Source organism: Cellulomonas sp. P2_F12 (genome assembly GCF_056403775.1).
In genome coordinates this window covers 459578-573003 of record NZ_JBFUEV010000002.1, presented here as the reverse complement: position 1 = coordinate 573003, position 113426 = coordinate 459578, and the positions used below count along the sequence as shown (strand labels likewise).

Below are 113426 nucleotides of genomic sequence, written 5' to 3'. Positions count from 1 at the left end.
GTCGGTCCGCCCACGCTGCCGGTCGTAGGTAGCTCCACGACGCGACCGCGAACACTGCCGTCGACGCGACCACGGCCGTGGCCACGGGTCCCAGCCACGGCACCGGGATGAGGAAGAACACGTCGGTGTCCGTCAGGCTCGTCGGCCACCCGGTCAGCACGCGCAGGAAGAGGTAGTAGGTCAGGTCCCACACGGTGAACGCGATGAAGAACGCGGCCACCCCGTGCCAGAACCTGTGCCCCGCCAGCACCGCGACCGCGGCGAGCATGACGATGGTCGCGGCCTCCCGCGCGGTCTCGGCGCGGGCGAGGTCCGGGTCGACGAGCATCGTGCGGACTGGGTCGACGAACCGGATGATCCCGAGGTCCAGGTAGACCCGTCGCACGGGGGCGTCGTAGACGAGCCCCGTGCCCAGCGCCAGGCGCAGGTAGTGGACCACCGCCGCCTCGACGTACCCGAACCCGATCCCGAACGCGACGACGGCCCCGTAGCGCAGCCAGCGAACCCGCGACGTGCTGGTCGTCCCCATGCGCGCATCGTCCCGTCCTTCCGCCCCCGAGCGCGAGGCCGTGCGGAACCCGTGGTGGTCTCGCCAGCGATCTCGACTCAGTGCGTGGACACCGGCCGTGCGCCGATCGCCGCAATGTCGCGTAGCCCCGCGGCGAGGTCGTCGGCAAGCGAACGGGCCTGGTCTGCGGACTCGGGGGAGCACACGACCGTGGCGTAGAGCCGGCCGCCGACCGACGTCGCCGCCACGAGCGCGGTCACGTTCCCGACGACGGGGACGAGCGGGACGACCGCGACGACGGATGTCCCGAGCACCCGAAGCGGCTCGGACGGCCCGGGCGCGTAGGTCACCACGGTCGAGATGAGGCGCTGGCGCCGGAGCACGGTCGGCAGCAGGCCGAGTCGGCGCACGAGTACGGCCCCCGCCGCGGCGGGTGCCCACGTCCACGGCCGGATGTGGCGCTTGACGTGTCGGGTGTGGCACGCGAGCTCAGCGAGCCGTTCCGCGGCAGGGCGGTCCGGCTCCGGCACCGCGACGCGCAGGGAGCCGACGTCGTTGCCGAACCTCGACCCCGGAGAGGTGACCGGCACGGAGATCACGAACCGTCCGCCGTGCCCGCCGCGCGCGGAGTGCGCGCGGCGAAAGGCGCGTCCCCACGCCCAGAGGAGGGCGTCGTTGACGGTCGCCCCGCAGGCGTGGGCACCGGACCGGAGGTCGTCGACGTCCACGTCCACCGGGACGGCGGTGAGACCGGCGGTCACGGGCCGGACGAGCGGGCTCCTCCCCGAGCGACCGACATGACGCGACACGACACGACCCGGCTCGTCGCCGCCGGCTGCCGGAAGGCGGCGGCCCGCGAAGCGCGACGGGACGGCCAGGGACCCGTCGACCAGGCAGTCGAGGAGGAGACCGAGGATGCTCGGTCCGTTGCCGAGGACATGCCCGTTGGTCCAGATCAGCGCCGACCGCTCGGGGTCCGCCAGGTCGACGATCGTCAGTCGCCACGGCGGGCGGCCCGGCGGCATCGGCCGCAGGAGGTCCTCGACCGCGACGGCGACCGGGTCGGCGCCGGGGGCCGCGCGCACACGGACGTGATGGGAGAGGTCCACCGTGCACGGCTCCCAGATCGGGGCGGCCAGCCCCCGTCGGCGCACGTGCTCGCTCAGGCGCGGCTCCTGCGCGACGGCCCGCGCGATGCGTTCGCGGACCAGCGCGACATCGGGCGCCGGGCCGTCGAGGACGAGCAGGACGGCGACGTTCCGCGGGCTGGGACCGACATCGGTCGCCAGCTCGGCACGGTCGAACACGCTCAGACGCCCCGGCACACCGTCAGCCTCGTGGCCGGCGCGTGTCGCAGACAGGGTCGGACGTCCCGTGCGCCGTCTCGCCGGTTCCGGTGCCGGTGTCCACGGGGCGGGTCCGGCTCTGAGGTCCGGCTAGCGTTGCGCCATGGATCGTCGCCCGCCTCCCTCGTCGGCACCGGCCGTCCGGGCCGAGGGCTGACGCGGTGCCCTCCTATCGGGTGACCGCGGCGATCGGGCTGCTCAGGCCCGGGGTCGCCGCGCCCGACGTGCTGCCGCAGGCCGTCGCGACCGCCGAGGCGATGACCACGGTCGAGGCCCACGACGTCGCCATCGTGCGGGGCGAGGCTCGCGTGACCGTCCGGTTCCAGGCCGACGACGACCAGACCGCTCGCCGGGTCGGGTGGGCCGTCCTCGCACGGCTGGACGAGCTGGCGGACATCAGCGGGCGGAGCGTCACGCGCCGGTTCGGGTCGCGGTGGTACCCGGTGCGCGCGGCGTCCTGACGGAGGGCTCGGTGGGGGAGGCGTCAGCCCGCGCCCAGCTCGGACGCGGCCTTGGCGATCCGGCGCTCGCGGGTCTCGGGGGTCTTGGCGTCCTCGATCGGCTGGACGATCGCCTTCTGGCGGCTGAACGACAGCGCGTCGAACGCCGCGCGCGCCCGGCCGACCAGCGCGGCCGCGAGGTCGTCGGGAACCTCGACGGTGCGCGGGGCGTCGTCGAACTCGATGTCCACGTCGACGTCCTCGCCGGCCTCGACGCCCGCGCCCGCGCGGTTCTCGGCGCTGACGGGGATCAAGGTCTGGCCGCCGTAGGGCGTGACCGTGCTGCGGTAGGAGTAGCCGTTGATGGTGACCACCACCGGGAAGCGTGCGCCGCGGCCCATGGCCGTCACGACCTCGTCGGGGACGGGCATGCCCGTGGCGGTCTTGCCGCTCAGCTGGATCGTCGTGCGAAACCGCATGGGTCCTCCTCGCGCCGTGAGTGAGCGCCCGCGGCGCCCCGTCGCAGACTAGTCAGGCGTCGGCGTGGGCGACACGGTCGGCGGCGGACGCTGCGCCGAGCCACGTGTGCGGGTTGCGGTCCCAGCACCAGCCGAGCTTCGCGCGCCGCTCGCTGATCCACACGGCGGGGACGCGCTGGTTGGTCCCGGTCCGTGATGCCAGCAGCGAGAAGCACTTGTTGGGGCGCAGCATGTCCGGCCGGACGACGACCAGCGCGACGCCCTCGTCGATCGTCAGCGGGGTCCGGCCGCGGCCCGTGATCGTGGCCAGCGCGTCCTCCGGCCGGACGTTGCAGAACTCCGAGCCGGTGTCGACGCCCCACAGCAGGTACGGCTCGGCGGGGACGGCGATGCCCTCGATCGGGCGGTAGGTCGGCGCCTCGACGCGGTCGATGACGCTGACGCCGAGGTGCTTGCCGCGGCGCATCGCGGGAGCCACGTCGTTGAGGTCCAGGCCCGGCAGGACCAGCACGAACGGGATGTCGTCGCCCTCCACGGAGGCCGAGGTGGTCGGGGTCCGCGCGACCTCGGCCAGCGGGGCGAGCCGGGTCCGGAACGCCGTCGGGTCCTCGCCGAGCAGCGCCGGCAGGCCGAGCTGGACGTAGGCCGTGATCTGGCGGTCGAGCTCGGTCCGGACGTCGGCGGCGGGGTCGAACGCGGTCGCCGCGGGCGACCGTGGTGCGACGACGGTGGGGAGCTGCGGGTCGACGGGGGTGACGGGGACGCCCATGGGCTGCTCAACGACCCCGACCGCGGCGCGGTTCCCGCGACGCTCAGAGCAGCGGCGCGCCCTGCCCCAGCACCAGCGGCCCGCCGACGGCCCGCGCGGGCCGGGCCCGGCCCTCGCCCTCCGCGACGGCGACCGAGTAGCGGTGCGCGACGACGAGGCTCGGGGCCCCGGCATCCGACGCCTCGACCAGCACCGCGCGGGAGCCCACCGAGCTCGGGTCCGTCGCGTCACCGGGCAGGCGGCCCACCCAGGCGACCGCGGCGCGCGCGGCCCCGGAGGTCCGCACCCACTCCCGGGCGTCGGGTGTCGCGTCCGCCTCGAACCGGCGGACCTCGTGGGTGGCCGCGGGGCCACCGTCGACCAGCGCGTACGTGACCGCGGCGCCCTCGCCGGCCAGCGCGGCCTCCAGCGCCTGCTCCAGCGCGCCGAGCGCGATGTCCTGCGCTGCGGGCGACGGGGGGTACGGGAGGTCGGCGGGGGTCTGCGGCGCGACGGGCGCGAGCGAGGGGTCAGGCGCGACCGGCGTGGGCGCGACGGCGACGGGTGCGACGGGGGTGGGTGCGACGGGGACCGGTGCGACGGCGACGGGCGGCGTGGCCGGGGCCGTCGCCGCGGCCCGGCTCGCCAGCGGCGCGCCGTCGGCCGGGCGCGGCGCGAAGGACGTCGGTTCGACGGCCGGGCGGTAGGCGGGCTCGGCGGGGCGGTAGGCGGGCTCGGCGGGGCGCGGGGCGCCGGCGGCCTCGGCGAGCTCGCGGAAGGCGGACGCTCCGTCGGCGGCGCGGGCGGCGCCCGTGGCGTCGGCAAGCGCACGCAGCGCGACGGGCTGGTCCTCGACCGGTCGTGCGGACAGCGGCGGCGTGGGGCGACGGCTGGAGAGCGGCTGGCCGGCGGCGGTCGGCCGCGAGGGCAGGTAGTCGGGGCCCTCGGACTCCGCGACGAGCTGAGGGCTGCGCTCCGGGGTCCGCGGGCTCGGCAGCTCGGGTGCGGCGCCGGCGTTCAGGTGGGCCGCAGCGGCGATGACGTACTCGGCGACCCAGTCGGGCGTGCACCCGGTCTGCCAGCGAGAGCCGACGTCGGTCAGCGGCAGTGCCGCGTCCTCGCCGGACGCCGACACGACCGCGGGCGTGGGTGACGTGGCGATCCGCAGGGCCCACCGGGCGCCGGGCACGCGGGCGACGATGAGGTCGCCGACGCCGACGCCGAGGGCCATGACCATCGCCGGCGGCACGGGGGTGGACGGGCCGTCGGCCCACCGCTTCCGGGACGAGAACAGGAGCGCCCCGACGGCGCGCGGGTCGGCGACGTCGGCGCCGCTGGCCCGCAGGTGCGCGCGCGCACGGTCGAGGTGACCGTTCTCCTCAGGGGTCAGGGCTCGCACCCCGGGGACGGTGCCGTGAGGGCCGGACGCGGGAAGGGACAGCGTCGGGCGCACATCACTCATGGTGCCGGGATCGGCCTCCCGGACCGTGTTCTTGAGCGCTCCAGCGCGGGTTCCACCGGATGACTGCGGTTCCTGACGGACGTCGCCGGCAGGTTCCCGACAAAGACGGCGTAGGCGTGCGACGAGCGTCACACGGGCGCCTGGGAGCGGTCCTCGGCAGAGCATGCGTCGTGTGCTGACGGGATGCCCCAGGGCCGAGGCGTCGGCGGCCTCGCGCCGGTGGAGCCGAGTCCCGACGCTCGGCGTGGTCCCGCTCGTCGTGTCGCGTCCGTCGGCGCGCGGCTACCCTGACGACGGTCCGAATCGCCCTGTCCGTCCTGCAGCCCGCTCGGAGCACGCCATCCGCCGTCCACCGCGCAGCATCGTCGCCGCCGTGACCGCCGTCCTCGTGGTCGGCGTCGCCGGGGGAGCCTGGGCGTGGACGGACCACGACGACCGGGTGGCCGCCGCGCAGGCCGCCGCCGACGAGCGCGCGGCCCACGCCCACGGGGCGCAGGTGCTCGACGCCGACGCCCTCCTGGTCCAGGCGACCGACGCCGGCCGGACCCAGGCGGCCAGCGTCCGCGTCGCCGCCCTGGCCACCCTCGCCGCCGCCGCGAACAGCGCACGTGCCACGCTCGCCACGAGCCAGGACGCCGTCGCTGACGACGCCGTCCGGCAGCAGCTCGCCGCCGAGCTGGCGACTGCCGACACGGCACTTGCGCCGACGGACCCGGCCAGCACGGACCCGGCCGCGACCGGCCCCGCGACCGCGACCGGACTCAGCCCGGCGTCCCTGCGGGCGCTCGCAGTCTCGCTCGCCGCCGCCGAGGCCGCCGTGGTCGCGGCCCACGACGCCTGGATGCAGGCGCAGGCCGCCGCCGAGGCCGCGCGGCAGGCCGCGGCCGCAGCCGCCGCAGCAGCGAAGCAGGCGAAGCCGGCCGCCAAGCCGGCGGCGGCGGCGTCGGGCCCGTCGTGCGCGACGACCTACTCGGGTCCGCCGTTCTACACGTCCCCGGCGACCGTCGGCGGTGACGGCTCGAACGGGAAGCTGCCCCCGTCGGCCCTCACGGCCATCTCGTGGGACGTCGACCCGCACGGCACGCCGTACTACCTGAAGAACGCCGCCGCGGCCGCGCTCGAACGGCTCGACGTGGCCTTCCGCGCCGCCTTCGGGCACCACCTCGACCTCGATCTCACCTACCGCGACTACGACACGCAGGTGGCCATGCGTGAGGCGCTCGGCACGGTCGCCGCGACGCCGGGCACGTCCACGCACGGCACCGGTCTCGCGCTCGACGTGCCGGAGCTGCCCTGCGAGTACGGCTGGGACACCCCGCAGCGCGACTGGCTGGTCACGCACGGACCGTCCTACGGGTGGACCTCTCCGTCGTGGGCCGGCCGCAGCGGCTCGAACCCGGAGTACTGGCACTTCGAATTCGTGGGCTGACCAGGGCTTCCGTCGCTGCCACGGCTGTGGGACGCTGCCGACACCGACGGAGGCGAGGCGTGAGCCTGAAGGCGTGGTCGATGGTGACGGCCGTCGTCGCGCTGCTCGCTGTGCTCGTCTGGTCGATCTTTGCCGGGACCGTCCTGGCGACGGCTGTGGTCAGCGGGTTCTACGCGCTCGTCGGTGCGGCCACGCTCTGGCGTCTGGTGCAGGGCGCCCGCCGGTCGGTCCCAGCCGCACGGACCCTGGCCGCCGGCATGCAGGGGCTCGGCGAGGTGCAGGACATGTACCTGGGGCGCCCGGAGCTCGCGCCGGTGAGCTACGGCGACACCGCGGACCCGGTCGCCACCCTGGTCGTCGACCGGACCGACCCGCTCGACGACACGCTCTGGAAGGTCTGAGCCGGGCCGGATGGTGCCGCCGGCTCACGCTGCCGGGCGCACCGCGTCCGCGCTCGACGGCACGGTGACCAGCGAGATCACCGCGCCGCCGGCCAGCAGCGCGGCGCAGACGAGCATCGCGATGCGGTTGGCGGGCTCGAGGGTCGCAGGGTCCGTCAGCGACGAGCCGACCCCGGCGGCCAGCGGCAGGACCGCGATGGCCAGCAGGCCGGCGACGCGGGCGACCGCGTTGTTGACACCGCTGGCGACGCCGGCGAGGTGGTCGGGGGCCGCGGCGAGCGCGGTGGTGGTCAGGGGCGCGACCGTCGCCGAGAGCCCGAGCCCGAAGACCAGGACACCCGGCAGCACGTGCGTGAGGTACGGGGAGTCGGGGCCGATGGTGCCCAGCAGCGCGGCGCCGACCGCGCACACCAGCGGACCGACCGTCATCGGGATCTTCGGGCCGATGATCGAGCTCAGAGCGCCCGCCCGGGGGGAGAGCAGCAGCATGAGCAGCGTCACCGGCAGCGGCGAGAGCCCGGCGGCCAGCGGCGAGTAGCCGGCGACCACCTGGAGGGTCACCACCAAGAAGAAGAAGAGACCCGAGATCGCCGCGTAGATGAGCAGGGTCGCCGCGTTGGTGCCCGCGAACGGCCGCCAGCGGAAGAGCGCGGGTGGGAGGAGCGGGGCTTTCGCGCGCGACTCGGCGAAGACGAACGCGACCAGCGCCGCGACGCCGAAGGCCAGCGAGCCCCACACGAGCGCGTCCGGCTCCCCACGCTCGGTCCAGGCCGTGAACCCGTACGTGATCCCCGCCAGGCCGAGCGCACCGAGGACCGTGCCGGCGATGTCGAGCTTCTTCTGGGCGCTCGGGTCGGTGCTCTCCGGGACCCGCCACATGGCCACGACCACGACGAGCGCCGCGAGCGGGATGTTGATGCCGAAGATCCATCGCCACGTGGTCACCTCGACGATCCAGCCGCCGAGGAACGGCGCGACCGCGCCAGCGATGCCACCCAGCCCCGACCAGGCGCCGATCGCGCGGCCCCGGTCCGGCCCGCTGAACGACGACTGGAGGATCGCCAGCGAGCCCGGCGTGAGCAGCGCAGCGCCGACGCCCTGCACCGCGCGGGCGGCGTTCAGCGCGCCGATCGTCGGCGAGACCGCACAGGCCAGGGACGCCACCGCGAACCACACGACGCCGACGAGGAACACCCGGCGCCGGCCGAACCGGTCGCCCAGCGAGCCGCCTAGCAGCAGGAACGACGCGAGCGTCAGGGCGTACGCGTTGACGGTCCACTGGAGGTCGGCCGTCGTCGCGTCGAGGTCCTCGGCGATCGTCGGGAGCGCGATCGTCACGACCGTGGCGTCGATGAACGCGATCGCGGAGCCCAGGACGGTCGCGAACAGGACCCATCGGCCGCGCCCGGAGGCGTAGACCAGGGCCGCGGGAGGGTCAGCGGGGGCGGTCACGGTCCTTGCTCGGCTGGACCCTCTTGGGCTCGCCGGGCATCTTCGGGTACTCCGGGGGGTACGGCAGGTCGCCCTCGCCGTGGTCCGACTCCTGCCGGTCCGCCAGCTCGAGCAGCGACTCGATGGAGTACCGCGGTGCCGCGCGGGCGACCAGCGGGGCGAACAGGTCGCCCACCTCGGCGAAGCGGGCCGGCATCGTGGTCACGTCGAAGTCGTTCGGGTGAACGTCCGCGACCTCGTCCCAGCGCAGCGGTGCCGACGTCGTCGCACGCGGGTTGGTGCGGATCGAGTACGCGGAGGCGATGGTGCGGTCGCGAGCCATCTGGTTGTAGTCGACGAAGATCTTTTCGCCGCGCTCCTCCTTCCACCACTTCATGGTGACCTCGGCCGGCATCCGGCGCTCGAGCTCGCGGCCGAACGCGATGGTGGCGCGGCGGGCCTCGACGAACGACCAGCGGGGCTCGATGGGCACGAAGACGTGGATGCCGCGGCCGCCCGACGTCTTCGGCGTTCCCTCCATGCCGTGCTCCGCCAGCAGCTCCCGGACTCGCGGGGCCACCCGGGCGGCGTCGGAGAAGTCCGTGCCCGGCTGGGGGTCGAGGTCGATGCGGATCTGGTCGGGAGCGTCGACGTCGTCGTCGAGCACCGGCCAGGGGTGGAACGTCAGCGTGCCCAGGTTGGCGGCCCACGCGACCACCGCCAGCTCGCTCGGGGCGACCTCGTCGGCCGTCCGGCCGCTCGGGAACGTGATCCGGGCCGTCTTCACGTACTCGGGCGCACCCTGCGGGACGCGCTTCTGGTAGAACGCGTCGCCGGTCGAGTCCGCGCGGGTGGCCAGCTTGGCGCCCTCGAACACGCCCTTGGGCCAGCGCTCGAGCGTCGTCGGGCGGTCCAGCAGCGCGCCGAGGATGCCGTCGCCCACCGCGATGAAGTACTGCACGACGTCGAGCTTGGTCAGGCCGCGCTCGGGGAAGTAGATCTTGTCGGGGCTGCTGACCCGGACGGTCCGGCCGCGCACCTCGAGTTCGACCGCGGGAGTCTTCGACGGAGACATGCTGCTCAACCTAGGTGCTGGTCACGGCTCGTGCCCATCAACCCGTGGCCTCTCAACCCGCGCCGATCAGCCCGCGCTGGTGGGCCACCGACACGGCCTCCGCGCGGCCCGAGACGCCGAGCTTGGCCAGCAGGTTGGAGATGTGCACGGAGACGGTCTTGCCGGAGATGAAGAGCTTCTCGCCGATCTGCCGGTTGGAGAGCCCCTGGGCGACCAGCGCCAGGACCTCGGCCTCCCGGGCGGTCAGCACGTCCGCACCGCCGACGCGGATCCCCGGCAGGTCCAGCCGCCCGCGCCGCGCGAGGCCCCGGACCGCGCTCGCCAGCGGCTCCGCGCCCATGGCGTCGGACTCGGTCAGGGCGATCCCGGCCTCGCGCAGGGCGGCCTCCCGGTCGCCGTGCTCGAGCAGGGCCTCGGCGAGCCGGAACCGGCTGCGCGCCACCTCGTAGCGGTAGCCGTAGTCGAACTCCGCGACGGTCGCCCGCCAGAGGTCCACGTCGTTGGTGCCGGCGAGCCGCGAGTGCTCGGCGTGGGCCCGGGAGAGCCAGGCCCGGCCCTCGGGCCCGAGCCGTCCGCCGCGCGGTCGTCCTCGCTCGGCCGTCGTCGCGGCCCGTTCGATGAGCCGGTCGCCCAGAGCGACGCGCTCGGAGACGTCCTTGCCCAGCAGCCGTTCCTGCGCGGCCGCGTCGGCGAGCGCGCCGAGCGCGAGGGCGACCAGCCAGATGCCGCCCAGGAAGTAGTCCGACCACGCCCGCCACAGGTGCTCCAGCAGCCGCAGGGACAGCGCGATCGCCTCGTCCAGCTCGCCGCGCCACGTGTGGGCGTCGATGGTGCATCCGCCCGCCACCAGCGCGATCAGGCCGTCCCGGGCCCAGCTGGGCTCCAGGGCGTGCCCGCGCTCGGCGGCGTCCTCGTCACCACGCGCGACCGCTGCGTACAGGCTGACGGCCAGCAGGGTCGGCGCCAGGTCGTCGGGCACCGCGCCGATCGACGCCGGCGTCAGGTCTCCCGAGACGTATCGGATGAGCTGCGTGAACATGTGCAGCTCGACCCCGTAGACGCTCCACGTCATGCCGAGGGAGCGGGCGCGCTCGACCCCGTCCGCGGTCACCTGCGTGGCGCCGGCGATGTCCCCGGCGTAGTACCGGTTGCTCGCCAGGTTGAAGGTCGTGCGCAGCTCGGTGACGTAGTCGCACGCCTCCTTGGCCCGGGCCAGCGCCGTCTTCAGCAGCTCCGCCGCCCGGTTCTCGTCGTCCACCACGAGCACCGCGAGCGTCGTCAGGGCGTCGGACTCCGCGTCGGCCGCGTCGACCGCCCGGGCCAGCTCGACCGCGCTCGTCGCCGCCACCTCCGCCTCGGCGTCGAGGTCGGCGTTCAGCGCGCTGCGCGCGTACGTGGCGAGCGCCCACGCCCGGGCCGGCGACGGCGTCTCGGGCAGGTCCGCCAGCGCGCGGGAGGACTGCTCCAGGGCGTCGTGGATGCTCTCGACCCCGAGCAGGTACCGCGCGAGGCTGGTCCGCAGGCTCGCCTGCCGGTGCACGTCGCCGGCGCTCTCCTCGACCGCGGACCGGGCCAGCTGCACCGCGCGGTCGACCTGCCCCGCACGGCTCGCCGCCCCCGCGGCCTCGACGAGGACGTCGATGTGGTCCCGGATGGCGGAGGCCTCCGGCACAGGCGCGGGAGCACCGGCACGCTCGCCGCGGCCGAGCGCCGCCGTGACCTCGGGGACGGCCTCCCACAGGCGCAGGACCACCTCGAGGTGGCGCAGCTCCTCCGCGGGCGCGAGGACCTCGTGCGCCTGCTCGGCGGCGTCGAGGGAGGCCAGCAGCGCCGTCGGCAGGTCGGGGGCGCGCAGGGCGTGCGAGGCGAGCTGGGACGACGGCCCGAGGGAGGGGTCGTCGCGAAGCACCCGCAGGTACGCCCGGTGCAACGAGGACTGCTCCCCGGGCAGCAGGTCGGTGTAGACGGCCTCGGCCAGCAGGGCGTGCCGGAACGCGATCAGGTCGTCCTCGCCGACGAGCACGTGGTGGGCGACGGCCTCGCGCAGCGCGGTGTCGAAGACCCCGGGGGCGGTCAGCTGCAGGTCACCGTCGGCGGACACCGCGGCGCGCAGCAGCGGCTCGGACACGCGGCGGCCGGCGGCGGACGCGATCCGCGCGAGGCGCTGCACGGACGGGTCGAGCTGCTCGAGCCGGGAGCGCAGCACGTCCGCCAGCGACCACGGGAGCTCGTCGGCCTCCGCCCCGGCCTCCAGCAGCTCCTCGGCGAAGTACGCGTTCCCCTCCGAGCGGTCGATCACCCGGCGCAAGGTGCTCTCCGTCAGCGGCGAGCCGCTCAGCGCGGTGGTGAAGTCGCGCAGCTCGTCGTCGGTGAACGGCGCCAGGTCGAGGCGCTCGACCCGGGGGTGGCGCGCGAGCTCGGCGGCGACCGGTCGCCACGGGTGGCGCCGGTGCAGGTCGTCCGTGCGGTAGCTGGCGACGACGAGCAGGTGCTGGTCGCGCAGCCGGGAGACGAGGAACCGCAGCACGTCGCGGCTCGAGGCGTCCGCCCAGTGCAGGTCCTCGAGCACGAGCAGCAGCGGGTGCTCCGGGCCGCCGACGGACCCGAACGCCTCGATCAGGCCGTCGAACAGCTGCAGGCGGTTCGCCTGGTCGTCGGGCGCCGACCCCGAGCCGCTCGGGCCGGGCAGCAGCCGCGCGAGCGCCGGGCGGTTGGCGACCACCGCGTCCACCGACTCCGGGGCGAGCGTGCGCAGCTGGGACAGCGCCTCCGCGAACGGCAGGTACGGCAGCCCGATCTCGCCGAGGTCCACGCAGTGGGCCACGACGACCGTCGCGCCGGCCGCGTTCGCCAGCTCGGCGACGTGCCGCAGCAGCCGGGTCTTGCCGACGCCCGCGTCCGCCCCGAGCAGGACCACGGACGGCTCGCCGACGCCCGCGCGCTGCAGCGCCAGCGTGAGCTGGTCGACCTGCAGCGCGCGGGCGACGAAGGGTGTGCTCATCGAGCCACGTGCCATGCCCCAGATCCTCGCAGCAGCCACCCACGCGCGGCAGTGGCCAGCGGGTGCGCCAGTCGCACGGGCCGCAGCGAGCCGTCGGGTCGAGCGGCGACCGCGACGCTGCCGAGCTCACGAGTGATCGCCTGGACGTCGTGCTCGTGGTGCCCGGCGTGCTCGTCGTCGGCCGGGATACCGCGGAGCGCGGTGAACAGGCGCTCGTGGCGGTAGGCGAGCTCGGCGTCGAAGGCAGGTCCCCAGAAGTCAGCCATGGTGTCCTCCTCATGTACGCCGGACGATCTGCCCGGCTCTCGTTGACAGGTACGACTGTCGTCGTGAGGTGTGGGTCCGCGGATCGGGAGGGTGACGGGTTCTCGGCGCTGGATCGGCCGGCCGCTCGCCTGAGGTGGGGTGCCCTCGGCCTGAGGTCCCCGTGTGGGTGTCTGAGGTACCTCAGACGGGGCTGACCAGGTGCAAGATGTGCCGCATGGGACTGGTGCAGGTCGCTCAGCGGGCGACGGACCTCGATCGCGCGGCCGCCTTCTACGCCGACCTCCTGGGCGCTCCGCCGACCGCGCGGTTCGACCCGCCCGGCCTCCTCTTCTTCGACCTGGACGGCGTCCGCCTGCTGCTCGACCAGGGAGCGCCGTCGGCGCTGCTCTACCTGCGGGTCGACGACGTGGCCGCGACCGTCGAGCGGCTCCGGGCTCGAGGAGTCGTCGTCGACTCCGAGCCGCACGTGATCTTTCACCACGACGACGACACCCTCGGCCCCGCGGGCACCGACGAGTGGCAGGCCTTCGTGCGGGACTCCGAGGGCAACCTCGTCGGCCTGGTGAGCCACCAGCGCTGACCCCGAGCGCGGGGTCGGACGACCCCCTCGCCGACGTCCGTTCACCCGGACGCGTCGGCGGTCCCCCCGGGCACGACCGTCCGCCGTCGGGCACTCTGGTCGGGTGGGTGATGTGCGAGATCTCCGGAGCGCTGCGAGCGTGCGACGTCGTGACGCGCACATCATCGACGCCGAGCTCGTCGTCGAGGCCGAGCGCTCCGCCCCCCGCGCGGCCCGGCACTGGGTCATGCGGACGATCGCCGACGCCGGCGTGGGCGGCGCCTCCAACCAGGTCGTCGAGCTGCTGACCGGGGAGCTCGTGTCCAACGCCGTGGTGCACGGACCCGCCGCCGGTGCCGTCCGGGTCCACGTGCGGATCGACGGGTCGACGGTCCGCGTGGGCGTCCGCGACACCGGCGGCGGCACCCCGACCGTCGGGCACCCGGAGCCGACCGCTCCGAGCGGGCGCGGCCTGGCGCTGGTCGAGGCGCTGTCGTCCGACTGGGGGATCCAGGCCCACCCCGACGGCAAGACGGTGTGGTTCGAGGTCCTCGCCGACGACTGAGCCCGTCGCCCGCGGCGACACGCCCGGGTTGTCCGGCAGTGCCCGATCTCACGTCCGAGCCGCCCGATGCGTCGTCGGACCCTGCTCAGCGCCCCGACGGGACGCCTCCCGGAGGTGCGCCAGTGCGCTGGCCTGCGGTTCGACGATGCACGCGGGGCCCGCGCGGCGTAGTTTCGGGTGCGGACGACTGGGAGCGAGGGGCAACAACACCATGAGTGACGGCACCGACGGGCAGAACACGACGACGGCGACCCGACTGCCCGACATCCGCGCCGAGGTGCGCGACGACGGCACCGGTGAGATCTCGGTCGACGGTGTCATCGAGCAGGTGCGGATGGCCAACCTCGCGGAGGCGGGTGCGGCGATCACCAGTCGCATCGCCGCGCTCGCCGAGTCGGTGGGCCGGCCTGTGCCTGTGCAGGTCCGCGACCCCGACGGGGTGTGGTCGCTGCTGATCCACCCGGACGGCCTCGTCGACGAGGCGCCCGGCCCGCTGGCCGAGGATGCCGAGTCCGCGGAGGCCTCGTCGGACGAACCGCCGGCGACGTCCGGAGCGGTCGAGAGCGTGAGCGAGACCACCGACACCTCGTCCGCCGACGACGGCGACCGCGAGGAGGGCTCCGGCGCAGCAGCCGCAAGCTCCGCGGCCCGCAGCGGTTCCGCGCGGACCGGGGCGGCCACGCCCGCGGGAGGGCAGCCGGTGCCGACGACGTCCGCGTCCGCCGGTCCGGCATCGACACCCGCCTCCGGCGGCGGCGCCGTGCCCGGCGCCTCCTCACCGTCCGCCGGCCCGTCGCCCGCCGAGCGCAGCGGCCCGCGGCCCGAGGTGGCCATCGCCGCGGCGGCAGCATCGGCAGCGTCGTCGTCGCCCGCATCGTCGACCGCACCAGCGGCGTCTCCCGCGGCATCGGCGGCAGCCGGGGCTGCCGCAGCTCGGGGACCTGCGGCGACGCGCGGAACCTCCACGCGGTCGGCGCCGACGACCACGGGGTCCGACCCGGCTGCGGCTCCGTCCGCCGGCGCCGCGACGGCGAGCGGGCTCACCGGAGAGCGGTTGGGCGCGCCCTCGTCCGGGTCGTCCCAGCCGCTGCCCACCCTCGACGACCTGCTCGCCGCTCGTCACCCGGTCTCGGACGGACCCGCGGAGCACGGCTGGAGGGCCGGCGTCCGACGCGTCACCTTCGGTGGCATCTCCCCGCGTCCCGGCCGGGTCGAGCGTCGTCGGCGCGTCGCCTCCGCGTCCGTCCGGCGGACCCTCGACGGTCCGAAGACGGTCGTCATCATCAACCCCAAGGGCGGCGCCCACAAGACGACGGCGACGATGCTGCTGGCCGCGACGTTCGGCCTCCAGCGCGGCGGCTACACCCTCGCGTGGGACAACAACGAGACCCGCGGGACGCTCGGGTGGCGGTCGTCGCACGCCGACCACACCCGGACCGCCGTCGACCTGCTCAACGCCCTGCCCGCGCTCGGGTCCGAGGGCACCGTCCGGATCGGCGACCTCGACGGCTTCGTCCGCACCCAGCCGAGCGAGCAGTTCGACGTGCTGGCCTCCGACGAGAACTCCGCCTCGGCCTCGTCGGTCGACGCCGCCTCGTTCTCGTCCCTGCACCAGGTGCTGTCGCGGTTCTACCGGGTGATCGTCATCGACACCGGCAACAACATGCGCGCGTCGAACTGGCAGGCCGCCGTCGGTGCGGCCGACCAGATCGTCGTGGTGTCGACCGTGCGGGAGGACACCGCGCAGTCCGCCGCCTGGGCGCTGGACGCCCTGCGCGCCACCGGGCACGACGAGGCCGTCCGCCGCGCCGTGACGGTGCTGTCCGCCCCGGAGCCGAAGGTCGACAAGGACCTGCAGCGCCGACTCAAGACGCACTTCGGGGCGCTCACCCGTGCCGTGCTGGAGGTGCCGCACGACAAGGCCCTCGTCGCCGGCGGCCCCATCGACTACGACGCCCTCAGCACCACCACCCGCGACGCGTGGCTCCGCGTCACCGCGGTGGTCGCCGACGGCCTCTGAGTCCGCGCCCGTCGCAGCGGGCGCTCGCGGTCGGTGCTCGGCAGCCCTCGGGCTCGTCCGCCCGCACGGCTGTCGAAAACACGTCGTTCGGTGGTGCAAGTTCGTCGTCCCTCGCGACAGAGTGCAGGTGTAGGCCTTCGCCCGACCACGACCACCTGGGAGCACTGTGCCGTCGCCGACACCGAGCACGCCGGACCTCGAGCCCGACGACTCGCCGCTCGACGGCCGGCCGGCGGGAGCGGCCGGCGTGTCCGCCCTGCCGGACGAGGCCGTGCCCGATCCGACAGACGACCCGCAGTCGGTCGACCAGTCCGGTCACGATGCCGCCTGGTTCGAGGCCGTGGTCCGCGACCATGCGTCGGCGGTGCACCGGTTCGTCGTCCGGCGGGCCGGTCGCGACGAGGCCGAGGACCTCACCGCGGACGTGCTCGCGACCGCCTGGCGCCGGCGCGCGGACGTGCCGGACGGCGCCGAGCTGCCGTGGCTGTACCGGACGGCGGGCTTCGTCGTCGCGAACCATCGCCGCAAGGGGCGCCCGGTGCCGGTCGGTGACGTGCCGGACGAGATCGACGACGACGACCCGGCGGTGCGCGCGGTGCAGGACGAACGGGTGCGCGAGGTGCTCGGTGCGCTGGGGGCCAGGGATCGGCAGATCCTGCTGCTCAACGCGTGGGAGGGCCTGACGGGTGATGCGCTGGCGGACGTGCTCGGCATCGGACGGGGTGGGGCGGACGCCGCGCTGAGCCGGGCCCGTGCCCGCCTGCGCGAGGCGTGGGCCGTCGCCGGAGCCTGACGACACGAACATCCAGCCCCGCCGGTGCAAGCAGCGCCCCCGTCGGCACACAGACGGGGTAGAGAGCAGCGCACCCGCGACCAGGAGGCACGACCGTGGACGACCGCACCGAGCACGAGACCCCCGCACCCGGCGAGCCGCCGGCCGACGACGTCGCCTTCGCCCGGCTCCAGGCCGCGGACCCGGCCGCGGGCAGCGAGCCCGATCTCGCCACGTTGACCGCCGCCGTGTCGGAGCGCACGGGGGTGCCGCTCGCACCGGCCGGAACGCCGGTCCCCGACGAGCTCGCCGCGCGCCGGAGCCGGCGCGCCCCCCGCTGGCTGCAGATCGCGGCGGCGGTCGCGGGTGTCGCGGTCATCGGTGCCGGCAGCTATGCCTACGGCCTCAACAACGCCCCGGAGACGGTGACGGCGGCGCCGCCGATCTCGCTCGGCGGCGCGGCGCAGAACGAGTCGGCGGCGGCACCGGACGTGGCGATGGCTGCCGGTGCCGCGGACTCCTCGAAGCTCATGTACCCCTGGTACGGCGGCCGGACGGTGTTCACGGCGAGCGGGCTGTCCACCGAGGGCGGGTCGGGCAAGGCGTGGGGCTTCGACGCCGCCGGCACGTACTCGCAGGAGACGATCGTGGCCGCGGCGGCTGCTCTGGGCGTGCAGGGGCAGCCGCGGCAGGAGTACGGGACGTGGGCGGTGGGCACCAACGACGGCACGGGTCCCTCGGTGTCGCTCTCCGCCGACGGCCTGGCGAGCCTGTCGTACTACGACCCGACGAGGGACCCCTGGAACTGTGCGGTCGCGACGCCGGACTCCGCGGGGTCACCCGCGGGCGACACGGCCGGCGGCGACGTCGCGATGCCGGAGCCGGGCATCGACAAGGGCGGGTGCGTGAACACCGCGCCGGCGGCGACGGGCGACAGCGCGATCGCGCAGGCGAAGGACACCCTCGCGTCGGTGGGTGTCGACACCGCCGGCTACCAGTTCGCGGCGTCGACCGACCCGGGCAACCCGCAGGTCACCACCGTGACGGGCAGCCAGGTGGTCGACGGCCAGCAGACGGGCGTCACGGCGAGCGTCACGGTCGTCGCCGACGGGGTCCAGTCCCTGTACGCCCCGTTGGCGCCGCTTGTCGAGCTGGGCTCGTACGACGTGGTCAGCCCCACCGAGGCCGCCGCGCGGCTGGGCGACCCGCGGTTCGGGGCCTCGGGCGGCGGCGTGATGCCGATGGTCGCCGACGGCATGAAGGTGGCCGACGACTCCGCGGCGTCCGTCGCGCCCAACCCCGACCCGACGGTCCCCGCGACGCCCGCCCCCGGCAGCCCGCTGGCCTGGCCGGTCCAGGACGTCACGCTGGTGTCCGCCCGCCTCGGCGTCGCGCTCACCACGCTCCCGACGGGCGCGTCCGTGCTGGTGCCGACGTACGAGCTGGCCGACGCGGACGGCGTCACGTGGAGCGTCATCGCGGTCGTCGACGACCAGCTGGACTTCTCCGCGGCCGGCTGACCGCACGGCGCGCGAAGCACGAAGGCCGGCCGGCGCCGGAGGGGCGCCGACCGGCCTTCGTCATGCCCGTTGCTCGACCCGCCGGACGCTCGCCGCGCCGGCCGCCACCGTCCGGTCTCGTCGTCGCCCTGGCCCCGCGAGAACAACGTGGGACGCGTTCCGAGACCTCATTCCGCGTCCCAGGTTGTTCTCGTGCCTGTGCCGGCCCGTTCAGGTGGTGACGAAGCAGTACAGCGTGTCACCCGCTTCGCGCGCCCCGCGGGCCAGGTCGGCGAGGCGGCCGAGGAAGCCCGCCAGGGGTGCCGGGTCGGCTTCGCCGAAGAACTCCTCCGTCTGCGACCACGGGACGGCCGCCGTCGCGAGCGTCTCCGGGGAGGCGTCGACGAGCGCAGCGGTGAGGGTGGGCGTCAGGCGCACGACGAGCCGCTGGCCGCCGTCGCGCTCGGCGACGACGTTGCCCTCCTCGAGACCGTCGATCACGTCGTCGTAGGAGCGTCCCGTCAGGATCTCCTCGAGGGTGGCCAGCTGGACGACGGGCTCGATGCCGCCGCCGTCGACGGTCGGGTAGGCCTCGACCGGCCCGCCTGGGACGTGGACCGGCTCCGCCTTCCGGTGGAAGAACCCGCGCTTCTTGGTGACCGGCGCCCCGCTCGCGTCGGCGGGGCCGCCGAGCCGGTCGACGACGGCAGCGGCTGCGGCGTCGGACGGGGCGGCGAAGTACTCGCACAGCACGCTCATGGTGGCGATCCTGGCAGCGATCGTCGCGTCGCGCGGCCCGTTCGGGTGCTGGTCCCCAGCCCTCGTCGGTGGTTCCTGCCAGACTCGCCGCATGGCCGAACGCACCGAGAAGCTGCTGCTGCTGGACACCGCCTCGCTGTACTTCCGCGCGTACTTCGGGGTCCCCGCCTCGGTGAAGGCGCCCGACGGCACCCCGGTGAACGCGGTGCGCGGGCTGCTCGACATGATCGCCACGCTGGTCACGGTCCACCGGCCCACGCGGCTGGTCATGTGCTGGGACGACGACTGGCGGCCGCAGTTCCGCGTCGACGCGATCCCGTCGTACAAGGCCCACCGGGTCGCGGTCGAGGTGCCGGGCACCACGGGCATCGAGGAGGTGCCGGACACCCTGTCGCCGCAGGTCCCGGTCATCGTCGACGTCCTGGCGGCGCTCGGCATCGCGCGCGTCGGAGTGCCGGGGTACGAGGCCGACGACGTCATCGGCACCTTCGTCGCGCGGGAGGTGGCCAAGCGAGAGCGCGCGGCCGTCGACGTCATCACGGGGGACCGGGACCTGTTCCAGCTGGTCGACGACGAGGTCCCCGTGCGCGTGCTCTACACGATCCGCGGCATCCGGGACCTCGAGGCGATCGACCAGGCGCGGCTGAAGGAGAAGTACGCGGTCCCGTCCGGGCCTGCCTACGCCGACATGGCCGTGCTGCGCGGGGACCCCAGCGACGGCCTGCCCGGCGTGCCCGGGATCGGCGAGAAGACGGCCGCGCAGCTGATCCACCGGTACGGGTCGCTGGTCGGGATCCTCGCCGCGCGCGACGCCGGCGACCCCGGGCTCACGGCCACGCAGCGCAAGCGGCTGGTCGAGGCCGCGCCGTACCTCGAGGTGGCTCCCGCGGTCGTCCGGGTGGCTCCGGACGCACCCGTCGGGGACATCGACGACCGGCTGCCCAGCGTCGTGGCGGACGCCGAGGCGCTCGTCGCGCTGGCCGAGCGGTGGGGTCTCTCGTCGAGCGTGAAGCGGGTCGTGGACGCCCTCGCGCTCGGATGACTACGTGTCACTCGAACGGGTGAATTGCGCCGATCGAGTGGAAATCGGACGTATCAGACATGGACACCTGTCCTCTTGCTGGGACGTGAGTTACCGACCGGTAGCCGCATCCCGCCGGAGATCACCGGCACCCAGCGCCCCGACCAGGGGTCTGACCGGAAAGGCACGTCCCATGTCCTCCGCCACCACCCTGACGTCCACCGCGCGATCCGCGGCCGGCACGTCGGCCCCCGTCCCGAGCAACACCCTCGCCCGTCCCGCAGCCGCACCCTCTCGGCTCGCGCGAGTCGAGGTGGGGATCGCCGGGGTGCTCACCCGCTACTCGATCACCGCCCTGCGGATCAGTCTCGGGCTCGTGTTCCTCGGCTTCGGCGTCCTGAAGTTCTTCCCCGGCATGAGCCCGGCGGCGGAGCTGGCCGAGCGCACCATCGGCACGCTGACGCTGGGCCACGTCGGCCCGACGGCGGCGCTGCTGCTCACCGCGATCATGGAGACCGTCATCGGGCTCACGCTGGTCACGGGGCTGTTCCTGCGGACCGGCCTGGTGATCCTGGCCGGCGCGCTGGTCGGCATCATGTCGCCGCTGGTGCTCTTCTACGGCGAGCTCTTCCCCGCCGGCGGACCGACCCTGACGGGTCAGTACGTGGTCAAGGACATCGTGCTCGCCTGCGCGGGTGCGGTCGTCGGCGCCGCGGCGCTCGGTGCTCGCCTGCGCCTGCCGGAGTGAGGCGTCAGTCGTTCACGAAGACGTCGGGAGCCGCCTCGTGCCAGCCGTCCGCGCTGGCCGGGGCGGTTCCGCCCGTCGTGACTACCATGAGCTCGTCGTTGACGACGAGACGGCCGCCCGCGTCGGCGGACGTGCAGCTCTTCGTCGGCAGGTCGCCCTTGACGACGGCGAGCACGCAGACCAGGTGCGTCCGCGACACCCCCGCGTAGTAGCTGGCGGTCGGCGTCGCGACGAGGAACCGCGTGCTGTCCGCCGCGATCTGGCTGCCGGCGAGGTCGTCGACGGCGACGATGTCCGTCGAGCGCTGCGGGCGGGCGAACACCGAGAGCGCGGTCGTCGGATCGACGGAGACCGTCGCGACGGGGTGCTGAGCCAGCTTCACCCAGACCATGCCGCCCAGCACCAGGGCCGCCGCGGCGACCAGGATCAGGCCGGTGAGCAGCGGCGAGCGCCGCGTGGGCGCCTCGCGGTCGCCGAAGCCGGTGAAGGTGTCGGTGAAGAAGTCCGTGTCGTCGAACGTCGTCATACCGTGCACATCGGCCGGAATGCCCACCGGCCTGAGCGCTCGCGTGCAGAATGACCCCGTTCGGGTGCAGGGAAGCCCCGGGGGCAGGGCAGAATCACCCCCCGTGATCACGGTCAGCACGGACGGCTCCTGCCTGCGCAACCCCGGCGGGGCCATCGGGTGGGCCTGGGCCAACCACGACGGCAGCAGCGCCAGCGGCGGTCACGCGTCGGGCACCAACCAGATCGCCGAGCTCATGGCCGTGCTCGAGGCCATCCGCTCCCACCCCGGCGACGAGCCCCTCACCATCCAGGCCGACTCGCAGTACGCGATCAAGTGCTCGTCGGAGTGGGTGCACGGCTGGAAGCGCAAGGGCTGGCGCACGGCCGCCGGCGGACCCGTGCAGAACCTCGCGCTCATCCAGTCCATCGACCAGTCCATCGCGTCCCGGCCCGGCGCGGTGACGTTCGTCTGGGTGCGCGGTCACCGCGGCGACGAGTTCAACGAGCGTGCCGACGAGCTCGCGGGCATCGCGGCCCGCGGCGTACGCGACGGCGCCCCGGCGGAGGCGACCCCGGCGGTCTTGACACCGGTCCCGGCTGTTCCGGTGGCGGCTCCTGCGCCCGCAGCCCCCCAGGCCGACGTCCTCTTCTGACGCCGCCAGACCGTAGCGCCGGGCGCCCCCGACCCTCGTGCTGGGCGCCAGACCCCTCGCGTGAAGACTTCGTAGCGCCTGGTGCGACTAGGTCTTCACGCAAAGCGGCTGCGTCGCCGGCGACCGCCCGCGGTCGGGGCGCTCGCCCGAGAGGGCGCCGTCGCGGCCACCCGGCCGCGGCCGATCGCCGCGAGGCGGGTCAGTGGGGCTGGCGCTCGCTCGCGAGGATCGCGAGGGCGCCGCCCGCCGCCTCGTGCACGTACTCGGACACCCAGCCGACGGGTGCCTCGCCCCAGCTCTTCGCGACGGCGGCGAGCGGGAAGACGACGAGGTCGTGCTCGGGGTGCGTCAGCACCAGCTCGGGAGCGCCGTCGCCGTGCGCGGAGCCCCAGACGAGGCCAGGCACGCGCTGCGCGACGAGGTCGCCCAGCGAGACGCCGAACGCGTGCACCAGCGACTCCGGGTCGGTGCGGTCCTGCGACTGCAGCCAGATCGCCTGCACGCGGTCGAACAGGTCACCGAGCGACTGCGTGTCGACCGTGCCGGAGCAGAGGCCCGTGATGATCTCGCGGTGCTGCGCGGTCCAGACGATCTCGGCGCTGTTCAGCGGTTCGACGCGCACGGAGCGGTTCTCGTCGGCGGGTGTGTGCGGGTGCGGCACCACGGACCCGTCGGACGGGCGCGCGGAGCGTCGGAACATTGCCATGCCCCTGTTATCGACGCCGCGCGCGCCGTGCTTGACCCGCCGCGCGGTTGAATCCCCCGGGAATCCGCGGCACCGGCGTCGGACCCGGACGCGCGAGGGCCGCGCCGACCCGGAGGTCGACGCGGCCCTCGTCAACGGGCCCGCAGGCTCAGCGGGTGACCGTCAGGTACCTCGAGATCGCCGTCGGCAGGTAGCCGGCGTCGCCCCGATAGGTGGCCAGGACGACGCCCGAGCGCTGCACCGACGGCAGGGTCGCGGTGGCGACGCCGTTGACGAGCGGCACGGTCGCCACCTTGGTCAGGCCGATCCGCACGACGACCGAGCCGGTCGGCGCGGGAGCGCCCTTCGGGCCGACGACCTTGATGGTGATCACCGGCGAGGAGCCCTTGTGCACGGTCCACGACGACGTCCCCATCGCGGCCCGCGACGCCAGCGGCGTCACCGTGAACCACCGCTGGGCCTGCGACGCGGACACGTCGGCGTTGCCGCTGTAGACCGCGGTCAGGCGGTGGTGGCCGGCCGCGAGCGTGCTCGGCAGCACCACGTCGGCGACGCCTCGCAGCCCCGTCACCACGAGGGTGCCGGTGGCGACTGTCACGGAGCCGTCCTTGATCTCCACGGTGCCGGTCGGCGGTGCGGTCGCACCCTTGACCACGATCGCCGCCTTCGTCGTCGACCCGTACGGGGCGGCGGCGCGGGACAGCGTGAACGTCGTGGTCGAGGTCGACTGCACGATCTCCACCGGCACGGCCGGCGAGGTGGACGCCGCGTACAGCGCGGGGTCGTCGGGCGTGAACGCCGCCGTCAGGGAGTGCGAGCCGGCGCCCAGCTTCACTTTCACGGTCGCCGAGCCGTAGGTGACGGCGGACGAGCCGACCGTCGTGGTCCCGTCGAGGAACGTGACGGTGCCGGTGGCCTCGGCGGGGGCGACGGTGGCCGTGAGCGTCTGCTCCTGGCCGGCCTTCGTCCCGCCGGTGACCGCGAGGGTCGTGGTCGTCGGCGTCGCCGGCTCACCGGTGGCCACCTGCACGACCGTGGACTGACCCGTGTCGCCGTAGTCGACGAGCCCGAGGTAGGTCGTCCTCGGCGTGAGGTCGGTCCACGACGCCGAGTACGTCACCGGGATGCCCTGCTGGCCGGCCAGCACCGCCGGGTCGAGGCCCAGCGGAGCTCCGCCCGGGACCACCGAGGTCACCGTGGTGTCCCAGGTGACGCCGGCACCGGCGCTGTAGACGTCGACCAGCACCGCGTAGGTGGCGGCGACCGGGTTGAGGATGTCGACCCGCTCGTCGGCCGACCCGGTCGCCGACTGCCAGCCCGCGACCGGGGTGCCGGCGGCGTTGAGGCGGTAGACGGTCAGGTCGAGGTCGGTGGTGTCGTCCAGCGCGTCGAGGTCGAACCGCGCGAGCCGGGCGCCCGCCGGGACGGCTACCAGGTACTGCGCCTGGTCGCCGGTGGTCCCGGAGCCGCTGTGCTCGGTCTCCGTACCCGTGGGGTCGGCCAGCAGCTGACCGGCGGAGAGACCGGTCGTCGCCAGCGGGATGTCGCCGTCGCCGCCGGGGGTCACCTCGACCGCGACCGACCCGGTCACTCCCGTTCCCTCGACAGACGCCGGGGCGACGAGCGTGACGGGCTGCACCGCGATCGGGCTGCGCACCGCGGTGCTGCCCGAGGTCCAGGTGAGCGAGCCGGTGGTGAACTCGTCGAGCGGGGCATCCGTGCGGCTGAACGTGACCGTGAAGGTCTTCGTCTCGCCGGCGGCCGCGAACACGAGCTGTGCGGGCTCGACCACCGCGTCGACGCCTGCCAGGCCCTGCACCGACGAGGTGAAGGTGCCGGCCTGCGTGGACGTGACGGTGCGGGTGATGGTCTCGGGGGCGGTCAGGCTCCCGATGCCGATCGAGGCGATATTGAGGTTGCTCGCGTCGATCGGGTCGACGCCGGTGTCGTAGCCGACCCCGGCGAGGTACGCGTACCAGTCGGGCAGGTCGTTCAGGTAGAGCAGGCCCGGCTCGAAGAACTTGGTCGGGTCGACGTGCCCGGCGCCCTGCGAGAACGGGTCGGTCACCGGCGCGCCAGCGGCGTCGACGGTGTCGTAGGCCGTGGTCATCATCGCGGACTTGATCTCGGCGGGCGTCGCGTTCGGGCGCACACCGAGGTAGAGGGCCGCGAGGCCGGCGATGTGCGGCGACGCCATGGACGTGCCGGACAGGAAGTGGAACGTCGGCTCGGCGCCCTGGGCATTGGCCCCGGCCGCGAGGATGCCCACACCGGGTGCGGTGATGTCGGGCTTGATGATGTCGCTGCCGCCGGCGAGGGCCGGGCCGCGCGAGGAGAACCCGGCGACCTGCGGGACCGGGGGCGTGGTGCCCAGCGAGTTGCCCGTGGTGAACGTCGCCGTGGCGCCGGGGGTGGCCGCGTAGTGGACGACGGCGTCGTGGTAGACGTCGCTGAGGTGGACCGTCGGGACCGAGTGGAAGTCCGTGTCGATCGAGCCGGGCGTCACGTTGACCAGGACCATGCCGATGCCGCCGACGCGCTTGACCTCGGCCGACTTGGCGACGCGGTCGTAGACGCCGCGCTCGCAGACGATGATCGTGCCGGGCTGGACGAGCGCCGGGTCGAGTGATCCTGGAGCGCACAAGTTGGCGTCCTTGCCGCCCGTGAGCGCGACCGCCGTGGAGTTCACCAGGTTGCCGGTGAGCGGCTCGGCCGACGGGTCCATGTTGACGGTGATCGACGAGCCCGCGAAGGCCTCGCCGTCGCCGAACGTGACCGTGGCCTCGTAGGTCGGGATCGTCGACGCGGCGACCGTGGTGTACCAGGGCGACGCGTGGTCGAGCGTCGAGGCGCCGGGTCCGGAGTTGCCCGCCGAGACGGCGACGAAGATGCCGGCCGCGGCCGCGCCGAGGAACGCGTAGTCGGTCGGCTGCAGGACGGTCGTCGCCGAGCCGCCGCCGATCGAGAAGTTGATGACGTCGACGCCGTCCGCGACCGCCTGGTCGATGCCCGACAGCAGGTCGGTCGTGGTGCAGCCGTCGTCGGTCGTGACGCTGGGGTCCGGTCCGGACCAGCAGACCTTGTACGCCGAGATGCGCGCTGCGGGTGCCACGCCGGTGATGGTGCCGAAGTCGATGCCGCCGATCGCCGTCGGGGTGGCGACGTTGCCCGCCGCGGTGCTCGCGGTGTGCGAGCCGTGCCCGTCGCCGTCGCGCGGGGAGACGTACTCGCCGGTGGACGCGTCGCCGATCTGGTCCGCGCCGAACCCGTCGAGGTAGTAGCGCGCGCCGATGACCTTGGTCGAGCAGTCGTCGGCGGTGAACTGCTCACCGGTCTGGCACACGCCGTGGAAGACGTTGCCGTCGCCCTTCGTGTACGTGATCGTGCTGCCGTCGAGGTGAGGCTCGGGGGCGACCGAGGTGCTCAGCGAGCTCCCCGCGAACGCGGGGTTCTCCGGCGCGATGCCGGTGTCGAGGACACCGAGCACGACGCCCTTGCCGGCCTGGTCCGCGCCGCCGACGGAGTCCCAGACGCCGCCCGGGCCCTCGAGCCCGAGGAAGGCCGTCGAGGGCTCGGCGGTGAGGTGGTGGAGCTCGTCGGGGACCACGGAGAGCACGTCGTGGTCGGCCAGGAGGTCGGCCGCCTGCTGCGAGGTGAGGTCCGCCGAGAAGCCGTTGAGGGCCAGCGTGTAGGAGGCGTCGATGGAGACGCCGGCGTCGTCGGCGACCTTCTGCTGCTTGTCGGCCAGGTAGTCGCTGTACTTCTTCGCCGGGGCCTGGCGGGCGTTGAGCTGGTCGCCCTTGGCCGGCTCGGTCGCCGCGTAGCCGCTCACGCCGCCGTCGTAGGTGGCGACGGCGTCGTCGGCCAGCGTGACGATGTAGCGCCCGGGATCGAACGACGTCTGACCGGTGTCCTTGGTGGGGATGGTGCCACCGAACGGCGGCGGTGCCGCCGACGCCCCTCCTGCTCCGACCAACGCGGTGGTGACCGCTACTGCGAGAGCTGTGAAAGCAGCGAGGACGGGTCGACGTGGCATGTGCGCATCCCTGGCTCGAGGAGGATCGACAGACGGACGCGGAGTGACGGTAGTCACAGGCCCGCGCACGCCCGGTGCACGTTACTGGCAGGTACGGCTTTCGTCACCTTCTGGCGAAATGATCGTTTCGTACTTGTGATCTGCGGAGCGCTCAGCGCAGGGGCACGAAGGCGTACGAGCCGTGCGTGCTGATCTGCGTCCGGCCGCCCGTGCGGACCACGAGATGCATGGTCGAGCGGACCGGGATCACCATCCGCGCGTCCTCGCCCAGCTGGTCCACCAGCGCGTCCGGCAGCTCCTTCGGTGCCGCAGAGACGAGGATCCGGTCCCAGCCGCCGTCGACCGCCCGGCCCGGCGCACCCGGGGTCGCGGGCTCGATCGAGGCCCACGGCATCGCGCAGCGCTCCACGTTCGCGGCGCCCCAGACAGCCAGCGACGGCTCGAGCTCGAGGCCCAGGACGACGCCGGTGGGCCCCACCAGCCGGGCGAGGAGCGCCGTCGTCCAGCCCGAGCCCGCCCCGACATCGAGGACCCGCGCCCCGACCGGCACCTCGAGCAGCCGCAGCATGGCCGCCACGGTGCTGGGCTGCGAGCTCGTCTGGCCGTTCCAGAGCGGGAGCGGGTGGTCCTCGCCGGCGCGGGCGCGCTGCTCGGGCGGCAGGAACCGCTCGCGGGCGAGCTCGCGCATCGCGTCGGCCACGTCGGCGGCGCGTCCCGGGTCTGCACCCCCGCGCATGAGGTCGAGCCTACGATCGGCGCACGATCTCGAGGAGGAGCGCATGGCCGAGTACGACGTCGTGGTCGTCGGCTCCGGGTTCGGCGGGTCGGTGGCGGCCCTGCGGCTCGTCGAGAAGGGGTACCGCGTCCTGGTGCTCGAGGCCGGGCGCCGGTTCACCGACCAGACCCTCCCGCGCACCTCGTGGGACGTCAGCCGGTTCCTGTGGGCGCCGCGGCTCGGCTGGCTCGGGATCCAGCGCATCCACGTGCTGCCCGACGTGGTCGTGCTCGCCGGCGCGGGGGTCGGCGGCGGCTCGCTCGTGTACGCGAACACCCTCTACCGCCCGACGTCGGACGCCTTCTACGAGGACCCGCAGTGGGCGGGCATCACGGACTGGCGTGCCGAGCTGGCGCCGTTCTACGACCAGGCGAGCCGCATGCTCGGCGTCGTCGACAACCCGACCTGCACGCCCGCGGACGACGTCGTGCGCCGGGCGGCCGACGACCTCGGCGTCGGCGGCTCGTTCCGGCTCGCGCCCGTCGGCGTGGTCTTCGGGACGCCGGGCGCCCGCGTGCCGGACCCGTTCTTCGGCGGCGCCGGGCCCGAGCGACGCGGCTGCCTGGAGTGCGGCGAGTGCATGACGGGCTGTCGGCACGGCGCCAAGAACACGTTGCCGACGAACTACCTCTACCTCGCGGAGCGGGCCGGCGCGCGGGTGGTCGCGCAGACCACGGTGACGTCGATCCGACCTCGCGGGCACGAGTGGGAGGTCAGGACCACCGGCACCGGCCGACGCGGGGGCGACCGGACCGTCACGGCCGGGCAGGTGGTCGTCGCCGCCGGCACCTGGGGCACGCAGGAGCTGCTGCACCGGATGAAGGCGGACGGCACGCTGCCCGGGCTCTCGGACCGGCTGGGCGCGCTCACCCGCACCAACAGCGAGTCCCTGGGCGGAGCGGCGACCCGCTGGCGCGGCTGGCGTCGCCGGCCCGACATGACCCGGGGCGTCGCCATCACGTCGTCGGTCTACCTCGACGACCGCACCCACCTCGAGCCGGTGCGGTACGGGCGGGGGTCGAACCTCATGGGCCTGCTCAGCACGGTGCTGACCGACGGCGGAGGCCGGGTGCCGCGTCCCCTGCGCTGGCTGGGGAACGTCGTGCGGCACCCGGGTCAGGTCGCGTCGCTGCTGCTGGGCCTGGGCAGCTGGTCGCAGCGCACGGTCATCGGGCTCGTGATGCAGACGGGCGGGGCGTCGATCACCGTGCGGCCGCGCCGGACGTGGCGCGGGAGGGTCCGGCTGACGTCGACTCCCGGCGGGGGGGAGCCGAACCCGACGTGGATCCCGGCGGCCAACGCGGCGTACCGGCGGATGGCGGCGCACCTCGGCGGCTTCGCGGCGAGCAGCCTGGGCGAGGTCGCGGACGTGCCGATGACGGCCCACTTCCTGGGTGGCTGCACGATCGGCTCGTCGGCCGCGACCGGCGTCGTCGACCCCTACCACCGGGTGCACGGCTACCCCGGCCTGCACGTGGTGGACGGCTCGACCGTCTCGGCCAACCTCGGCGTGAACCCGTCGCTGACCATCACCGCGCAGGCCGAGCGGGCCTTCGCGCTGTGGCCCAACGCGGGGGAGCCGGACCCGCGGCCGGCGCTCGGGGAGCCCTACGTGCGGCTGCGCCCGGTGCGTCCGGTCCGGCCGGCCGTTCCGGCGTCGGCTCCTGGGGCCTTGCGGCTGACGGTGCTCTAGCGGGTCTGCTGCGCCGTCGCGATGACGGAGACCACGGGGATCATGCCGGTGCGGGGGACGTCGGCCGCCGAGGGGTCCGGGACGAACTTCGGCTTGCGGCCCGGGCGGCCGCGCTCGCGGCGCATCTCGATGCCCTCGAGGGTCGTCGCGCGCCAGACCGCACCGCCGTTGAGCCGGCCGTCCGGCTGCGGCAGCCACGGCACCTTGCGGGACAGCCAGACGCGGATGGTCGCGTGCTCCACGCCCAGCCGGTCGGCCAGCCGGGCGATGTCGTAGAGGTCGTCGAGGCCGCGCACCGGGGTGGCATCGGACGCGTCAGGGGTGGGTGGTTCGGGGAGCACGGCGGAATCGTAACCGTCAGAAGCCTATGAATTGTGTGACGGTCCCGTGACGAGATCCACACGAGATCTCCCCCGCCCTCAGGCCTCAAGTGTCCTGGACGACCGTCCGAAGAACTTAACGTGTTACGCGTGAGTAACAAGATTCCGTCTCGAGGTCGGCCCACCGGTGGCCGGCACGCTGCGCCGCGCCCTGCGCCGGCGCGCGCCGCCGCCCACCCGGCCCGCCTCGCACAGGGTGCCGTTGTCGCGGCGCTCGCCGTGAGCATGTGCGCCGTCGTCGCCGCCTCGGCCAACGCCGACGACCGTGGGAGCGCCTTCGTCGCGGCCCCGACGGTGAGCTCGGACGCCCAGGTGGCGAAGGCCCGGGCCGGCGCGGTCGACGTCGCCACCGACGCCGTCCAGGTCGCCCACACGGTCCAGGCCGAGGCCTCGGCCGCGGCCGTCGACGCGGCCCAGCTCGCCGCCCTGCAGGCCGCGACCACCCACCTCGACGAGCTGCTCGCCGCCGCGACCGCCGACGACACGACCGTCGACCGCGGCGCAGCCACCTCGCGCTCCGCCGACCGCGTGGAGCCCACCGCCGCCCCCACCGACGCGGCGGCGACGGCGACCCCGTCGGCCAGCCCCACGCCCGACGCGACTGTCGACCCGGCGACGGTCTTCGAGACCACCCCCGCCCCGACGCCGGTGCCGACGATCCCGCCGACCACGGGCAAGGAGGACGCGACGACGTCCGAGCTGCGCGAGGCCGTCGCCACGGTCGCCACCCTCACCACGACGGTCCGGCAGAGCGCCGACGCCAAGAAGGCCGCCGACGCCGCCGCCGCCCAGGCCGCCGCGCAGGCCCAGGCCGACGCCGCCGCGGCGGCCCAGGCGCAGGCGCAGGCCGAGGCCGACAAGGCCGCCCAGCGTGCCGCGTGGAAGCAGTCGCTGCTCGGGTACGCCAACGGCCGGATCCCCGACTCCGCGCTCTGCGGCGTCAGCTTCGACGCCTCGGTGCGGCTGCGCTGCGACGCCGCCGAGCAGCTCGAGGTGCTCAACACCGCCTACAAGGCCCAGTTCGGCACCGACCTCGAGGTCAACGACTCCTACCGGTCGTACGCCGGGCAGGTCCAGTGCAAGCGCACCAAGGGCTACCTGTGCGCGACCCCCGGCACCTCCAACCACGGCAGCGGCATCGCCGTGGACCTGGGTGGCGGCATCGACTCGTTCGGCACGGCCCAGCACCGGTGGATGGACGCCAACGCGCCCGGCCTGGAGTGGGTGCACCCCTCGTGGGCCGAGCGCGGCGGCAGCAAGCCCGAGGCGTGGCACTGGGAGTACGCGGGCTGATCGTCGGGCGTGCCTCGCGACAGCGAACTGCCTGATCTTCGCCCCGCGAGCACGGACCGGACATCGCGCCGCGGCCCTACGATCGGGCGCATGAGCACCTCGGCCGAGCCGGGGCGGACCTGGCCCCTGGTGGGCCGTGCCGCCGAGCTCGACGACCTCGACAACCTGCTGTCGACCGCGGCCGACGGGGTCGGCGTGACGGTGCTCCTCGAGGGCGAGGCGGGCGTCGGAAAGACGAGCCTCGTCGACGCCATCCGCGGCTCCGCCAGGCTGCTCGACGTGGAGCTGCGCACCGCGCGGGCGTCGGCCATGCGCGCCTGGCCGTTCGCGCTGCTGGCCGACGCGCTGATCCAGGGGGCCGGCCGGAGCGCCGGCCGCGGCCCGGTCGAGACCGAGCTCGCCGACCTGCTGGACGCGATGTACGCCGACCCCTCGCACTCGGTCGCCCGGTACGACCGCGCCGCCGAGCTGTTCGCGGCCCTGCTGCGGCGGCGCGGTGACTCGCGGCCGTGGGCCCTGGTGCTCGAGGACGTGCACGAGGCCGACGCCGCCTCCCTCGAGGTCCTGCTGCAGCTCGCGCACGAGGGGGCCGTGCCCCGGGCCCTGGTGGTGCTCACCATGCGACCCGTGCCGTACCGGCCCGAGCTCGCGGAGGTGGTCGCCGCGTGGACCCGCGCCGGTGCCCAGTACCTCGAGCTGCGGCCGCTGAACGCCCGCGCCACCATCGAGCTGGCGGAGAACCTCGTCGGCGGACCCGTCGGGCCCTCGCTGCGGGGCACCCTCGCGACGACGGGCGGCAACCCCCGGCTCGTCGCCGACGTCGTCCGGACCGCCCGGTCGGCCGGCGCCCTGGTCAACGCCGACGGCGTGCTCGACTCTACGGGCGTGCTGTGGCTGACGCCGCTCGACGAGGTGGTCCGGCGCCGGGTCGAGTACCTCGGTCCCGAGGTCCTCACCCTGCTCGGGCAGGCGTCCGTGCTGGGCACCTCGTTCGTCATCGCGGACCTGGCCACGCTGTCCGGCGATCCCGTGGCGGACTGCTGGCGCACGCTGCGGCACGGGTTGGCCGCCGGCGTGGTGCGGGCGCGCGGCGACCGGCTCGTGTTCGGGCACGACCTCGTGCGCGGCGCGCTGTACAACGGGCTCGAGCCCGACCAGCGGCGTGCCCTGCACGCGCGGGCGGCCTGGGCGCTTCGGCAGGCCGGTGCGCCGTCGCAGATCGTCTCCGGGCACCTCGAGCGCGCGCGCTGACCCGGGCTGCTGCTTACCGTGGGTGAGCGGGCCCTCGCCCGCGCCACCCGGCCCCAAGGAGCACCATGCCCACGCGCACCTCACGCACCGCCTGGAACGGCACCCTGCAGGAAGGCAGCGGCCAGGTCGAGCTGACCAGCTCCGGCGTCGCGACGTTCGACGTCTCCTTCCCCAAGCGCACCGCCGACGCCGCCGACGGCACGACGAGCCCCGAGGAGCTCATCGCCGCGGCGCACTCGTCCTGCTTCGCCATGCAGCTGTCCGGCGTCATCGCCGCGGCGGGCGGCACCCCGATCGCGCTCGAGGTCAGCGCCGACGTGACCCTGCGCCCCGACCCCGCCGGCGGCCTGCGCATCTCGGGCATCGTCCTGACCGTCCGCGGCGAGGTCGACGGGCTCGACGCCGGCGGCTTCGCCAAGGCCGCCGAGACCGCCAAGGCCACGTGCCCGGTGAGCAAGGCCCTGACCGGCACGGACATCACGCTGAACGCCTCGCTGGCGTAGCCCGCTCCCGCCCCGAACGTCCGCACTCGATCGGCCCCTGACCCTCTCGAGTGCGGACGTCCCGATGCTGGATGACGTTGCGTCCGCACTCGGTCGGCCTCCAGCCCCCACGAGTGCGGACGTCGCGGGTTCCACGCCTCGGTGACGTGTGCGGCGGATCGGGTCGCCGATGCGAGACTGCCCCCGTGGTGGCCGTGACCGAGACCCTGGCGGGGGATCCGCACCGACCCGACAGCGCCGACGTCGCAGCGGCGCTGCGGTCCGCGCTGCGCGGGGTCGTCGACGACAGCACGCGGCGCCGGGCCGAGTACTCGACCGACGCGTCCAACTACCGGGTGGTCCCGCAGGTCGTGGCGTTCCCGCGGGACACCGACGACGTGCTCGCGGCGCTCGAGGTGACGCGCTCGTTGGGCGTGCCGCTGACCGCTCGCGGCGGCGGCACCTCCGTTGCCGGCAACGCGGTCGGCACGGGCGTGGTGCTGGACTTCTCGCGGCACGTCAACCGGATCCTCGACATCGACCCCACCGCACGGACCGCCCGCGTCGAGCCCGGCGTGGTGATGGCGAGCCTGCAGAAGGCCGCCGCCCCGCACGGCCTGCGGTTCGGCCCGGACCCGTCCACGCAGGCGCGCGCGACGCTCGGCGGGATGATCGGCAACAACGCCTGCGGCCCCCGCGCGGTCGCCTACGGGCGGACCGCCGACAACGTGCTGGCGCTCGACGTGGTCGACGGGACCGGCAGGCGGTTCGAGGCCCGGTCGGGTGCGGGTGCGCTCGACGTCGTGCCGGGTCTCGACGCCCTCGTCCGCGGCAACCTCGACATCCTCCGGACCGAGCTGGGTCGCTTCGGTCGGCAGGTCTCCGGCTACTCGCTCGAGCACCTGCTGCCGGAGAAGGGCACCGACCTGGCCAAGGCGCTGGTCGGCACCGAGGGGACGATCGCCACGCTGCTCGGCGCGACCGTCCGGCTGGTCCCGATCGCCGCGGCGCCGGTGCTCGTCGTGCTCGGCTACCAGGACATGCCCACGGCCGCCGACGCCGTCCCCGCGCTGCTCGCGCACGCGCCGCTGGCCATCGAGGGCATGGACTCGCGGCTGGTCGACGTGGTCCGCCGCGTCCGGGGCGCCGCCGCCGTGCCGCCGCTGCCCGCGGGGGGCGGCTGGCTCATGGTCGAGGTCGGCGGAGACACGCTCGACGAGGCTCAGGACCGGGCGCGCGCGCTCGCGTCCGACGCGCGCACAGACGCCGTCGGCCTCTTCCCGCCCGGGCCCGAGGCCGCCGCGATGTGGCGGATCCGGGAGGACGGCGCCGGGCTCGGGGGGCGGACCCCGTCGGGCGAGCAGGCGTGGCCCGGGTTCGAGGACTCCGCGGTCCCGCCCGAGCGGCTCGGGGCGTACCTGCGCGAGCTCGAGGCGCTCATGGCGTCGCACGGCGTCGACGGCCTGGCCTACGGGCACTTCGGCGACGGCTGCGTGCACCTGCGGCTCGACATCCCGCTCGAGCGGTCCGGCAACCCGCTGCGCGCGTTCATGACGGACGCCGCGGCCCTCGTCGCGACCCACGGCGGCTCCCTGTCGGGGGAGCACGGCGACGGCCGCGCTCGCTCGGAGCTGCTGCCGGTCATGTACTCGGAGCAGGCGATCGACCTGTTCGGGGCCTTCAAGGACCTGCTCGACCCGCACGACATGCTCAACCCCGGCGTGCTGGTCCGGCCCCGCCCGCTCGACGCCGACCTGCGTCGCCCGTGGGCCCGGCCGCTGCTGGCGGACGGCCACGGGTTCTCGTTCGCGCACGACGCCGGCGACCTCACCACGGCCCTGCACCGCTGCGTCGGCGTCGGCAAGTGCCGGGCCGACAGCACCGCGACGGGCGGGTTCATGTGCCCGTCGTACCTGGCGACGAAGGACGAGAAGGACTCGACCCGCGGCCGCGCGCGCGTGCTCCAGGAGATGGCGAACGGCACCCTGGTCACCGGGGGCTGGGGCTCGCCCGAGGTGCACGACTCCCTCGACCTCTGCCTGTCGTGCAAGGCGTGCTCGTCGGACTGCCCCGCGGGCGTCGACATGGCTCAGTACAAGTCGGAGATCCTGCACCGTACATATCGCGGGAAGCTGCGTCCGACCTCGCACTACGCGCTCGGCTGGCTGCCCCGCTGGGCCCGGCTGATCACCGGGATCCCCGGTCTCGCGGCGCTGACCAACGCCGTGCTGGGCGTCCGGCCGATTGCGAAGGTGGTGCTCGCCGGCGGCGGCATGGACACCCGCCGCCAGATGGTCACGTTCGCGCGGCAGCCGTTCCGGGCCTGGGTCCGCGGGGAGGGTCGGGACGCGGTGACGCTGACCGGCCGCGACGACGGCGACGTCCGGCCGAGCGAGCGCCCCGGCCACCAGTTCCTCGGGCGCACCGGGAAGGGCACCGGGAGCTCCGCGGGGAAGCGGCCCCGGGTGGTGCTGTGGACCGACTCGTTCTCCGACACCCTGTCGCCCTCCGTGGCGCGGGCGGCCGTCGCGGTGCTCACCGACGCCGGCTACGAGGTGCTCGTCCCGCAGGACGACGCGTGCTGCGGCCTGACCTGGATCAGCACCGGCCAGCTCGACGGCGCGAAGAGGCAGCTCACGCACCTGCTCGGCGTGCTGGGGCCGTTCGCGGTCAACGGCATCCCCATCGTCGGCCTCGAGCCGTCCTGCACGGCGGTGCTGCGCTCGGACCTCCTGGACCTGCTCCCCGATGACCCGCGCGCGGTGGCCGTGGCCCGCGAGACCCGGACGCTCGCGGAGCTGCTCACGGCGCCCGCGCCGATCGGCCCCGGCGACCGCTGGCAGGTGCCGGACCTGTCCGACGTCACGGCAGTCGTGCAGCCGCACTGCCACCACCACTCGGTGATGACGTGGACGGCAGACCGCCGCCTGCTCACCGACGCGGGTGCGCAGTTCTCGGCGCTGGCCGGCTGCTGCGGGCTGGCCGGGAACTTCGGCATGGAGAAGGGCCACTACGACGTGTCGGTCGCCGTGGCCGAGAACGCGCTGCTCCCGGCCCTGCGCGACGCCGCCCCCGGGGACGTCTACCTGGCCGACGGGTTCTCCTGCCGCACGCAGGCCGACCAGCTCGCGGGCGTGCAGGGGGTCCACCTGGCGGAGCTGCTCGCCGCCCACCTTCCGGCGCGGACGTCGGTGGACACGTAGGCCCGAGCGGACCAGGCTGGGCGGCATGCTCGTCGCCTTCTCCGTCGCCCCGCTCGGTGCGGGCGAGTCCGTGACCGCGGCCGTCGCCGATGCCGTGCGCATCGTCCGCGAGTCCGGGCTCCCCCACCGCACCGACTCGATGTTCACGACGATCGAGGGGGAGTGGGACGAGGTCATGGACGTGGTGAAGCGGGCCACCGAAGCGGTCGGGCGGCACGGCAACCGGGTCAGCCTGGTGCTCAAGGCCGACATCCGCCCCGGGCACGTCGGAGAGCTCACGGGCAAGGTCGCACGGGTCGAGGCCGCGCTCACGAACGAGTGACGAACGTGACGTTCCGGACGTCGGGCCCCGGGGCATCCGGGTGATGTGACCGATCTCCTGCGACGCGTTCCGACGGACGGGCTGACGGCCCCAGCGCGCTGTGGGACAGTGTGGTCGCGAGCGCGCCGGACGGGTGCGTGGACGCCCGACAGGTACGCGGAAGGCCAGGACAGATGCCCATCTTCGAGCTCGACGAGGGCCGGCCCCGCCTCGTCCAGCCGATGCAGCCGCTGACCGGATCCTTCGCCCAGGAGTGCGCGTCGCTGCTGACCCACCACCTCGCCGCCATCGCCGGCGAGCCCCTCTTCGCGGTCCGTTCCCGCACCGGCGCGCCGGACCACGCGGACCTGCCCGAGCTGCTGGCGCTGGACGCCACCGGCCGCGCGGTAGTCGTCGCCGTGGTCCAGGTGGTCGACGACGACGCGGTCATCGCGGCCCTGCGGCACGCGGGTGCGGCGTCGCGGATGACGACGACCGACCTGGCCCGGGCCTACCACCCGGACCCCAGCCGCTTCGCGGTCGACTTCGCGGCGTTCCGCGAGCAGGCCGCCTACGGCACGCAGACCAACCGGCGCGAGGGCGTGCGGCTGGTGCTGCTGTGCTCGGAGGTCGCCGCCGAGGCGGGCGACACCCTCGGCTTCCTGCGCGGGCCCGGCCGGCACGTGGACGTGCTGCAGGTCGGTGTCGTGCGGGGTGTCGACGACCGACGCCTGCTGGACGTCTCGCCGCTCGCCACGCACGAGGGCGCGCGCCGGTCCGTCGAGCCGACGGCCCTGCGGCTGGTCCGCTCGAGCGAGGGCTTCACGGCGAACGTGCCGTACGAGCCGCGGGTGACGCCCGGGACCCCCGGCGGCGGCGCACGCAAGCCGGCGTCGGGCGAGCTGCGCGCCGTCACCGCCCCGCCCGAGAACCCCGGCCCGCCCGCCCCGACGCCGCTGCGCGTGCCCGAGCCGGTCGCCGTGGACCAGCCGAGCGCCACCGCGACCGTCCAGGAGGCGCCGACGACCCTGACCCCCGTCGTCGGCCTCCGGTTCGGTGCCGACCAGGTGGTGCCGCGCGAGCCGCAGGCGGACGACGACGAGGTGGCCGGCCCGCGCCCGTTCCTTCCGCTGTCCGCGCCGCTGCCGGTCTCCTCGAGCTTCCCGACGCCGTCGGTGGACCCGGCGCCCCCGGAGCACGTGCCGGCGCACGCCGCCCCGACGCTGCCCGTCCCCCCGCAGACGACCGAGGAGATCGCCCCGGTCCCGGACGAGCAGTCGGACGACGGCCTGAGCGCGATCCCCGAGCTGGCGACCCTGGCGAAGAGCCGCCGCGCGATCACGACCCTGGTCTGGGTCCGCGCCCGCCGCGGTCAGCGACTGGTCGCCATGCTCCGCACGGACGGCCTGCTCGAGCTCCCCACGGGCGAGCTGTTCGCGGACCCGGACGACGCGGCGTCGGCGGCCGTGGCGGCCGAGAACCCGGTCGACGGGTGGCGCGCGTGGCGGCTGGGCGAGGGCGGTCCGACGCTGGCCGAGGCCACGGGCGTCCTGCGTCCCTGACGCCGGTCAGCCCCAGCCGTACGCGGCGGTCCAGCGGTCGATCTCCGCGTAGAACCGCGCCCGGACGGGCTTCGGGGACAGCGCGAGGTCGTGCAGCCCGTCCCGGATCCGCACGACGGTGACGTTGGTGCCCAGCTGCACGGCCCGTCGCGCCAGCAGCTCGACGTCGAGCACGACGTCCGCGTGCCGCATGTCCTCGCTCCAGCGCGGGCTGATCACGGTCCGGCTGGAGGCCAGCATGAGGATCGGCTGCTCGACGGACAGGCCGCGGGCCACCCGGCCGTGCCCGGCCATGATCGCCTGGAGCCACCCGGCCCGGACGGGGAACGACGGCGTCGGCCGCCACCGGGCGTCGTAGGTCCACTCGCCGCCGCTGGAGCTGCTCAGGGTGCGGGCGTAGTAGCCGGGGTCGATGTTGGGCAGCGGCGCCTTCGGCTGGAACCGGGCGATCCGCGCGACGGCGGGCGCGCTGATGTGCCGCAGCGCGGACGACCCCTGCAGCTCGAGCCACGGGCTGTTGAGCACCAGCCCGCTGAGCTCGCCCGGGTACCGGTGGGCCCACAGCGCCGCGACGAGGCCGCCGGTCGAGTGGCCCATGACCATGACCCGGGCGCGCACCCCGAGGTCGGCGCGGATCACGCCGAGCGACGCCTCGATCTCCTCGTCGTAGACCTCGAGGTCGTCGGTGTACCCGGGGGTCTGGCCGGGGCGCAGGCTGCGGCCGTACTTGCGCAGGTCGAGGGCGTAGAACGCGGCGCCTCGGGCGTGCCAGTGCTCCGCGAGCTCGGTCTGGAAGAAGTAGTCCGACCACCCGTGGATGTACAAGATCGCGCGCGAGGGGCGCAGCGGCTCGGGCGTCGTCGGCGAGTACCGGACCAGGCTCGCGACGACCTCGCCCTCGTCGTCGGGCCGGAGCGTGAGCGTCCGGACGCGGTAGTCGGGGCCGAGGACGTCCTGCTCCCAGTCGTCGGCGGTCAAGGCTCGAGCACGATCTTGCCGAACTGGTCGCCGTCCGCCAGGCGCCGCACCGCGTCCCGGGCGTCGGCGAGCGCGAACGTCGAGTCGACCAGGGGGCGCACGCCCGTGCGGGCCAGGAACGCGAGCAGGTGCTGCAGGTCGTCGCGCGTCCCCATCGTCGTGCCGACGACGCTGATCTCCTGGAAGAAGATCCGGGTGAGCTCGGCCGGCTCGGCGTCCCCGCTGGTGGCGCCGGCCACGACGATCGTGCCGCCGGGTCGCACCGAGCGCACCGAGTGGGACCACGTGGCCTTGCCGACGCTCTCGAGCACCACGTCGACGCGCGGCACCCGGGCTCCGCTCTCGACGGCCGAGGCGGCGCCCAGCGACAGGGCCCGGTCCCGGCGCTCGGGCGACCGGCTGGTGACGATGACCTCGAGCCCGGCGGCGGCGCCGAGCATGATCGCGGCCGTCGCCAGCCCGCCGCCGGCACCCTGCACCAGCACCCGCTGGCCGGGTGTCGCCCCGCCGGACCGGAAGAGCATCCGGTAGGCGGTGAGCCAGGCGGTGGGCAGGCAGGCCGCCTCGACGAAGCTCAGGGCGGCGGGCTTGTCGACGAGGTTCCACGTGGGCACGGCGACCTGCTCGGCGAGCGTGCCGGGGTACCGCTCCGACAGGAGGCTGCGGGGCTCGTCGGCACCCACGCCGTGCCCGGACGCACCGCCGATGACGCCGTGCACCACGACCTCGCGCCCGTCGGCGGTCACCCCGGCCGCGTCGGTGCCCAGGATCATCGGCAGCTGCTCGGCCCGGATGCCGATGCCCCGCAGGGTCCAGACGTCGTGGTGGTTCAGGGCCGCCGCGCGGACGTCGACGACCGACCAGCCGTCGCGCTCCTGCGGCGCCGGCCGCTCGCCCACCTCGAGGCCGCTGACGGGGTCGTCGGACGAGAACCGGGCGGCGTAGGCGGCGATCACCGGCCCAACGTATCCGGCGGGAGCCGGTGATGTGATGCTGGGCGCGTGACCTCCAGCGCCGTCATCGAGAACGTCGTCGCCGAGATGGACCGGGTGCGCGCGGGATGGCCGCCGCACGACGGGCTCGGGGTGTTCCTCGACGTGTACCGGCAGGTCACCGCGCTCGTCGCCACCAAGGTCACCGACCGCACGTTCGCCGACCACGCGTTCGTCGAGGACCTCGACGTGCTGTTCGCCGGCCTGTTCCTCGACGTGCCGCGGGACCTCGCGGCGCACCGGCCCGTGTCGAAGGCGTGGGAGCCGCTGGTCGAGCGCCGCGCGACGAAGGGCGTGCTGCCGATCCAGTTCGCGCTCGCCGGGATGAACGCGCACATCAACCACGACCTCGCGCTGGCCGTCGTCGCCACCTGCCGAGCCCGCCGCACCAGCCCGGAGCACGGGTCGGTCCACGCCGACTTCGAGAAGGTCAACGCGGTGCTGGCCGAGGTGGTCCGGCCGATCCGGCGGTCGTTCCTCGACGCCGAGGTGGTCCGCCTCGGCTCGCCCGCGTCCCCTCTGGCGGACCTGGTCTCGAGCTTCTCGATCGACAAGGCGCGCGACGCCGCGTGGGTCTCCGCGCTGACCCTCTGGCACCTGCGCGACGTCCCGTTCCTCGCCGATGCGGCCCGCGAGACCCTCGCCCGCACGGTCGGGCTGGTCAGCCGCCAGCTGCTCACGGTCGTGGAGCCTTGAGCTTCCCCCGCGGCAAGGTCCTAGGTTCACGGTCATGGACGACGACGGCCTGCTCACGGTCGGTCAGCTGGCCCGCCGGGTCGGCCTGACCACCAAGGCGCTGCGCCACTACGACCGCATCGGGCTGCTCGCGCCCGCGGCGGTCGACCCCGCGACCGGGTACCGGCTCTACAGCCCGGACCAGGTCGACACCGCTCGGCTGGTGCAGGTGCTGCGGTCGGTCGACGTGCCGCTGGAGCAGGTGCGCGCCTGCCTGGCGGACGTCTCGGTCGTCCCGCAGGTGCTGGCCCAGCACCGGCGTCGCCTCCAGGCCCGCCTGGACCGGGTCCGGGGCGAGATCCACCGGACCGACCACCTTCTCGAGGACGGAGCACCGATGACGGACGTGCAGGACCTGACGACGACGACCGACGAGCGACAGATCGCGGTCGACCTGTTCAACGGCGTGTGGCGGCTCATGGAGACCGAGGACCGCACCGCCGCCGACGACGACCGGATGGTGCACATGGCGCACGCGTCCCGCTACCACTGGGGGCAGGTGGGCACGCCGGCCAACCTGAGCCGCGGGGAGTGGCAGGTGTCCCGCGTGTACTGCGTGCTCGGCCGCGCGGAGCCGGCGCTGCACCACGCCCGACGGGGGCTCGAGATCTGCCAGGAGAACGGGATCGGCGACTGGGACCTCGCGTTCGCCTACGAGTCGCTCGCGCGCGCCAGCGCCGTCGCCGGGGACAAGGACCAGGCCCGGTCCTGGACCGAGCAGGCCCTCGCCGCGGCGGAGGACATCGCCGAGGCCGAGGACCGCGAGCTGCTGCTGTCCGACCTGGAGTCGATCCCCGGGCAGCCGCGGTTCTGGTGACGGCGGGTCGCTAGAGGATCGGCAGCATGCGGCCGAGGTCCGGGACCGCGTCCGAGGTGTAGCGCGGGTGGAGCGCCGCCGCCAGGACGTCGACGTCGTACGGCTGCCGGCCGGCGGCGAGGCGCACCCACGTGCGGGCGTCGGCGATCTCGAGGCTCCACCCGCCGCGGGCGACGACGATCTCCAGCAGCGCGTCGGCCACGAGCGCCAGCGCGCCCAGGTCGACCGGGTCCGGGCCGGACGGCACCGACCGGGCCAGGTCGTCGGCGTGCACGACCAGCTCGAGGACCCGGGACACCGCCATGGTGCTGAGCAGCACCGGACCGCGACGGGCCTGCACGACCAGGTCGTCGGGACCTAGCTCGTCGAGACGCGCGAAGGCCGCCCGAGCGCGCGCGTCGACCTCGGCGAGCGGGTCGTGCGCGATCTCGACGGCGAGGTTCCGCGTGGTCTCGGCGATGTCCGCCGCCCGCCCCGCGTACGTGCCGACGTACTCGCCGAGCGACAGCGGCACCGTGCCGTCCTCCAGCGGGACGCAGACGGCCAGCGCCTCCATGGCCCGGCCCAGGTGCGCGACCAGCTCCGAGACCGTCCAGCCGTCGAGCACCGACGGGTCGTCGGCGACGTCGTCGTCCACCACCTGCTCGACCCATGCCCGCAGGCGGTCCCACTGGCCGTGCAGGGCGGTGCGGGCGTCGGCGAGCTCTCCGGAGGGCATGGCAGTCATCGTGCCGCAACCGTCAGCGCGTCGCGCTGTGCTTCAGCGCTGCGCTTCAGCGCCCTGCGCCGCCCAGCTCCAGGAACTCGCGCACGTACGCCCCGACCAGGTCCTCCTCGATGAGGAAGCCGTCGTGGCCGTAGTCGGAGTGGATCGTGTGCAGCGACGCCCCGGGGATGCCGGCGGCGATCCGCTCGGACTGCGCGGGCGGGAACAGCCGGTCCGAGTCGACCGCGACGACCAGCGCCCGGGCGGTGATCGACCCGAGGGCCTCCGCCACCCCGCCGCGGTCGCGACCGAGGTCGTGCGTGATCATCGTGCGCGTGAGGATCACGTAGGTGTTGGCGTCGAACCGGCGGGCGAGCTTGTCGCCGTGGTGGTCGAGGTAGGACTGCACCGCGAACCGGCCGCCCTCGAGCGGCTCCTCGCCGCCCTGCGGGATGCGGCCGAACCGCAGGTCCAGCTCGAGCGGGCTGCGGTAGGTCTGGTGCGCGATCTGCCGGGCGAGGCCCAGGCCCACGTGCGGACCCTCGCCGTCGGGGGCGTCGTAGTAGTCGCCGTCGCGGTAGTTCGGGTCGGCGCGGACGGCGGCCAGCTGGGTGTGGAAGCCCGCGATCTGGTCGCCCGACGTTTGCGCGGCGGTCGCGATCGCGGCGATGGCCTCGACCCGCTCCGGCGTGGACGCGGCCCACTCGAGCACGCGCAGCCCGCCCAGCGACGCGCCGATGACCAGCGCCCACGAGTCGATGCCGAGCAGGTCGGACAGCCGGACCTCGGCGGCGACCTGGTCGCGGACGGTCAGCAGCGGGAAGCGGCTGCCCCACGGACGGCCGTCGGGAGCGGGCGAGGAGGGGCCCGTCGAGCCCTGGCAGCCACCGAGGACGTTCGGGGCGACGACGAACCAGCGGTCGGTGTCGATGGGGGCGCCGGGCCCGACCATCGACTGCCACCACCCGGCGGTCGGGTGCCCCTCGCCGGCCTCGCCGGTGACGTGCGAGTCGCCGGTCAGCGCGTGCAGGACCAGGACCGCGTTGCTGCCGTCCTCGTTGAGCTCGCCCCACGTCTCGTACGCCAGGCGCACCGCCGGCAGCCGCCCGCCGGACTCGAGCTTGAGCGGCCCGAGGTCGGCGAACTGCCGACGCCCGACGGGGTCGCCGTCGCGCCAGGCCGAGCTCGCACGGATGGCCGGGCGCCCGGTCTCGGGCGTGCGGCCGGCCAGCGTCCGGGGTCGGGCGGGGGAGAGCTTGAGGTCGGGCACGTGCTTCCCTTCGGGGTGCGCCGCCGAGCCGCCGGCACCCGCACGGGGTCCCGACGGTCTCGGCGGCGTGGTACTCATGCTCGGTCAGGCACCCTTCGCGGCGCGGAAGCCGGCGTCCAGGTCAGCCAGGATGTCATCGATGTGCTCGATGCCGACAGCCAGGCGGACCAGGCCGGGCGTGACGCCGGACAGGGCCTGCTCCTCGGGGGTCAGCTGGCTGTGCGTCGTCGATGCCGGGTGGATGACCAGCGAGCGGACGTCCCCGATGTTCGCGACGTTGGAGTGCAGCTCGAGCGCGGAGACGAACGCCTGACCGGCCTCCGTGCCGCCCTCGAGCTCGAACGCCAGCACCGCACCCGCGCCGCGCGGCGCGTACTTGAGCTGGGCGTCGTGCCAGGGGCTCGACTCCAGCCCGGCGTAGTGCACGCGCAGCACGTCGTCGCGGGCCTCGAGCCAGGCGGCCACCTTCGCGGCGTTCTCCACGTGCCGCTCGACCCGCAGCGACAGCGTCTCGATGCCCTGCGCGATGAGGAACGCGTTGAACGGCGAGAGCGCGGGTCCGAGGTCGCGCAGCAGCTGCACGCGCGCCTTGAGGATGAACGACAGGTTCACGCCGAAGATCCCGCCGACGCCCAGGTCCCGCGCGAACACCAGGCCGTTGTAGGACGGGTCCGGGGTGTTGTAGTTGGGGAACCGCTCCGGGTGCTGGGCGAAGTCGAACGTTCCGCCGTCGACGATCACGCCGCCGATCGCCGAGCCGTGCCCGCCCAAGTACTTGGTCGCCGAGTGCACGACGATGTCCGCGCCCCACTGCAGCGGGTTGATCAGGTACGGCGTGGCCACGGTGTTGTCGACGATGAGCGGGACGCCCGACTCGTGCGCGACGCCGGCCACCAGCTCGATGTCGAGGATGTCGGACTTCGGGTTCGGGATCGTCTCCGCGAAGAACAGCTTGGTGTTCGGGCGGACCGCGTCCTTCCACGACTGCGCGTCGTGCGGGTCGGTGACGAACGTGGTCTCGATGCCGAGCTTGGGCAGCGTGTAGTGCAGCAGGTTGTACGTGCCGCCGTAGAGCGACGGGCTGGCGACGATGTGGTCGCCCGCCTCGGCGATGTTGAGGATCGCCAGCGTCTCGGCCGCCTGGCCGGACGCGACGAGCAGCGCGCCGACGCCGCCCTCCAGGCTCGCGATGCGGTTCTCGACGACCTCCTGGGTGGGGTTGCCGATGCGTGTGTAGATCGGGCCCAGCTCGGCGAGCGCGAAGCGCTTGGCGGCCGTGGCGGCGTCCGGGAAGACGAAGGAGGTCGTCTGGTAGATCGGCAGCGCACGGGCGCCGGTGGTCGGGTCGGGCTCCTGCCCGGCGTGGATCTGGCGGGTCTCGAAGCTCCAGCTCTCGTTGCTCATGGTCGTGCTCCTCAGCGGTCTGTACGGGGGTCAGGATCCGCGGGGCGTCTCGGGCAGCCGACGACCGTCCCGCGGATGGGGGGCGAGGGCGCACGGGTCGAGCCATGGCTCGGGCGGGTCACAGGGCCGTCGGGAACCGGACGGCGACCTGCCCGCGGGCACAGCCGAGCGTGCGCTGGGTCAGCGACACATTCGGCGGGACATGGAGCGAGAGTAGACAGAGCCGTCCGGTCGGCGATACGCACGTCTCATCAGTTGGACCTCCTCTAGTCCAGCGACGCCGATGCGGACTCTCTCGTGAGGGCCGTCCAGACGCTCCGGCGTGGCGAACGGGTGATCCGTCCCGGATCCTGTCCGGTTCCTCCCAAACCACACGCGTGTGACTCGTGTGACTGGTGTGACTGGTGTTCCCTCCTGGGGTTTGCACAGGTAGCGTCCTTCGAGGACGGCCGCCGGTGGCCGGTCGGCGACGTCGGGGGAGGACGTACTGGTGAGGCAGCGCAGGACGAACGGCAACGCCCGTCGGGTCTCCCGGGGCCTCGTCGCCGGTGCGCTCGTCGCCACCCTGCTCGCCGCCGGCGCCTCGAGCGCCCTGGCCGACCCGACGCCCCCGTCGCAGCAGGACGTCGACCAGGCGAAGGGCGCGGTCAAGAGCGCCGAGCGCTCGGTCGCCTCGATGGAGGTCCGGCTCGCGCAGCTCAGCGCGCAGACCGACGCCGCGGACCTCAAGGTCCAGCAGGCCGGCGAGACCTACACGCAGGCGCTCTCGGACGCGGACGCCGCGCAGCAGAACTGGGACGACTCGGTCGCACGCTCGAAGGACGCCGACGGCAAGGCCGAGGATGCCCGCCGCCAGCTCGTCGCCATCGCCCGCGAGGTCGCCCGCTCCGGCGGCTCCAACGACCTCCTGCAGGCCGTCCTCTCGGCCGACGGGTTCCAGGACGTCGCCCGCCGCACCACCGCCCTCGAGCAGATCAGCGGCAAGGCGGACCAGGCCGTCCAGCAGTACCGGGCCACCCAGCTCGTCGCCACCACGCTGGCCGCCCGGGCCGCCGACGACGCCGCGCAGGCCAAGGCCGCCAAGGCCGCCGCCGCCGACGCCCTCGCCGCGGCCGAGCAGGCGCAGACCGACGCCCAGACCGCACAGACGGCGGCCACCGCCGAGCGCGACAGCCTGATCACCTCGCTCGCCGCGGCCCGCCAGACCAGCGAGGACGTCGAGCGCCAGCGCCAGGACTTTCTCGACCAGCAGCGTCGCGACCGTGAGGACGCCGCCGCCAAGGCCGCCGCCCTGCGACCCCCGCCCGCCGCCGTCGCACCTCCGGCCACGACGACGGCACCGCCCGCGTCCACGGGCGGCGGCACCACGACCGCCCCGCCGACGACCACCGCGCCGCCCACGACGACGGCCCCGCCGACGACGACGGCCCCGCCCGCGACCACCACGCCGCCGGCCACGACGACCCCTCCGCCCGCGACGACCGCCCCGCCGACCGCTCCCGCGCCCCCGAAGTACGGGCTCGGCACCGGCACGTCGCGCGGCTCGGCCGGCGGTGGCGAGGCCGCCCTGGCGTGGGCCAAGACCAAGATCGGCCTCCCGTACATCTGGGGCGGCGTCGGCCCCGCGGGCTACGACTGCTCGGGCCTGACCATGAGCTCCTGGCGCACCGCCGGCGTCAACCTCGCCCGCACCACGCGCGACCAGTACAAGCAGGTCCTGAAGATCAGCTACAACGACCTGCGCCCGGGCGACCTCGTCTTCTGGTCCACCGACCCCAACAACGCGGACGCGATCTACCACGTGGCCCTCTGGGCGGGGAACGGCCAGATCATGGAGGCGTCCAAGCCGGGCGACCCCCTGCGAGTCACCTCGATGCGCTGGGGCAGCACGATGCCCTACGCCGGCCGCCCGTAACCCCCGCTGCCATCCCGCAGCCCGCCGCGCCGCCCGACGCCCACCGCCGCACCGCCTCTCGCTATGTCCGCAGATTCGGTCGCTGGGGCGCTCGATCTTGCGGACGTTCGGGCTCGGGTTGTCGGCTACCTCCAGCCCGACTGGCGCAGTGCGCGTTCGACCACGTCGAGATGACGATCAGGGTCGAGTCGAAGGCCGAGGCTCGGCACGCGAAGGACGATCTCGCCGCCGAGCGCGATCTCGTTGTGCCGGAGGCTGTCGTCGATCCACCGATCCACGCGGAGGTGCCCGACGCCGTCGATCTCGACGATGACTCGCCATCGTCGCCAACGCACGTCGAGGTACGACCGCCCGACGGCCGATGTGACGACGTCCTGGCGATCGGGCTCGGGCAGCCCGCGCCGACGGCACATCGCCGCGAAGTCCAGCTCGTTCAGAGAGCGCACGCCGTCGGAGACGTCGAGCAGCACTGTCCGCAGGAGCCCTCGTCGCTTGTCACGGCGGACCCGGTCCACAACGTCGGCCAGCGCGTCCGGGCTGGTCAGCCGTTGTTGGACCGGCGCGATGAGAAGCAGTGCTGCCTCTCGATCCGTTCGAGCCCAGAGCGCGGCCTGGACGGTGGCCACATCGGGCCTCGCGCGCGGCAGCCCGTTCCCGAGGATGTCGTCGTCGCGCCAGCGTCGGGTCTCATGGAGCCGGATACCCGACGCCGTGGCCCGCGGGTGGGACGACTTGGGTGCGCAGACATGGATGAGGCCGTCGCCGCCGAGCCCCTCCAGTCCGGCCGCCTGGAGCGCGGTCAGCCCCCCGAGTGCCGCGCGCGGCTGAACCTCGGCGCTCGCCTGAGGGGCGCACTCGAGCACGGCGAGCCACCAGTCGGGCCGTTCGTCGGCTCGGGGTGGCCGCACGACAAGGCTGCGCCGGCCGGCGGCGAGCCACCGCGACGCGTCGATCTCCGCGCGCAGGTGGGAGGGCGTCACGCCCAGATCGAGCACCTGTGATCGGGCAACCAGGCCGGCCTGTCGGGCCGCGAGCTCGAGCACCGCGGACCGTCGGCGGTCGCGATCAGGCGTGGACGGCATCGGTGAAGCGTTGCGTGTGCACGCGCCGACGAGGCCGGTCCGACCCGCTCGGTGGACGGAGCGTCGGCAGCCCGGACCTGTGGGCGCCTCGCGCGACATCGGCCGCGAACGGCCTCCGCGGGGCCCCAAAACGCAGCGCGGATGAACGAACAACGTCCGCACATTCGAGCGTCGGGACAGCCGACTCTGCGGACGCAACGAGGGTGAACGCGCAACGTCCGCACATTCAGGCGTGGGGACGCTCGAATGTGCGGACGTTGCGGGAAAACTGGAACGGCGGAAAGGCAGGAAGGGCTAGACAGCTGCCCCGCAGGCCTCAGTGCGCGTAGTAGTTCGTGTCGATGGCGCGCTGGCGGCTGCGTTCGATCTCCGCCTCGGCCTCGGAGCGGCCCGTCCAGTGGGCGCCCTCCACCGACTTGCCGGGCTCCAGGTCCTTGTACACCTCGAAGAAGTGCTGGATCTCGAGGCGGTGGAAGTCGGACACGTCGTCGATGTCCTGGCGCCAGGCGGCGCGCTGGTCGCCGGTGGGGACGCACAGCACCTTGTCGTCGCCGCCGGCCTCGTCGCGCATGCGGAACATGCCCAGCGCCCGGCAGCGGATGAGGCAGCCGGGGAACGTCGGCTCCTCGAGCAGCACCAGCGCGTCCAGCGGGTCGCCGTCCTCACCGAGGGTGCCCTCGATGAAGCCGTAGTCGTCGGGGTACCGCGTCGAGGTGAACAGCATCCGGTCGAGGCGGATGCGCCCCGTGGCGTGGTCCACCTCGTACTTGTTGCGCTGGCCCTTCGGGATCTCGATCGTGACGTCGAACTCCACAGCTCTCCTCCGGCCCACGTCCGCGCCCGGGGATTCGGTACCGGCGGTCGCGCGACACTCGTCGTCGTGCGGCGCGCCGGTGTGTCAGGGGCGCCCTTGTCTCGGACAGTAGTCTGACGCACCGCGGGACGGGGCGTCCCACCAGGGATCGAGCGGGGCGGGTGACGATGACCACAGCGGCGAGGGTCGTCGGCACGAGCGTGCTCGTCCTCGTGCTGGCCGGTGCCGCGTACGTGACGGCCGACGCGTACGACGTGGTCCCGGGCATGGTGACCCTCGAGGACGCCCCCGCGGAGCCGCTCCCGTTCCCGACGGCACCGGGTGCCGTCGAGCCGGCGACGACCGTCCCGGCGCTCACCGATCTCGACCCGCAGGCGCCCCTGCCCGCGGACCCGACGGTGCAGGCGCTCGTCGACGGGCTCGTCCAGGACCCGCGCATGGGCGCGAGCGTCGGCGTGGTCGTCGCGGACCAGCTGACGGGCGACGTGATCGCGGGGCACCTGCCGGAGCAGGGGCGGACGCCGGCGTCCACGGCCAAGCTGGTGACGGCCATCGCGTCGCTGGACACCCTCGGCCCGGACGTCACGCTGCCGACGAGCGTCGTGCGCGGGTCCGGCAACAGCATCGTGCTCGTCGGGGGCGGGGACATGATGCTGGCGGCGGGCGCGGGCGACCCGAACGCCGTCGAGGGCCACGCGGGGCTGGCGGACCTGGCGGCGCAGGTGGCCAAGGCGCTGCAGCTCGAGGGCGTGACCACGGTGAGCCTCGGGTTCGACGACTACCTCTTCACCGGCCCGGCGCTGAGCCCCACGTGGAACCCGGCGGACATCGCCGCGGGGTTCGTCGCCCCGGTCACGGCGCTGGCGGTCGACACGGCGAAGATCAAGCCGGGCGAGTACCCCCCGCGCTACCCGGACCCGTCGCTGGCGGCGGCGAAGACGTTCGCGCAGCGGCTGACGGAGGCGGGGATCGCGGTCGACGGTGCGCCGCACCGCACGGAGAAGCCGGGGGACGGGCGCGAGATCGGGGTCGTGCAGTCGGCGACGCTCGACGGGATCGTGCACCACTTCCTCGACACGTCCGACAACACGATCACCGAGGTGGTCAGCCGGCTGGTCGCCATCCACGAGGGCCTGCCGCCCAGCTTCGAGGGCGGCGCGACGGCCGTGCTGCACGCGGTGGCGGTCGAGGGCATCGACACGGACGGCGCGCACCTGGTCGACGCGTCGGGCCTCGGCGCGGGCTCGGTCCTGCCCCCGGACCTGCTGCTCGGGCTGCTGCGGCTGGCCACGGACCCCGCCCACGGGGTGCTGCGGGACGTCGCGACGGGCATGCCGATCGCGGGCCTGACGGGCACGCTGAGCGACCGGTACACGCAGTCGAGCGCCCGGGGGTTGGTGCGCGCCAAGACGGGCAGCCTCCCGCACGTGACGGCGCTCGCGGGGACGGTGCTGGACGCGGACGCCCGCCAGCTGGTGTTCGTCGTGCTGGCCGATGCGACGCCCGACGGCGGGCAGTGGGGTCCCCGCGCGGCCATCGACTCGTTCGTCACGACGCTGTCCGGGTGCGGCTGCGGTTAGCGTGACCGGGTGGACACCCCCGAAGGCCCCGTCGACTGGGAGCTCGCCGCCCGCATCGCGGGCCGGCTGGCCGCCCCCGGGCCGACGGCCGACCGCGAGACGCTGACCGCGCTCGTCGACGAGCTCCGCGACGCCGCCGGGCGCGCGGCCCAGCACGCGAGCGCGATCACGGGTCTGGTGGCCGCCGACGGCACGCCGCCGGCGCAGGTGTCGCAGGTGGTCGTCGTCGACCGCGCGCGCTGGGCGCAGGCCAACGCGGAGGTCTTCGCCGCGATGACGGGGCCGCTCGCCGTGGAGACGTCGAGCTCCGCCTCCCGCGCGGCGGCCGCGGTGCAGGTGGGCAGCGTCCTCGCGCTGCTGTCCGGCAAGGTGCTCGGCCAGTTCGACCCGTTCACGTCCCGCGACGGCCGGGGCCGGCTGCTGCTCGTCGCCCCCAACGTCCTCCACCACGAGCGCCGGCTGCGGGTGGACGCCTCCGACTTCCGCCTCTGGGTGGCGCTGCACGAGCAGACCCACGCGCTGCAGTTCGCGGCCGCCCCGTGGCTGGCGGACCACCTGCGCAGCCGCGCGGCCGAGCTGATGGGCGACCTGGCGGCGGACAGGTCCGTGGTGCCGCGGGTGGGCGAGCTGGTGCAGGCGGTGACGCGCGCGATGGCCGGGGGTGCCGACGAGGGCGCCGGCGTGCTGGACCTGCTCTCGGACCGTCAGCGGGAGGTGTTCGAGGAGGTCGGGGCCGTGATGGCGCTGCTCGAGGGGCACGCCGACGTGGCGATGGACGAGGTCGGCCCGCGGGTGGTGCCGAGCGTCCGCAAGATCCGCAAGGCGTTCGAGGCCCGGCGCGACGAGGCGGCGAAGGCCCGCGGCCTCGACCGCGTGCTGCGTCGGATGCTCGGCCTGGACACCAAGCTCGCGCAGTACCGCGACGGCGCCGCGTTCGTGCGGGCCGTGCGCAAGGACGTCGGCCGCGACGGGCTCAACGCCGTCTGGACGTCGGCGGACCGCCTGCCGCTCCCGCAGGAGATCGCCGACCCCCGCGCGTGGGTGCGTCGGGTCCACGGATGACCGGTCCTGCCCCTGCGGTCGCCGCGGTGCGCTCGGCCGTCGCCACGTCCGTCGCCGACCTGCCGGAGGGTGCGCTCGTGCTGGTCGCCTGCTCGGGCGGCCCGGACTCCCTCGCGCTCGCGGCCGGGGCGGCTTTCGTGGCCCAACGCTCGACACGCGCGGGACGCCCGTGGCAGGCCGCGGCGGTCGTCGTCGACCACGGCCTCCAGGCCGGCTCGGAGCAGGTTGCCGACGAGGCCGCGGCGGCCTGCCGGACGCTCGGCCTGGACGCGTCCGTCGTCCGGGTCGAGGTCGACGGCCGGGGCGAGGCCGCCGCGCGCGCGGCCCGGTACGCGGCGCTCGAGCGGGTGGCCGACGAGCGCGGGGCGGCGGCGGTGCTGCTGGGCCACACGCTCGACGACCAGGCCGAGACGGTGCTGCTGGGCCTGGCGCGCGGCTCGGGCGCGCGGGCGCTGGCGGGGATGCCGGAACGGCGCGACCGGTTCCGGCGCCCGCTCCTCGCCCTGCGCCGCGCGGACACCCTCGGCGTCTGCGAGGCCCTGGGGCTGCGTCCGTGGCAGGACCCGACCAACGACCACGAGCACGCCGACGCCGCCCTGCGCAGCCGGGTCCGCGGCGAGGTGCTGCCGACGCTCGAGCGCGTGCTCGGGCCGGGAGTCGCGCAGGCCCTGGCGCGCACGGCGGCGCAGCTGCGCGACGACGCGGACCTGCTGGACGCGCTGGCGGCCGAGCTGCTGCAGGCCGCGGGCACGCAGGACGGGCTCGACGTCGACGTCCTCGCGGGTGCCCCGGCCGCCCTGAGGACGCGCGCCCTGCGGGCCGCCGCGATCGCCGCCGGCAGCCCCGCGGGCGCGCTGCACCGCGCGCACGTCCTGGCGGTCGACGCCCTGGTCACGGACTGGCACGGGCAGGGTGCGGTCGCCCTGCCGGGTGGGGTAGCGGCTCGCCGGGCGTGTGGCAGGCTTGCTCTGGGCCCGGCCCCCGCGTCGTAGCGGGAGCCAGCCGGGTACGTGGATCAAGAGGAGCAACTGCGGTGGACCCTGCGGACATGGGCGACGACCTCGAGCGGGTCCTCCTCACCGAGGAGCAGCTGCACCAGCGGCTCGACGAGATCGCGGCGGAGATCGACGCCGACTACGCGGGCAAGGACCTGCTGCTCGTCGGCGTGCTCAAGGGCGCGGTCATGGTGATGGCGGACCTGGCCCGGCGCCTGCACCACTCGGTGCAGATGGACTGGATGGCCGTGTCGTCGTACGGCTCGGGCACCAAGTCGTCGGGCGTGGTGCGGATCCTCAAGGACCTCGACGCGGACCTCACGGGCCGCCACGTGCTCATCGTCGAGGACATCATCGACTCGGGGCTGACGCTGTCCTGGCTCCTGTCCAACCTGCGCTCCCGCGGACCGGCCACGGTCGAGATCGCGACCATGCTGCGCAAGCCCGAGGCCTCCAAGGTCGACGTCGACGTCCGCTACGTGGGCTTCGACATCCCGAACGAGTTCGTCGTCGGCTACGGCCTGGACTACGCGGAGCGGTACCGGAACCTGCCGTTCGTCGGCACCCTCGCACCGCACGTCTACGGGGCCTAGCAACGAGTGCGCCCTCGGTGAACACGGTCGGGCTGCCCCAGGAAGTCCGTGTAACTTCGAGGCCACCAGTCCCGCGAGCGGAGGTTGAGGGGCCCTGCCCCGATCGCCCATGAACGTCAAGCGACTAGCCCGAGGCCCCATCCTGTGGGTCATCATCGCCGTGATCCTGCTGTACATCGGCGCGTCCACGCTCGCCCAGCCGCGCATCAGCAAGATCGACACCTCCGACGGCATCTCCCTGCTCGCGGACGGCAAGGTCGACCAGGCGAAGATCACGGAGGGCGTCCAGCGGGTCGACCTCACGCTGAAGTCGGACTTCACCAAGGACGACAAGAACCTCGGCAAGCTCGTCCAGTTCAACTACGTCGTGCCGCAGGGCGAGTCGGTGGTCACCGCGATCGCGGACGCGGACCTCGACAAGGGCTACACGTCGGTCGTGCCCCAGACGTCGTGGTGGAGCAGCCTGCTCGGGCTGGTGCTGCCGTTCGTCATCATCCTGGGCATCTTCTGGTTCCTCATGTCGAACATGCAGGGCGGCGGCTCGCGCGTCATGAGCTTCGGCAAGTCGAAGGCGAAGCTGGTCAACAAGGAGTCCCCGCAGGTCACGTTCTCGGACGTGGCGGGTGTCGACGAGGCGGTCGAGGAGCTCCAGGAGATCAAGGAGTTCCTCGCGGAGCCGGCCAAGTTCCAGGCCGTCGGCGCCAAGATCCCCAAGGGCGTCCTGCTGTACGGCCCCCCGGGAACCGGCAAGACGCTGCTGGCCCGCGCGGTCGCCGGCGAGGCGAACGTGCCGTTCTACTCGATCTCCGGCTCGGACTTCGTCGAGATGTTCGTCGGCGTCGGCGCCAGCCGAGTCCGTGACCTGTTCAACCAGGCCAAGGAGAACGCCCCGGCGATCATCTTCATCGACGAGATCGACGCCGTGGGCCGTCACCGCGGCGCCGGCATGGGCGGCGGGCACGACGAGCGCGAGCAGACCCTCAACCAGATGCTGGTCGAGATGGACGGCTTCGACGCCAACGCGAACGTCATCCTCATCGCGGCGACCAACCGCCCCGACATCCTCGACCCCGCGCTCCTGCGTCCCGGCCGCTTCGACCGCCAGGTCGCCGTGGACCCGCCGGACCTCAAGGGCCGCGAGCGGATCCTGACGGTGCACTCGCAGGGCAAGCCGATGGCGCCGCACGTCGACCTCAACGTCGTCGCGCGCCGGACGCCCGGGTTCACCGGCGCGGACCTGGCCAACGTGCTCAACGAGGCCGCGCTGCTCACCGCGCGCACCGGCCAGGCGACCATCACGGACCACACGCTGGACGAGGCGATCGACCGCGTCATCGCGGGTCCGCAGAAGCGCACGCGGATCATGAACGCCAAGGAGATCAAGATCACCGCGTACCACGAGGGCGGTCACGCCCTGGTCGCGGCGGCGCTCCGGTACACGGACCCGGTCACCAAGGTGACGATCCTGCCGCGCGGTCGTGCGCTCGGGTACACGATGGTCATGCCGACCGAGGACAAGTACTCGACCACCCGCAACGAGCTGCTGGACACGCTGTCGTACGCCATGGGCGGGCGCGTGGCCGAGGAGCTCGTGTTCCACGACCCGACCACGGGCGCCAGCAACGACATCGAGAAGGCGTCGGCGACGGCCCGCAAGATGGTCACGCAGTTCGGCATGAGCGCCCGGCTCGGCGCGATCCAGCTCGGCCAGGCCTCCGGCGAGGTCTTCATGGGCCGCGACATGGGCCACGGGCGCGACTACTCCGAGGACATCGCCTCCTCCATCGACCTCGAGGTCCGCTCGCTCATCGAGCGGGCGCACGACGAGGCGTGGGAGATCCTGGTCGAGTACCGGGACGTGCTCGACGCGCTCGTGCTCGAGCTGCTCGAGAAGGAGACGCTCAACCAGGAGCAGCTGGCCAAGATCTTCGAGCCGATCACCAAGCGGCCGCCGCGTCAGGTGTGGCTCTCCAGCGACCAGCGCGCCGTCTCCGACCGCCCGCCGGTCATGACGCCCGCCGAGCTCGCGGCCCGCAACGGCAAGCCGATCATCCCCGAGGACGAGGCCGCCGAGGCCTTCGGCTTCCCCGGCGAGCACATCGTGCAGGTCCCGCCGTCGCAGACCCCGGACGCGTAGGGATGAGCAACGGGATCGGACCGGTGACCTCGCACGGGCCCGCAATCGGCGAGTACGACCAGGACCGCGTCGAGGCCGCCATCCGTGAGCTGCTCATCGCCGTGGGGGAGGACCCCGACCGCGAGGGCCTGCGCGAGACGCCGGCCCGGGTCGCGCGGTCGTACCGGGAGATCTTCGCCGGCCTCTACCAGGAGCCCGGCGACGTGCTGACCACCACCTTCGACATCGGTCACGAGGAGATGGTGCTGGTTAAGGACATCGAGGTGTACTCCACCTGCGAGCACCACCTCGTGCCCTTCCACGGGGTCGCGCACGTCGGCTACATCCCGGGCGTCGACGGCCGGATCACGGGGCTGAGCAAGCTCGCGCGCCTGGTCGACGTGTACGCGCGCCGTCCGCAGGTGCAGGAGCGCCTCACGTCGCAGATCGCCGACGCCATGGTCGCGGAGCTGGAGCCCCGCGGCGTGCTCGTCGTCGTGGAGTGCGAGCACCTGTGCATGTCGATGCGCGGCGTCCGCAAGCCGGGCTCCCGCACGGTGACCTCGGCGGTGCGCGGGCAGATGCGCGACGTCGCCACCCGGGCCGAGGCCATGAGCCTCGTGCTCGGTCGCTGACGCCGTCGCCGGCAGACCCTAGGCTCGGCACCGTGACAGGCCTCGGCCCCTCCGCCCGCCCGGCACCGCTGCCGGCAGCGCTGCACCACCTGCGACGCACGCTCGTCATGGGCGTGGTCAACGTGACCCCGGACTCGTTCTCCGACGGCGGGCGCTGGTTCACGCCCGGCGCGGCGGTGGCCCACGGGCTGGAGCTGCTCGAGCAGGGCGCGGACGTGCTGGACGTCGGGGGCGAGTCGACGCGGCCCGGCTCCCGACGGGTCGCGGTCGAGGACGAGCTGGCCCGCGTCCTGCCGGTGATCGAGGAGCTGGTCTCCCGCGGCGCGACGGTCAGCGTGGACACCACGAGGGCCGTCGTGGCGCGCCAGGCCGTCGCCCGCGGCGCGGCGTTGATCAACGACGTGTCGGGCGGCCTGGCCGACGACGACATGGTCCACGCGGTCGCGGAGACGGGCGCGGTCTACGTCGCGATGCACTGGCGCGGGCACGCGGACGTGATGGACGACCTCGACGACTACGACGACGTGGTGGCCGACGTGCGCCGCGAGCTGGCGGAGCGGGTGGCGGCGCTGCGGGCGGCGGGCGTGCGCGACGAGCAGGTGGTGCTCGACCCGGGCCTGGGCTTCGCGAAGTCGGGGGCCAGCAACTGGCCGCTGCTCGCCCGACTGCCCGAGCTGGTGGCCGACGGGTTCCCGGTGCTGGTCGGCGCGAGCCGCAAACGGTTCCTCGGTCACCTGCTGGCCGGCCCGGACGGCGAGCCCGCCCCTCCGCTGGCGCGGGACCGGGCGACGGCGGCCGTGACCGCCCTGGCCGCGGCGGCGGGAGCCTGGTGCGTGCGGGTGCACGAGGTGACAGGCTCGGCCGACGCCGTCCGTGTCGCCGCGGCGTGGCAGGCTGCGGGTGCCGTGGAGGGAACCGGGGAGCACGTCGAGGACGAGCTGGCCGTGGACGAGGACGCGAGAACAGGAGGGAGCACGCGGTGACGACGAACGACGAGAACCGGCAGGACGCGCTGGACGCCGGCGGGCGCCGGCTCGACCAGATCAGACTGACGGGCATCACCGCGACGGGCTACCACGGGGTGTTCGAGCACGAGCGCCGCGAGGGCCAGACCTTCGTCGCGGACGTCGTGGTCCACCTGGACACCCGCCGGGCCGCCGCGCGCGACGACCTGGCGCACACGCTGCACTACGGGGAGCTGGCGGAGCAGGTCGCGGCCGTGCTGTCCGGCGAGCCGGTCGACCTCATCGAGACCGTGGCGGAGCGGATCGCGGCGACGGTGCTGGCGTCGGGCATCGTGCAGGCCGTCGACGTCGCGGTGCACAAGCCGAACGCCCCCATCCAGGTCCCGTTCGGCGACGTCGTGGTCGCCATCCACCGGGACCGGTCCAAGCTGCCCGCGGCCGAGCCGTACCTGCCGCGGCCGGTCGCGGAGCCCCTGTCGCGGCCCGTGCCGACCGCGACGGCGACGTTCCCGGTGACCCCGGCGCCGGGCGGCGCGGTCGTGGCGTCGGCGGTGCTGCCGTCCGCGCCCTGGTCGGACGCGGTCGCCCCGGCCCCGGGTGCGCTGTCGGTGCAGGGTCCTGACGCCCCGACCACCGCGCTCGAGCCCTACGCGCCCGAGTCGGCCGCGGTCGACGGCGAGGTCGTCACCGACGTGCTCGACCAGGTGCCCGCCGGCCCGGTGCCCGTCGTCCTCGCGCTCGGCGCCAACCTCGGGCCCGCGCAGGAGACGCTGCGCCAGGCCGTCACCGACCTGGCCGGGACCCCCGGCATCGAGGTCGTCGAGGTGTCGCCGCTGGCCCGCACCGCGGCGGTCGGCGGCCCGGAGCAGTCCCCGGACTACCTCAACGCGGTGGTGCTGGCGACCACGACGCTCGCCGCCCGGGACCTGCTGCGCGCCACGCAGGCGATCGAGCAGGCGCACGGCCGCGAGCGTCAGGAGCACTGGGGTCCGCGGACCCTCGACATCGACATCGTGCTGTACGGCTCGGTGCTCGCGGTGACGGACGACCTCGAGCTGCCGCACCCGCGCGCCCACGAGCGCGCGTTCGTGCTGCAGCCGTGGGCGCAGCTCGACCCGCACGCGGTGCTGCCCGGGCTCGGCGGCGGACCCGTCGGCGCGCTCGCCGCGACCGCCCCCGACCGTGACGGCGTGCGCTGGCTGGCGCTCGACTGGCTGACCACCGCGATCCCGGCCATCGGCAACGACACGGGTGCGGTCCCGACGCCTGGACCCGGCCCGGGGGCCGTGGACGCCTGATGCACCGCACCCGCTGGCAGACGCTGCTGCTGATCACGGTCGCTGTCGCCGCCGGCAGCTGGATCGTGCTGCGCGCCGTCGCGGGCCGCGGCGGGATGCTGCCCTCGGTCCCGTGGCTGGTGGTCGTGGTCGAGTTGCTCATCGCCGGCGTCGTGTTCTCCATGGGCTGGGCGGTGCGGCAGTTCCTGCGCGGCAAGCGGCCCACCCTCGACCCGATCCGGGCGGCGCGGACCGCGGTGCTCGCGAAGGCGTCCTGCTACACCGGCGCGCTCCTGGCCGGCTGGTACGGCGGGCAGGTGCTGGCGCTGGTCAGCGACCTGGACGTGCCGGGCAACGGCGGGCGTGCCGGGGCCGCGGCGGTCGCGGCGGGCGGTGCGGTGGTGCTCGCCGTCGTCGGTCTGGTGGTCGAGTGGTTCTGCCGGGTACCCCCGCCCGAGGAAGGTCCCGAGGTCGCCCGCGAGCGCCCCGCGCCCGACCCCACCGCCCCCTGAGCGGGTGGAAGGATGACTCCATGACCTCCGACGCCGTCCCCGGCACCAGCGAGCCGTTCGACCCCGCCGACGTCACCTGGACCCCGGTGTCGCGGCGGCTGATCGGCGCGCGGCTGACCGTGACGGCGATCGTGCTCACGCCGGTCCTGGTGCTGTGCGTGCTGCTCGCGGTCTTCGCCGGCGAGGCGTGGGTGTGGGCGTTCCCGGCAGCCGTCGTGGTGCTCGTCGGGTGGATCGCCTGGCTGGTGCCCCGGCAGGTGCGGGCGATGGCCTACGCCGAGCGCGCGGACGACCTGCTGGTGCGCCGCGGCATCATGTTCCGCTCGCTCGTCGTGGTGCCGTACGGCCGCATGCAGTACGTCGACGTCAACGCGGGCCCGTTGGCGCGCCGGTTCAAGATCGCCTCGGTGCAGCTGCACACCGCCTCCCCGGCGACGAGCGCCTCGATCGACGGCCTGCCGCCCCACGAGGCCGCGCGCCTGCGCGACCGGATGGCCTCGCGCGGCGAGGCGCGGCTGGCGGGGCTGTGACCAGCGGCGCGCCGGACGTCGAGACGCAGAGTGACGAGGACGTCACCGGCTGGCGTCGGATGCACCCGGTCACCCCGGCGCTCAAGGGCTGGAAGGTGCTGGTCGCGGTCCTGGCCATCGGCTGGTTCCAGATCGGCGAGAACCTCAAGCAGGCCATCGACCTCATGCACGGGACCGCGTTCCTCGCCCTGATCGGGGCGATCCTGCTGGTCGCGCTCGTCGGCTTCGCGTACTCGGCGGTCGCGTGGCGGGTGACCCGGTTCGCGGTCACCGACGAGGCCGTCCACCTGCGCACGGGCATCCTGTTCCGTCAGCAGCGCCAGGCCCGGCTGGACCGGCTGCAGGCGGTCGACGTCGTGCAGCCACTGCTCGCGCGGCTCGTCGGGCTCGCGGAGCTCAAGCTCGAGGTGGCCGGCGGCAGCGGGTCGGCGGTGTCGCTGGCGTTCCTGCGGGAGGCCGACGCGGAGGCGCTCCGCGCGGAGCTGCTGGCCCTCGCCGCGGGGCTGCAGCGGCCGTCGGCGGCGCCGGCGGTGGTCGGCGGGGGCGCGGCGGTCGTCGATGGTGCGGCGGTCGTCGGTGACGCGGTGCAGGTCACGACGCCCACCCGCGTGCCCCCGCAGCCGTTCGAGGTCGCCCCGGAGCGGCAGGTCTACGAGGTGCCGATGGGCCGGCTGGTCGCGGCCTCGCTGCGGTCCGGCGTGGTCCCGGTCCTCGTGCTGGTGGTCGCGGGCGCGATCACGCTGGCGATCGTGTCGCGGGACATCAGCGCGGCGTTCGTGCTGCTCGCGCCCCTGTTCGGTGGCGTCACGTTCGTGTGGAGCCGGATCAACCAGGGCGCCAACTTCCGCGCGGCGATCTCGCCCGACGGGATCCGGCTGCGGCACGGGCTGACCGAGGCGCGCGCGCAGACCGTGCCCCCGGGGCGTGTGCAGGCGATCCGGCTGCGGCAGGGGCCGCTCTGGCGGGGGCCGGACTGGTGGCGCGTCGAGATCAACGTCGCCGGGTACGGGCAGGGCGACCAGCAGCAGCGCGACACGGTCCTGCACCCGGTGGCCACGCGCGGCGAGGCGATGACGGCCCTGTGGCTGGTGCTGCCCGACCTGGGCGTGGCAGACCCCGCGGCGCTCGTCGATGCCGCCCTCTCGGGCCTCGACGACGCCGGCGGCTTCACGTCGGCGCCGCGGCGGGCGCGGTGGGTCGACCCCGTCGGGTGGCGGCGGCACGGAGTGTTCGTCACCGAGCGCGCCCTGGTCACCCGGGCCGGACGCATCTGGCGCAGCGTCGACGTGGTGCCGCACGAGCGCACCCAGTCGCTGGGCCTGGCGCAGGGCCCCATCCAGCGGCGGCTCGGGCTCGCGTCGTTCGTGCTGCACTCCACGCCCGGTCCGGTGGCGCCGCGGGTCGAGCACCTCGACGCCGGCGTCGCGGCCGCGCTGCTGGACGAGCAGGCCGAGCGCGCGAGGAACGCTCGCGCGACCGCGACCCCCGAGCAGTGGATGCGCGCGGTGGGGGTGCCGACGAGCCCGGCGGCGGAACCGACGACGCCCACGAGCGCGGTGCCGACGATGCCGCCCACCGACGCGGTGCCGACGACGCCCGTCCTCCCGGCGCCCACAGCCGCCGACCCGGCCCCGCCGCTCCCGGGAGCGGGCGCGTGACCCCACCGGACCCGGCCTCGCGTCCGGGCCGGCTCGGCGTCGGTGTCGTCGGCACCGGCCGCGTCGGCGCCGTGCTGGGCAGCGCCCTGCGGGCGGCCGGCCACCCGGTGGTCGCGGTCTCGGCCATCTCGGAGGCGTCCCGCGACCGGGCGGCCGCGCTGCTGCCGGGCGTGCCGGTGCTCGACATCCCGGAGGTGGTCCGCCGCGCCGAGCTGGTGCTGCTCACGGTGCCGGACGACGCGCTGCCCGACCTGGTGCGCGGGCTCGCGGACCTGGGCGCGTGGCAGGTCGGCCAGATCGTGGTGCACACGTCGGGAAGGTTCGGCGTGGACGTCCTGGCGCCGGCCCGCGCCGCGGGGGTGATCCCGCTCGCGCTGCACCCCGCGATGACGTTCACGGGGACGTCGCTGGACCTCGCGCGCCTGGTCGGCTGCTCGTTCGCGGTCACCGCGCCGGGGCCGGTGCTCCCCATCGGTCAGGCGCTGGTGGTCGAGGTCGGCGGCGAACCGGTCGTGCTCGCGGAGGAGGCCCGCGGGCTCTACCACGCGGCCCTCGCGCACGGGGCGAACCACCTGGTCGTGCTCGTCGCGCAGGCGGCGCAGGCGCTGGCCGCCGCGGGCGTCGCGGATCCCGGTCGCATGCTCACGCCGCTGCTCGAGGCGGCGCTCGACGGGGCGCTGCGCGCGGAGTCGGCGGGCGGGTCCGGCGCGATCACGGCGCTCACCGGCCCGGTGCGCCGGGGCGACGCGGGCACCGTCCGCGAGCACGGTGTGGCGCTCACCACGTTCGCGGCCACCACGGGGGCGGTCGACGTCGTCGCGGGATACCGTGCCCTGGCGCGCTCCGCGACGGGCCGCGCGCTCGCGGCGGGGCTGATCTCCTCGACCGCGGCCCAGCAGCTATTGGACGGCATCAACGAGGACGCCGGGACGTTGCACGTGGACGACGGGCCGAGCTCGCAGGAGGACGAATGACCACGCAGACGACGACGCCGACGCTCGTGCACACGCGCGGCGCGCTGGCCGCGGCGCTCGCGGTGCAGGACGTGCAGGCCGTCCCGCGCACCGAGGGCCGCTCCGGCACGGCCCACACGGCCCGCCCGTACCGCCGCGCGGTCGTGATGACCATGGGTGCCCTGCACGCCGGTCACCTGTCGCTGGTCGCGCGGGCGCGCGAGCTGGCCGACGCCGTCGTCGTGACGATCTTCGTCAACCCGCTGCAGTTCTCGCCGTCCGAGGACCTCGCCCGCTACCCCCGGGACCTGGAGCGCGACCTCGCGCTGCTGTCCGGCCCGGGCCTGCTCGGCCCCGACGACATCGTGTTCGCCCCCGGGCCCGAGGTCGTGTACCCCGACGGCGACCCGATCGTGCGCGTGAGCGCGGGAGCGATCGGCGACGTGCTGGAGGGCGCCAGCCGGCCCGGTCACCTCGACGGCGTGCTCACGGTCGTCCTCAAGCTCCTGCACCTGACGAAGCCCGAGGTCGCGCTGTTCGGCGCCAAGGACGCGCAGCAGCTGGCCGCGGTGCGCCGGATGGTCCGCGACCTCGACGTGCCGGTGACGGTGGTGGGCGCGCCGATCGTGCGCGACGACGACGGCATCGCGTTGTCCAGCCGCAACGCCTACCTCAGCGACGACGAGCGGCGCCGCGCGCTCGGGCTGTCGCGTGCCGTGCAGGCGACCGGCAGTGCCGACGAGATCCGCGCAGCCGCCCGTCGGCAGCTCGCGGGGGTGGACGTCGACTACGTGGCGCTGGTGGATCCCGAGACGTTCGCGGAGGTCCCGTCCGGCTTCGTCGGCGACGCCCTGCTGCTCGTCGCGGCGACCGTGGGCAGCACGCGGCTCATCGACAACGCGATCGTGGAGGTGGGCGCGTGAGCACCCGCACGATGATGACCGGCAAGATCCACCGGGCGACCGTGACGCAGGCCGACCTGCACTACGTCGGCTCGGTCACGGTCGACCTCGACCTGCTCGAGGCCGCGGACATCCTGCCCGGGCAGCAGGTGGACGTCGTCGACGTCACCAACGGCGCGCGGCTGACCACCTACGCGATCCCCGGCGAGCGCGGTGACGGCCAGGTCTGCATCAACGGCGCGGCCGCCCACCTGGTGCACCCGGGCGACGTCGTCATCCTCATCGCGTACGGGCAGCTGGCCGACGCCGAGGCCCGTGCCTACGAGCCCCAGGTCGTCCTGGTGGACGCCGACAACCGCATCGTGGCGCTGGGCGACGACCCCGGCCAGGTCCCCGACGGCTGGGCGGACCTGCAGCCGAGCGGCATCCCGTTCGCGACGGCCCGCCGGTGACGGCGGTCGAGGTCGCAGAGCCGATCACCAAGACCCGACTGGCCACCCGCCTCGCGGCGCCCGAGCCGGGCTGGATCGTCGAGGCGGACGCGGTCGTCGTCGGCTCGGGGATCGCCGGCCTGACCGCCGCGCTCGAGCTGCGCACCCGTGTGCCGCGCGTGCTGCTGGTCACCAAGGACACGCTCGCGTCGGGGTCGACCGTGTGGGCGCAGGGTGGCATCGCGGCGGCGCTGGACCCGTCGGACTCCCCGGCCGCGCACCTGCAGGACACGCTGGTCGCCGGCGTGGGGCTGTGCGACCCGCGGGCGGTCGAGGTGCTGGTCACCGAGGGGCCGGCCCGGGTGCGCGAGCTGGTGGCCCGCGGTGCGGTGTTCGACACCACCCCTGACGGCTCCATCTCGCTGACGCGCGAGGGCGGCCACCACGCCGACCGCATCGTGCACGCCGGCGGCGACGCCACGGGCGCGGAGGTCTCCCGGGCGCTGGTCGCACAGATCGAGGCGGTCCGCGACGACCCGGGCATCGAGGTCATCGAGCACGCCCTGGTCCTCGACGTGCTCACCGGTCCGCCGGGGCCGGACGGCCGGCCCGGCCGGGCGTGCGGCGTGACGCTGCACGTGATCGGCGAGGGTCAGCGCGACGGCGTCGGGGCCGCGCTCGGTCGCGCTGTCGTGCTGGCGACCGGGGGAATCGGCCAGGTGTTCCGCTCGTCCACCAATCCGGCGCAGGCGACGGGCGACGGGATCGCCGCGGCGCTGCGCGCGGGCGCGAAGCTGGGCGACGTGGAGTTCGTGCAGTTCCACCCGACCGTGCTCTGGCTCGGCGCGGGCGTGAAGGGGCAGTTGACCCTGGTGTCGGAGGCGGTGCGCGGCGAGGGTGCGCTGCTGCTGGACACCGACGGGGTCCGGTTCATGCCCGACGTGCACCCGATGGCCGAGCTGGCGCCCCGGGACGTCGTGGCGCACGCGATCGTGAACCGCATGACGGCGACGGGGTCGGACCACGTCTGGCTCGACGCCCGGCACCTGGGCGCCGACTTCCTGCGCCGACGGTTCCCGACGATCAACGAGCGGCTGCTCGAGCACGGCATCGACATGACGACGGACCTGGTGCCGGTGGCCCCCGCGCAGCACTACCACTCGGGCGGCGTCGTGACGGACCTGGTCGGGCGCACCAGCCTGCCCGGCCTGTACGCGGTCGGGGAGGTGGCCTGCACCGGCGTGCACGGTGCCAACCGGCTGGCGTCGAACTCGCTTCTCGAGGGCTTGGTCTTCGCCACGCGGGCCGCCCGGCACATCGCCGCGCAGGTCAAGGCCGGGGCGCTCACCCCGCTCGCCCCCGTGGTCCGCGAGGGCGACGAGGCGCTCGTCGCCGCCGCCTCCCGCGCTCGCGTGCAGCGGATCGCCTCGGACGGGCCCGGGCCCCTGCGGTCGGGCGACGGGCTGCGCCGCGCGGCGACCGCGCTCGCGGCGGTGCCCACCGATGCCCACCTGCGCACCGACGAGGGACGGCGGCTCGCCGCGCCCCAGGTGGCGGAGTGGGAGACCACCAACGTGCACCAGGTGGCGACGGTCCTGACCGCCGCGGCGCTGGAGCGCGAGGAGAGCCGCGGGGGTCACGCGCGCAGCGACTTCCCGCGGACCGAGCCGGCGTGGCGGGTGCGCCTCGAGGCGTCGCTCGACGCCGACGGCGTCCTGGTGACCCGGCGCGTCCCGCTGACGTGAGCGCCGTCGCGCTGCGCGTGGCGGCCCGGGCGGACCTCGACCGGATCGTCGAGCTGCTCGTCGACGACGCGATCGCGGCCGGCCGGACCCAGGGGCTCGGCGCCGGGCAGCTCGACGCCTTCGAGGCGATCGAGGCCGACCCGAACAACGAGCTCGTGGTCGCGGAGCTGGACGGCGCCGTGGTGGGCGTCATGCAGCTCACGTACATCCCGGGGCTCTCGCGCAACGGCGCGACGCGGCTGCTCGTCGAGGCCGTGCGGGTGGACTCGACGCTGCGGGGCCGCGGCATCGGGCGCTCGATGATGCTCTGGGCGCAGGACCGCGGGCGCAGTCGGGGCTGCGCGCTCGCGCAGCTCACGTCGGACAAGCGCCGGGCCGACGCCCACCGGTTCTACCGGTCCCTCGGCTACGAGCAGTCCCACGAGGGGTTCAAGCTAGTCCTCTGAGGGGCGATTCCCCGCGACGCGCGACACTTTCGAGCGTCAGAGCGATATCTGCTGAAGTTTCGATACCCCAAACGCTTGGATCGGCCTGCCTGGGGTCCCTAGCCTCTGCCCAGGACAACCGGACGGCCGACGACTCGAGCACCCGTGGACAGCGGCCGGACTCAGCGCAAAGGAGCGCCATGAGGCAGGCACGTCAGCCGCGCAAGCGGTTCGAAACTATCGGGGTCTTCGTGACGGCACTGGCGTTCGGCCTCGTGCCCGCGGCGATCGTCGGCACGGGCACGCCGGCCGACGCGGCCGACATCACGCTCGTCTCCACCGACTTCTCGGACGGGACGACCGGGGACTGGGTCCAGAGCGGCGGCCCGACCCTGACGGTGGTCGACGTCGACGGCGGCAAGTCGCTGCAGGTGGCCGGCCGGGCGAACGACTACGACGGCATCCAGACGCCCGCCGGGCTCCTCGCCGGCGTCGAGCCGGGCGCCGTGCTCACGCTGTCGATGAAGGCGCGCCTGGCGCCCGGCACGGCCGGCTCGGCGGGCGTGCGGCTCGTCGTGAAGCCCGCGTACTCCTGGGTGGGCAACACGACGATGACCGCCGACGCGTGGACGACGGTGACCGGCACCTACACGGTGCCCGCGGACGCGGTCCCCGCGGACCTGCAGGTCTACATCGGTTCGGACGCCCTCACGGGCGGCCCGGCGGGGGCCTACACGTACCTCGTCGACGACCTCGTGGTCACGGCACCGGCCGCGGCGACGCCGCCCGACGCGCTCGTGTCCACCGACTTCACGGACGGGACCACGGGGGACTGGGCGCAGAGCGGCGGCCCGACCCTGACGGTGGTCGACGTCGACGGCGACAAGGCGCTGCAGGTGGCCGGCCGGTCGAACGACTACGACGGCATCCAGACCACGGCGGGCGTGCTCTCGGCGGCGGCGCCCGGTGACGAGCTGACCCTCTCGATGCGGGTCCGGCTGGCGCCCGGCACGGCCGGCTCGGCCGGGGTGCGCCTCGTCGTCAAGCCCGCCTACTCCTGGGTGGGAAACACGACCATGACCGCCGACGCGTGGACGACGGTGACCGGCACGTACACGGTGCCCGCGGACGCGGTCCCGGCGGACCTCCAGGTCTACATCGGCTCCGATGCCCTCACCGGCGGCCCGGCCGGTGCCTACACGTACCTGGTCGACGACCTGCTCATTACCGGCGGCTCCGGCGGCACGGACCCGGGCGAGACGCCCGACGTGGTGCCCGGCGGCGCCGTCAACCCCACGACGACGCCGGTGACCACCGCGCAGGGCAGCGGCAACCGGGCCGCCCTGACGTTCGACGACGGCCCCAACGGCGCCGACACGATCGCGCTGCTCGACTTCCTCAAGGCCAAGGGCCTGCACGCCACGTTCTGCGTCATCGGCCAGAACATCACCGCGTCCGGCGGCGCCGCCGTGCTGCAGCGGATCGTGGCCGACGGCCACACGCTGTGCAACCACGGCACCACGTACGCCGACCTCGGCGGCTCGATGACGCAGGCGCAGGTCGAGGCCGACCTGGCCGCCAACCTCACCACCATCCGCACCGCGCTCGGCAACCCGAACGCCCAGGTGCCCTTCTTCCGCGCGCCCAACGGCTCGTGGACGACGGCCAACGAGAACGCGGCGTTCGCCCTCGGGATGCAGCCGCTCGCCGTGGTCAACCTCATCAACGACTGGGAGACCCAGGACGAGGCGACGCTGACCACCCGGCTGCGGGCGTCGATGACGAGCGGCGAGATCGTGCTCATGCACGACGGCGGCGGCTCGCGCGCGGGCACGGTCGCGGCGGCGAAGACGGTCATCCAGGAGCGCCTCGACGCCGGGTGGACGTTCACCCTGCCGTCGGTGACCGTGGCGCCGAGCCAGCCGGCCGGCTCCGAGGTGCTGAGCGCCGACTTCGAGGACGGCCTGCAGGGCTGGGCGCCGCGCGCGACCGGCACGGGCCAGGGCACGCTCGAGGTGACGACGGACGACGCCCACGGTGGCGCGCAGTCCGCACGGATCACGCAGCGGACCTCGCAGGGGCACGGCATCGGCCACGACGTGACGGGCATCCTGCTCACGGGCACCAGCTACGACGTCTCGGCGTGGGTCCGGTTCGCCCCGGGCCAGCCGACCGACGACGTCTGGCTGAGCATGGCCCGGACGGTCGGCGGGACCACGTCCTACGACACGGTCAAGCAGTTCACGGGCATGTCGAACAGCGAGTGGGTGCACGTCACGGCGACCTTCCAGATGGCCGCCGCGGACTCGGCCCTGCTGTACTTCGAGACCGCGTACAAGAACGGGGACACGGGCAACACGTCCGACTTCCTGGTCGACGACATCTCGGTGCGGGTCCAGGACTCGCTGGTGGTGCAGGACCTGACGCCGATCAAGGACACGGTCCCGTTCCCGTTCGGCGTCGCCATCGACAGCCGTGAGGAGGCGGGGTCGGCGGCGCAGCTGCTGCTCAAGCACGCCGACCAGGTCACCTCCGAGAACTACATGAAGCCGGAGGCCTGGTACGACGCGGACAAGACGTTCCGGCCGAGCCCCGAGGCCGACCAGATCATGACGTTCGCGCAGGACAACGACCTGCGCGTCTACGGGCACACGCTGGTGTGGCACAGCCAGACGCCGGCCTGGTTCTTCCAGGACGACGCGGGCAACCCCCTCACCTCGAGCGCGGGCGACCAGCAGGTCCTCAAGGACCGGATGCGCACGCACATCGTCAGCGTGGCGCGGTACCTGAGCGACACCTACGGGAAGTTCGGCAGCGCCACCAACCCGCTGGTCTCGTTCGACGTGGTCAACGAGGTGGTCAACGACGGGGCGGACTACGCCGACGGTCTGCGCCGCAGCGAGTGGTACCGGATCCTGGGCGAGCAGTACATCGACCTGGCGTTCGAGTACGCGAACGAGGCGTTCAACGGCGACTACGCCGCGCCGGGCGCCGACCACCCGATCACCCTGTTCATCAACGACTACAACACCGAGCAGGCCGGCAAGCAGGCGCGCCTGCACGCGCTGGTCGAGCGGCTGCTGGCCCGCCACGTGCCGGTCGACGGCGTGGGTCACCAGTTCCACGTGAGCCTCGCGATGCCGGTGCAGGCGCTCGACGACGCCCTGACGGCGTTCGAGGACCTGCCGGTGGTGCAAGCCATCACCGAGTTCGACGTCACCACCGGCACCCCGGTCACGGACGGCAAGCTCATCGAGCAGGGCTACTACTACCGGGACGCCTTCCGGGCCTTCCGGGCGCACGCCGAGAGCCTCTTCTCGGTGACGGTGTGGGGCTTGACGGACGGCCGCAGCTGGCGCAACAGCTCGGGCGCCCCGCTGGTCTTCGACGACACCCTGACGGCCAAGCCGGCCTACTACGGCATCGTCGACGGCGACCTGCCGGCCCGCCAGCGCGACGCCCTGGTGTTCGCCGAGGACGTCCCGCTCGAGGCGGACGCCGCGTCGGACGTGCGCTGGTCGCAGCTCCCGCTGCACGCGATCGAGGACTCGGCCGCGTTCCAGCTCCGCTGGGCGCCGGACCACCTGACGGCGTACGTGCAGGTCGACGACGCCACGGTCGAGCCGACCGACGGGGTCGAGCTCGCCTACGGCGGCCGGACCGTGCGGTTCGGCCGCGACGGGTCGGGCGACGTCGACGGCGTCGTGACCGAGGGTGCCGGCGGCTACGCGGTCGTCGTGCAGCTGCCGCTGGAGACGCCGGTCGCCGAGGGCGGGACCCTGCCGTTCGACGTCCGCGTCACCGACGGCACGGGCACGGTCGCCTGGAACACGCCGGGCGCGACGGGCACGCTGACGTTCGTCGAGCCGCTCTCGACCACGCAGATCGCCGAGGCCCCCACGGCCCCGAGCATCGACGGTGCCGAGGACGACGTGTGGGCCGACGCCGGCACGGTGCGGACCGACAAGCAGACCAACGGGACGGGCGGCGCCCTCGCCGACGTCCGGACGCTGTGGCGGGACAACACGCTCTACGTCCTCGCCGACGTGACCGACCCCGACGTGGACCTCACGGGCTCCGACCCGTGGACCCAGGACTCCGTCGAGATCTACGTCGACCCCGGCAACTACAAGAACGGCTCGTACCGCTACGACGACACGCAGATCCGGATCAACGCCGACAACGTCGTCTCGTTCGGCACCGGCGACGAGGCGTTCCAGCAGAACCGCCTGGTCAGCGCCACCCGTCGCACCGCCACCGGGTACGTCGTGGAGGCCTCGATCAGCCTGCTGGAGGACGGTGGGCTCGGCAGCTTCCAGGGCGTCGACTTCCAGGTCAACGACGCGAGCGGCGGTGCCCGGACCTCCATCCACAACTGGGCGGACCCGACCGGGCTCGGCTACCAGAGCACGTCGCGGTGGGGGGTCGCGCAGCTGGTCGAGGGGACCGGGACCGAGGAGCCGGGTGCGACGCCGACCATCGTCCTCTCGTCCGGGTCCGTCCCGGCGGGCGGCAGCCTGCCGGTCGCGCTGACCGGGTTCGCGCCGGGCTCCGTGGTCGACGTGGCGCTGACCGACGGGCTCGTCGGCACCGCCTCGGGCAGCGCGGGTCGGCTCTCGGCGGCCGTCCTCGCGGCGGCGCCCAGCACCTCGCTGGGGACGATCACCGTGGACGGCTCCGGCTCCGGCAGCGCGGTGCTGGTGGTTCCCGGAGCCACGCAGCCGGGGGTCTACCGGCTCACGGGCTCGGTCCAGGGCGCCGAGCTCGCCAGCGCCAACCTCACCGTCCTGGCCGCGGCGCCCGCCGCGGCCGGCGATCCCGCCGCTGCTCCGGCAGCGGGTGGGCTCGCGAGCACCGGTGCGGCAGTCGGGGGGCTGCTGGCGGCCGCCGTGGCGCTCGTGGTCGCCGGCTCCGTCCTGGTGCGTCGTCGCCGGCGCGTGGAAGCTGCCGGCTGACACCGGGGCCGGTCCCGGGGAGGGGGTCTCCCCGGGACCGCACCCACGTCCGTCCGCCCGGTACCGTGACGCCGTGACCGAGCCCGGACTGGACCCCGCGTGGATCGCCCGCATCGTCGCCACCGCCCTCGACGAGGACCTCGGCCCGGAACCGGGGCGAGACGTCACCACGCAGTCGACCATCGCGCCGTCCGCGGTGGGCACCGCCGACCTGGTCGCGCGGCAGGACGGCGTCGTCGCCGGGCTCGTGGTCGTGCCGGAGGTCGTCGGGCAGGTCGCGGAGAGGCTCGGGCTGCCGGCGCCGTCGGTCGACCAGCGCGTCCCGGACGGGTCCCGGGTGGCACGCGGGGACGTTCTGGCGGTGCTGCGCGGGCCGGTGCAGGTCCTGCTCGTCGCCGAGCGCACGCTGCTCAACCTGGCCTCTCGGGCGTCCGGCGTCGCCACCCACACCCGCCGCTGGGCCGACGCCCTGGACGGCACGGGTGCGCAGGTGCTCGACACCCGCAAGACCACGCCCGGCCTGCGCGCGCTCGAGAAGTATGCGGTGCGCTGCGGCGGCGGCACCAACAAGCGCATGGGTCTGTACGACGTCGCGATGGTCAAGGACAACCACGTCGTCGCGGCGGGCTCGGTGTCGGCGGCGGTCGAGGCCGTGCGGGCGCGCTTCCCGGACGTGACCATCCAGGTGGAGGCGGACACCCTGGACCAGGCGCTCGAGGCCGTCGCCGCCGGGGCGCGGTTCCTGCTGCTCGACAACATGCCGACGCCGCTGCTGGCGCAGGTCGTGGCGGCCGTGCGCGCGGCCGACGCCGGCGTCGAGCTCGAGGCCACCGGCAACCTCACGCTCGAGCGCGCCCGCGAGGTCGCGTCGACGGGGGTCGACTACCTGTCCGTGGGTGGCCTGACGCACTCGTCGCCGATCCTCGACCTGGCCCTCGACCTCGAGCCCGAGCACACAGGGACCCGCCGGTAAGATCGTCCGGTGAGCGAGACCCCCCAGAGCGCCCTTCCAGCCGACGACGCCCCCGAGCAGATCCGGGTCCGCCGCGAGAAGCGGGAGCGGCTCCTGGCGGCCGGTGTCGAGGCCTACCCGGTCGGCGTGCCGCGCACCCATACGATCGCGCATGTCCGCGCGGAGCACCCGGACCTCGAGGCGGGCCAGGAGACGGACGACGAGGTCGGCGTGGCCGGTCGCGTGGTGTTCGTCCGCATCGGCGGGAAGCTCTGCTTCGCCACGCTGCAGGACGGCGAGGGCAACCGGCTGCAGGCGATGTTCAGCCTCGACGCCGTGGGCGCGGACCGGCTGGCGGCGTTCAAGACGGACGTCGACCTGGGCGACCACCTGTTCGTGCACGGCCGCGTGATCAGCTCGCGCCGCGGCGAGCTGTCGGTGTTCGCCGACTCGTGGCAGCTCGCCGCCAAGTCGCTGCGGCCGCTGCCCAACCTCTTCGACGGCGCCGAGCTCTCGGAGGAGGCCCGGGTCCGCCAGCGGTACGTCGACCTCATCGTCCGCCCCGCCGCCCGCGAGACCGCCCGCCAGCGGCCCGCGCTGATGCGGTCGCTGCGGGACAACTTCCACCGGCGCGACTTCATCGAGATCGAGACGCCGATGCTGCAGACGCAGCCCGGTGGTGCCACCGCGCGGCCGTTCACCACGCACATGAACGCGTTCGACATCGAGCTCTACATGCGGATCGCCCCCGAGCTGTTCCTCAAGCGGGCGCTGGTCGGCGGCATCGAGCGGGTGTTCGAGATCAACCGCAACTTCCGCAACGAGGGCGCCGACTCCACGCACTCGCCGGAGTTCGCGATGCTCGAGGCGTACGAGTCCTACGGCGACTACGACACGATGGCGGCCCTGACCCGCGACCTCGTGCAGACGGCGGCCAAGGACGTGCTGGGCACCACGGTGGTCACCCTGCCCGACGGCGAGGAGTACGAGCTCGGCGGCGAGTGGGCGGAGCTGACGATGTACGGCTCGCTGTCGGAGTCGCTGGGTGAGGAGATCACCCCGGAGTCGTCGCTGGACGCGCTCAAGGCGCTCGCCGCCCGACTCACGGTCGAGTACGACCCCAAGCGCGTGAGCCACGGAAAGCTGGTCGAGCTGCTCTGGGAGCACCGCGTGGGCGACCACTTGTTCGAGCCCACATTCGTGCGGGATTTCCCCGTGGAGACGAGCCCGCTGACGCGCGATCACCGAAGCATCCCCGGTGTCGTCGAGAAGTGGGACCTCTATGTGCGCGGGTTCGAGCTGGCGACGGCGTATTCCGAGCTTGTCGATCCCGTGATCCAGCGCAAGCGTTTCGAGGCGCAGGCGTTGCTCGCAGCGGCCGGGGACGACGAGGCGATGCGCGTCGATGAGGATTTTCTCACCGCCGTGGAGTACGCGCTGCCGCCCGCCGGCGGCCTCGGCCTCGGCATCGACCGACTTCTCATGGCGCTCACCGGCCTGGGAATCCGCGAGACGATCCTGTTCCCGCTGGTGAAGCCGCTGAGCTCATGAATCCCCTGTTCACGGCCCTGGCGGCGCTGCTCCCGTCCATCGGCGTCGGCCTGTTGTTCTGGTTCGCCATCCGCGCGCTGGTCAATGCCGACCGCACGGAACGTCAGGCAATGGCCAGAATGGACGCCGCCGAACGCGCCGCAGAAGTCGCTGCCACGCGCAACAATAAAGAGGAAACGCCGCCGACCGTTTGACGCCCTAATGCGCCGATGCGATAGTGAACGCGACAGCATTCATCACATCTGCCATACGGAGCGAGCAATGGCACAGAAGGTCCAGGTCCTGCTGGTCGACGACATCGACGGCGGAACCGCCGACGAGACGGTGACTTTTGGTCTCGACGGCGTCACCTATGAGATTGACCTGACGTCCACGCACGCAGGGGAGCTGCGCGACGCATTTGCGCAGTGGGTGGGCCACGCACGCAAGGTCGGCGGTCGCACGACGACGAAGTCAGCCGCCCCCCGCGGCCGACGCACGTCGTCCGGCGACGCGCAGGCGATCCGCGAGTGGGCGAAGGAGCACGGGCACCAGGTGTCCGAGCGCGGACGCATCTCCGCGGAGGTCAAGGCCGCGTACGACGCGGCGCACTGATCCCGCACGCACGAGAGCCCGGCCCCCGTCAGGGAGCCGGGCTCTCGCTCTGTCTCAGAGATCTCAGGCCGGGCGGACCCCGGTGAGCTCGCGGACCGCCGCGTACTGCTCGCGGACCAGCGGCACGGGGTCGCCGCGGAACACGGTGGCCTCGCCGGCGGCGCTCCAGGACGGCGGGGTCGCCGCACCCGAGAGCACCCAGGCGGCCTGCCGGGCGGCGCCGTCGGCCACGTACTCGCCGGGCGTCGGCACGCGCACGTCGAGGCCGAGCACCGACGGGGCGATCGCGCGTACCGCGGCCGACTGCGCCCCGCCGCCGATGAGGAAGAGACGCTCGACCGCGACGCCCTGCGCCCGCAGCGCGTCGATGCCGTCGGCGAGCGCGCAGAGCATGCCCTCGACCGCGGCGCGTGCCAGGTGCGCGGGGGTGGTGTTGGCCAGCCGCAGGCCGTGCAGCGCTCCCGTGGCGTCGGGCTTGTTGGGGGTCCGCTCGCCCTCGAGGTAGGGCACCAGCACGAGGCCGTCGGCACCGGCGGGCACGGACAGGGCGAGCGCCGACAGGCCCGCGTGGTCGACGCCGAGCATGCGCGCAGCCGCGTCGAGCACCCGGGAGGCGTTCAGCGTGCACGCGAGCGGCAGGAAGGCGCCGGTGGCGTCGGCGAACCCGGTCACCAGGCCCGAGCCGTCCGCCGTCGCCGAGGAGGCGATCGCGGAGACGACGCCGGACGTGCCGATCGAGACGGCGACGTCGCCCGGCTGCAGCCCGAGGGCCAGCGCGGCCGCGGCGTTGTCGCCGGCGCCTGGCCCCAGGAGGGCGCCGCCGGACGTGCGGGACCCCGACTGGTTCGGACCGAGCACCCGCGGCACGAGGGCGTCGTGACCGAGCGCGAGCTCGAGCAGGTCGTGCCGGTAGTCGTCGGTGGCGGGGGACCAGTAGCCGGTGCCGGAGGCGTCGGACCGGTCGGTGACCAGCGCGTCGAGGCCCGTGGCGCCCGCGAGCCGCCAGGTGAGCCAGTCGTGGGGGAGGGCGACGGCGGCGACGCGGGCGGCGTTCTCGGGCTCGGCGTCGCGCAGCCAGCGCAGCTTGGTCACCGTGAGCGACGCGACGGGCACGGAGCCGACGGCGTCGGCCCACGCCTGGGGGCCGCCCAGCTCGTCGATCAGGTCCAGCGCCGCGGGGGCGGAGCGGGTGTCGTTCCAGAGGAGCGCGTCACGGACGACCTCGCCGCGCTCGTCGAGCGCGACCATCCCGTGCTGCTGGCCGCCGACCGAGATCGCGTCGACGTCGTCGAGGCCTCCGGCGCTGACGATCGCGCTCTGCAGCGCGTCCCACCAGTACCAGGGGGCCACCTCGGTGCCGTCCGGGTGCGACGCCCGGCCGGAGCGCACGAGCGCTCCGGTGTCGGCGTCGCGCACGACGACCTTGCAGGACTGCGTCGACGAGTCGATGCCGGCCACGAGAGCCATGAGCTACCTCCGCGGAGCTCCGCGACGTCCGCACTCGTGCGGGTCAGGACCCGACGGAGCGCGGACGTTGCAGGTGGGTGAGCGGGCAACGTCCGCACTCGTGCGGGTCAGGACCCGACGGAGTGCGGACGTTGCGCCGGTGGGACGACGGGTCAGCGGGCGCCGAGCGCGTGCTCGAGGGCCAGCTGGTTGAGGCGGACGAAGCCGAAGCCGCGCTCGGCGACGGAGTCGACGTCGAGGTCCTCGTAGGCGGAGCGGTCCGCGATCAGGTCGGCCAGGGTCTCGCCCTCGGCCAGCGTCGGCTGCGACAGCTCGAGCACGCCCGACTCCTCGAACGCCGCCTGCACCTCGGGATCGGCGCGGAACGCCTGCGCCCGCTCCTTGAGCAGCAGGTAGGTCGCCATGTTGGCGGCCGCGGAGTCCCACACGCCCTGGAAGTCCTCGGTGCGCGACGGCTTGTAGTCGAAGTGGCGGGGACCGTCGTAGGTCGGGCCACCGGACGGGAAGCCGTTCTCGAGCAGGTCGACCGTGGCGAACGCGGAGAACAGGTCGCCGTGCCCGAACACCAGGTCCTGGTCGTACTTGATCGACTTCTGACCGTTGAGGTCGATGTGGAAGAGCTTGCCCGCCCACAGCGCGAGGGCGATGCCCTGCGTGTAGTTGAGGCCCGCCATCTGCTCGTGCCCGACCTCGGGGTTGAGGCCGACGATGTCGGCGTGCTCCAGGCGGTCGATGAGGGCGATCGCGTGGCCGATGGTCGGCAGCAGGATGTCGCCGCGGGGCTCGTTGGGCTTGGGCTCGAGCGCGATGCGCAGGCCGTAGCCCTTCTCCTTGATGTACGCGGCGACGGTGTCGATGCCCTCGGCGTACCGGTCGTGCGCGGCGTTGAGGTCCTTGGCCGAGTCGTACTCGGCGCCCTCGCGGCCACCCCACATGACGAACGTGTCGGCGCCCAGCTCGGCGGCCAGGTCGACGTTGCGGACGACCTTGCGCAGGCCGTAGCGGCGGACGCGACGGTCGTTGGACGTGAACGCGCCGTCCTTGAAGATCGGGTGGCTGAACGTGTTGGTGGTGACCATCTCGACGGTGATGCCGGTCTCGTCGAGCGCGCCCTTGAAGCGGGCGAGGATCCGGTCGCGCTCGGCGGCGTCGGAGCCGAACGGGACGACGTCGTCGTCGTGGAAGGTCACGTGGGCCGCGCCGAGCTCGGCGAGCTTGTGGACCGACTCGACCGGATCGAGCCACGGCCGGGAGGCCGAGCCGAACTGGTCCTGGGCGTTCCACCCGACCGTCCAGAGGCCGAACGAGAACTTGTCTGCACGGGTGGGCTGGGCAGCCATCACGCGTCTCCTCATCGAGATGAATCCGATTTTGTTTGCCGGATGAATTTATCTCGTCCAGCCGGTAGGGTCAAGCCATGCCGACGCCAGAGCCCCGCGACCCCACCCGGGTCGCCCGGCAGGCGCAGATGCGGGACCAGAACCTGGGGGTCGCGCTGCGAGGGATCGTCGAGGCCGTCGAGCCCCTGTCCCGCGCGCAGCTGGCCGCGTCCGAGGGGCTCGCCCGCGCGACCGTCTCCGGGCTGGTCGACCACCTGATCGAGGCGCGCCTGGTGCGCGAGCTGGAGCCGACCCAGACGCAGCGCGCCGGCCGTCCCGCCGTGCCGCTCGCCCCCGCGCGGGGGACCGTCGCCGGGGTCGGCATGGAGGTCAACGTCGACTACCTGGGCGTCCGCGCCATCGACCTCGCCGGTGACGTCCTCGCCGAGCACGTCGAGCTGGACGACCTGCGCGGGGCCGACGCCGACGAGGTGCTGGACCGGCTCGCCGCGCTCGCGGCCCCGGTCGTCGAGGACCTCCGGGCTCGTGGCGTCCGGGTCGCGGGCACGGCCCTCGCGCTGCCCGGGCTGGTCGACCGGATCACCGGGCCCCTGCGCGTCGCGCCGAACCTCGGCTGGAGCGACGTCGACGTCGTCGCCCGCGTGTCCGCCCACCCGACCCTGGCGTCGCTGCCGCCCCGGGTGGGCAACGAGGCCAACCTCGCCGCCCGGGCGGAGGCCCACGCGCGCCGCGGCCCGGTCGCGCCGAGCTTCGCCTACGTCTCGGGGGAGATCGGCATCGGTGGCGCGCTCGTGCTGGACGGCGACCTGTTCCCCGGTCGGCACGGCTGGAGCGGCGAGATCGGGCACGTCGTCGTCGACGCGTTCCGCGGCCCCCGCGCCTCCGACGGCACCCTCGAGGCGCTGGCCGGTCAGGACGCCATGCTCCGCGCCGCCGGGTTGCCGCCGACCGCCCGCCTCGACGCGCTGCTCGACGCGCTCGAGGCCGACGAGCCCCGCGCGACCGCCGCCGTGGCCCGCGCCGCCCGCGCCCTCGGCGTCGCCCTGGCGTCCGTCGCGAACGTGGTCGACGTGGGCGAGGTCGTGCTCGGCGGCTCTTTCGGGCAGCTGTTCGGGTACGTGCACGACGAGGTGTCGGCCCGCCTCGACGAGCTCGTGATCTTCGCACCGTGGGCTCCCCTGCGTGTCTCGTCGGCGCGCGCCGGCCAGTACCCGGCGATGACCGGCGGCGCGCTCGCGGTCCTGGCCACGGTCCTCGCCGACCCGGCCGAGTGGTTGCGCCTCCAGCGCTGACGTTGCTCGGACGCCCGGCCCGTCACGGGCGGGGGTCGTCGTAGGCTCCGTCCCCGTGAGCGCGCAGCAGACCCCCCTCTGGATCGGCACCTACCCCGCGGCCGGTGCCGGTACGCCCGTGGGCGCGGGGGAGGGGATCTGGCGGGTCGACCTCGACCCCGCGACGGGTGCGCTGCGCGACGCCCGGCAGGTCGTCGTGACGCCGTCGCCGAGCTTCCTGGCGCTGCGCGGCACGGTCCTGTTCGCGGCCAACGAGCAGGCGGACGGCACGATCAGCGCGTTCGACGTCGTCGGCGACACGCTCGTGCACCGCGCCACGGTCCCGTCCGGCGGCGCGGACCCGTGCCACCTGCTGCTGGATCACGCCGACGGCCCTGATCGTGCGGTCCGCCTGCTCGTCGCCAACTACACCTCCGGCACCCTGGCCGTGCTGCCGCTGGACGCGGACGGCGGGTTCGCGACGCTCGGCCCCGACCAGGTGTTCGGCCACACCGGCTCGGGTCCCGACGAGGACCGCCAGCTGTCGCCGCACGCGCACTTCGTCGCGCACGCCCCCGGCGGGGCCTTCGTGCTGGTGGTCGACCTGGGCACCGACGAGATCCGCCGCTACCGGAGGAACGACGGCACGCTGGTCGAGGACGGCATCGCGGCGACGCTGCCCGCCGGCACCGGCCCGCGGCACCTGGTCTTCAGTGCCGACGAGCAGTTCGCCTACGTCGTCGGCGAGCTCGACGTCACCGTCCGCGTGCTCGCGTGGGACGAGGCGTCGGGGACCGGCGCCCTGGTGCAGACGCTGCCGGCGACGACCGTCCCGGCGCGCGAGGCCGGCCGCCGGCCGCTGCCGTCGCACATCCTGCGCGACGGCGACCGCGTACTCGTCGGGGTGCGGACGTCCGACGTGCTGGCGCGGTTCTCGGTGCGCGGCGACGGCCTGCTCGAGCCGGTCGACGACCACGCCCTGCCGGGCGCGTGGCCGCGCCACTTCGAGATCGTCGACGGGTGGACCGTGGTCGCCGACCAGGACAGCGGCGACGTCGCCGTGCTCGCGGCCGACGGGTCCGTCGCGGCGACGACGGCGTTGCCCGCGCCCGCCTGCGTCGTCCGGGCGGACTGACGGACGGGTCGCCCTATCGGGTGACGCGGGCGGTCCCACCTCCAGGACCTGCGGATATGTGTCGATCCCCTCATGTGTCGACGACCAACGAGGAGGTTCCGAGATGCGCAATGGATTCGATATCTACCGGGTCGGTCCGGACCGGAACCACCAGGAGCCGCCGAGCCCGTGGGGCTGGACGGCCCGGCGTGGCGAGGTGCCCACCGGCGAGACCGTGGTCCAGGACCACGACTTCTCGCTGACCTACACCGGGAACGACCCCCAGCTGGCCGCGGCGTTCGCGCGCGGCGCCCGGCTCAAGGAGATCGTCACGATGTGGCCGGAGCTCGCCTTCTACCCGTCGACGGCCGGGGGCTTCCTCCCGGACGGCAACATCTTCCCCATCCGCGGCGACTACAAGCCGCCGAGCGGGCTCAGCGCGCTCAAGGGCCGGTTCGCTCGTCGCCCGGCCGGGGCCCACGCTGCGGAGGCTCCCGCCCAGTCATGAGGTGACGGGCCGCCCGGTGCGCGAGAATGGGTTGCAGACCCGTCCGCGAACAGGAGCACCCGTGACCCTCGAGCACGCCCCGCGCGTCGCCATGCTCTCGGTGCACACGTCGCCGCTCGACCAGCCCGGCACCGGCGACGCGGGCGGCATGAACGTGTACGTGCTCGAGCTGTCGCGCGCGCTGGCGGCCCGTGGTGCTCGCGTCGAGATCTTCACGCGGGCCACGTCGTCGGACCAGGCCGAGACGGTCCTCCTGCCCGGTGCCGACGCCGACGGGCGGGTCCTCGACGGTGCCGACGCCCACGCCGTCCTGCTGGCCGACGAGGTCGAGCCCGGCGTGACGCCGCCGATCCTCGTCCACCACGTGCCGGCCGGCCCCTTCGAGCGGCTGGACAAGAACGACCTGCCCGGCGTGCTGTGCGGCATGGCCGCCGGGGTTCTGCGCTGGGAGGCCGCGCGCCGGCCCGGCTGGTACGACGTCGTGCACTCCCACTACTGGCTCTCCGGGCAGGTGGGCGGGATCGCCGCGGACCGCTGGGAGGTGCCGCTCGTGCACACCGCCCACACGCTCGCCCGCGTGAAGAACGCGTCGCTGGCCCCCGGTGACGCCCCGGAGCCCAGCCAGCGGGTGGTCGGCGAGGAGCAGGTGGTGGCCGAGGCCGACGCCCTCGTCGCCAGCACCCCGGTCGAGGCCGAGGAGCTGGTCGAGCTCTACGGCGCCGACCCCGACCGCGTGCACGTCGTCGAGCCCGGCGTGGACCTGGACCGCTTCGTGCCCGGCGACCGTGGCTCCGCCCGGCGTGAGCTCGGCCTGCCGGAGGACCGGCAGATCGTGCTGTTCGCCGGCCGGGTGCAGGCGCTCAAGGCCCCGGACGTGCTGGTCAGCGCCCTGGGCGTGCTGCGGGCCACCGGCCGACCCGTTCCACTGCTCGTCGTGCTCGGCGGCCCGTCGGGTCGGTCCGGCGCGGTGCGCGAGCTCCAGGCGTTGGCGTCGATGACCGGCGTGGCGGACGACGTCCTCGTGCACCCGCCGGCCGACCGGGACACGCTGGCGCGCTGGTACCACGCGGCCGACGTGGTCGCGATGCCGTCGCGCAGCGAGTCGTTCGGGCTCGTCGCCGCCGAGGCGCAGGCCAGCGGCGTCCCCGTGATCGCCGCCTGCGTGGGCGGGCTGCGCACGATCGTCGACCACGACGTGTCCGGCCGGCTGGTCCGCGGTCACGACCCCGAGGTGTGGGCCGACGTCGTCGCGGACGTGCTGTCCTCGTCCGAGGACCGCGCCCGGTACGCGGTGGGCGCCCGGCAGGTGGCCGAGCGGTTCGGCTGGGAGACCACCGCCGACCAGATGCTCAAGGTGTACTCGGTCGCCGGCGAGGTGCGCGCGTCTCGCGCGTGACCGTGGGACGGACGTCCCTGCGCCGGACCCCTAGGCCTGCGGCAGGATGAACCCATGACCTACACCCTCGTGCTGCTCCGCCACGGCGAGAGCGAGTGGAATGCCAAGAACCTGTTCACCGGCTGGGTCGACGTGGCCCTCTCGGAGAAGGGCGTCGAGGAGGCCAAGCGCGGTGGGACGCTGCTCACGGACGCGGGCGTGCTGCCCGACGTCGTGCACACGTCCCTGCTGCGCCGCGCCATCACGACGGCCAACCTCGCGCTGGACGCCGCCGACCGCCACTGGATCCCGGTCAAGCGCTCCTGGCGCCTGAACGAGCGGCACTACGGCGCGCTGCAGGGCAAGGACAAGAAGCAGACCCTCGAGGAGTACGGCGAGGAGCAGTTCATGCTCTGGCGCCGTTCGTACGACTTCCCGCCGCCGGACATCGAGTTGGGCTCGGAGTTCTCGCAGGACAGCGACCCGCGCTACGCCGGCGAGCCGATCCCGCGTGCCGAGGCGCTCGAGCAGGTCCTCGTCCGCGCGCTGCCCTACTGGGAGTCGGACATCGTCCCCGACCTGCAGGCCGGCAAGGTCGTGCTCGTCGCGGCCCACGGCAACTCGATCCGCGCCCTGGTCAAGCACCTCGACGACGTCGACAGCGGCACCATCGCCGGCATCAACATCCCGACCGGCATCCCGCTGCTCTACACGCTCGACGAGGAGACGCTGAAGCCCACCAACCCGGGCGGCACGTACCTCGACCCCGAGGCGGCCGCCGAGGCCATCAAGGCCGTGGCGAACCAGGGCCGCTGACCCACGCCCCACCCCGCGACGTCCGAGGAGCAGCCCGTGCTCCTCGGACGTCGTGCGTTGCCGGGCGTTCACGTCGCCGTCGGATGCCCCCGGGTCGCTGCTCTGGTTGACTCCGAAACATGACACTTCCGTCTTTTGAGGACACCTCCGACTTCGACGACGTCGCGCGCGGTTTTGTCGCCGACATTCCCTCAGAGCCCCTCGTCGGGGCGGCCGGGCAGCTCGTCTGGGACCCGCACCGGTACGACTTCCTGGAGGGCGACGCCCCGGACACGGTGCACCCGAGCCTGTGGCGGCAGGCGAAGCTCGCGGCGGCAGGCGGCCTGTTCGAGGTGGTCGACGGCATCTACCAGGTCCGGCAGTACGACCTGTCGAACATGTCCTTCATCGAGGGCGACACGGGCGTCGTCATCGTCGACACCCTCATGGGGACGGAGACCGCGGCGGCGGCACTCGCCCTGTACCGCACGCACCGCGGCGACCGTCCGGTGACGGGCATCGTGATCACCCACTCCCACGCAGACCACTACGGCGGCATGCTCGCGCTGACCGGGCCGGACATCCCGATCTACGCGCCCGAGGGGTTCCTCGCGCACACCGTGTCGGAGAACGTCTACGCGGGTCCGGCGATGTCGCGGCGTGCCGTCTACATGTATGCCATGGACCTGCCCGCGGGTCCGACGGGACAGGTGGGCTGCGGGCTCGGCATGGCCACGTCCAACGGCTCGCTCGGGCTCGCGGCGCCGACGGTCTCGGTGTCGGAGACCGGCACGGAGGCCACCGTCGACGGCGTCCGCATGGTCTTCCAGTTCACGCCGGGCACCGAGGCCCCCGCGGAGATGAACGTCTGGTTCCCGGACCACAAGGCGCTGTGCATGGCCGAGAACGCGACGCACACGCTGCACAACCTCCTGACGCTGCGCGGTGCGGAGGTGCGTGACCCGCGCGCCTGGTCCCGGTTCATGCACGAGGCCCTCGGGCTGTGGGGCGGCGACGCCGAGGTCGTGTTCGCGTCCCACCACTGGCCGGTCTGGGGTGCGGAGCGGATCGAGGACTTCCTCTCCACGCAGCGCGACATGTACCAGTACCTGCACGACCAGACCCTCCGGCTGATCAACCACGGCCTCACGGGCATCGAGATCGCCGAGAGCTTCGAGCTGTCGCCGGGGCTGGACCAGGCGTGGAACGTCCGCGGCTACTACGGGTCGGTCAGCCACAACGTCAAGGCGATCTACCAGCGCTACCTCGGCTGGTTCGACGGCAACCCCGTGCACCTGTGGGAGCTGCCGCCGGAGAAGGAGGGGGCACGGATCATCGCCCTGGCGGGCGGCGCCGACAAGGCCCTCGACACCGTCGAGTCGCTGCTCGCGACGGGGGAGACCGACGACCTGCGCTGGGCGACCACGCTCGCCAGCCACGTCGTGTTCGGCGGTGGCGACGACGACCGCGCGCGGGGGCTCCTGGCCCAGGCGCTCACCACCCTGGGGCACGGCTCCGAGAACGCCACGTGGCGCAACTTCTACCTGCGTGGTGCCGAGGAGCTGCTCGGCGGCATCGCAGCGCCCCCGCCCGACCTGTCGACCCCGTCGACCCTCGGCGGCCTGACGATCACCCAGCTGTTCGACTCGATCGGCGTCCGCATCGACGGCCCGCGCGCCGGTGCCGAGAAGCTGGCGATCGACTGGGTGTTCACCGACTCGGACCTCACGTACCGGACCGAGCTCTCGAACGGCGCCCTCATCCACGCCGAGCGCGGCCCGCGCGCCGCGGCCCCGGACCTCACGGTCACCCTCACCAAGGGTCTGCTCATCCGCCTGCTGTTCCTGCAGGACAAGGAGGGCATCGAGTTCGACGGCGACCAGGGCGCCCTCGGCCGCCTGCTCACCTACGTCGACTCGACGTCGAACACCTTCCCGATCGTCACCCCGTAACCCCCGCCAACGTCCGCACTCGAGCGGCCCCCAACCCACCCGAGTGCGGACGTTGCGGATGGTGACTGCTCCGCGACGTCCGAGCATCTACACGCCAGAGCCCCTATGTCCTCGGACGTCCCCGATGGCGATCCCGCAGCGTCCGAGCATCTACGGGCCGGAGCCCCTATGTCCTCGGACGTTGCGCGGGCTCGGGGCTCGTCAGGGGCGGGCGGCGTCGAACGCGGCGACGGCCTTCTTCGTCGCGGAGCGGCGCCAGGCCTCCTCGACCAGCTCGGCGAGGGCGTCCCAGTCGGGGTCGTGGGCGGCGTCGAGGTGCGCGCCGATCCAGCCGTACCGACCCATGTACGGGGCAATGAAGTACCGGACCGGGTCGCGCGCGACGACGGCCTGCTGCTCGTGCCGGTCCGCCTTGCACCACAGGGCCAGGCGCCCGTCGGCGTGGTGGTCGGGCAGGATCCAGGCGAACCGGCTCCCGCGCGTGAAGAACCCGGTGTTGCCGTACTCGTCGAGCTCGGCGGAGGTCTCCGGCAGCCACGCGACGACGGCGCCGAGCCGCTCCCGTGCCACGGCGACGTCGTCGTCCCCCCACCCGAGCACCCGCTCCGCCATGCCGACCACGCTACCGAGCGCCCGACGACCCGCGACCTTCGTCGGACTCTCACGACCTCGGGCGGAGCGCGCACGCAGACAGCAAGAGCGGCGGCCTGCAACGAGGGCAGGCCGCCGCTCTCGTCGTGAACGGGGCGAACGGGTGCGGCGGGTCAGCCGGCGGTGCGGTCCAGCTCGGCGCGACCGGCGCCGGTCACCAGGTAGGTCACGCGGCGCGCGACCGAGACGCCGTGGTCGCCGAACCGCTCGTAGTAGCGGCCCAGCAGGGTGACGTCGATGGTCTCCTGCGTGGTGCCGGCCCAGGCGCCGCCGAGGAGGGCCGCGAAGGTGTCCTCGTGCAGCTCGTCGAGGAGGTCGTCGTCCTGCTCGATGCTCTCGGCCAGCAGGACCTCGCGGCTGTTGAGCAGGGTCGTGGTGCGTCGGGCGACGCGGACGGCGGCGTCGTGCATCTCGGCGAACGTGCCGGACAGGGCGTGCGGCACGGCGTGCCGGGGGTAGCGACCGCGGGCGACCTGGGCGACGTGGCGCGCGAGGTCGCCCATGCGCTCGAGCGAGGCGCTCATGCGCAGCGCCGAGACGACGATCCGCAGGTCGGTGGCGACGGGCTGCTGCTGCGCGAGCAGCAGGACGCAGCGCTCGTCGAGATCGCGCTCGATGGCGTCGATGGCCAGGTCGTCGGCGATCACGGACTCCGCGAGAGCGAGGTCGGCCGTGAGCAGCGCGATGCCGGCGTTGGTGATGGCGTGCTCGACCCGGCCGCTCATGGACGCCAGGTCCTCGCCCAGCTGCTGCAGCTCGGCGTCGAAGATGTCCCGCATGTGCTCCCTCTCGTGCAGGCGGCGGATGCCGCGCGCAGGTCAGGCTGACATTTTCAGGTGAACGGTGGGGCCCCCGCAGGTGAACGGACGACGGCCGTTGCGTACCTCGACGATACGCGCGGCGATTCGTCCCCTCTGTCCCTCGCGGGCACGTAACCTGCCACCAGAGGGACCACCGGGTCCACGAGCAGGAGGTATGCACGATGGCGCAGAGGGTGACGGCCTGGGTCGGCTGGGTGTGGTTCGCGGCGTTCGCGATCCTCGTGGCCGGATTCATCAACCTGGTCTCCGGACTGACCGCGGTGTTCTCGCCGAAGACGGTGCTGTCGTGGACGACGGACGGGCTCGCGCTCGTCGACGTCTCGACGTGGGGATGGGTGCACCTCGTCCTCGGCGCCGGGCTGGTCTTCGCGGGCTTCGCCCTGTTCGGCGGCGCCACGTGGGCCCGGCTGGTCGCGATCGTGCTGGTGGTGATCAACCTGATCGCCCAGTTCGTGTCGCTGCCGATCACGCCCTGGTGGTCGATCGTGGTGATCGCGCTGGACCTGGTGATCCTGTGGGCACTGACGGTGCACGGCGACGAGGTCGCACGTGCGAGCCGGTAGGGACATGACGACGACAGATCGAGAGGGACGACGATGACGACGTTCACGGCGTGGAAGTTCGACACGGCCGACGGTGCGGAGAAGGCGGTCACCGCGCTCAAGGGGGCGCAGAGCGACGGTCTGGTGAAGATCGTCGACCACGCGGTCATCAGCTGGCCCGAGGGCGGTGCCCGGCCGGAGATGAACCACTCGAACGAGGACAAGTGGCGCGGCACCGGCTGGGGCGCGTTCTGGGGGATCCTGTTCGGCGGGCTGTTCTTCGTGCCGCTGCTGGGCGCCGCTGTCGGGGCCGCGGCCGGGGCCATCAGCAAGGCCGTGTCGGCGGTGGGCATCAGCGAGGACCAGCTCGAGAACATCCGCGCGCAGATCACCCCGGGCACGTCGCTGCTGTGCGCCGTCACGGAGAACGCGAACATGGACCGGCTCGGCGAGCGGATGCACGGGCTGCACAGCACGCTCGTGGCCACGAACCTCACGGACGCCGAGAAGTCGCTGCTCATGGAGACGTTCGGCTGACGCCCGGACGATGAACGGTCGGTGAACGCCCGGCTGCGCACCGCGCCATCGGCGCGGCGCACCGTCGGGCGCGTCCTAGGGTGAGTCCCGTGAACGGTTCCAACGGGATGCTGCTGCTCCTCGCCGGCGGGCTCGGCCTGCTGGTCGGCGTGTGGGCGACGCTGGCGTTCCGGTTCAGCGAGCGCGAGCAGAAGACGCTGCCGCCGATGGCCGAGCCGCAGCTGGACGACGGCCTGGTGCGCACGCTCGCCGTGCTGCGCTCGGCCGCCGTCGTGCTGGACGACGCCGACCACGTGCTGCGTGCCTCGGCGCCGGCGCACGCGCTGGGCATCGTGCGGGACGGTCGGATCGCCCCGGCGGCGATCCGGGACCTGATCGCGCTGGTCCGCCGCGACGGCGTCATCCGGGACGAGGTCCTCGAGGTGCCCCGCGGCCCGGTGGGCCCGGGCGTGCTGCTGGTCCAGGTGCGCGTCGCGCAGGTGAGCGCCGAGCACCTCGTCGTGCTGGCGGAGGACCTGACGCAGGCCCGTCGGCTGGAGGCGATCCGGCGCGACTTCGTGGTGAACGTGTCGCACGAGCTCAAGACGCCCGTGGGCGCGCTGGCCCTGCTGGCGGAGACGGTCCAGGACGCGGCCGACGACCCGGAGGCGGTGCGCCGGTTCGCCGGCCGGATGCAGACGGAGGCGACGCGGCTCTCGGCGCTGGTGCACGAGATCATCGAGCTGTCGCGGCTGCAGGTCGCCGGCGCGCTGGGGCAGCTCGGCCTGGTCGACGTCGACCAGGTGCTCTCGGAGGCGGTCGACCGCGCCCGCACGACCGCGGAGGCCAAGAAGGTCCGCCTCGACATCGGCGGGGTGCGCGGCACGCGCGTGTTCGGGCAGCACGAGCTGCTGGTCACCGCGGTGCGCAACCTGCTCGACAACGCGGTGGCGTACTCGGGGGAGGCCTCGCACGTCGGCGTCGGGGTGCGCACCGAGGGCGACCTCGTGGAGATCGCGGTGGTCGACGAGGGCATCGGCATCTCCGTCGCCGAGCAGGAGCGCGTGTTCGAGCGGTTCTACCGGGTGGATCCGGCCCGTTCGCGAGACACGGGCGGCACCGGTCTGGGACTGTCCATCGTCAAGCACGTCGCGGCGGACCACGGCGGGGACGTGACGGTCTGGTCGCAGCCCGGCCGGGGGTCCACGTTCACCCTGCGCCTGCCGCGTGCCGAGGAGCACCCGACCGCGAGCATCAGCCCGCGGTCGGCCCCCGAGGCAGGCAGCGGCCCGGGCACGCAGGACGAGCCCGACGACACGATCGACATCGACCACGACATCGAAGGAGCGCACGTGCGCCGGAGCGCGTCATGACCCGGATCCTGCTCGTCGAGGACGAGGAGTCCTACCGGGACCCGCTGACGTACCAGCTGGAGCGCGAGGGTTTCGACGTCGTCACCGCCGCCACCGGACCCGAGGCGCTCGAGCGGTTCGAGGAGCATGGTGCGGACCTCGTCCTGCTCGACCTCATGCTCCCGGGCCTGCCCGGCACCGAGGTGTGCCGCCGCCTGCGACTGGTCAGCGACGTGCCGGTCATCATGCTCACGGCCAAGGACGACGAGATCGACAAGGTGGTCGGCCTCGAGCTCGGCGCCGACGACTACGTCACCAAGCCGTACTCGTCGCGCGAGCTGCTGGCGCGCGTGCGGGCGGTGCTGCGCCGGCGCGAGTCGGTGGTGGTGGCCGCGGGGGCGTCCGCCTCGTTCGCCGACGACGAGGACGACGAGCTGCTGGCCGCAGGCCCGGTCCGGATGGACGTCGAGCGGCACACGGTCCGGGTGCGCGACGAGATCGTCGCGTTCCCGCTCAAGGAGTTCGAGCTGCTCGAGCTGCTGCTGCGCAACGCCGGGCGCGTGCTGACGCGCGGGCAGCTGATCGACCGCATCTGGGGCTCCGACTACGTCGGCGACACCAAGACCCTCGACGTCCACGTCAAGCGGGTCCGCGCCAAGATCGAGCTCGACCCGGGCAACCCGACGCTCCTGCTCACTGTGCGCGGCCTGGGCTACAAGCTGACCGACGACGTCGCGTAGCGACCTCCCACGTGCGCCCCGTCCACCTCGAGGTGGGCGGGGCCTCGTGCTGCCGGGGGTCGGACGCCCGTCCGACTCGTCGGCCACCGTTCACCTGGGGTTCACCCGATCCGGTCCAGCCGGTCACGTCCGCTTCCTACGGTCAGCATCGCCGCGCACACATCGGTGCGCACTCGATCGACAGGACGGACCACAGTGAAGCTTCCCCTCCTCGGCCGCATCGGGGCGGTTGCCCTCGTCGGCACCCTCGCCCTCACGCTGTCGGCCTGCGGATCGGACAACGCGGTCGGGACCCCGTCGTCCGACACGGGCTCGGACGCCCCGGCCTCGACCCTGTCCGGCACCCTCAACGGTGGCGGCTCCAGCGCGCAGGAGAAGGCGCAGCAGGCGTGGGTCGCCGGGTTCCAGACCGCGAACCCGGACACCACGGTCAACTACACGACCACCGACTCGGGCGCGGGCCGCAAGGGCTTCCTCGACGCCTCGCTCGACTACGCCGGCTCGGACGGCGCCCTGAACGCTGACGAGCTCACCGCGTCGACGGACCGCTGCTTCGGCGGCTCGGGCATCGACCTGCCCGTCTACATCAGCCCGATCGCCGTGGCCTTCAACATCGACGGCGTCACCGAGCTGAACCTGAGCGCGGACGTCGTCGCGAAGATCTTCTCCGGCGCGATCACCACCTGGGACGACGCGGCCATCACGACGCTGAACCCGGACGCGACGCTCTCGGGCCCGATCACGGTCGTGCACCGCTCCGACGACTCGGGCACGTCGAAGAACTTCCAGGACTACCTGTCCAAGACCGCGCCCGACGTGTGGACCTACGAGGTCTCGAACACGTGGCCGGTGACGGTCGGCCAGGGCGCCAACGGCACCTCGGGCGTCGTGCAGACCATCCAGGCCGCGCCCGGCACCATCGGCTACGCGGACGCGTCGGCCGTCGGTGACCTCGGCAAGGTCTCGCTGGGTGTCGGCTCCGAGTTCGTCGCCCCGACCGCGGACGCCGCCGCCAAGACGGTGGACGCCTCGCCGCGGGACGACACGCGTGCCGACGGTGACATCGTCATCAACGTCGACCGGACCACGACCGAGTCGGGCGCGTACCCGAACATCCTCGTGTCGTACCTGCTGGTCTGCAACACCTACGACAGCCAGGACACGGTCGACCTGATCAAGGGCTACGCGAACTACGTGGCCAGCGCCGACGGCCAGTCGAAGGCGGCCACCGCGGCCGGCTCGGCGCCGATCTCGGACACGCTGCGCACGGACGTCCTCGCCTCGATCGACGCGATCACCACCAAGTAGTCGGCTCCACCGTCGTCGKCCGGCGGCCGCACCCGCGGTCGCCGGACGACGACGCACTACCACTCCCCTGACAGGAGAGCTCAGTTGGCCTCGCCCACCACAGCGATGACCCCGCCGGTCGCACCGGCCCGGACGCCCAGACGCCGTTCGCGGCCGACCGACCGCGGGTTCGACCGCGGGTTCCGGTACGTGGCGGTGTGGTCGGGGATCTTCATCCTGGCGGTGCTCGCCTCGGTCGCGATCTTCCTGATCATCGAGGCCATGCCGGCACTGACCAACCCCGACCTCGCGTCGGTGGTCCCGTGGATCCCGGCCGACGGCAACCTCTGGTCGGTCGTCGGGCCGCTGATCTTCGGCACCGTCCTGGCGGCCATCGTCTCGCTCGGCCTCGCGGTGCCGGTCGCCGTCGGGATCGCGCTGTTCATCTCGCACTACGCGCCGCGCCGCATGGCCTCGGTGCTCGGCTACGTCGTGGACCTGCTCGCGGCCATCCCGTCGGTCGTCTTCGGCCTGTGGGGCGTGCTGGTGCTGGCGCCCAAGGTGCAGCCGGTCTGGCAGTTCCTCGTCGACTACCTCGGCTGGATCCCGCTGTTCGCCGGTGACGCCCACGGCAACGCGTCCAACCCGCCGCGCGTGCTGATGACGACGGCCCTGGTCCTCGCGGTGATGATCCTGCCGATCATCACCGCCGTCAGCCGCGAGGTGTTCCTGCAGACGCCGCGCCTGCACGAGGAGGCCGCGCTGGCCCTCGGCGCCACGCGGTGGGAGCTGATCCGGATGGCCGTGCTGCCGTTCGGGCGTTCCGGCGTCACGTCCGCCGCGATGCTCGGTCTCGGTCGCGCGCTCGGCGAGACGATGGCCGTCCTGATGATCCTGTCGCCGGGACTGCTCTACTCGTTCAAGCTGCTCGTCGCGAGCCAGCAGCAGACGATCGCCGCCAACATCGCGGCGAGGTTCAACGACGCGAACGACATCGGCCGGTCGGCGCTCATCGCGACGGGCCTGGCGCTGTTCGTCATCACGCTGCTCGTCAATCTGGCCGCCCGCGCGATCATCGCGCGCCGCAAGGACTTCTCGGGAGCGAACTGACGTGGCCATCACCGACACCGTCACCCCCGAGTCCGCGGAGCTGCGCCGCGCGCTGTCGCAGGTGAACCCTGGGCGCAAGCGCAAGGACACGTTCATGCGCTGGCTCGTCTACGGGGCGTTCGGCCTCGCGATGATCCCGCTGGTCTCGCTCATCTGGAGCGTGCTCACCAACGGCCTCGGCCGGTTCGACCTCTACTTCCTCACGCACTCGATGCGCAACGTGTACGGCGGCATGGACGCGGGCGGCATCTACCACGCCCTCCTCGGCACGTTGCTCATCACGGCGCTGACGGCGGTCATCTCGGTGCCGATCGGCATCCTCACGGCGATCTATCTGGTCGAGTACGGGTCGGGCCACCTGGCGCGGGCGGTGACGTTCTTCGTCGACGTGATGACCGGCATCCCGTCGATCGTGGCCGGCCTCTTCGCGTTCTCGCTGTTCTACCTGGTGGTCGGACCGCAGTCGCGGAGCGGGGCCGTCGGCGCCGTCGCGCTGTCGGTGCTCATGATCCCGGTGGTGATCCGGTCCACGGAGGAGATGCTGCGGCTCGTGCCCAACGAGCTGCGCGAGGCGTCGTTCGCGCTCGGCGTCCCCAAGTGGCTGACGATCATCCGGGTGGTGCTACGCACGGCCGTCGCCGGCATCACGACGGGCGTGATGATCGCGATCGCCCGCGTCATCGGCGAGACCGCGCCGCTGCTCATCACCGTGGGTGCGACCGACTCGATCAACCGGGACGTCTTCCACGGCAACATGATGACGCTGCCCGTCTACGTCTACCGGCAGTACGCGGCGGGTCTTGTGCCCTGCGCGCCGGGCGATGACGCTTGCATCCCGACGATCAATTACGACCGGGCCTGGAGCGCGGCGCTCGTGCTCATCCTGGTCGTCATGCTGCTCAACCTCGTGGCGCGCGGCGTGAGCCGTTGGTTCGCGCCCAAGACCCGGGCCTGAGCCCCACAAGGAGAACGACGATGGCACAGCGAATTGACGTCAAGGACCTCAACATCTTCTACGGCGACTTCAAGGCGGTCGCCGACGTCGGGATGTCGGTCGAGCCGCGGTCCGTGACCGCGTTCATCGGCCCGTCCGGCTGCGGGAAGTCGACCTTCCTGCGCACGCTCAACCGGATGCACGAGGTGATCCCCGGCGCCCACGTGCAGGGCTCGGTCGCGATGGACGGCGTCGACCTCTACGGCTCGGACGTCGACCCGGTGGCCGTCCGCCGCCAGGTCGGCATGGTGTTCCAGCGCCCCAACCCGTTCCCGACCATGTCGATCGCGGACAACGTGCTGGCCGGCATCCGGCTGAACAACAAGCGGATCTCCAAGGGCGACGCCGCCGAGGTGGTCGAGCGGGCCCTGACCAGCGCCAACCTGTGGAACGAGGTCAAGGACCGCCTGAACCGCCCGGGCTCCGGCCTGTCCGGCGGCCAGCAGCAGCGCCTCTGCATCGCCCGCGCCATCGCCGTCAAGCCCCAGGTGCTGCTCATGGACGAGCCCTGCTCGGCCCTGGACCCGATCTCGACCCTCGCCATCGAGGACCTGATCTCCGAGCTGAAGCACGACTACACGATCGTGATCGTCACGCACAACATGCAGCAGGCCGCGCGGGTGTCCGACCGGACGGCGTTCTTCAACCTCAAGGCCACCGGTCAGCCGGGCCGCCTGGTCGAGATCGACGACACGTCGACCATGTTCTCCTCGCCGCGCGAGCAGGCCACGGAGGACTACATCTCGGGCCGCTTCGGCTGAGCCGGGGGCACGCAGCACGAAGGGGGCCGTCCTCGCCGGGACGGCCCCCTTCTCGCGTATCGATCAGCTGGACGCCGACGGCGTCGGGATCATCGTCGCGTACTCCGGCAGCGAGCCGTCGAGCACCGGCAGGTTGACCGTGATGGAGCCGTCCTCGGGGGTCGAGAACGTCACCTTGAGCACGGCGCCGGGCGGGACGTCGAGCGAGTCGAAGAGCACGGTCGCGGTGCCGTCCTCCGGCACGTCGCCGCCGCCCAGCAGCACGGTCTCCTTCGGGCCGAGCTCGACGTCGGTCGAGTCGGTGCCGTCGCTGACGGTCACGGTCCGGTCCTCGTCGCCGTCGTTGATGAGGCCGCCGAGCACCGTGCCGGGCTCGCCCTTCGCGGCGGAGACCACCAGGAGGTTGCTGCCGCGCACGTCGCCCAGCGTGAACCGGATGCCGTCGGCCGCGCTGTACGGGTCCTCGGTGGTGATCCCGTTCGTGGCGGAGCAGCCGGCCAGCACGAGGCCGGCGACGGTGGCGCCGACGACGAGGGCGGCAGCCCGGAGAGTGCGGGGGCGGGGCGAGGTCACAGTGACTCCTCGGGGCGTCAGGCGGCTGCAGCGGGCTGTCGACGGGTCTCCCGTCGGGCCAAGCGTAGCCCGGACGGGAGGGTCCGACCTCCGTGGTGCCCGTGCGGCGAGGTAGCCCGTTGACCTGCGCGGATGGCCGTATTCGCGCGGCAAAGGGGGAAAATGGGCGTGATAAGATACCCCTCTGCGAAAGGGGACACCTGCAGATGACTTTCACTGTTGGGGAGACCGTTGTCTACCCGCACCACGGTGCGGCATTGATCGAAGAGATCAAGACCAGGACCATCCGCGGAGAGGACAAGCTCTACCTCAAGCTCAAGGTCGCTCAGGGAGATCTCACCATCGAGGTCCCGGCTGAGAACGTCGATCTGGTGGGCGTGCGTGACGTCGTGGGGCAGGAGGGTCTCGACCGCGTGTTCGAGGTCCTGCGGGCGCCCTACACCGAAGAGCCGACCAACTGGTCGCGCCGCTACAAGGCGAACCTCGAGAAGCTCGCGTCGGGCGACGTCATCAAGGTGGCCGAGGTCGTCCGCGACCTCTCCCGCCGGGACGCCGACCGCGGCCTGTCTGCGGGCGAGAAGCGCATGCTCGCCAAGGCCCGCCAGATCCTCGTCTCGGAGCTCGCACTTGCCGAGCACACCGAGGAGGACAAGGCCGAGGCGATCCTCGACGAGGTCCTCGCGTCCTGACGCCACCGCACAGGTGAGCGTCGCTGCAGTCCTGACTGCCGCCGGGAGCGGCAGCAGGCTCGGTCATTCCCTGCCGAAGGCACTGGTGCCTCTGGAAGGTCAGTCGCTCGTCGCGCACGCCGCCCGCAACCTGCTGGCGGCGCGCGCGGCGGGCGACGAACGTGTCCGGGTGCTCGTCGTGACCGCGCCCGCCTTCCACCTCGACGCGATCGAGCGGGAGCTGGCGGGGCTTGCCGACGAGGTGACGCTGCTGGTCGTGGCCGGCGGAGCGACCCGGCAGGCCTCGGTCGCGGCCGGGCTCGACGCCCTCGAGAGCGACCCGCGGGCCGCCGACGTCGACGTGGTGCTCGTGCACGACGCGGCCCGGCCGCTGGCCCCGCCGTCGCTGGTCGCCCGCGTGGTCGATGCCGTGCGCGACGGCCACCCCGCCGTGGTCCCGGGGCTCCCGGTCACGGACACCATCAAGCGGGTCGCCCCGCACCGGGGCGTGGCGGTCGAGCCCGTGCTCGAGACGGTCCCGCGCGCCGAGCTCCGCGCCATCCAGACGCCCCAGGGCTTCGCGCGCGACCTGCTGCTGCGTGCGCACGCCCAGGGGGCCGCGCACGCGCACGACGAGGCCCTCGCTGCCTCCGACGACGCCGGCCTGGTCGAGCTGCTGGGCGAGCAGGTGTGGGTCGTCACCGGCGACGAGCGGGCCGCCAAGATCACCACCGCGCGAGATCTCGCGATCGCCGCCCTGCCGACGGAGGCCGACGCGTGACCGGACTGCCCCGCACGGGGATCGGCGTCGACGTGCACGCGTACGACCCCGAGCCCGCGCCCGACGCCGTGCTGCACCTGGCCGGGCTCGCGTGGCCCGGCGAGCGGCCGCTCGAGGGCCACTCGGACGCCGACGTCGCCGCGCACGCCGCGGCGGACGCGCTGCTGTCGGCGGCGGGCCTGGGTGACCTGGGGTCGAACTTCGGCACGTCCGAGCCGCAGTGGGCCGGCGCGGCGGGGGCCTCGCTGCTGGCCGAGGCCGCGAGGCGGGTCCGCGAGGCCGGGTTCGTCATCGGCAACGTGGCGGTCCAGGTGATCGGCAACCGGCCCAAGGTCGGTCAGCGGCGCGCGGAGGCCGAGGCGGCGCTCTCGGCGGCCGTGGGGGCACCCGTGAGCGTCTCGGCGACCACGACCGACGGCCTCGGGCTCACCGGTCGCGGCGAGGGCGTCGCGGCGATCGCGACGGCGCTGGTCGTCGCCGGCTGACGCCTCCGCGTGCTGCCCAGCAGCACGCCGGCGACCACCAGGGCGCCCCACGCCAGCTCGGTCGGCGACGTCCGCTCCCGCAGCAGCAGCCACGACGCGGCGATGCCGACGACGGGCACCAGCATCGAGAACGGGGCCACGGTGCTCGACGGGTGCCGGCCCATGAGGGTGGTCCACAGGCCGGAGCCCACCAGGGTCGCGACGACGACCGTGAACAGCAGCCCGCCGATCGCGAGCAGCCCCTGCGTGCTGCCGAGGTCCCGGAACGACGCCGTGATCCTGTCCGGCCCTTCGAGGGCGAGGGACAGCGCCAGCATGGGCAGCGGCGGCACCACCGACATCCACAGCATCAGCCGGAACGGCTCGCCGGGCTGCGCCTGCACCGCGCGCCGGTTGCCCAGGTTGCCGACGGCCCAGCCGAGCCCGCCGGCGAGCGTGAGCAGCACCGGGACGAGCGTCGCGCCGCCCGCGAGCCCCGCCCGGTGCGCGGCGATCCCGCCGAGCCCGGCGACGGCGAGCAGGATCCCGGCGCCCTGCCGCGCGGTGATGCGTTCCCGCAGGAACACCCCGGCCAGGACCACGGTGAACGGTGCCGACGACTGCAGGACCAGCGACGCGAGCCCCGTCGGCATCCCCGACGACATCGCAAGGTAGAGGAACACGAACTGCAGCACGCCGAACCCGAGGCCGTACAGGACGATCCAGCGCCAGGGTGCCGTGGGCCGGGGGACCAGCAGCAGGGTCGGGATCGCGATGAGCGCGAACCGCAGCGCCACCAGGAAGAACGGCGGGAACTGCTGCAGCGAGAGGTGGATCGCCGGGAAGTTGAGGCCCCAGCAGACCGCGACGAGGGCGGCGAGCAGGCGGTCGCGGGTGGGCATGCCTCCGAGCATGCGGTCGGCTCACCGTGCAGCACCAGCGAAAGATTATGACACGACGATGTAGCGTCGCTGCATGGATCCTCGAGCGCTCGAGACTCTGCGGACCGTGGGCACGCAGGGTGGTGTCACGGCCGCGGCCGCGGTGCTGCACCTGACCCCGTCCGCGGTGTCCCAGCAGGTCGCGGTGCTGCAGCGCGAGGTCGGCGTGCCGCTCACCGAGCGGGTGGGCCGCGGGCTGCGGCTCACGCCGGCGGGGGAGGCGTTGGCGGCCGCGGCGGTCGACGTCGCCGTCGCGCTCGAGCGGGCGCGGGCCGCGTGCGACGAGTTCCTCGCCCGGCCGCAGGGCGTGGTGCGGGTGTCGGCGTTCCAGAGCGGCGCCCAGCTGCTGCTGCCGGCGCTGCTCACGCGGGTGGCCGCGATCGACGGGATCACGCTGGAGTGCAGCGACGAGGACGTCGCCCAGGACGACTTCGTCGCGCTGACCGACCGGATGGACGTGGTGATCGCGCACCGGCCCGACGGCGGGGCCGGCTGGGCGGGCGGCGACGCCGTCCGGGTGGTGCCCCTGCTGCGCGAGCCGCTCGACGTCGCCGTCCCCCTCGACCACCCGCTGGCCGACCGTGACCACGTGCGCCCGGAGGACCTGCGGGACCTGCCGTGGATCGCCGTGCGGGAGGGCTTCCCCGTGGCGACGGTGCTGGGCGCGGTGGCCGGCAACCCGCGGATCGTGCACCGCGTCAACGACTTCCACGTGGTCGAGGCGCTGGTCGCGGCCGGGCACGGGGTCTCGCTGCTGCCCCGCTACACATTCGGCGGCGGAGCGCACGTGCGGCTCGTGCCGCTGGCCGGGGTGCGTGCCGGGCGCCGGATCGACGCGCTGCTGCGGCGCGACCGGGCCGAGCGGCTGGTGGTCCGGCGGGTGCTCGACGAGCTGCGGGACCTGGCGGCCGAGATCGGCACGGCCTGATCCCGGCGTGTGCGGGCAGGTCGGCGGCGCGTCCGAAATCTGGGCTGGCGTCCGGTTGGGCGGCCGGGTACCGTCCCGGGCGTGACACAGTCGTCGGAGGCCAAGACCGAGAGGCTCCCCGCGGTGGGAGCGCTCACGAACCCCCATCTGCCCCACCGGGAGAACGGGGTCCAGGCCGTCCGCGTTCGCGTCCGCGTGCCGCTCGAGGTGCTCGAGGCCACGAGCGCCGGGCTGCGCGACCTCGACGACCAGCAGCGCCGCGAGATCACCGAGACGCCGCCGCCGCTGCCGTTCTGAGGACGCCTAGGGCACGAGCACGATCTTGCCCGACAGGTGTCCGGCCTGGCCGACGCGGTGGGCCTCGGCGACCTCCGACAGGGGGAAGGTCCGCGCCACCCGCACGTCCAGGGAGCCGTCGGAGGCCAGCTCGGCCAGCTGCGCCCGGGCCGCCTCCCGGATCGCCGTCCCGGGGTCCGCGCCCGGGCCGCCGCCGAGGGCCTTGATGCCCAGCTGGCCGGCCCGCCGGAAGCCCGCGATCGTCGCGATCCGGCCGCGGTCCTCGACCAGCGCGACCGACGTGTCCAGGGCCTCGTCCGTACCGACCGTGTCGATGGCGACCGTGACGGGCCCGGTGCTGCGCTCGGCCTCGTGGATCCGGTCGAGGAGACCCTCGCCGTAGGCCACCGGCGTCGCGCCCAGGTCCTCCAGGTCGGCGTGCCCGGCGGGCGAGGCGGTGGCGATCACGCGGGCGCCGCGCAGGACGGCGAGCTGGACGACCATGCGGCCGACGCCGCCCGAGCCGCCGTTGACCAGCACCACGTCCCCGTCGTGGGTCGCCGTGGCGGCCAGGGTGTGCACGGCGGTCGTCCCCGCCAGCAGCAGTCCGGAGGCCGCCGGCCAGTCGAGGTTGGACGGCCGGCGGACGGTCACCTGCTCCGAGACCACGATGCGGTCCGCGTAGCCGCCGGAGACGCGCCAGGCGATGACCTCGTCGCCGGGGGAGAGCCAGCGCACCGACGGTCCGACGGCGACGACGACACCGGACACCTCGTAGCCCAGCCGGAGGGGAAGCTTGGCCGGGTCGGCGCCGTACAGGCCGGCGTACCCCTTCCAGTCGGTGGGGTTGACGCCCGCCGCCCGCACCTCGACCAGGACGTTGCCCGGCCCGGGTTCACCCGGATCGGCGTCGATGAGGCGAAGGACTTCGGGCCCGCCGTACGCGGTGGCGACGACGGCTCTGCTGGTGAGGGCCACCGGCACACTCTGCACCTGTCGCCCGGTGCAGGGCCAGAGCGGCACCGGGCGACGCAGTGGTATCACCCCTGCGGGTGACCGTCAGGCGACCGGGATCCACACCCGCATCGTCGACGGGCCGCGGTTGGCCCACTGGTGGTACGGGATGAGGGTGACGTCCGCCGACCACCCGTCCGCGGTGCCGGCGGGGGAGCCGTACGGCCACGGCTGGTCGTCGAACGCGCCGCCGACGAGCGTCGCGTGCACCTGCCCGTCGACCTCCCGCACGCCCGCGGCGAGGTCGAGGCGGAGGGTGCCGACGTCGGTCCCGCCGACGTCGACCGACTCGACGCACAGCACCTCGGGTCCCCGCTCGACGACGACGCACCCGCGGACGGCGTCGATGCGGGGGTCGGCCACCGAGACGCGCGGCTCCACCGGCAGGTGCAGCTCGACCGCGTCACCGGCGGCGAACCGGCGGTGCACCGAGACCGTCCCGGCCGGCGCCGGCTGCTCCCCGTCGGGCGTCCGCAGCGTCGCGCCCTGCGCCCACGCCGGCACCCGCAGGGTCAGCGTCCAGGGCCGCTCCTCGGTGGCCGCCACGGTCACCCGGACCACCCCGTCGCGCGGGTAGGCGGTGTCGACGTCCAGCTCGACGCGGCGCCCGTCGGGCAGCGCCGTGCGGATGCGGGCCGGGGCGTACTGGTGCAGCTGGAGGCCGTCGTCGTCCGTGGTGGCGACGTAGGCGGCGAGGCTGGCCAGCGTCCGGGCGACGTTGGGCGGGCAGCACGACACCGCGAACCACGGCGCCCGCAGCGACGACGAGGCCCGGGGGCTGGCGACGTCGTCCGGCGGGACGGTGCCCGGGCGGCGCTGGTGCAGCGTGTTGGTGTAGTAGAACGCCGTCCCCTTCGCCGACGGCGACGTGGCCACGACGTTGTAGAGCGTGCGCTCGACCAGGTCGGCGTACCGCGGCAGCCCCTGGGCCAGCAGCAGGCGCCAGGAGAACATCACCGAGCCGATGCTCGCGCACGTCTCCGAGTAGGCGCGGTCCGGCGGCAGCTCGAAGTCGTCGCCGAACGACTCCCCCTCGTGGTGGGACCCCTGGCCGCCGGTGACGTAGGTGCGCCGGGCGACCGTGTTCTCCCACTGGGTGGTCAGCGCGTCGAGCAGGTCCTCGTCGTCGGTCTCCACCGCGACGTCGACCGCGCCCGCGGCCAGGTAGTTGGCCCGCACGGCGTGCCCGCGCAGGACTGTCGCCTCCCGCACCGGCACGTCGTCCTGGTAGTAGGCGCGGCCGAGCTCGATGTCCGGCAGGGTCCCCGTGCCGCGGCGCTCGACGAACAGCGCGGCCTGGTCCACGTACGCCCGCTCTCCGGTGAGCCGGCCCAGCTCGGCGAGCGCCGGCTCGATCTCGGCGTGCCCGCAGACCGACGCGATGCCGTCGGGTCCGAACGTGGCGACCACGTGATCGGCCGCGCGGCGGGCGACGGTCAGCAGCCGGTCGTCGTCGGGACGCGTGCGGGCCCGGGCCACGGCAGCCTGGAACAGGTGGCCGAAGCAGTACAGCTCGTGCCCCCACTCGAGGTCGGAGTACCGGGGGCGCTGACCCGGCCGCCCGAACGTGGTGTTCAGGTAGCCGTCGGGCTCCTGCGCCGCCGCGACCCGCGCGACCAGCGCGACGAAGCGGGCGTCCAGGTCCTCGTCGCCGGTGCGGCCGATCTCCCAGGCCATGGCCTCGAGCAGCTTGTAGACCTCGGAGTCGGAGAACTCCCGGCCCTCGCGGCCGCCCGCCAGCGTGCCCGAGGCGGCGGCGTCGAAGTTGCCGATCCACCCCTCGCGCTCCATCCAGTGCTCGATGTGCGCCAGGCTCGCGTCGCCGTTGACCGCCTGCCGGTCGGCCCAGAAGCCCCCGGTGATCCGGACCTCGTCGAGACCGAGGGGACGCAGGGCGCCGCGGGTGGGTGCGACCGGCGTCGCTCGTGTCGTCGTCATGGTCGTCATCCCTTGAGCGCGCCCGACATGAAGCCGCGCACGTAGTGTCGTTGGAGCAGGAGGAACAGCACGATGCAGGGCACGGCGAGCACGACCACGCCGGCCTCGGTGGCGCCGTAGTCGACGACGCCCTGGACCTGGACGCGCAGGTTGGCCACCGCGAGCGGGAGCGTCAGCTTGTTCGAGTCGTTGATGAGGATCAGCGGCGCGAAGAAGTCGTTCCACGCGGCCAGGAAGGCGAACAGGCCTACCGTGATCAGGCCCGGTCGGACCGCCGGCAGCAGCACCCGCCACAGGGCGGAGAACGTCGAGCAGCCGTCGACCATGGCCGCCTCGTCCAGCTCGCGCGGCACGGACTCGAACGAGATCCGCATCATGAACGTGGAGAACGGCAGCTGGAACATGGTGAGCACCAGCGCGACGCCGACCAGCGAGTTCTGCAGCCCGATGCTGTTGAGCAGCACGTACAGCGGGATCAGCAGGGTCGCGTACGGGACCATGAGGATGGCCAGCGTCAGCAGGAACAGGGCGTTGCGGCCGGGGAACCGGAACCGCGCGAACGCGTAGCCGCCCAGCGTCGAGATGAGCAGGGTGAGCACGACGCACAGCCCGGAGACGAACACCGAGTTGGCGAGGTACTGCCAGATGCCCGCCTGGTAGTGCGCGAGCGTCACGTAGTTGCCGAAGCCCCAGCCGTCGACCTGTCCGGTCCCGGGGTGCGGGGAGACCGACGAGAACGCGGTCCAGACCAGGGGGAACAGGAACACGACGGCGATGGCGCCGGAGAACACCCAGAACGGCGTGCGCAGGGCCAGCCCCGCGATCGTCGTCGGCGGAGCGGTCCTCGTGACGGGCTCGAGCGGTAGCTCGGCGTCGGGGTGGTTGCGAACTCCTGCGATGGTCATCGTCGGCCCCTCAGCTCTCGTCCGAGCCGCGGAACGCGCGCAGCTGGACGACGTTGATGACCACGAGCGCGGCCAGCACGATGACCGAGAGCGCCGCGGCGACGCCGAGGTCGTTCTGGCCCTGGAACGCCACCGAGTAGATGAGCTGGACCACCGTGATGGTGCTGTTGTCCGGACCGCCCTTGGTGAGGATGTAGAACTGCTCGAACGCCAGCAGCGAGCCGGTGACGCACAGGATCGTGGTGAGGGCCAGCGTCGGCTTCAGCAGCGGGATCGTGATCTGCGTGAACGTGTGCCGACGGTTGGCGCCGTCCATCCGCGCCGCCTCGTAGATCTCGCTGGGGATCGCCTGCAGGCCCACCAGCATCAGCAGCATGTAGAAGCCGGCGTACCGCCAGACGATGAGGAACAGGGTCGACGCCAGCGCCGCGTTGGGCGTGCCGAGGAAGCTCCACCCCATGCGCTCCATGAAGGGCGCGAGCGGGCCGGCCAGCGGCGAGTACAGGACGTAGAACAGCAGCGACGCCGACGCCAGGCCCAGGGCGCTCGGTACCAGGAACGAGGTGCGCAGGAAGCCCTTCCAGCGGGTCGACTCCTGCACCAGCAGCGCGAGGCCGAGGCCCAGGGCGATGAGCAGGACGGTCGCCAGGACCGTGTACTTCAGCGTGAACAGCACCGAGTCGACGAAGAACCGGTTCTGCACGGCGTTCACGTAGTTGTCGGGGAAGTTGATCCCCTGGTCGCCCGACAGCAGCGGCCACTTCGAGGCGCTCATCCGGAAGACGAGGACGAGCGGGACGAGGAAGAGGACGGCGACGAACAGGGCCGTCGGCGACGCGTACGCCCAGCCGCGCAGGGTGTGGCTGCGGCGGGGCTTGCGCAGGGGTGGGGAGGTGGCCGTCTGTGCGGTCATCGGTGGTGCCTCTCGTGCGGGTGCGGTTCGTCGGACGACGAGGTGGGGTGCCGCCGTGCCCTGCGGCACCCCACCGTCAACGGTCCTACTGCTGCTGCGACAGCACCGACGTGATCTCGTCGTTGTCCGTGTCGACCGAGCTGCCGTCACCGAGCACCGCGTTGCGCACCAGCGTGAGCCAGGGGCTGTTCGGCGCGTTGAAGGCCTGCTGGAAGTTCAGCGAGACCGGGGTGTCGCCCTTGCCCGCGACCTCGTTGATCGTGATGAGGCGGGGGTCCTTCGAGGAGTACTCGTTGTCCGCCAGGTCGCTGCGCGAGACGACGTCGTTGTCCTTGGCCAGCACCTGCACCTGGGCGTCCTCGGACATCATCCACGAGAGGAAGTTCCACGCCTGGGCGGCGTTCTTGGAGTCCTTGGAGACGCCGATGCCGTCACCGCCGACGAACGTGGACGCGCCGCCCTTCGGCCCCGGGATGCCGGCCACGCCGACGTCGAAGCCCGTGGTCGACGACAGCAGGGTGGCCGGGTAGAACATCTGGCCGACCTTGCCCTCGGTGAAGCCCGCGGTCCACGTCGGACCGGCCTCGTCCTTGGAGGACGGGAGCACGGCGCCCGAGTCCCACATGTCCTTCCAGTCCGTGTAGATCTCCTTGGCCGTGTCGCTGTTGAGCAGCGACTCCGTGCCGTCGGCGTTCATGACCTGCTCGCCGTCGGCCCAGACCGACGGGAACCACGTGAACACGAGGCAGCCGCCGCAGTTGAGGCCGGTCGCCGTGCCGTAGGTGTCCGGCTTGTTGAGGGCCTGGATCGCCTTGGCGTTCGCGACGTACTCGGTCATGTTGGCCGGCGGGGTCTCGGGGTCGAGCCCGGCCTCCTTGTAGAGGTCCTTGTTCCAGAACAGCATCGACAGGTCCAGCACGAACGGCAGCACGTGCTCCTTGCCGTCCTGCGTGCCGGCCGTGAGGTGGCCCTTGTTGATCGCGTCCTTGTACGGCAGGGCGTCGATCTGGGCGGTCAGGTCCTGGAACAGGCCCTGCTTGACCCAGTTGGGCACGTAGACGATGTCCGCGGCGAACAGGTCGGGCAGCCCGTCCGAGCCGGCCGCGGCGCCCACCTTGGCCACGTAGTCGTCGTTGGGCACGACCGTGAGCTCGACCTGGTTCTTGTGCGACTCGTTGTACGCCGCGACCAGCAGCTTGGCCTGCTTCTCCAGCGGTGCGCGGGTCCACAGGGTCAGGCTCGTGCCGTCGTCGGTGCCGTCCGTGCCGGCCGTGACGTCCGCCGTGGCGCCGCCGCTGCTGGTGTCGTCCTTCGCGCTGGTGCATGCCGCGAGGCCGACCAGCAGGCCGGCCGTCACGACCCCGGCGGCCAGGCGGGTGCCTGCCGACCGGGTGCGGGTGATCCTCATGGGGCTCTCCTCGTGCTCTTCGTCGAGCGGGTGCCGTCGTCGGCACCCCAGGGGTCATGGGGCGAAACCCTTATCGGTCCGTCGACATCGGGTGGGCCTGACAGTCGAGCTCGCACCGACCACGCAGCGCCGTGAACTGCACGCCCGTGTCCCGGCCAGCGAACAGACTGATTCCCGAAACTCGCCGAAAAGGTTTTCTGAAGATAGTTCGGGAACTGGTGGCGCGTCAACGGGGTGGGGCGGTTACAGTTCGATCACGAACCGGAACGAGCACGCACGGCGACGCCGCCGTCAGCACACCTGGAGGTCGGCCCGTGGCACGCACCGAGCCCGCCCGCCCGGTGACGCTCTCCGACGTCGCCCGGCTCGCCGGCGTCTCCGTGGCCACGGCGTCGAAGGCCCTCAACGGTCGTGACCAGGTCAAGGATTCCACCCGCCAGCGCGTCGTCGAGGCCGCGGACCGGCTCTCCTTCAGCCCGAACCCCCTCGCCCGCGGGCTGCTGGCCGGACGGACCGGCACGGTGGGACTGCTCACCAGCGACCTCGAGGGCCGGTTCGTCATCCCGATCCTCATGGGCGCGGAGGACGCGTTCGGGGCCGGACAGGTCAACGTGTTCCTCTGCGACGCGCGCGGCGACACCATCCGCGAGCAGTACCACCTGCGTGCCCTGCTGAGCCGCCGCGTCGACGGGCTCATCGTCGTGGGCCGGCAGACCGACCCGCGCCCGTCCCTCGGGCACGACATCCCGGTGCCGGTGGTCTACGCCTACGCCCCGTCCGACGACGCCGCCGACCTGTCGATCACCCCCGACAACGTCAGCGCCGGCCGGATCGCCGTCGAGCACCTGGTCGCGACCGGACGGACCCGGATCGCGCACATCACCGGCGAGCACGCCTACGCGGCGGCCCGCGACCGGGCGGCCGGTGTCGTCACCGCCCTGCACGCGGCCGGCCTCGAGCTGGTGGGCGACGTCATGTACAGCGAGTGGTCCGAGCGGTGGGGGCGCGACGCCGCCGCGATGCTGCTGGCCCGGCACCCCGACGTCGACGCCGTGCTGTGCGGGTCGGACCAGATCGCCCGCGGAGCGCTGGACACCGCCCGGGACCTCGGCCGGTCCGTGCCCGGTGACCTGGCCGTCATGGGGTTCGACAACTGGGAGGTGCTGACCACCAACGCCCGGCCCGAGCTGACCAGCATCGACGCCAACCTGCAGCAACTGGGTCGCACCGCCGCGCAGCGCGTGTTCGCCGCCCTCGACGGCGTCGACATCGGCTCCGGGACCGAGTACGTGGGCGGGCGGCTGGTGATCCGCGGATCGACCGTGGCGCGGCGGTAGGCAGCGCTACGCCCCTGGTTGTCTACCCGCGCGAGGCTTACGCCGCGCGGCGCTCCCCGCTGCCCAGCAGCCGGTCGAGGTACGGGTTGCTGAACACGCCGTCGGGGTCGGCGGCCGCGCGCACGCGCTGGGCGTCGGCGAACCGGGGGTACAGCGCCCCCAGCTGCTCGGCCTCGAGCCAGTGCATCTTGCCCCAGTGGGGACGACCGCCCACCTGCGCGACGATCCGCTCGACAGCGGTGAAGTACCGCGCGTAGGGCAGGCGCACGTACTGGTGCACGGCGACGTACGCGGTGTCTCGGCCGTGCGCCGTCGACAGCCAGAGGTCGTCGGCGGCGGCGAAGCGCACCTCGACCGGGAAGGGCACGCGCTCGCCGGTGGACTCGATCCACGAGTCGATCTCCTGCAGGACGCGCACCAGCTCGTGGCGCGGGACGGCGTACTCCATCTCGCGGAACTTCACCCGGCGCGGGGAGACGAAGACGTCGGCCGAGGGGGCGGTGTAGCGCCGCGAGCTGAGCACCCGGGCGGCGAGACCGTTGATCGAGGGGGTGGTCGCGGGCATCAGGGTGGCGACGCCGTTGGTGAGCGAGAAGACCGCGTTGGACAGCAGCTCGTCGTCCACCCAGCCGCGGACCGGGTTGAGCGGCCGGACGACGTCGTCGGCCACCCGGTTGTTGCGCTTGGTCAGCGCGCGACGCGTGTGCGGGAACCAGTAGAACTCGAAGTGGTCGTTGCCCTCGACGAGCCCGTCGGGGCCGTCGAGCTGCTCGAGCACGGCGTCCAGGGCCCAGGGCTCCTCGCGGGCCTCGAGGCGGTAGGCCGGGACGACCTCGAGCGTCACGGCGGCGAGCACGCCGACGCTGCCGAGGCCCAGCCGTGCCAGCTCGAACAGCTCGGGCTGCTGGGTGGCGGACGTCTCGATGACCTGGCCCGATGCGGTCACCAGGCGCACGCCGACCACCTGCGTGGCCAGCCCGCCGAGGCCGGCGCCGGTGCCGTGCGTGCCGGTCGAGATCGCGCCCGCGATGGACTGCTTGTCGATGTCGCCGAGGTTGCGCATGGCCAGACCGTGGTCGGCCAGGAGCGCGTTGAGGGCGCCGAGCCGGATCCCGGCCCCGACCGTGACGTGCGTGGTGCCGTCCGGCTGGGGCGCGACACGCTCGAGTGCGTCGAGCGAGTCGAGGCGCAGGTGCACCCCGTCGGTGACGGCCACGGGGGTGAAACTGTGACCGCCGCCCACGGCTCGGACTCGCAGTCCGTCGGCCGCTCCCTTTCGTACTGTTGCGACCAGTTCGTCCAGGTCACGAGGGTGCAGCACACGCTGCGGCGTCGCGCTCGCGGTGCGTGCCCAGTTCTGCCAGGCGCCGGTGGCCGGCAGTCGTCCCATAGGACGAAGGGTCGTACTGGTCGATTGTCCAAGTCAAGTGCGCCAGGTCCTTGACTATCGTGACTAGGGATATTGAACTGTGCACTGGGGGAGGCGTCGGCCTCACTCACCGGTGGTCGCTCGGCCGGTGGGGCCGTCGCACGAGGGAGGGGACCCTTCATGAACCGCTTGCCTGTGGCCGAGAGGCGAGAGCAGCTGATCGAGGCTGCGCTCGCCGTCGCGAGCCGTGACGGCATCGACGCTGCCACCGTGCGCGCCGTCGCCGCCGAGGCGGGGGTGTCGCTGGGGGTCGTGCACTACTGCTTCCAGGACAAGGACGAGCTGCTGCGCGCGATGGCGCACGCCATCACGTCGGCCAACCTCGAGCGCAGCCTCGGCGACCTCCCGCAGGAGCTGGCCGACCCCAAGAGCGTCATCGAGGCCGTCATCGACGCGCTCTGGTCCGGCATCAAGGGGTCCCGCGGCCCGCAGCTGCTCAGCTACGAGCTGACCACGTCGTCGCTGCGGCACCCGGAGCTCAACCAGGTCGCGATCGAGCAGTACCGGGGCCAGTGGGCCGCCGCGGAGCAGGTCCTCGAGCTCGTCGAGCGCGCTGCGCACGTGGGCTGGAGCGTCCCCCGCGCCACGCTGGCCCGGACCGTCGTCGCCGTGGTCGACGGCTTCTCGCTCGCGTGGCTGGTCGATGGCGACAGCGAGACGGCTCGCGAGGGCCTGCAGGGCTTCGGCCGGTTCCTCCAGACGGTCGCGGTCCCGTCCGAGGTCGGGTCCGTCGACGTGCTCGAGCCCGCACCGACGACCACCTCGTGAGCGACGCCCTGCCCACGCCGGTCGTCGCCCGGCGCGCCCGGCTCGCCGTGTCGCTGGGGTTCGCCGCGCAGGGCTTCGTCTTCGCGATGATCCTGACCAGCCTGGACTCGTTCAAGGACCGCTACGGAATCGACGACCTGACCATCTCGGCCGTCATCCTCGGCGTCTGCCTCATGGCCGGCCTGGGCACGGTCGTCGCCGACCGGGTCGCTCGCACGCCCGGCGGCAGCCGCGCGGTCCTCGGCGCGGGCCTCGTGGTGGTGTCCGCGGCCGTCGTCGTCGTCGCCGTCGCCCCCACGTTCGCGATCCTGGCCTGCGGCTTCGCCCTGTACGGCGTGGGTCTCGGCATGGTCGACGCGGGGACGAACATGCAGGCCGTGGCCATCCAGGGCGTCTACGGGAAGTCGCTGCTCACGGGGTTCTACGCCTCGTGGTCGGCCGGCGGGATCGTCGGCACGCTGCTGATCGCCGTCTCCACCGGGCGCATCTCCACCGACCCGGTCGCGTTCACGCTGCTGCTGGGCACCGTCGTCGCCGCCGTGGTCGCGGTCGTGGTGGGCCGGCTCGCATGGCGCGAGGCCGTCGCGCCCGCCGGCGCCGCCCCGACGCCCGCCGAGCCGCGCATCGACGTCGTCAAGCCGGTGATCCCCTGGGGGCCGCTGCTGCTCCTCGGGCTCGGCGTCGTCGCTTACTACGTCAACGACCAGGCGGTCTCCACCTGGAGCCCGATCTTCATGCACGAGGTGCTCGACACCACGGGCACGATCACCAAGCTCGGGTACGCGGCCTACCTGGCGATGACGCTGGTCTCGCGCCTCGCCGGGGACCCGTGCGTCCGGCGCTGGGGCCGCGCGCCCGTGGTCCGGGTCGCCTCGCTGGTCGGCGCCGCCGGACTGCTCCTCGTCATCACCAGCCAGGCGGCCGGGCAGGCCGTCCTCGGGTTCGCCGTCGCCGGCGCGGGCCTGGGTCTGATCGCCCCGCTCTGCTTCTCGTCCGCCGGTGAGCTGGCGCCCGGGCACGCGGACGCGGTGGTCGCGCGGCTGAACGGCTTCAACTACGTGGGTGCTGTCCTCGGCGGTGTGTTCGTCGGGGTCATCGGCAGCCAGTCCAACCTCCGCTGGGGCTTCGCGGTGCCTGCCGTCCTGGTGATCGCCGTCGCGGTGTTCGCGGGTCGATTCGGCGTCGTGAAGCGCGACGAGGCCCCCCTGACCGCTGGAGCAGATGCATGACCCGCACCCTCGGCGATCGCCTCGACGAGGCGACGCACGACCTTCCCGCGCCCCTCGCCGTCGTCGACCTCGACGCGCTCGACGCCAACGCCGCCGACCTGGTACGCCGGGCGGGCGGGACCCCCATCCGCGTCGCCAGCAAGTCCGTGCGGGTCCGGCACGTGCTCGACCGCGTGCTCGCGCTGCCGGGGTTCGCCGGAGTCATGGGGTACTCGCTGCGCGAGGCGATCTGGCTGGTCGGGCAGGGTGTCGACGACGTCCTGCTGGGCTACCCGACGGTCGACACGGGCGCCCTCGACGCGCTGGCCGCCGACCCCGCCGCCGCGGCCGCGATCACGCTCATGGTCGACGACGTGGCCCAGGTCGAGCTGGCCTCCCGCGCCGCGCAGGCCCACGGCGCCACCCTGCGGCTGTGCCTCGACGTCGACGCCTCGCTCAAGGTGCGCTTCGGCCCGATCGCCGCCCATCTGGGGGTCCGCCGCTCGCCCGTGCACTCCGCCGCCGACGCGGGCGCGCTGGCCGCCGCGATCGCCGGGCGCCCCGGGGTCGACGTGGTCGGCGTCATGTTCTACGAGGCCCAGGTGGCCGGCCTGCCCGACTCGTCGCCCGCGGTCCGCGCCGTCAAGCGCCTGTCGATCGCGGACCTGGCCACCCGCCGAGCCGCCGTCGTCGCCGCCGTCGAGGCCGCCGCCGGCCACCCCTTGACGCTGGTGAACTCCGGCGGCTCCGGGTCCGTGGCCTCCAGCGCCGCCGACCCCGTCGTCACCGAGGTCACCGCCGGCTCGGGCCTGTTCGTGCCCACGCTCTTCGACGCCTACCGCTCGTTCACCCCGCGGCCTGCCGCGTTCTTCGGGCTCGACGTCGTGCGGATCCCCGCGCCGGGGTTCGCCACGGCGTTCGGCGGCGGCTACATCGCCTCCGGCCCGGCCACCAAGTCCCGCCAGCCGCGACCCGTGTGGCCCGCCGGGCTGGCCCTGACCAGCCGCGAGGGCGCCGGCGAGGTGCAGACGCCGATGCGCCTGTCCGGGGCCGCCGATCTGCGCGTCGGCGACCGCGTGTGGTTCCGGCACGCCAAGTCGGGCGAGGTCATGGAGCGGTTCGAGCAGGTCCACCTGGTCCGCGGCACGTCCATCGAGACCACGGTCCCGACCTACCGCGGCGAGCAGAAGACCTTCGGCTGACCTAGAAGGCAACGTCCGAGCAACTACGGGCTGGAGCCCCTACCTGCTCGGACGTTGCGGCAGGTCGATCGCCAGCGTCCGCGCAACTACGGGTTGGGGCCCTTACCTCCTCGGACGTTGCGGCGTTGGATCGCTTCCGGCGGACGTCCGCGCTCGTGCGGGGTGGGAGCCCATCGAGTGCGGACGTTGCGAGCCGGGGAGGGCGGACGTCCGCGCTCCGGCGGGTCAGGGGCCGATCGAGTGCGGACGTCGGGGCCTCACACGCGCCGGCGCAGGGGCTCGGGGCGTGTGAAAGGCGGGAGGGCGGCGCGCCGGTAACCTTGGCGCGTGACCCTGCGCCTCTTCGACACCGCGACCCGGACGGTGCGTGACTTCGTCCCGCTCGTGCCCGGAGAGGTCGGCATCTACCTGTGCGGCGCCACGGTGCAGGCACCGCCGCACATCGGGCACCTGCGGTCGGCCATCGCGTTCGACGTGCTGGTCCGCTGGCTGCGCCGCACGGGGCACCGCGTGACCCTGGTCCGCAACGTCACGGACATCGACGACAAGATCCTGGCCAAGGCCGCCGACGCCGGCGAGCAGTGGTGGGCCTGGGCGACGACGAACGAGCGCGCCTTCACGGACGCGTACGACGCCCTCGGCGTCCTGCCGCCCAGCCACGAGCCGCGGGCCACCGGCCACGTGCCGGCGATGATCGAGCTGATGGACCGCCTGGTCGAGACCGGCCACGCATACACGACCGGGTCCGGCGACGTCTGGTTCGACGTCCGCAGCTACGCCGAGTACGGCGCGCTGACCAACCAGCGGGTCGAGGACATGGTCCCGGCGCCCGACGGCACGGTCGACGACACGGCCAAGCGCGACCCGCGGGACTTCGCGCTCTGGAAGGCCGCCAAGCCGGGGGAGCCGGCGACGGCGGCGTGGGACACCCCGTTCGGTCGCGGCCGGCCGGGCTGGCACCTCGAGTGCTCGGCGATGGCACAGCGCTACCTGGGCGACACGTTCGACATCCACGGCGGCGGCCTCGACCTGCGCTTCCCGCACCACGAGAACGAGCAGGCCCAGTCGCGCGCGGCGGGCTACGGGTTCGCCCGCTACTGGCTGCACAACGGCTGGGTCACGCAGGGCGGCGCCAAGATGAGCAAGTCGCTCGGCAACGGGCTGCTGGTCACGGTCGTGCTGGCCAAGGAGCGGGCGTCGGTGCTGCGCTACGCCATGACGGCCGTGCAGTACAGCTCGATGCTCGAGTGGACCGACGACACCCTGCGCGAGGCCGAGGCCACGTGGGACCGGCTGGCCGGCTTCGTCGAGCGCGCCGCAGAGAAGGTGGGGGTGGCCGACGACGCGGAGGTGGCGACGGTCGCCCTGCCCGCCGAGTTCGTCACCGCGATGGACGACGACCTCAACGTCCCGGCCGCGCTCGCCGTGGTGCACGAGCACCTGCGGACCGGCAACTCCGCCCTCGCGCGCGGCGACCTCGCCGAGGCACGCGAGGCGATGGTGGTGCTGCGGGCCATGCTCGACGTGCTCGGGCTCGACCCGGGCGGTCCGCAGTGGCGGGCGCACGGCGGCGACGCCCGGTACGCGCGTGCGCTCGAGGCCGTCGTCGCCGGCGAGCTGGAGGCCCGCGCCCAGGCCCGGGCGGCACGCGACTTCGCCACGTCCGACGCGATCCGGGACCGCCTCGCGGCGGCCGGCGTCGTCGTCGAGGACTCACCGACGGGTGCGCGGTGGTCGCTGGCCGCCCGCACGGAGGACTGATCCGGAGTGCAGCGGGGGTGGGTGTCGCGGAGCAGCACCCGCCCGCAGCGGAGCGCAGGAACGGTCCGACAACTGAAGACCACGACGAGCAGGAGGGCTGAGCCCCGCGCAGGCGGGCGGCTCAGCCCCACACGAATGGAGAACTGAACATGGCCGGAAACTCAGAGCGTCGCGGGGCCGTCCGCAAGGGCAGCTCGAAGAAGGTCGCCAGCGCGGGCACCGGCGGCAAGAACCGCCGCTCGCTCGAGGGCCGGGGCCCGACGCCGAAGGCGGAGGACCGCGAGTACCACCCGGCGCACAAGGCGAAGATCGCCGCCGAGCGCCGGGCCGTCGCCGGCACGCGCGGGACGTCCGGGCGCCAGCAGGCGTCCGCGAGCCGCAGCGCCGCCGGGTCCAAGGGAGGCCGCAAGAGCTCGACGCACGAGATCGTCTCGGGCCGCAACAGCGTCGTCGAGGCGCTGCGCGCGGGCATCCCCGTGTCGACGGTGTACATCGCCTCGCGGCTCGAGGGCGACGACCGCACGCGCGAGATCATCTCCGCCGCGGGCAACTCGAACTACCCGCTGCTCGAGGTCAGCCGCGCCGAGCTCGACCGCCTCACCGACGGTTCCGTGCACCAGGGCGTCGCCATCCAGGTGCCCCCGTACGCGTACGCGGACGACGACGACCTCCTGGACGCGGCCGCCGAGTCGGACCGCCCGGCGCTCATCGTCGCGCTCGACGGCGTGACGGACCCCCGCAACCTCGGTGCCGTGCTGCGGTCGGCCGGGGCGTTCGGCGCGCACGGCGTGCTGGTGCCCGAGCGGCGCGCGGCAGGCGTGACGGCCTCGGCGTGGAAGGTGTCCGCCGGCGCCGCGGCGCGGGTCCCGGTCGCGCGCGTGACCAACCTCGTGCGCACGCTGCAGGGGCTCAAGGCGGCCGGCGTGTTCGTCGTCGGTCTCGACGGCGGCGGCGACGTGCAGATCACCGACCTGCCCTACGCGACGGACCCGCTGGTGCTCGTGGTCGGGTCCGAGGGCAAGGGGCTGTCGCGGCTGGTCCGCGAGCAGTGCGACGCGATCGCGTCGATCCCGATCGCGTCGGCCGTCGAGTCGCTGAACGCCGGCGTCGCCGCGGGCATCGCGCTGTTCGAGGTGGCCCGCCAGCGCGCGGTGTGAGACGTCGGCTCAGCCGATGAGCTCGTCGTCGTCGATCTGGTCCGGGCGGACGCGCGGGATCATGTCGGTGTCCGGGATCTCGCCCGCCTGCACGCCCAGCACCGCCTGCTCGTCGGGCCGCGAGGGCAGGATCGTCTTCACGTAGCTCTTGGCGGTCTGCTTCATCGGCACGTCGTGGCCCGCCTGCTCGGACAGGAACCAGCGGTGGTCGAGCAGCTCGTGATAGATCTGCGCCGGCTCGAGCTTGCCGCGCAGGTCACGCGGGACGGCGCGGACGGCGGGCTCGAAGATCTCGGTGAGCCAGTCGTGCGCGACGAACGACTCGTCGTCCCGCTGGCGGTCGGTGGCCGCGCGGTACTCGTCGAGGTCGTTGAGGAGCCGGCGGGCCTGGTTCTCCTGCACGTCGAGGCCGGTGAGCCGCATGAGCCGGCGCGAGTGGTGCCCGGCGTCGACGACCTTCGGCTGGATGCGCACGCTGGTGCCGTCGACGTCGGTGGTGATGTCGAGCTCGCCCACGTCGAAGCCCAGGTCGTTGAGCCGGTCGATGCGGGCCTGCACGCGCCAGCGGTCCCCGAACGTGAACGACTCGGACTCGGTCAGGGCCCGCCACAGCTCCCCGTACCGCTCGGCCAGGGCGTCCCCGATGGCCACGGCGTCGACGTCCTCCTCGAGGAACTCCCCGGCCTGCAGGTCCATGAGCTCGCCGATGATGTTCACGCGCGCGACCTCGAGGTCGTAGCCGCGCTGCCCGTCGCTCAGCTTGTCGTGCAGGTCGCCCGTCTCGGCGTCGACCAGGTACGCGGCGAACGTCTCGGCGTCCCGGCGGAACAGGGTGTTGGACAGCGACACGTCGCCCCAGTAGAAGCCGGCCAGGTGCAGCCGGACCAGCAGGACGGCCAGCGCGTCGATGAGCCGGGTGGCGGTGTCGGGGCGCAGCGCCTGGCTGAACAGCGCACGGTACGGGAGCGAGAACTGCAGGTGCTGCGTGATCAGCACGGCCTCAAGCGGCTCTCCGTCGGGATCGCGGCGCCCGGTGATGACGCCGACGGGCTCGACGGACGGGACGTCGAGGCGGCGCAGCTGGCGCAGCAGCTCGTACTCCCGGTAGGCCACGGTCTCGCCGATCTCCTTCACGGCGATGACCCGGCCAGACATCTTGGCGAACCGCACGATGTGCCGGGAGATGCCGCGGGGGAGGGCGGCGAGGGTCTCGGCCGGCCAGTCCTCGAGCGGGACGTCCCACGGCAGGTCGAGGAGCGCGGGGTCGGGGGAGGCCGCGGTGATCTGGAGGCGCTGCGGCGTCGGGCTCATGGGCTCGATCCTCTCAGAGAACCCCGACAGGTCCCGGTCGGAAAACCACAGGGCGGCGTCGGCCGGAGCCGACGCCGCCCTGTGGAGGGACGTGCTGAGGTCAGACGGCCATGCGCTCGCCCGAGCCCGCGTGGAAGAGGTGCGTCTCGCCCTCGCGGAGGCGGATGAAGATCGTCTCGCCCTTGCCGGGCACCTGACGCGGGTCGACGCGCACGATGACCTGGGCGTCGCCGGCACCGGAGTGCACGGCGTCCGCGCGGCCGAACTCGTTGGTGAGCGAGCCGTAGACGAACGCGTCGGAGCCGAGCTCCTCGACGATGTTGACGATGATCGGGATGCCGTCCGGCGTGCCCTCGGGCACGACGTCGACCGACTCGGGACGGAAGCCGACCGTGATGTGGTTGCGGTCGTCCTCGGTGAACTGCCCGATGACGGAACGCGGCACGGCGACGCGGGCGCGGCCGAGGTTCGCGGTGCCGTCGAGCACCGGGAAGGTGCCGATGTTCATGGCCGGCGAGCCGATGAAGCCGGCGACGAAGACGTTGGCCGGGGTGTCGTACATGTCGCGCGGCGTGCCGACCTGCTGCAGGAGGCCGTCCTTGAGGACCGCGATGCGGTCACCCATGGTCAGGGCCTCGGTCTGGTCGTGCGTGACGTAGACGGTGGTGACACCGAGACGACGCTGCAGCGACGCGATCTGCGTACGGGTCTGGACGCGGAGCTTGGCGTCGAGGTTCGACAGCGGCTCGTCCATGAGGAACACCTGGGGCGAACGCACGATGGCACGGCCCATGGCGACGCGCTGACGCTGGCCACCCGAGAGGGCCTTCGGCTTGCGGTCGAGGTACTGGGAGAGGTCGAGGATCTTGGCAGCCTCCTCGACGCGCTGGCGGATCTCCGCCTTCGGCGTGCCGGCGATCTTGAGCGCGAAGCCCATGTTGTCGGCGACCGTCATGTGCGGGTACAGCGCGTAGTTCTGGAACACCATCGCGATGTCCCGGTCCTTCGGCTGGACGTCGGTGACGTCGCGGTCGCCGATAAGGATGCGGCCCGCGTTGACGTCCTCGAGCCCCGCGAGCATGCGGAGCGAGGTGGACTTACCGCAACCGGAGGGGCCGACGAGGACGAGGAACTCGCCGTCCTCGATGTGCAGGTCGAGCGCGTCGACCGCGGGGCGCTCGGTGCCCGGGTAGACCCGGGAGGCCTTGTCGAAAGTGACCGTTGCCATGGCTGATCAATCCCTTCACCGGCAGGTACGTGCCGGACGATCCGTAGTGAAGAGTGTCAAGAGTGTCCTCGATGACACGGACTCTGGAAGAGGGAATCCCCCGT

General features: G+C 73.6%; 102 protein-coding genes and 2 pseudogenes (1 of these 104 cut by a window edge). 68 read left to right on the top strand and 36 right to left on the bottom strand.

The window, feature by feature from the left end; all coding sequences use genetic code 11:
* Positions 1 to 529, bottom strand: partial view of a hypothetical protein gene (locus AC1DWH_RS07440; RefSeq protein ID WP_477093121.1) — the 5' portion only. 11 nt of this gene lie to the left of the window's left edge; the window shows 529 of its 540 coding nt (coding positions 1-529); it begins with the start codon at positions 527 to 529; the stop codon falls past the left edge of the window.
* Positions 530 to 606: 77 nt separating this feature from the next.
* Entirely contained in the window at positions 607 to 1833 is a 1227-nt protein-coding gene (locus AC1DWH_RS07435; protein WP_477093120.1) for a WS/DGAT domain-containing protein, read from the bottom strand.
* A gap of 182 nt (positions 1834 to 2015) precedes the next feature.
* On the opposite strand from AC1DWH_RS07435, the gene AC1DWH_RS07430 reads away from it, so the two are divergent.
* On the top strand, positions 2016 to 2315 hold the full coding sequence (locus AC1DWH_RS07430; protein ID WP_477093119.1) for a hypothetical protein: 300 nt from the start codon (positions 2016 to 2018) through the stop codon (positions 2313 to 2315).
* Positions 2316 to 2338: 23 nt separating this feature from the next.
* Here the strand turns inward: AC1DWH_RS07430 and AC1DWH_RS07425 are convergent, their stop codons facing one another.
* From AC1DWH_RS07425 to AC1DWH_RS07415, 3 genes are read right to left on the bottom strand one after another with little or no spacing between them, the layout of a single operon-like run.
* On the bottom strand, positions 2339 to 2773 hold the full coding sequence (locus tag AC1DWH_RS07425; protein ID WP_477093118.1) for a YdeI/OmpD-associated family protein: 435 nt from the start codon (positions 2771 to 2773) through the stop codon (positions 2339 to 2341).
* Positions 2774 to 2825: 52 nt separating this feature from the next.
* Positions 2826 to 3542: a DUF5701 family protein gene (locus tag AC1DWH_RS07420; RefSeq protein ID WP_477093117.1), complete on the bottom strand. Its 717-nt coding sequence runs from the start codon at positions 3540 to 3542 to the stop codon at positions 2826 to 2828.
* Positions 3543 to 3585: 43 nt separating this feature from the next.
* Entirely contained in the window at positions 3586 to 4920 is a 1335-nt protein-coding gene (locus AC1DWH_RS07415) for a hypothetical protein (RefSeq protein ID WP_477093116.1), read from the bottom strand.
* A gap of 436 nt (positions 4921 to 5356) precedes the next feature.
* Between AC1DWH_RS07415 and AC1DWH_RS07410 the strand changes: the two genes are divergently transcribed.
* Both AC1DWH_RS07410 and AC1DWH_RS07405 read left to right on the top strand, forming a co-directional pair.
* On the top strand, positions 5357 to 6412 hold the full coding sequence (locus AC1DWH_RS07410; protein ID WP_477093115.1) for a M15 family metallopeptidase: 1056 nt from the start codon (positions 5357 to 5359) through the stop codon (positions 6410 to 6412).
* Between the two features lie 59 nt (positions 6413 to 6471).
* The gene (locus tag AC1DWH_RS07405; RefSeq protein WP_477093114.1) at positions 6472 to 6813 is read left to right on the top strand and encodes a hypothetical protein; all 342 of its coding nucleotides are present in this window, start codon (positions 6472 to 6474) and stop codon (positions 6811 to 6813) included.
* Positions 6814 to 6837: 24 nt separating this feature from the next.
* On the opposite strand, the gene AC1DWH_RS07400 is transcribed toward AC1DWH_RS07405, so the two are convergent.
* From AC1DWH_RS07400 to AC1DWH_RS07385, 4 genes are read right to left on the bottom strand one after another with little or no spacing between them, the layout of a single operon-like run.
* Entirely contained in the window at positions 6838 to 8265 is a 1428-nt protein-coding gene (locus tag AC1DWH_RS07400; protein WP_477093113.1) for an MFS transporter, read from the bottom strand.
* Positions 8249 to 9319, bottom strand: coding sequence for a DNA polymerase domain-containing protein (locus AC1DWH_RS07395; RefSeq protein WP_477093112.1), 1071 nt, complete (start codon positions 9317 to 9319; stop codon positions 8249 to 8251). Before AC1DWH_RS07395 ends, AC1DWH_RS07400 begins: the two co-directional genes overlap by 17 nt.
* Before the next feature lie 52 nt (positions 9320 to 9371).
* Positions 9372 to 12320 (bottom strand): helix-turn-helix transcriptional regulator, encoded by a 2949-nt coding sequence (locus AC1DWH_RS07390; RefSeq protein WP_477093111.1) that lies wholly within the window; start codon positions 12318 to 12320, stop codon positions 9372 to 9374.
* Positions 12317 to 12586, bottom strand: coding sequence for a hypothetical protein (locus AC1DWH_RS07385; RefSeq protein WP_477093110.1), 270 nt, complete (start codon positions 12584 to 12586; stop codon positions 12317 to 12319). Before AC1DWH_RS07385 ends, AC1DWH_RS07390 begins: the two co-directional genes overlap by 4 nt.
* A 215-nt stretch (positions 12587 to 12801) precedes the next feature.
* Between AC1DWH_RS07385 and AC1DWH_RS07380 the strand changes: the two genes are divergently transcribed.
* The 5 genes from AC1DWH_RS07380 (at position 12802) to AC1DWH_RS07360 (ending at position 18023) form a co-directional block, all read left to right on the top strand.
* Positions 12802 to 13167, top strand: coding sequence for a VOC family protein (locus AC1DWH_RS07380; protein ID WP_456846889.1), 366 nt, complete (start codon positions 12802 to 12804; stop codon positions 13165 to 13167).
* A 139-nt stretch (positions 13168 to 13306) separates the two neighbouring features.
* Positions 13307 to 13711 carry an ATP-binding protein gene (locus tag AC1DWH_RS07375; RefSeq protein WP_477093109.1) on the top strand — a complete coding sequence of 135 codons (405 nt, stop codon included), beginning with the start codon at positions 13307 to 13309 and terminating at the stop codon, positions 13709 to 13711.
* Between the two features lie 211 nt (positions 13712 to 13922).
* The gene (locus AC1DWH_RS07370; RefSeq protein WP_477093108.1) at positions 13923 to 15731 is read left to right on the top strand and encodes a MinD/ParA family ATP-binding protein; all 1809 of its coding nucleotides are present in this window, start codon (positions 13923 to 13925) and stop codon (positions 15729 to 15731) included.
* A 166-nt stretch (positions 15732 to 15897) separates the two neighbouring features.
* The gene (locus AC1DWH_RS07365) at positions 15898 to 16524 is read left to right on the top strand and encodes an RNA polymerase sigma factor (protein ID WP_477093107.1); all 627 of its coding nucleotides are present in this window, start codon (positions 15898 to 15900) and stop codon (positions 16522 to 16524) included.
* Positions 16525 to 16619: 95 nt separating this feature from the next.
* The gene (locus tag AC1DWH_RS07360) at positions 16620 to 18023 is read left to right on the top strand and encodes a hypothetical protein (RefSeq protein ID WP_477093106.1); all 1404 of its coding nucleotides are present in this window, start codon (positions 16620 to 16622) and stop codon (positions 18021 to 18023) included.
* 210 nt (positions 18024 to 18233) lie between these two features.
* Here AC1DWH_RS07360 and AC1DWH_RS07355 read toward each other — a convergent pair whose 3' ends face one another.
* Positions 18234 to 18761, bottom strand: a complete 528-nt coding sequence (locus AC1DWH_RS07355; protein ID WP_477093105.1) for a hypothetical protein — start codon at positions 18759 to 18761, stop codon at positions 18234 to 18236.
* A gap of 91 nt (positions 18762 to 18852) precedes the next feature.
* Here AC1DWH_RS07355 and AC1DWH_RS07350 point away from each other — a divergent pair, with 91 nt between their 5' ends.
* Together AC1DWH_RS07350 and AC1DWH_RS07345 are read left to right on the top strand one after the other, a co-directional pair.
* Entirely contained in the window at positions 18853 to 19803 is a 951-nt protein-coding gene (locus AC1DWH_RS07350) for a 5'-3' exonuclease (protein ID WP_477093104.1), read from the top strand.
* Between the two features lie 172 nt (positions 19804 to 19975).
* Positions 19976 to 20530: a DoxX family membrane protein gene (locus AC1DWH_RS07345; RefSeq protein WP_477093103.1), complete on the top strand. Its 555-nt coding sequence runs from the start codon at positions 19976 to 19978 to the stop codon at positions 20528 to 20530.
* A gap of 4 nt (positions 20531 to 20534) precedes the next feature.
* Here the strand turns inward: AC1DWH_RS07345 and AC1DWH_RS07340 are convergent, their stop codons facing one another.
* Positions 20535 to 21056 (bottom strand): hypothetical protein, encoded by a 522-nt coding sequence (locus AC1DWH_RS07340; RefSeq protein WP_477093102.1) that lies wholly within the window; start codon positions 21054 to 21056, stop codon positions 20535 to 20537.
* A 103-nt stretch (positions 21057 to 21159) separates the two neighbouring features.
* Here AC1DWH_RS07340 and AC1DWH_RS07335 point away from each other — a divergent pair, with 103 nt between their 5' ends.
* Positions 21160 to 21690, top strand: coding sequence for a ribonuclease H family protein (locus AC1DWH_RS07335; RefSeq protein ID WP_477093101.1), 531 nt, complete (start codon positions 21160 to 21162; stop codon positions 21688 to 21690).
* Positions 21691 to 21889: 199 nt separating this feature from the next.
* Here the strand turns inward: AC1DWH_RS07335 and AC1DWH_RS07330 are convergent, their stop codons facing one another.
* The 3 genes from AC1DWH_RS07330 to AC1DWH_RS07320 all read right to left on the bottom strand — a co-directional run bounded on the left by AC1DWH_RS07330 (position 21890) and on the right by AC1DWH_RS07320 (position 27168).
* Positions 21890 to 22396 carry a DUF3806 domain-containing protein gene (locus tag AC1DWH_RS07330; protein ID WP_477093100.1) on the bottom strand — a complete coding sequence of 169 codons (507 nt, stop codon included), beginning with the start codon at positions 22394 to 22396 and terminating at the stop codon, positions 21890 to 21892.
* 148 nt (positions 22397 to 22544) lie between these two features.
* On the bottom strand, positions 22545 to 26432 hold the full coding sequence (locus tag AC1DWH_RS07325) for a S8 family serine peptidase (protein ID WP_477093099.1): 3888 nt from the start codon (positions 26430 to 26432) through the stop codon (positions 22545 to 22547).
* Positions 26433 to 26583: 151 nt separating this feature from the next.
* Positions 26584 to 27168 (bottom strand): protein-L-isoaspartate O-methyltransferase family protein, encoded by a 585-nt coding sequence (locus AC1DWH_RS07320; RefSeq protein WP_477093098.1) that lies wholly within the window; start codon positions 27166 to 27168, stop codon positions 26584 to 26586.
* A gap of 43 nt (positions 27169 to 27211) precedes the next feature.
* On the opposite strand from AC1DWH_RS07320, the gene AC1DWH_RS07315 reads away from it, so the two are divergent.
* Positions 27212 to 28900, top strand: coding sequence for an FAD-dependent oxidoreductase (locus AC1DWH_RS07315; RefSeq protein WP_477093097.1), 1689 nt, complete (start codon positions 27212 to 27214; stop codon positions 28898 to 28900).
* Here AC1DWH_RS07315 and AC1DWH_RS07310 read toward each other — a convergent pair.
* Positions 28897 to 29241 carry a hypothetical protein gene (locus AC1DWH_RS07310; protein ID WP_477093096.1) on the bottom strand — a complete coding sequence of 115 codons (345 nt, stop codon included), beginning with the start codon at positions 29239 to 29241 and terminating at the stop codon, positions 28897 to 28899. The genes AC1DWH_RS07315 and AC1DWH_RS07310 overlap by 4 nt on opposite strands.
* Before the next feature lie 129 nt (positions 29242 to 29370).
* Here AC1DWH_RS07310 and AC1DWH_RS07305 point away from each other — a divergent pair, with 129 nt between their 5' ends.
* The 6 genes from AC1DWH_RS07305 to AC1DWH_RS07280 all read left to right on the top strand — a co-directional run bounded on the left by AC1DWH_RS07305 (position 29371) and on the right by AC1DWH_RS07280 (position 37372).
* Positions 29371 to 30573 carry a M15 family metallopeptidase gene (locus AC1DWH_RS07305; protein ID WP_477093095.1) on the top strand — a complete coding sequence of 401 codons (1203 nt, stop codon included), beginning with the start codon at positions 29371 to 29373 and terminating at the stop codon, positions 30571 to 30573.
* 90 nt (positions 30574 to 30663) lie between these two features.
* Entirely contained in the window at positions 30664 to 31824 is a 1161-nt protein-coding gene (locus tag AC1DWH_RS07300) for an AAA family ATPase (protein WP_477093094.1), read from the top strand.
* 65 nt (positions 31825 to 31889) lie between these two features.
* Complete coding sequence (locus AC1DWH_RS07295; protein ID WP_477093093.1) at positions 31890 to 32327, top strand: OsmC family peroxiredoxin; 438 nt, start codon at positions 31890 to 31892, stop codon at positions 32325 to 32327.
* A gap of 185 nt (positions 32328 to 32512) precedes the next feature.
* Positions 32513 to 35509, top strand: a complete 2997-nt coding sequence (locus AC1DWH_RS07290) for an FAD-binding and (Fe-S)-binding domain-containing protein (RefSeq protein WP_477093092.1) — start codon at positions 32513 to 32515, stop codon at positions 35507 to 35509.
* A gap of 25 nt (positions 35510 to 35534) precedes the next feature.
* Positions 35535 to 35831 (top strand): MTH1187 family thiamine-binding protein, encoded by a 297-nt coding sequence (locus AC1DWH_RS07285; protein ID WP_456847118.1) that lies wholly within the window; start codon positions 35535 to 35537, stop codon positions 35829 to 35831.
* A gap of 173 nt (positions 35832 to 36004) precedes the next feature.
* On the top strand, positions 36005 to 37372 hold the full coding sequence (locus AC1DWH_RS07280; protein ID WP_477093091.1) for a hypothetical protein: 1368 nt from the start codon (positions 36005 to 36007) through the stop codon (positions 37370 to 37372).
* Between the two features lie 6 nt (positions 37373 to 37378).
* On the opposite strand, the gene AC1DWH_RS07275 is transcribed toward AC1DWH_RS07280, so the two are convergent.
* Together AC1DWH_RS07275 and AC1DWH_RS07270 are read right to left on the bottom strand one after the other, a co-directional pair.
* The gene (locus AC1DWH_RS07275) at positions 37379 to 38350 is read right to left on the bottom strand and encodes an alpha/beta hydrolase (protein ID WP_477093090.1); all 972 of its coding nucleotides are present in this window, start codon (positions 38348 to 38350) and stop codon (positions 37379 to 37381) included.
* Positions 38347 to 39306, bottom strand: a complete 960-nt coding sequence (locus AC1DWH_RS07270) for a zinc-binding dehydrogenase (protein WP_477093089.1) — start codon at positions 39304 to 39306, stop codon at positions 38347 to 38349. The genes AC1DWH_RS07275 and AC1DWH_RS07270 overlap by 4 nt, the downstream gene beginning before the upstream one ends.
* 45 nt (positions 39307 to 39351) lie before the next feature.
* On the opposite strand from AC1DWH_RS07270, the gene AC1DWH_RS07265 reads away from it, so the two are divergent.
* Together AC1DWH_RS07265 and AC1DWH_RS07260 are read left to right on the top strand one after the other, a co-directional pair.
* Positions 39352 to 40038 carry a DUF5995 family protein gene (locus tag AC1DWH_RS07265; protein ID WP_456846742.1) on the top strand — a complete coding sequence of 229 codons (687 nt, stop codon included), beginning with the start codon at positions 39352 to 39354 and terminating at the stop codon, positions 40036 to 40038.
* 34 nt (positions 40039 to 40072) lie between these two features.
* Positions 40073 to 40894: a MerR family transcriptional regulator gene (locus AC1DWH_RS07260; RefSeq protein ID WP_477093088.1), complete on the top strand. Its 822-nt coding sequence runs from the start codon at positions 40073 to 40075 to the stop codon at positions 40892 to 40894.
* A 10-nt stretch (positions 40895 to 40904) separates the two neighbouring features.
* Here the strand turns inward: AC1DWH_RS07260 and AC1DWH_RS07255 are convergent, their stop codons facing one another.
* The 3 genes from AC1DWH_RS07255 to AC1DWH_RS07245 are packed head-to-tail and all read right to left on the bottom strand — an operon-like array spanning position 40905 to position 44274.
* On the bottom strand, positions 40905 to 41612 hold the full coding sequence (locus AC1DWH_RS07255) for a maleylpyruvate isomerase N-terminal domain-containing protein (protein ID WP_477093087.1): 708 nt from the start codon (positions 41610 to 41612) through the stop codon (positions 40905 to 40907).
* Positions 41613 to 41667: 55 nt separating this feature from the next.
* Entirely contained in the window at positions 41668 to 42948 is a 1281-nt protein-coding gene (gene metX / locus AC1DWH_RS07250; protein WP_477093086.1) for a homoserine O-acetyltransferase MetX, read from the bottom strand.
* Positions 42949 to 42954: 6 nt separating this feature from the next.
* Positions 42955 to 44274 (bottom strand): bifunctional o-acetylhomoserine/o-acetylserine sulfhydrylase, encoded by a 1320-nt coding sequence (locus AC1DWH_RS07245; RefSeq protein WP_477093085.1) that lies wholly within the window; start codon positions 44272 to 44274, stop codon positions 42955 to 42957.
* Between the two features lie 490 nt (positions 44275 to 44764).
* On the opposite strand from AC1DWH_RS07245, the gene AC1DWH_RS07240 reads away from it, so the two are divergent.
* Entirely contained in the window at positions 44765 to 46189 is a 1425-nt protein-coding gene (locus AC1DWH_RS07240; protein ID WP_477093084.1) for a C40 family peptidase, read from the top strand.
* A 125-nt stretch (positions 46190 to 46314) separates the two neighbouring features.
* On the opposite strand, the gene AC1DWH_RS07235 is transcribed toward AC1DWH_RS07240, so the two are convergent.
* Both AC1DWH_RS07235 and AC1DWH_RS07230 read right to left on the bottom strand, forming a co-directional pair.
* A complete protein-coding gene (locus AC1DWH_RS07235) occupies positions 46315 to 47271 on the bottom strand; it encodes a hypothetical protein (RefSeq protein ID WP_477093083.1) in 957 nt (318 codons plus the stop codon).
* A gap of 316 nt (positions 47272 to 47587) precedes the next feature.
* On the bottom strand, positions 47588 to 48085 hold the full coding sequence (locus AC1DWH_RS07230) for an inorganic diphosphatase (protein WP_370502331.1): 498 nt from the start codon (positions 48083 to 48085) through the stop codon (positions 47588 to 47590).
* A gap of 167 nt (positions 48086 to 48252) precedes the next feature.
* On the opposite strand from AC1DWH_RS07230, the gene AC1DWH_RS07225 reads away from it, so the two are divergent.
* From AC1DWH_RS07225 to AC1DWH_RS07125, 21 genes are all read left to right on the top strand, one after another.
* On the top strand, positions 48253 to 49665 hold the full coding sequence (locus tag AC1DWH_RS07225) for a D-alanyl-D-alanine carboxypeptidase/D-alanyl-D-alanine-endopeptidase (RefSeq protein ID WP_477093228.1): 1413 nt from the start codon (positions 48253 to 48255) through the stop codon (positions 49663 to 49665).
* Positions 49666 to 49674: 9 nt separating this feature from the next.
* Positions 49675 to 50727: a zinc-dependent metalloprotease gene (locus AC1DWH_RS07220; protein ID WP_477093082.1), complete on the top strand. Its 1053-nt coding sequence runs from the start codon at positions 49675 to 49677 to the stop codon at positions 50725 to 50727.
* Positions 50724 to 51719: a tRNA lysidine(34) synthetase TilS gene (gene tilS, locus AC1DWH_RS07215; protein ID WP_477093081.1), complete on the top strand. Its 996-nt coding sequence runs from the start codon at positions 50724 to 50726 to the stop codon at positions 51717 to 51719. Before AC1DWH_RS07220 ends, tilS begins: the two co-directional genes overlap by 4 nt.
* 41 nt (positions 51720 to 51760) lie before the next feature.
* A complete protein-coding gene (gene hpt, locus AC1DWH_RS07210; RefSeq protein WP_456846832.1) occupies positions 51761 to 52315 on the top strand; it encodes a hypoxanthine phosphoribosyltransferase in 555 nt (184 codons plus the stop codon).
* Between the two features lie 109 nt (positions 52316 to 52424).
* Positions 52425 to 54452, top strand: coding sequence for an ATP-dependent zinc metalloprotease FtsH (ftsH, locus tag AC1DWH_RS07205; protein WP_456846831.1), 2028 nt, complete (start codon positions 52425 to 52427; stop codon positions 54450 to 54452).
* Positions 54453 to 54454: 2 nt separating this feature from the next.
* Positions 54455 to 55066 (top strand): GTP cyclohydrolase I FolE, encoded by a 612-nt coding sequence (folE, locus tag AC1DWH_RS07200; protein WP_456846830.1) that lies wholly within the window; start codon positions 54455 to 54457, stop codon positions 55064 to 55066.
* 107 nt (positions 55067 to 55173) lie between these two features.
* The gene (gene folP, locus AC1DWH_RS07195) at positions 55174 to 56049 is read left to right on the top strand and encodes a dihydropteroate synthase (protein ID WP_477093227.1); all 876 of its coding nucleotides are present in this window, start codon (positions 55174 to 55176) and stop codon (positions 56047 to 56049) included.
* Entirely contained in the window at positions 56046 to 57329 is a 1284-nt protein-coding gene (gene folK / locus AC1DWH_RS07190) for a 2-amino-4-hydroxy-6-hydroxymethyldihydropteridine diphosphokinase (RefSeq protein ID WP_456846829.1), read from the top strand. Before folP ends, folK begins: the two co-directional genes overlap by 4 nt.
* Positions 57329 to 57820, top strand: coding sequence for a DUF3180 domain-containing protein (locus AC1DWH_RS07185; RefSeq protein WP_477093080.1), 492 nt, complete (start codon positions 57329 to 57331; stop codon positions 57818 to 57820). Before folK ends, AC1DWH_RS07185 begins: the two co-directional genes overlap by 1 nt.
* Positions 57821 to 57840: 20 nt before the next feature.
* Positions 57841 to 58350 carry a PH domain-containing protein gene (locus AC1DWH_RS07180; RefSeq protein ID WP_456846827.1) on the top strand — a complete coding sequence of 170 codons (510 nt, stop codon included), beginning with the start codon at positions 57841 to 57843 and terminating at the stop codon, positions 58348 to 58350.
* Positions 58347 to 60008: a PH domain-containing protein gene (locus AC1DWH_RS07175; RefSeq protein WP_477093079.1), complete on the top strand. Its 1662-nt coding sequence runs from the start codon at positions 58347 to 58349 to the stop codon at positions 60006 to 60008. The genes AC1DWH_RS07180 and AC1DWH_RS07175 overlap by 4 nt, the downstream gene beginning before the upstream one ends.
* Positions 60005 to 60982 carry a Rossmann-like and DUF2520 domain-containing protein gene (locus AC1DWH_RS07170; RefSeq protein WP_477093078.1) on the top strand — a complete coding sequence of 326 codons (978 nt, stop codon included), beginning with the start codon at positions 60005 to 60007 and terminating at the stop codon, positions 60980 to 60982. Before AC1DWH_RS07175 ends, AC1DWH_RS07170 begins: the two co-directional genes overlap by 4 nt.
* Positions 60979 to 61884 (top strand): pantoate--beta-alanine ligase, encoded by a 906-nt coding sequence (panC, locus tag AC1DWH_RS07165; protein ID WP_477093077.1) that lies wholly within the window; start codon positions 60979 to 60981, stop codon positions 61882 to 61884. Before AC1DWH_RS07170 ends, panC begins: the two co-directional genes overlap by 4 nt.
* Positions 61885 to 61895: 11 nt before the next feature.
* Positions 61896 to 62315, top strand: coding sequence for an aspartate 1-decarboxylase (panD, locus tag AC1DWH_RS07160; RefSeq protein ID WP_477093226.1), 420 nt, complete (start codon positions 61896 to 61898; stop codon positions 62313 to 62315).
* Complete coding sequence (locus tag AC1DWH_RS07155; RefSeq protein ID WP_477093076.1) at positions 62312 to 64039, top strand: L-aspartate oxidase; 1728 nt, start codon at positions 62312 to 62314, stop codon at positions 64037 to 64039. The genes panD and AC1DWH_RS07155 overlap by 4 nt, the downstream gene beginning before the upstream one ends.
* Positions 64036 to 64485, top strand: a complete 450-nt coding sequence (locus AC1DWH_RS07150; protein WP_477093075.1) for a GNAT family N-acetyltransferase — start codon at positions 64036 to 64038, stop codon at positions 64483 to 64485. The genes AC1DWH_RS07155 and AC1DWH_RS07150 overlap by 4 nt, the downstream gene beginning before the upstream one ends.
* Positions 64486 to 64664: 179 nt before the next feature.
* Positions 64665 to 69419: an endo-1,4-beta-xylanase gene (locus tag AC1DWH_RS07145; RefSeq protein WP_477093074.1), complete on the top strand. Its 4755-nt coding sequence runs from the start codon at positions 64665 to 64667 to the stop codon at positions 69417 to 69419.
* Positions 69420 to 69492: 73 nt separating this feature from the next.
* The gene (gene nadC / locus AC1DWH_RS07140; RefSeq protein WP_477093073.1) at positions 69493 to 70392 is read left to right on the top strand and encodes a carboxylating nicotinate-nucleotide diphosphorylase; all 900 of its coding nucleotides are present in this window, start codon (positions 69493 to 69495) and stop codon (positions 70390 to 70392) included.
* A 9-nt stretch (positions 70393 to 70401) separates the two neighbouring features.
* Positions 70402 to 71922, top strand: a complete 1521-nt coding sequence (lysS, locus tag AC1DWH_RS07135) for a lysine--tRNA ligase (RefSeq protein WP_477093072.1) — start codon at positions 70402 to 70404, stop codon at positions 71920 to 71922.
* A complete protein-coding gene (locus tag AC1DWH_RS07130) occupies positions 71919 to 72116 on the top strand; it encodes a hypothetical protein (protein WP_456846196.1) in 198 nt (65 codons plus the stop codon). Before lysS ends, AC1DWH_RS07130 begins: the two co-directional genes overlap by 4 nt.
* Positions 72117 to 72183: 67 nt before the next feature.
* The gene (locus AC1DWH_RS07125; RefSeq protein ID WP_456846197.1) at positions 72184 to 72516 is read left to right on the top strand and encodes a histone-like nucleoid-structuring protein Lsr2; all 333 of its coding nucleotides are present in this window, start codon (positions 72184 to 72186) and stop codon (positions 72514 to 72516) included.
* 63 nt (positions 72517 to 72579) lie between these two features.
* Here AC1DWH_RS07125 and xylB read toward each other — a convergent pair whose 3' ends face one another.
* A complete protein-coding gene (gene xylB / locus AC1DWH_RS07120; RefSeq protein WP_477093071.1) occupies positions 72580 to 73983 on the bottom strand; it encodes a xylulokinase in 1404 nt (467 codons plus the stop codon).
* Between the two features lie 152 nt (positions 73984 to 74135).
* The gene (xylA, locus tag AC1DWH_RS07115) at positions 74136 to 75323 is read right to left on the bottom strand and encodes a xylose isomerase (RefSeq protein WP_477093070.1); all 1188 of its coding nucleotides are present in this window, start codon (positions 75321 to 75323) and stop codon (positions 74136 to 74138) included.
* A gap of 77 nt (positions 75324 to 75400) precedes the next feature.
* On the opposite strand from xylA, the gene AC1DWH_RS07110 reads away from it, so the two are divergent.
* From AC1DWH_RS07110 to AC1DWH_RS07085, 6 genes are all read left to right on the top strand, one after another.
* On the top strand, positions 75401 to 76615 hold the full coding sequence (locus AC1DWH_RS07110; protein WP_477093069.1) for an ROK family protein: 1215 nt from the start codon (positions 75401 to 75403) through the stop codon (positions 76613 to 76615).
* Positions 76616 to 76670: 55 nt separating this feature from the next.
* Positions 76671 to 77729, top strand: coding sequence for a lactonase family protein (locus tag AC1DWH_RS07105; RefSeq protein ID WP_477093068.1), 1059 nt, complete (start codon positions 76671 to 76673; stop codon positions 77727 to 77729).
* 103 nt (positions 77730 to 77832) lie between these two features.
* Positions 77833 to 78216 (top strand): hypothetical protein, encoded by a 384-nt coding sequence (locus tag AC1DWH_RS07100; protein WP_477093067.1) that lies wholly within the window; start codon positions 77833 to 77835, stop codon positions 78214 to 78216.
* 61 nt (positions 78217 to 78277) lie between these two features.
* Entirely contained in the window at positions 78278 to 79612 is a 1335-nt protein-coding gene (locus AC1DWH_RS07095) for a glycosyltransferase (protein WP_477093066.1), read from the top strand.
* 54 nt (positions 79613 to 79666) lie between these two features.
* Positions 79667 to 80407 carry a phosphoglyceromutase gene (locus tag AC1DWH_RS07090; protein ID WP_477093065.1) on the top strand — a complete coding sequence of 247 codons (741 nt, stop codon included), beginning with the start codon at positions 79667 to 79669 and terminating at the stop codon, positions 80405 to 80407.
* 119 nt (positions 80408 to 80526) lie between these two features.
* Entirely contained in the window at positions 80527 to 82338 is a 1812-nt protein-coding gene (locus tag AC1DWH_RS07085) for an alkyl/aryl-sulfatase (RefSeq protein ID WP_477093064.1), read from the top strand.
* A gap of 201 nt (positions 82339 to 82539) precedes the next feature.
* On the opposite strand, the gene AC1DWH_RS07080 is transcribed toward AC1DWH_RS07085, so the two are convergent.
* Complete coding sequence (locus AC1DWH_RS07080; protein WP_477093063.1) at positions 82540 to 82950, bottom strand: MmcQ/YjbR family DNA-binding protein; 411 nt, start codon at positions 82948 to 82950, stop codon at positions 82540 to 82542.
* Positions 82951 to 83102: 152 nt separating this feature from the next.
* Positions 83103 to 83768: a phosphate signaling complex protein PhoU gene (phoU, locus tag AC1DWH_RS07075; RefSeq protein WP_477093062.1), complete on the bottom strand. Its 666-nt coding sequence runs from the start codon at positions 83766 to 83768 to the stop codon at positions 83103 to 83105.
* Between the two features lie 203 nt (positions 83769 to 83971).
* Here phoU and AC1DWH_RS07070 point away from each other — a divergent pair, with 203 nt between their 5' ends.
* The 8 genes from AC1DWH_RS07070 (at position 83972) to pstB (ending at position 91112) form a co-directional block, all read left to right on the top strand.
* Entirely contained in the window at positions 83972 to 84373 is a 402-nt protein-coding gene (locus AC1DWH_RS07070) for a DUF7144 family membrane protein (RefSeq protein ID WP_456846367.1), read from the top strand.
* Positions 84374 to 84406: 33 nt separating this feature from the next.
* Positions 84407 to 84889: a DUF1269 domain-containing protein gene (locus tag AC1DWH_RS07065; RefSeq protein WP_477093061.1), complete on the top strand. Its 483-nt coding sequence runs from the start codon at positions 84407 to 84409 to the stop codon at positions 84887 to 84889.
* 107 nt (positions 84890 to 84996) lie between these two features.
* On the top strand, positions 84997 to 86241 hold the full coding sequence (locus tag AC1DWH_RS07060) for a sensor histidine kinase (protein WP_477093225.1): 1245 nt from the start codon (positions 84997 to 84999) through the stop codon (positions 86239 to 86241).
* Complete coding sequence (locus tag AC1DWH_RS07055; RefSeq protein ID WP_477093060.1) at positions 86238 to 86960, top strand: response regulator; 723 nt, start codon at positions 86238 to 86240, stop codon at positions 86958 to 86960. Before AC1DWH_RS07060 ends, AC1DWH_RS07055 begins: the two co-directional genes overlap by 4 nt.
* A 195-nt stretch (positions 86961 to 87155) precedes the next feature.
* Positions 87156 to 88268, top strand: a complete 1113-nt coding sequence (locus AC1DWH_RS07050) for a phosphate ABC transporter substrate-binding protein PstS (protein ID WP_477093059.1) — start codon at positions 87156 to 87158, stop codon at positions 88266 to 88268.
* A gap of 105 nt (positions 88269 to 88373) precedes the next feature.
* A complete protein-coding gene (gene pstC, locus AC1DWH_RS07045; RefSeq protein ID WP_477093224.1) occupies positions 88374 to 89357 on the top strand; it encodes a phosphate ABC transporter permease subunit PstC in 984 nt (327 codons plus the stop codon).
* A gap of 40 nt (positions 89358 to 89397) precedes the next feature.
* On the top strand, positions 89398 to 90312 hold the full coding sequence (gene pstA / locus AC1DWH_RS07040) for a phosphate ABC transporter permease PstA (RefSeq protein WP_477093223.1): 915 nt from the start codon (positions 89398 to 89400) through the stop codon (positions 90310 to 90312).
* Positions 90313 to 90332: 20 nt separating this feature from the next.
* A complete protein-coding gene (gene pstB / locus AC1DWH_RS07035; protein ID WP_456846373.1) occupies positions 90333 to 91112 on the top strand; it encodes a phosphate ABC transporter ATP-binding protein PstB in 780 nt (259 codons plus the stop codon).
* 63 nt (positions 91113 to 91175) lie between these two features.
* On the opposite strand, the gene AC1DWH_RS07030 is transcribed toward pstB, so the two are convergent.
* Entirely contained in the window at positions 91176 to 91685 is a 510-nt protein-coding gene (locus AC1DWH_RS07030; RefSeq protein ID WP_477093058.1) for a hypothetical protein, read from the bottom strand.
* Positions 91686 to 91891: 206 nt separating this feature from the next.
* Between AC1DWH_RS07030 and AC1DWH_RS07025 the strand changes: the two genes are divergently transcribed.
* The 3 genes and pseudogenes from AC1DWH_RS07025 to AC1DWH_RS07015 form a co-directional block, all read left to right on the top strand.
* On the top strand, positions 91892 to 92374 hold the full coding sequence (locus AC1DWH_RS07025) for a CarD family transcriptional regulator (RefSeq protein WP_456846375.1): 483 nt from the start codon (positions 91892 to 91894) through the stop codon (positions 92372 to 92374).
* Positions 92375 to 92387: 13 nt separating this feature from the next.
* A complete protein-coding gene (ispD, locus tag AC1DWH_RS07020; RefSeq protein ID WP_477093057.1) occupies positions 92388 to 93134 on the top strand; it encodes a 2-C-methyl-D-erythritol 4-phosphate cytidylyltransferase in 747 nt (248 codons plus the stop codon).
* Positions 93044 to 93550: pseudogene (locus tag AC1DWH_RS07015) on the top strand (2-C-methyl-D-erythritol 2,4-cyclodiphosphate synthase); the annotation flags it as partial. The gene ispD and the pseudogene AC1DWH_RS07015, both read left to right, overlap by 91 nt.
* Here the strand turns inward: AC1DWH_RS07015 and AC1DWH_RS07010 are convergent.
* Complete coding sequence (locus tag AC1DWH_RS07010; protein ID WP_477093056.1) at positions 93472 to 94500, bottom strand: EamA family transporter; 1029 nt, start codon at positions 94498 to 94500, stop codon at positions 93472 to 93474. The pseudogene AC1DWH_RS07015 and the gene AC1DWH_RS07010 overlap by 79 nt on opposite strands.
* A gap of 73 nt (positions 94501 to 94573) precedes the next feature.
* Between AC1DWH_RS07010 and AC1DWH_RS07005 the strand changes: the two genes are divergently transcribed.
* On the top strand, positions 94574 to 95467 hold the full coding sequence (locus AC1DWH_RS07005) for a LysR family transcriptional regulator (protein WP_477093055.1): 894 nt from the start codon (positions 94574 to 94576) through the stop codon (positions 95465 to 95467).
* Between the two features lie 81 nt (positions 95468 to 95548).
* Positions 95549 to 95764 (top strand): hypothetical protein, encoded by a 216-nt coding sequence (locus tag AC1DWH_RS07000; RefSeq protein ID WP_477093054.1) that lies wholly within the window; start codon positions 95549 to 95551, stop codon positions 95762 to 95764.
* A 6-nt stretch (positions 95765 to 95770) separates the two neighbouring features.
* Here AC1DWH_RS07000 and AC1DWH_RS06995 read toward each other — a convergent pair whose 3' ends face one another.
* The 5 genes from AC1DWH_RS06995 to AC1DWH_RS06975 all read right to left on the bottom strand — a co-directional run bounded on the left by AC1DWH_RS06995 (position 95771) and on the right by AC1DWH_RS06975 (position 101921).
* Positions 95771 to 96721, bottom strand: a complete 951-nt coding sequence (locus AC1DWH_RS06995) for an NADP-dependent oxidoreductase (protein ID WP_477093053.1) — start codon at positions 96719 to 96721, stop codon at positions 95771 to 95773.
* Positions 96722 to 96802: 81 nt separating this feature from the next.
* On the bottom strand, positions 96803 to 98704 hold the full coding sequence (locus AC1DWH_RS06990; RefSeq protein WP_477093052.1) for a glycoside hydrolase family 127 protein: 1902 nt from the start codon (positions 98702 to 98704) through the stop codon (positions 96803 to 96805).
* Entirely contained in the window at positions 98701 to 99600 is a 900-nt protein-coding gene (locus AC1DWH_RS06985) for a carbohydrate ABC transporter permease (protein WP_456844644.1), read from the bottom strand. The genes AC1DWH_RS06990 and AC1DWH_RS06985 overlap by 4 nt, the downstream gene beginning before the upstream one ends.
* A 10-nt stretch (positions 99601 to 99610) precedes the next feature.
* A complete protein-coding gene (locus tag AC1DWH_RS06980) occupies positions 99611 to 100513 on the bottom strand; it encodes a carbohydrate ABC transporter permease (protein ID WP_477093051.1) in 903 nt (300 codons plus the stop codon).
* 85 nt (positions 100514 to 100598) lie between these two features.
* Complete coding sequence (locus tag AC1DWH_RS06975; protein ID WP_477093050.1) at positions 100599 to 101921, bottom strand: ABC transporter substrate-binding protein; 1323 nt, start codon at positions 101919 to 101921, stop codon at positions 100599 to 100601.
* Positions 101922 to 102235: 314 nt separating this feature from the next.
* Here AC1DWH_RS06975 and AC1DWH_RS06970 point away from each other — a divergent pair, with 314 nt between their 5' ends.
* Positions 102236 to 103258 carry a LacI family DNA-binding transcriptional regulator gene (locus AC1DWH_RS06970; protein WP_477093049.1) on the top strand — a complete coding sequence of 341 codons (1023 nt, stop codon included), beginning with the start codon at positions 102236 to 102238 and terminating at the stop codon, positions 103256 to 103258.
* Between the two features lie 37 nt (positions 103259 to 103295).
* Here AC1DWH_RS06970 and AC1DWH_RS06965 read toward each other — a convergent pair whose 3' ends face one another.
* Positions 103296 to 104648, bottom strand: coding sequence for a D-arabinono-1,4-lactone oxidase (locus AC1DWH_RS06965; protein ID WP_477093048.1), 1353 nt, complete (start codon positions 104646 to 104648; stop codon positions 103296 to 103298).
* Between the two features lie 159 nt (positions 104649 to 104807).
* Here AC1DWH_RS06965 and AC1DWH_RS06960 point away from each other — a divergent pair, with 159 nt between their 5' ends.
* The 6 genes and pseudogenes from AC1DWH_RS06960 to rlmB all read left to right on the top strand — a co-directional run bounded on the left by AC1DWH_RS06960 (position 104808) and on the right by rlmB (position 110783).
* Complete coding sequence (locus AC1DWH_RS06960) at positions 104808 to 105455, top strand: TetR/AcrR family transcriptional regulator (RefSeq protein ID WP_477093047.1); 648 nt, start codon at positions 104808 to 104810, stop codon at positions 105453 to 105455.
* Positions 105440 to 105775: pseudogene (locus tag AC1DWH_RS06955) on the top strand (hypothetical protein); the annotation flags it as partial. The gene AC1DWH_RS06960 and the pseudogene AC1DWH_RS06955, both read left to right, overlap by 16 nt.
* Positions 105776 to 105802: 27 nt before the next feature.
* Complete coding sequence (locus AC1DWH_RS06950; protein ID WP_477093222.1) at positions 105803 to 106684, top strand: MFS transporter; 882 nt, start codon at positions 105803 to 105805, stop codon at positions 106682 to 106684.
* A complete protein-coding gene (locus AC1DWH_RS06945; RefSeq protein WP_477093046.1) occupies positions 106681 to 107865 on the top strand; it encodes an alanine racemase in 1185 nt (394 codons plus the stop codon). The genes AC1DWH_RS06950 and AC1DWH_RS06945 overlap by 4 nt, the downstream gene beginning before the upstream one ends.
* A gap of 327 nt (positions 107866 to 108192) precedes the next feature.
* Positions 108193 to 109626 carry a cysteine--tRNA ligase gene (gene cysS / locus AC1DWH_RS06940; protein ID WP_477093045.1) on the top strand — a complete coding sequence of 478 codons (1434 nt, stop codon included), beginning with the start codon at positions 108193 to 108195 and terminating at the stop codon, positions 109624 to 109626.
* 149 nt (positions 109627 to 109775) lie between these two features.
* Complete coding sequence (gene rlmB, locus AC1DWH_RS06935) at positions 109776 to 110783, top strand: 23S rRNA (guanosine(2251)-2'-O)-methyltransferase RlmB (RefSeq protein ID WP_456844653.1); 1008 nt, start codon at positions 109776 to 109778, stop codon at positions 110781 to 110783.
* A 9-nt stretch (positions 110784 to 110792) separates the two neighbouring features.
* Here rlmB and AC1DWH_RS06930 read toward each other — a convergent pair whose 3' ends face one another.
* Both AC1DWH_RS06930 and AC1DWH_RS06925 read right to left on the bottom strand, forming a co-directional pair.
* Positions 110793 to 112094, bottom strand: a complete 1302-nt coding sequence (locus tag AC1DWH_RS06930) for a DUF4032 domain-containing protein (protein WP_456844654.1) — start codon at positions 112092 to 112094, stop codon at positions 110793 to 110795.
* A 100-nt stretch (positions 112095 to 112194) separates the two neighbouring features.
* Entirely contained in the window at positions 112195 to 113322 is a 1128-nt protein-coding gene (locus AC1DWH_RS06925; protein WP_456844655.1) for an ABC transporter ATP-binding protein, read from the bottom strand.
* Positions 113323 to 113426: the final 104 nt, after the last annotated feature.

Excerpts from the sequence above, each read along its gene's own strand:
- AC1DWH_RS07425 (WP_477093118.1), bottom strand. The coding sequence starts at position 2,773 with ATGCGGTTTCGCACGACGATCCAGCTGAGCGGCAAGACCGCCACGGGC.
- AC1DWH_RS07420 (WP_477093117.1), bottom strand. The coding sequence starts at position 3,542 with ATGGGCGTCCCCGTCACCCCCGTCGACCCGCAGCTCCCCACCGTCGTC.
- AC1DWH_RS07395 (WP_477093112.1), bottom strand. The coding sequence starts at position 9,319 with ATGTCTCCGTCGAAGACTCCCGCGGTCGAACTCGAGGTGCGCGGCCGG.
- AC1DWH_RS07390 (WP_477093111.1), bottom strand. The coding sequence starts at position 12,320 with ATGAGCACACCCTTCGTCGCCCGCGCGCTGCAGGTCGACCAGCTCACG.
- AC1DWH_RS07385 (WP_477093110.1), bottom strand. The coding sequence starts at position 12,586 with ATGGCTGACTTCTGGGGACCTGCCTTCGACGCCGAGCTCGCCTACCGC.
- AC1DWH_RS07380 (WP_456846889.1), top strand. The coding sequence starts at position 12,802 with ATGGGACTGGTGCAGGTCGCTCAGCGGGCGACGGACCTCGATCGCGCG.
- AC1DWH_RS07370 (WP_477093108.1), top strand. The coding sequence starts at position 13,923 with ATGAGTGACGGCACCGACGGGCAGAACACGACGACGGCGACCCGACTG.
- AC1DWH_RS07355 (WP_477093105.1), bottom strand. The coding sequence starts at position 18,761 with ATGAGCGTGCTGTGCGAGTACTTCGCCGCCCCGTCCGACGCCGCAGCC.
- AC1DWH_RS07350 (WP_477093104.1), top strand. The coding sequence starts at position 18,853 with ATGGCCGAACGCACCGAGAAGCTGCTGCTGCTGGACACCGCCTCGCTG.
- AC1DWH_RS07345 (WP_477093103.1), top strand. The coding sequence starts at position 19,976 with ATGTCCTCCGCCACCACCCTGACGTCCACCGCGCGATCCGCGGCCGGC.
- AC1DWH_RS07340 (WP_477093102.1), bottom strand. The coding sequence starts at position 21,056 with ATGACGACGTTCGACGACACGGACTTCTTCACCGACACCTTCACCGGC.
- AC1DWH_RS07330 (WP_477093100.1), bottom strand. The coding sequence starts at position 22,396 with ATGGCAATGTTCCGACGCTCCGCGCGCCCGTCCGACGGGTCCGTGGTG.
- AC1DWH_RS07325 (WP_477093099.1), bottom strand. The coding sequence starts at position 26,432 with ATGCCACGTCGACCCGTCCTCGCTGCTTTCACAGCTCTCGCAGTAGCG.
- AC1DWH_RS07320 (WP_477093098.1), bottom strand. The coding sequence starts at position 27,168 with ATGCGCGGGGGTGCAGACCCGGGACGCGCCGCCGACGTGGCCGACGCG.
- AC1DWH_RS07315 (WP_477093097.1), top strand. The coding sequence starts at position 27,212 with ATGGCCGAGTACGACGTCGTGGTCGTCGGCTCCGGGTTCGGCGGGTCG.
- AC1DWH_RS07300 (WP_477093094.1), top strand. The coding sequence starts at position 30,664 with ATGAGCACCTCGGCCGAGCCGGGGCGGACCTGGCCCCTGGTGGGCCGT.
- AC1DWH_RS07295 (WP_477093093.1), top strand. The coding sequence starts at position 31,890 with ATGCCCACGCGCACCTCACGCACCGCCTGGAACGGCACCCTGCAGGAA.
- AC1DWH_RS07285 (WP_456847118.1), top strand. The coding sequence starts at position 35,535 with ATGCTCGTCGCCTTCTCCGTCGCCCCGCTCGGTGCGGGCGAGTCCGTG.
- AC1DWH_RS07280 (WP_477093091.1), top strand. The coding sequence starts at position 36,005 with ATGCCCATCTTCGAGCTCGACGAGGGCCGGCCCCGCCTCGTCCAGCCG.
- AC1DWH_RS07260 (WP_477093088.1), top strand. The coding sequence starts at position 40,073 with ATGGACGACGACGGCCTGCTCACGGTCGGTCAGCTGGCCCGCCGGGTC.
- AC1DWH_RS07255 (WP_477093087.1), bottom strand. The coding sequence starts at position 41,612 with ATGCCCTCCGGAGAGCTCGCCGACGCCCGCACCGCCCTGCACGGCCAG.
- metX (WP_477093086.1), bottom strand. The coding sequence starts at position 42,948 with ATGAGTACCACGCCGCCGAGACCGTCGGGACCCCGTGCGGGTGCCGGC.
- AC1DWH_RS07245 (WP_477093085.1), bottom strand. The coding sequence starts at position 44,274 with ATGAGCAACGAGAGCTGGAGCTTCGAGACCCGCCAGATCCACGCCGGG.
- AC1DWH_RS07235 (WP_477093083.1), bottom strand. The coding sequence starts at position 47,271 with ATGCCGTCCACGCCTGATCGCGACCGCCGACGGTCCGCGGTGCTCGAG.
- AC1DWH_RS07225 (WP_477093228.1), top strand. The coding sequence starts at position 48,253 with ATGACCACAGCGGCGAGGGTCGTCGGCACGAGCGTGCTCGTCCTCGTG.
- tilS (WP_477093081.1), top strand. The coding sequence starts at position 50,724 with ATGACCGGTCCTGCCCCTGCGGTCGCCGCGGTGCGCTCGGCCGTCGCC.
- ftsH (WP_456846831.1), top strand. The coding sequence starts at position 52,425 with ATGAACGTCAAGCGACTAGCCCGAGGCCCCATCCTGTGGGTCATCATC.
- folE (WP_456846830.1), top strand. The coding sequence starts at position 54,455 with ATGAGCAACGGGATCGGACCGGTGACCTCGCACGGGCCCGCAATCGGC.
- folP (WP_477093227.1), top strand. The coding sequence starts at position 55,174 with ATGGGCGTGGTCAACGTGACCCCGGACTCGTTCTCCGACGGCGGGCGC.
- AC1DWH_RS07185 (WP_477093080.1), top strand. The coding sequence starts at position 57,329 with ATGCACCGCACCCGCTGGCAGACGCTGCTGCTGATCACGGTCGCTGTC.
- AC1DWH_RS07180 (WP_456846827.1), top strand. The coding sequence starts at position 57,841 with ATGACCTCCGACGCCGTCCCCGGCACCAGCGAGCCGTTCGACCCCGCC.
- panC (WP_477093077.1), top strand. The coding sequence starts at position 60,979 with ATGACCACGCAGACGACGACGCCGACGCTCGTGCACACGCGCGGCGCG.
- panD (WP_477093226.1), top strand. The coding sequence starts at position 61,896 with ATGATGACCGGCAAGATCCACCGGGCGACCGTGACGCAGGCCGACCTG.
- AC1DWH_RS07145 (WP_477093074.1), top strand. The coding sequence starts at position 64,665 with ATGAGGCAGGCACGTCAGCCGCGCAAGCGGTTCGAAACTATCGGGGTC.
- AC1DWH_RS07130 (WP_456846196.1), top strand. The coding sequence starts at position 71,919 with ATGAATCCCCTGTTCACGGCCCTGGCGGCGCTGCTCCCGTCCATCGGC.
- AC1DWH_RS07125 (WP_456846197.1), top strand. The coding sequence starts at position 72,184 with ATGGCACAGAAGGTCCAGGTCCTGCTGGTCGACGACATCGACGGCGGA.
- xylB (WP_477093071.1), bottom strand. The coding sequence starts at position 73,983 with ATGGCTCTCGTGGCCGGCATCGACTCGTCGACGCAGTCCTGCAAGGTC.
- xylA (WP_477093070.1), bottom strand. The coding sequence starts at position 75,323 with ATGGCTGCCCAGCCCACCCGTGCAGACAAGTTCTCGTTCGGCCTCTGG.
- AC1DWH_RS07110 (WP_477093069.1), top strand. The coding sequence starts at position 75,401 with ATGCCGACGCCAGAGCCCCGCGACCCCACCCGGGTCGCCCGGCAGGCG.
- AC1DWH_RS07100 (WP_477093067.1), top strand. The coding sequence starts at position 77,833 with ATGCGCAATGGATTCGATATCTACCGGGTCGGTCCGGACCGGAACCAC.
- AC1DWH_RS07090 (WP_477093065.1), top strand. The coding sequence starts at position 79,667 with ATGACCTACACCCTCGTGCTGCTCCGCCACGGCGAGAGCGAGTGGAAT.
- AC1DWH_RS07085 (WP_477093064.1), top strand. The coding sequence starts at position 80,527 with ATGACACTTCCGTCTTTTGAGGACACCTCCGACTTCGACGACGTCGCG.
- AC1DWH_RS07080 (WP_477093063.1), bottom strand. The coding sequence starts at position 82,950 with ATGGCGGAGCGGGTGCTCGGGTGGGGGGACGACGACGTCGCCGTGGCA.
- phoU (WP_477093062.1), bottom strand. The coding sequence starts at position 83,768 with ATGCGGGACATCTTCGACGCCGAGCTGCAGCAGCTGGGCGAGGACCTG.
- AC1DWH_RS07070 (WP_456846367.1), top strand. The coding sequence starts at position 83,972 with ATGGCGCAGAGGGTGACGGCCTGGGTCGGCTGGGTGTGGTTCGCGGCG.
- AC1DWH_RS07065 (WP_477093061.1), top strand. The coding sequence starts at position 84,407 with ATGACGACGTTCACGGCGTGGAAGTTCGACACGGCCGACGGTGCGGAG.
- AC1DWH_RS07060 (WP_477093225.1), top strand. The coding sequence starts at position 84,997 with ATGCTGCTGCTCCTCGCCGGCGGGCTCGGCCTGCTGGTCGGCGTGTGG.
- AC1DWH_RS07055 (WP_477093060.1), top strand. The coding sequence starts at position 86,238 with ATGACCCGGATCCTGCTCGTCGAGGACGAGGAGTCCTACCGGGACCCG.
- pstC (WP_477093224.1), top strand. The coding sequence starts at position 88,374 with ATGACCCCGCCGGTCGCACCGGCCCGGACGCCCAGACGCCGTTCGCGG.
- pstB (WP_456846373.1), top strand. The coding sequence starts at position 90,333 with ATGGCACAGCGAATTGACGTCAAGGACCTCAACATCTTCTACGGCGAC.
- AC1DWH_RS07025 (WP_456846375.1), top strand. The coding sequence starts at position 91,892 with ATGACTTTCACTGTTGGGGAGACCGTTGTCTACCCGCACCACGGTGCG.
- AC1DWH_RS07010 (WP_477093056.1), bottom strand. The coding sequence starts at position 94,500 with ATGCCCACCCGCGACCGCCTGCTCGCCGCCCTCGTCGCGGTCTGCTGG.
- AC1DWH_RS07005 (WP_477093055.1), top strand. The coding sequence starts at position 94,574 with ATGGATCCTCGAGCGCTCGAGACTCTGCGGACCGTGGGCACGCAGGGT.
- AC1DWH_RS06990 (WP_477093052.1), bottom strand. The coding sequence starts at position 98,704 with ATGACGACCATGACGACGACACGAGCGACGCCGGTCGCACCCACCCGC.
- AC1DWH_RS06985 (WP_456844644.1), bottom strand. The coding sequence starts at position 99,600 with ATGACCATCGCAGGAGTTCGCAACCACCCCGACGCCGAGCTACCGCTC.
- AC1DWH_RS06980 (WP_477093051.1), bottom strand. The coding sequence starts at position 100,513 with ATGACCGCACAGACGGCCACCTCCCCACCCCTGCGCAAGCCCCGCCGC.
- AC1DWH_RS06975 (WP_477093050.1), bottom strand. The coding sequence starts at position 101,921 with ATGAGGATCACCCGCACCCGGTCGGCAGGCACCCGCCTGGCCGCCGGG.
- AC1DWH_RS06965 (WP_477093048.1), bottom strand. The coding sequence starts at position 104,648 with ATGGGACGACTGCCGGCCACCGGCGCCTGGCAGAACTGGGCACGCACC.
- AC1DWH_RS06960 (WP_477093047.1), top strand. The coding sequence starts at position 104,808 with ATGAACCGCTTGCCTGTGGCCGAGAGGCGAGAGCAGCTGATCGAGGCT.
- AC1DWH_RS06950 (WP_477093222.1), top strand. The coding sequence starts at position 105,803 with ATGGTCGACGCGGGGACGAACATGCAGGCCGTGGCCATCCAGGGCGTC.
- AC1DWH_RS06945 (WP_477093046.1), top strand. The coding sequence starts at position 106,681 with ATGACCCGCACCCTCGGCGATCGCCTCGACGAGGCGACGCACGACCTT.
- rlmB (WP_456844653.1), top strand. The coding sequence starts at position 109,776 with ATGGCCGGAAACTCAGAGCGTCGCGGGGCCGTCCGCAAGGGCAGCTCG.
- AC1DWH_RS06930 (WP_456844654.1), bottom strand. The coding sequence starts at position 112,094 with ATGAGCCCGACGCCGCAGCGCCTCCAGATCACCGCGGCCTCCCCCGAC.
- AC1DWH_RS06925 (WP_456844655.1), bottom strand. The coding sequence starts at position 113,322 with ATGGCAACGGTCACTTTCGACAAGGCCTCCCGGGTCTACCCGGGCACC.